Here is a 115,343-nt window from a genome sequence, read left to right as displayed (position 1 = left end):
AACGTATCAGCAAGGGGCGACGGATAGTCAATGTAATTTAGCTTTGAAATTTGCTGAAGGGACGCTGGGCAATATTTTTATTAATGTTGGTTTAAAGATACCTAGTGAAATGACCATTTGTGGTACAAAAGGGCAAATCGTTATTCCTAATTTCTGGAAAACAGATTGTGCTTATTATACAGATGCTCAAGGCAACACTGTCAAATGGTCTGAACAATTCACTAGTGAATTTACCTATGAAATCAATCATGTGAATCAATGTTTACAAGATAAAAAGTTAACTAGCCCCGTAATGACGAAGGAATTAACGATAGCAACCGTTAAAATTGTTGAAAGTTTTTATCAAGAATGGTTTGATAACAAATAATTACCATCACTTGCTATCCAAACTATTCTGTGTTAAAGTGTGTTTTATGCGACGAGTTGACTCAATCAGATAGCTTCGGCTATTCCGTTTTGACGGCTAGTGATTGTCAAACACAACGACACCAGATAGTACGGCTATCAGTTACCGGATTTGTAACGTGTCGGACAGAATACTTTTGTGGAGAAGGTCTCTGTCTATTTATGCAAATAAATAGTGTGGTATCCCTTAACAGTTACTACTGTTAAGGGATTTTTTTGTATGAAAAGAGAAGTGTTGCACTTTTATAAGTGCAACTTTTTTGTGTTGTGGAACAGATAAAATAACGCTATAGTTTTAAGTGTAAAGGGAAAAGAAAAGAGGTGACAAGGCATGACCGTGTTGTTGTCCAAAAGAGCGATAAATATTTTATTGATGCTTTTGGATTTGGAAGGGAGTATTACCACGCAAGAATTAGCTGAGAACTTTACTGTCAGCGTTCGAACAATTAAGTATGATTTAGAAGATATTCGTGCTTGGTTTGAACAGCACGATGAGACACTTTATTCAAAACGAAATAAGGGAATCTGGCTAGATTTACCTGACTCTAAACGCTTACTGTTAAAAAATGAAATTATCGATGTCGATCGATTTGAAACCTATCCTGATCAAAAAAGACGAGTCAATGTATTGATTTTTCAGCTATTGTCAGTCAAAGGTTACTTAACGGCACAGCAGCTAGCAGATGAATTATTAGTGAGTCGAAACACAATTGTCAGTGATTTGGAACAGGTCGAACGGTTGCTGCAAGCATATGATTTAACCTTAATTCGCCAAGCACGGCAAGGGTTTACAATCAGTGGTGAAGAAAGCAATGTACGATTACTGATGGAATTTATCACTCAAAAAGAACTTACAGAATACGATATTTACCAAATTATGAACTATGTGACAAAGACAAAAGGGGCTGAAAAGATCCCTAAAATTAAATTTGGGTCAGGGACATTGTTTCAAGGTTGTTATCGTAGTGCATTGAAAAAAATGCGAAATTTAATTAATCCACTCGATCAAAATCAATTTGATTATGCCGAAATATTATCTATTACGTTGAGAGTGGCAATTGCCGCAGCACGTATGCAGATGGCACATACAATTGGGACTTACCGAGTGTTATCACAAAAAACACGCTTTGAACAACGGAACGAAGTACCACTTTTACTTTTACAAGAGGTGTTTGAACGTTATGACTTGCCTTTATTAGCGGATGAATATTTTTATATTTATAGTGATTTATTCGGAACCCATCAACGGCAAGATATGGTTCAATTAACAAAGCGAGTGATTGAAAGCGTTTCAAAAGAGCTGAATTATCCTTTTGTAAATGATCGCCAATTATTTACGAACTTGTTTGCACACCTGTCCTTACGTTTTACAAAGAAACATTTATTTATTAATGAATACAATCCGTTTTCTGAAGAAATCAAAGGAAAACACCCAGCGTTATTTTTAGCTATTCAAAGTGCCTGTAAACAATTAATTCAACGTTCTGTTTTGTTAGTCAACGATTCTTTCTGCGCATATATTGCGTTGCATTTTTTGGCAGCTCAGGAACGACAACAGCAGGAAGCTAAAGTTGTTAGGATTGTGTATGTTTGCTCGACGGGCTTAGGTGTGACCAGTTTAATTGAACAAAAAATTTTAGAGGAAGTACCAAACGTTGAACTCGCAGGATTTGCTTCTGTTTTAAATGCAACTGAAGTGATTCAAGCAGAAAAGCCCGATTTGGTATTGAGTATTTTCCCAATTGAAGAAATGACATACCCATTTATTAAAGTTAGTCCATTGTTGACGGACACAGACTTAAGTTTGATTCGGGAAGAGGTCGATAAAATTTTATTAGGGAAACGTCAAGGAAAAGGTACCGCTCGCTCCACGAAATCTGATGTAATTGAAAAAAATGAACGGATACAAAGCCAAGATTTATTAGTAAAAGCGTATATTATTTATGAAGAGTTAAAACGAATGTTTCAAACAAAGTTACTGAGCGAATATCAAGAAGCCTTTTTACTTCACGTTTTATTAATGACACATCGGATTACGTTTAATAAACAATACGAAGAGATTCCTTGTAATAGAGAAGTATCTCATGAACGGCAAGAAGAAATTCGGCAAATTGAATGTTTATTTGCTAAAAATGAGTTACCTGTCAATCATGCTGAAATTTCAGCATTACTTAATTATTTAGAACAACCAAAGGAGGAAGAGGATGGAACTAGCAATGGAAGCACAGGAGATCATTCGACAAAGTGCTGAACCAGAAAAGCTACAATCGATTATCAAACAAACCAGTGCGCGATTAGCAGAAGCACAAATTGAACCAACGGAATTACAGTGGACGATTTTGATTAACCATCTCAATGAGATGCTGAATCGTTCAAGAGAAGGAACGACATTAGCTGGTGTTGATCGGACGTTATTTACGGAACTAACACCAGAAACGTTGAAAATTGCACAAGAAACAACAGAAGCAATTGGTCAGTTATCAGAAGATGAATGGTATGTTTTAGCTGTTCATTTTGAAGTTGCTAAACAAAACAATTAATAGGAGGAAAAGTTATGATTACAGTAGTTATCGCAGATCGTTTAGGAAAAGGACAAAATGTTGCAAAAGGAGTGGAGCAAGCCGGTGGTCGCGCGGTTGTTGTTCCAGGAATGGGCGCTGATATGCGTTTAGGAGATGTGATGCAACAAGAAAAGGCTGATTTAGGCATTTCTTTCTGTGGCAGTGGTGGTGCAGGGGCGTTAACGGCTGCTACTAAATACGGGTATCCCGAAAGACATGGCATGCGATCAATCGAAGAAGGGGTAACAGCAATTAACGATGGGAAAACTGTTCTTGGATTTGGTTTTATGGATCAGGAAGAACTTGGTAAACGAGTAACTGAAGCATTTATTAAGAAACACGGAGCATAGAAAGTAGTAACTTAGAAAGGAGCGGTAATTATGGATGCCACAAAACGGTCAACACAAACCGTGATTGTTTCTGGAAAAGGTAATAAGAAGAATGAAGCTTTTGCAAGTGCATTGAATGATGTTTCAAAAAAAGTATTAAAAGAAACAACAGAGGTCCTCATCCGGATTGAACCGAAAGAAGTAACTATTCGTCAGGCAAAAGAACAAGTTTATACAGAAAAATTTCTGTTCTTCTTCTTTCCTAGAAAGAGAGTGATTTATCATGTCGAACTAGCTGTAGAAGTGGAAATCCAAGCCATTGCAGTCGAAGAAGTTGATTTTTTAACGGAAACAATTAAAGAACCGAACGCAGTAGTAGTTCCGTTTCTTTCAAAAAGAGGCGTATAAAGGGAGGAAGAAGGAATGGAATTTGTAATCATTTTGCTGAAGTCATTGCTTATTGGTGGTTTACTAGGTTTTGCAGCTGGCGCAGGCGCTGCTCGGATGTTTCATGCACCACAAACGCAAGGGTTAGGGGCATTTAGAACATTAGGAGAAATGAACGCGGCACAAGGAGATCCAGCATCACACTTTTCTTTTGGTTTAGGTTTTTTCTTTAATGCTTGGGCTTCGGCCGTCGGAGCAGGGGCCTTTACACAAGATGTGACCCACCGGATTGTGCCTAACTGGGCTGCAGCAATTTTATTGGTAAAGGATAAAGATGTCACTAAAACGATGCATAATCCCAAAAAAATGGGGATTGTCGGGGCCTTTGTAGGAATGGCGACTGTGGCTTTCTTAAATAGTACAGCTGCAGCAATTCCAGAATCGCTACAAGTAACAGCAGTTGCGGTGTTGGTACCTGCAGCAACGATTTTAATCAATACTGTGATGCCTGTTTTATTCTGGCTAGCGGCTTTAGATGCAGGAAAACGGACGGGTTTCTGGGGAACATTATTTGGCGGATTATCTCAATTAGTCATGGGCAATGCTGTCCCAGGAGTTGTATTAGGGATCTTAATCGGTAAAGGTGTCGATGATTTAGGGTGGACCCGAATGACACGCGGCATGCTTGGTGCCATTATCTTATTATTTATTTTAAGTGGCTTCTTCCGAGGGTTCGACTTAGAAATGATCGAAAGTTTCCGCTTGTCTATTCCTCAATGGTTAAATAATTTACACAATGTCTTCACCGTTAAATAGAAAAAAGGAGGTCTCATAGATGGAACAGCAAGAAAAAAATGAATGGGCACAACAAGAACAAGAAATTCAAGAAGGTTTAAAAGGCAAAAGTTTTTGGTATGCTGATTGGGGCTTTCCCATTTTAGTCGGGATTATGTCAGCGGCAATTTTTGCAGGAACACATATGTATGTAGTTTATGGTGTGGGCGCCTTTAATGAAGTTTCAATTGTTGCGATGCTAAAAGCTGGTTTAGATGGTGGTTCTTATGGCGCTGCCGCAGCATTTGGTGCAAGTTTCCTGTTTGCACGAATTTTAGAAGGTTCTTTAGTCGGGATTTTAGATTTAGGTGGCTCAATTTTAACGGGGATCGGGATTGGCGTACCTGCAATTTTCCTCAGCATGGGTATTAAAGCACCTGTAGAAAACTTTGGCTTAGCACTTTTAACAGGTGCGCTACTAGGGTTAGCAGTTGGTGACGTAATTGTGTTGATTCGGAAATTTACTATCAATCAAGGAAATTCCACTTTTGGTGCGGATGTGATGATGGGTGCTGGTAATGCCTCAGGACGTTTCTTAGGTCCATTAATTATTTTGAGTGCGGCGGGAGCTTCGATTCCTATTGGGATTGGTGCCACATTAGGCGCTTTAGGTTTTTACATTTGGAAAAAGCCAATCGCTGGGGGCGCAATTTTAGGCGCAATGATTTTTGGTGCAATATTCCCGGTTTCTTTATAATCAGAAAAAGCCTTTTGTTTTGCACTTTCTCTGTCATGAATAAGAATAAGCGTTTACATTATAACGTTACTATGTTATTATAAATGCGAAATAATTATTATTTTTATTAGTTGAACGGAGGAATTAACAAATGAATGGTTTTGTACAGTGGATGGAAGTTAAGTTAATGCCGATTGCGAATAAATTTGGTTCGCAACGCCATATGACAGCGATTAGAAAAGGATTAATTGCAACGATGCCTTTAACAATTGTGGGCTCATTCTTTACAATTTTTCAAAATATTCCAATTGAGGCATACACAAAATTGATTGAACCTTATCAAGCAATTTTAGATATTCCTTCCCGCTATACGATGGGGTTACTTGCACTTTATGCAACATTTGGGATTGCTTCATCATTGGCCAAAAGTTATAAGCTTGACTCTTTGACGTGCGGAATTTTAGCATTAATGGCCTTTTTAGTAACAGCGGCACCACCAACACGTGTCTTTGAAGATGTTGACAACGTCATTACAGCAGGGCGCTATATTAATTTAGCAAATTTAGGTTCAGCTTCTTTATTTGGTGCGATTGTAACAGCGCTGTTATCTGTTGAAATTTATCGCTTCTTTATTGAAAAAGATATTATGATTAAGATGCCAGATGGCGTACCGCCTGAAGTGTCAAATTCATTTATTGCGTTAATTCCAGGAGCAGTTATTCTTTTATTATTCTGGGTTATTCGCCACGTAATTGGTTTTGATTTGAATGGTTTCTTGAGTACGTTATTAATGCCACTTAAAGGTATCCTTGCTGGTAACAGTTTATTTGGCGGCTTACTAACAGTCTTCTTAATCTGTTTCTTCTGGGTTTTAGGGATTCATGGTCCAGCGATTATGGGCCCAGTTATTCGTCCTTTCTGGGATATGTCGATTGCAGAAAACCTTGAAGCTTTTACCAATGGCGCAAACGTTCATCAGTTACCTAATATTTTTACAGAACAGTTTTTACAATGGTTTATCTGGATTGGTGGCGCTGGAACTACGCTTTCTTTAGTTGTTTTAATGATGTTTTCTAAATCAACGTATCTGAAAAGTCTTGGCCGTTTATCGTTCTTACCAGGCTTGTTTAATATTAATGAACCAGTTATTTTCGGAACGCCTATCGTAATGAATCCTATTTTAGGTATTCCGTTTATCGTGGCACCGTTAATTACCACAACGTTATCTTATTTCTTAACAGTCGCTAATATAATTCCGATGATGGCTGCACGTTTAGCGTTTGCAATTCCAGCACCAATTGCTGCTTGGATGAGTACCAATTGGAGTTTTTCGGCCGCAGTATTAGTGATTGTTAACTTCTTAATTACAATGGCTATCTACTATCCATTTTTCAAAGTTTATGAAAAACAACAATTGGATAAAGAAGCAGAAGAATTAGCAGCTGAACAAGCAGCGAAAAATTAAAAAATGTTAGGGCGGGTGTTCTGATATGAATATCCTGCCCCTTCTAAGTCAGAGAAGAAAGTCAGGAGCGTATAAGATGATTATTTGGTTCATTTTCTTTTTTATCGTTAGTCAAATTATTATAGAAAAAGGGCAGTTGCCTACTGTTGTTTATCAATTTGGTTTGGTAAAGACGTTGGTTTTTACGGCAGTTTGTATTACTCTTTCCATGATAATTGGCGGATTTCTAAATCAACCAGTATTGCTCGTTGGCTCTACAACAATCCTGTGTAGCTCGGTGATTGCTTGGAAATTTCGAAATAAATTTGAAAATAGCGGAGTGTGAGAACGAAGATGAAAAGAGCATTAGGTGTATCAGTTTATCCAGATCATAGTGATATCAATCAAGATAAAGCGTATTTAAAAAAAGCCAGCGAATGTGGGTTTACTCGAATTTTTATGAGTATGTTAGAAGTGACCGATGGCAAAGAAGCAGTTCAGAAAAAATTTAAAGAATTAATTAGTTATGCGAAAAATTTAGGATTTGAAACAATTTTAGATGTCGTTCCAAGTATCTTTGATGAATTGGAAATTTCATATGATGATTTGACTTTTTTCAGCGAATTAGGAGCTGATGGGATTCGGTTGGATACAGGTTTTGATGGAAATAAAGAAGCCATGTTGACGTTTAATCCATTCGGCGTGGCTATTGAGTTGAATATGAGTAATGATGTCGCTTATCTTGATAACATTTTGACGTATGAAGCGAATCGATCTTTTTTATATGGTTGTCATAACTTTTATCCACAAGCGGGAACTGCATTGCCGTATGATTTCTTTGAAAAATGTAGCATCCGTTTTAAAAAGGAAGGTATTCGGACAGCTGCTTTTATTTCATCTCAGGTAGGTGAAATTGGTCCTTGGGATGTGAATGATGGGCTACCTACTTTAGAAATGCATAGACAGTTGCCAGTCACTGTTCAAGCTAAACATTTATTTGCAACAAATTTAATTGATGATGTTGTTATTGGAAATGCTTATGCTTCCAACGAAGAATTAGAAGCATTGGGTCAGTTGAATCGTTATCAAACAGAATTGACCATTGTTTTTGAAGAAGCGACTTCTGAAATTGAAAAAGAAATCGTAACAAAAAATCAACATTTTCGCCGTGGAGATATCACTCAGCAGATGATTCGTTCCACAGAAGTGCGTAAAAAATATAAAAATGAAGCTAATCCCCCACATGATAATCAAGCAATGCTACAACCTGGAGATGTTGTTGTGGGAAATGATGCATTTGGAAAATACAAAAATGAATTACAAGTCGTTTTAGAACCACATCAAGACTCACGCAAAAATCGAGTAGGGCGTATTATAGAAGAAGAACTTGTATTATTAGAATTCATTAAGCCTTGGACAAAATTTAGATTTATAGAAAAGTAGGGAAGAATATGGACTACGATTTACTTATAAAAAATGGACAGACAGTAGATGGTATGCCTGTTGAAATTGCAATTAAAGAGGAAAAAATAGCTGCTGTTGCAGCAACTATTTTAGGTTCTGCAAAAGAAACTATCCACTTAGAACCAGGTACTTATGTATCCGCAGGCTGGATAGATAATCACGTTCATTGTTTTGAAAAAATGGCTCTTTATTATGATTATCCAGATGAAATTGGGGTCAAAAAGGGTGTTACGACAGTGATTGATGCTGGGACAACAGGTGCTGAAAACATTCATGAATTTTATGACTTAGCGCAGCAAGCAAAAACAAATGTTTTTGGATTAGTCAATATTTCTAAATGGGGCATCGTTGCTCAGGACGAACTCGCAGATTTAAGTAAAGTACAAGCGAGTTTAGTCAAAAAAGCGATTCAAGAATTACCAGATTTTGTTGTAGGGATTAAAGCCCGTATGAGTAGGACCGTTATTGGCGATAACGGCATTACGCCTTTAGAATTGGCCAAACAGATTCAGCAAGAAAACCAAGAAATTCCCTTAATGGTTCACATTGGATCAGCACCGCCTCATTTAGATGAAATTTTAACCTTGATGGAAAAAGGGGATGTCCTAACCCATTGTTTTAATGGGAAAGAAAATGGTATCTTAGACCAAGCAACGGATAAAATAAAAGACTTCGCTTGGCAAGCGTACAACAAAGGGGTCGTATTTGATATCGGGCATGGTACGGATAGTTTCAATTTTCACGTAGCTGAAACAGCGTTGCGCGAGGGAATGAAAGCTGCATCAATTAGCACAGATATCTACATCCGTAACCGAGAAAATGGTCCTGTTTATGATTTAGCCACAACGATGGAAAAACTCCGTGTGGTCGGCTATGATTGGCCAGAAATTATTGAAAAGGTAACCAAGGCTCCTGCTGAGAATTTCCATTTAACGCAAAAAGGCACGTTGGAAATAGGTAAAGATGCTGATTTAACGATTTTCACGATTCAAGCAGAAGAAAAAACATTGACTGATTCTAATGGATTGACACGAGTAGCCAAAGAGCAAATTCGCCCAATCAAAACAATTATTGGAGGACAAATCTATGACAATTAGTTACGAAAAATTCCACTTAAAAGAAGTCATTAATGCTTCTGGCAAGATGACCATTCTAGGTGTCTCCAAAGTTTCGGAGGCAGTCCTAGAAGCTCAACGATTCGGCGGCGAACATTTCTTTGAAATGAGTGAACTTAGTGTGCAAACAGGGGCCTTTTTAGCCAACTTGTTGAAGGTAGAAGATGCCCAAATCGTTTCCTCGGCTTCGGCGGGGATTGCCCAATCGGTGGCTGCCTTGATTGGAAAAGGCAGCTTGTACCACGCGTATCATCCCTATTCAGAAAAGATCGAACAGCGGGAGATTGTTTTACCTAAAGGGCACAACGTGGACTACGGCACGCCTGTAGAAGTTATGGTAGCGCAAGGCGGCGGCCAAGTGGTGGAAGCTGGCTACGCCAACATGTGCAGTCCAGAACACGTGGAAATGATGATTTCTGAAAAAACAGCGGCCATTCTATACATCAAAAGCCATCATACCGTGCAAAAAAGTATGCTGACGGTGGCCGAAGCGGCCAAAGTGGCGCAACGCCACAAGGTGCCGCTAATTGTTGACGCGGCAGCAGAAGAAGATCTTTTCAAATACACCGAAGCAGGCGCTGATTTGGTGATTTACAGCGGCGCCAAAGCCATTGAAGGGCCAAGTGCCGGTTTAGTGGTCGGGAAAAAAGAATACATTGACTGGGTGCGCCTGCAAGGCAAAGGCATTGGTCGAGCAATGAAAATTGGCAAAGACAATATCCTAGGCTTTACGCAAGCAGTGGAAGAATACTTGGCGCATGGCAGTGAATCAGGGGCTTCGATGCAAGAACGCTTAAAACCGTTTGTTGAAGCCATCAACAGCTTGTCATATTTAACCGCCAAAATTGTCCAAGATGGCGCTGGACGAGACATTTATCGCGCCAGTGTCAAAGTGGACGGCAGAAAAACTGCCAAGGAAGTCATCCAAGCATTAAAAGCAGAAAGTCCAGCTATTTATACGCGAGAATATCAAGCCAACAATGGCATCATTGAATTTGACATTCGTTCTGTCAATCAAGAAGAAATGAACAAAATCGTGCAACGATTACAAGAAATTATGGATACAAAGGAGAAATAAGCCATGTCATTAAAACCTAATTATTTAGAAGAACGCATTTGTTTAAACGTTTTAGCCAATTCAGTAGAAAATGCCCAAGCCTGTTATGAAGCAGCAGAAGGGCATGTTGTGTTAGGCGTCCTTTCAAAAAACTATGAAACCGATGAAGCAGCCATTGACGATATGAAAAAATACCAAGCAGCAACCAACAACGCTTTATCTGTCGGCTTAGGAGCTGGTGATCCAAATCAAAGTCAAATGGTGGCTCGCTTATCAGAAGTTCTACAACCGCAACACGTGAACCAAGTCTTCACAGGTATCGGCGCTTCGCGGGCCTTACTGCGTCAAGACGAAACAGTGATTAATGGCTTGGTTTCACCCACAGGCAAAGTTGGCTATGTCAACATTGCGACAGGTCCGTTAAGCTCGGGTGCGCCAGCGGCGGAAGTACCTATCGAAACCGCCATCAAATTGTTGAAAGACATGGGGGGCAGTTCCATTAAATATTTCCCGATGAAAGGCTTGGCTCACAAAGAAGAATACCAAGCAGTAGCAGCAGCTTGTGCCAAGTATGACTTTTATTTAGAGCCAACAGGAGGCATTGATTTAGAAAACTTTGAAGAAATTGTTCAGATTGCGGTGGATGCCGGCGTTAAAAAAATCATTCCTCATGTCTACAGCTCAATTATCGATCAAGAAACAGGGGACACTAGAACAGAAGACGTGAAAACGTTACTAACCATGATGAAAAACACATTGAATAAGTAGGTGGCAAAGATGAAAATTGCTGCGTTTGGTGAAGTCATGCTTCGTTTCACTCCGCCAGAGTATCTAATGTTAGAACAAACAGAGCAGTTAAGAATGAACTTTGTAGGGACTGGCGTAAATCTCTTAGCAAATTTGGCTCATTTTCAACTAGAAACAGCATTGATTACGAAATTACCTGCCAATCGTCTTGGTGAAGCTGGCAAAGCAGCGCTAAGGAAGTTAGGAATTTCAGATCAATGGGTAGGAGAAAAGGGCGATCATATTGGTAGTTTTTTTGCAGAAATGGGTTATGGAATCCGACCCACACAAGTAACTTATCAAAATCGCCATCAGAGTGCTTTTGGCATCAGCGAGGCGAAGGACTACGATTTTGAGGCCTTTTTAGCGGAAGTAGATATGGTGCATATTTGTGGTATTTCGTTAAGTTTAACTGAAAAAACTCGTGATGCTGCTTTGATACTTGCTCAAAAGGCGCATGCCTGTCAAAAGAAAGTTTGTTTTGATTTTAATTATCGACCTAGTTTGAATACAGCAAATAGCGCACTCTTTATGCGTCAACAGTACGAACGCATTTTACCTTATTGTGATATTGTTTTTGGCAGTCGACGTGATTTGGTCGAGCTATTAGGTTTCATTCCGCGAGAAGATTTAGAAGGTGAGGCACAAGAAACTGAACTGATTCAGCGTTTCATGTCTCAATACAATTTGGAATGGTTTGCTGGGACAACGAGAAGTCATTCCCAAAATCAAAACTACTTAAGTGGGTATTTATATACCCAAAATGAGTACCAACAGAGTGAAAAAAGACCGCTTCTTAATCTTGATCGAATTGGCGCTGGCGATGCTTATGCGGCGGGGATTTTATATGGCTATAGCCAAAATTGGTCGTTAGAAAAGGCAGTTACCTTTGCCACAGTCAATGGGGTCCTTGCACATACGATTCAAGGAGATATTCCTTTGACAACGGTCAAACAAGTGAATCACGTTCTTGAGCATCCGAATCTTGATTTAATTCGTTAAAGAAGAAAACCAGAAGAAAAGTCGCGTGTGGCTTTTCTTCTGGTCTTTTTTTCATTATAATTAAAAGAAACAGATTGCAAAGGAGGCAGCAGGATGAGTGTTGCACATCTTTTAACAGTTTTAGAAAACGATGAATTTATTGAACGGATTCAAAAACGACCAGAAGCGTTCATTGGAACGACTGGCTTAGTCGGCTTAGAGAATTTACTTGTTCAGACAATTAACGGTTTATTAGAGTTTTTCATTGAAAAGAATCAAGGGAAAATTGCTATACAGTTATCGCGTCAACAAATCTCTTTTCAGGTATCTTCCACACGACCGCTTGTTTTTGAACAAAAGCAAGTCGATTTAGAACCACCTTTTCTGTATTTATCTGTTTTACAAGCCTTCTCAAAACAAGTAGGAATCAGTATCGATCAAGAAAAACAGCGGACTATTTTTATTTACCATCAAGGGCAATTGAAAAAACGATTATTATTACCTATTGAAGAAACCCAGGAACGAATTGAAGTCTTGTTTTGGCCAGATACGCAAATTTTTGGTACAGAATCGCTTTCTTATATGCGTGTTTTACAACAATGTCAACAGATTGCCATGTTGAATCCAGGCTTAAAGATTCTCTTAACACAAGAAGAGGAACAAAAAAATCTTTGTTATTACCCTAAAGGTTTAAGTAATTATTTATTTGAAAAAGATAACCCATTAACTAGAAAAGCCGCACCGATTATTCAAGCCAAGCAAACAGAATTGGCCCTTGTTCAATTTATTTTGAGTAAAAATCATGCACCGCAAGTGCAAAAAACATTTGTTAATGGGCATTATCCTAGTCTTGGTGGAACCCACTATGAGGGTTTTCTTGATGGCGTAGTGGCCGCCTTTAATCAATTTTTAGAGGAGCAACATTACTCATTATCTGTGACAGCAGATAGTTTTTTAGCAGAATTTGATTTTGTTTTAGCCATTACGATACCAAAGCCCCGCTACACTGATGCAACGAAAACCATTTTAAGAAATACAGAGTTATATGAAGTGGTTAAAGAAGTCGTTTTTGACGAATTACAACACTACTTTCAACGTCATCCCAAATGGTTAGAGCAAGGAAGAAGCGAGGGAAATGAATGAAAATTTTTGTCGATGGCGATGGTTCACCTGTGAAAGAGACGGTTATTGAAGTCGCTGTAGAGAAAGCTTTGGATGTGGTGATTGTTACTAGTGTAGATCATTATTCCTTAAAAGATTATCCAGAAAATGTCTCTTTTGTGTATGTTGATAAAGGAGCGGATGCTGCTGATTTTAAAATTGTGCAGTTAATAAAAAAAGGGGATCTTTTAATTACACAAGATTATGGCTTAGCTTCCTTGGTTTTGCCAAAAGGAGTGTCAGTTTTACATCAACTAGGTTATCAATATACGAAAGAAAATATTGATGGCTTGTTAGAACAACGCTATTTTAGTGGCCAAATTCGGCGAAAAGGTGGCCGAACGAAAGGACCTAAACCTTTTACAGACCAAGATAGAACAACGTTTAAACAAGCCCTTATTGAGCTGGTGGAACGGAGTCTTTAGCAAGGAAAAGGCAAGCAAAGAATTTTTCCTTCACTAAATTTGCTTCTATTATGAAACTGGGTTTTATGCTAAAATAAGTAAGGATAATTTGAAAAATAATTTTTTCTAAAAGACAGGAAAGAAACTAGGAGGACAAGCATTTGAAGATTATTTTGTTGTATGGCGGCAGAAGTGAAGAGCACGATGTGTCTGTTTTGTCTGCATATTCCGTTTTAAATGCAATCTATTATAAATATTATCAAGTACAGTTAGTCTTTATTAGTAAAGATGGTCAATGGGTAAAAGGCCCTCTCTTATCTGAACGACCACAAAATAAAGAAGTTTTACATTTAACTTGGGCACAAACACCTGAAGAAACAGGCGAATTTTCAGGAAAACGAATCAGTCCTTCGGAAATTTATGAAGAAGAAGCGATTGTTTTCCCTGTTTTACATGGGCCAAATGGTGAAGATGGAACAATTCAAGGATTCATGGAAACCATTAATATGCCTTATGTAGGCGCGGGTGTCTTAGCTAGTGCTAACGCAATGGACAAAATCATGACGAAATATCTTTTACAAACTGTTGGCATTCCACAAGTACCATTCGTGCCAGTTTTAAGAAGTGACTGGAAAGGAAATCCAAAAGAAGTCTTTGAAAAATGTGAAGGTTCTTTAATTTATCCGGTCTTTGTTAAACCTGCCAATATGGGTTCTAGTGTCGGAATTAGCAAAGCGGAAAATCGTGAAGAATTGCAAGAAGCATTGGAAGAAGCTTTCCGTTATGATGCCCGAGCAATTGTTGAACAAGGGATTGAAGCACGTGAAATTGAAGTAGCCATTTTAGGAAATGAAGATGTCCGTACGACTTTACCTGGTGAAGTGGTGAAAGATGTCGCTTTCTATGATTATGATGCAAAATACATCAATAACACGATTGAAATGCAAATCCCAGCGCATGTTCCAGAAGAAGTAGCTCATCAAGCGCAAGAATACGCTAAAAAAGCGTATATTATGTTAGATGGAAGTGGCTTAAGTCGCTGTGATTTCTTCTTAACAAGCAAAAACGAATTATTCCTGAATGAATTGAACACCATGCCTGGTTTTACTGACTTTAGTATGTATCCTTTACTGTGGGAAAATATGGGCTTGAAATACAGTGATTTAATTGAGGAACTGATTCAGTTAGCTTTGAATCGTTTTAAACAACGCCAAGAATTTTATAATAACTAAGAAGAAAAAATCACACAAGACTGGGACATGACAAGACTTTGGCATGTCCCAGTCCCTGTGTCAGAGGAGCAAAACATAATGAAATTAACCTTCTGGGAAGTAGCGCAAGCGGTTGAAGCCAGTAATGATTGGCAACAATGGCCTGATTTTCCTTTAACAGGCATTGAATTTGATAGTCGTAAAATTGTGAAAGGAAACCTTTTTGTTCCTTTACAAGGTGAAAATGATGGTCATCGTTTTATTGAGAGTGCCATGGCTAATGGCTGTCAGGCCGCTTTTTGGGGACAGGATTTAGTCGATGCACCGCAACAATTGCCTGTTTTGCATGTTACTGATCCACTGGTTGCTATGCAAAAATTAGCTACCTATTATTTAAATAAAATGCAACCGAATGTCATCGCTGTGACTGGCAGTAATGGAAAAACCACCACTAAAGATTTAATTGCTGCTGTGTTATCTGAAAAGTTTGTGACTTACAAAACGCAAGGCAATTACAATAATCAAATTGGCTTACCCTATACTATTTTACACATGCCTGATGAAACAGAAAAACTGATTTTAGAAATGGGCATGGATCACGCTCAGGAAATTTCTTTCCTTTCCAATCTGGCTCAGCCAGAAGTTGCTGCCATCACAATGATTGGCGAAGCCCATGTGGAAAATTTAGGCTCACGAGCAGGCATTGCACAAGCAAAAATGGAAATCGTAGATGGTTTAGCCAAAGACGGTAGTTTATTTGTGCCAAGCGATGAACCTTTGCTAGAACCATTGGTGGAAAAAGTCACGCAACAAGTGATTACTTTTGGTTTTAGCCAGGAAAGTCAACTTCAAGGAATCGTCACAAATGAAGCCAAAGAGCAAACCTCATTCAAAATCAGTGATACACAAATGACGTTTACGATTCCAGTGCCAGGAACCTATAATGTCACCAATGCATTAATCGCAATTGGCATTGGTCGTTATTTCCAATTAACGGATAGTGAGATTCAAAAAGGGTTGGCTACAGCGGAACTAACAAAGAATCGGACAGAATGGCTGAAAGCAGCGAATGGTGCCGAAATTTTAAGTGACGTGTACAATGCCAATCCGACAGCTATGGGTCTTGTTCTGGACAGTTTTAGCAAAATGTCCAAAGTAGGAAAACGAATTGCTGTTTTAGGAGACATGCTAGAATTAGGTCCTGATTCTGCTGCCATGCATCAAGCAATGGCGCAGCATTTAGCCCCAGATGCGATTGAAGAAGTCTTTTTATATGGTTCTGAAATGGCTTATTTAGCTGATAAATTGCAAGAAACCTATACACCAGCTAACATTCATTCTTTTAAAAAAGAAGAAAAAAATGAGTTGATTGAAGCTGTCAAAAAAGTTTTACAGCCAGAAGATATGGTGGTTTTAAAGGGAAGTAACGGGATGGGACTTCGTGAAGTCATCGATGCACTTTTGGAAAAGTAAATAAGTTTCATAAAACTTGCTGAAAATAGGATTCTATGATAGAATGACCTATTGCCGGAAGATGACGAGAAAAATTGAATCGTAGTAAATAAAATAGATCTATTTCTATGTTTAATAATAAATGTGAAGCTGAACGACCGCGTTTGGCTTTTCTAATGCCATAAGGTGAATTTTTCGGTGAAATCAGGAAAGAAGAAATAGTTGGCACACTATAATGGATTTCTTTTTAACAACTGAAAGTGAAGACACCTGAAACTAGGAAGAAATCGTTCTTTCCGAAACAAAATCTAGGAGGATATCATTTGAAATTTAAAGAACTTGGTTTAGCGCCAGAATTATTATCAGCGGTAGAACGCGCAGGCTTCGAGGAAGCAACCCCTATTCAATCAGAAACAATTCCGTTAGCGTTAGCAGGAAAAGACGTAATCGGACAAGCACAAACAGGAACAGGGAAAACCGCTGCTTTTGGCTTACCAATGCTTAACAAAATTGACGCAGACAACCGCGTTATTCAAGGATTAGTCATTGCACCAACCCGTGAGTTGGCTATCCAAACACAAGAAGAGTTATTCCGTTTAGGCCGCGATAAAAAGATTCGCGTCCAAGCCGTTTACGGTGGGGCTGATATCGGTCGCCAAATCCGTGGACTAAAAGATCGTCCACATATCGTTGTAGGTACACCAGGACGTTTACTAGACCATATTAATCGTCGTACCTTGAAATTAGAAACTGTTGAAACATTAGTTTTAGACGAAGCAGATGAAATGTTAAACATGGGCTTCTTGGAAGACATTGAAAAAATCATCTCACAAGTGCCAGAACAACGTCAAACACTTCTATTTTCAGCAACTATGCCGCCAGCAATCAAGAATATTGGCGTGAAATTCATGAAACAACCAGAACATGTGAAGATTAAAGCCAAAGAAATGACGGCTGATTTAATTGATCAATATTATGTACGTTCAAAAGACTTTGAAAAATTTGACATTATGACACGTTTACTAGACGTGCAAACCCCAGAATTGACCATTGTTTTTGGTCGGACAAAACGCCGTGTTGATGAACTTGCCCGCGGGTTAGAAGCGCGTGGTTACAAAGCAGAAGGCATCCATGGCGACCTATCACAACAAAAACGGATGAGCGTTTTACGTTCATTCAAAAATGGTAACTTAGATATCTTAGTGGCAACAGATGTAGCAGCACGTGGGTTAGATATTTCAGGTGTCACCCATGTCTATAACTACGATATTCCACAAGATCCAGAAAGTTATGTTCACCGTATTGGTCGGACAGGTCGTGCTGGTAAAGGTGGTATGTCTGTGACGTTTGTAACACCAAACGAAATGGGTTACTTACATGTCATCGAAAACCTAACGAAAAAACGGATGACACCATTACGTCCACCAACCGAAAAAGAAGCATTTAAAGGACAATTAAGTGCAGCTGTTGAAACCATCGAAAGTGATATAGAAGAAAATGGTTTAGACAAATATCTAGAATCTGCTGAAGCGTTATTAGAAAAATATTCAGCGACAGACTTAGCTGCGTTATTATTAAAAACAGTAGCGAAAGATCCAGCAGATGCGGTTCCTGTAAAAATTACCCCAGAACGACCATTGCCTTCAAATAAAAAAGGCTTTAACAAAAATGGCCGTGGTGGTGGCGGTGGTAACAACCGTAATCGCAACCGTGGTGGCAATGGTAAAGGTGGCAGCTATCGTGGCAACAAAAACCATAAAGATGGCGACCGTAATTACAAAAATAGCGACCGCAAAAATAAAGATCAACGTGGCGGCAAACGTCATAACGATAAAAAACGTGGTTTCGTCATTCGCGAAAACGCCAAATAATCAAAAGAGCGAGTGTTCCGTCTATGAACGGAACACTCGCTCTTTTTTGGTAGATAATCGTTAAATAGAAAAACTTAAAAAAAGTAAAAAAGGCATCAAAATGATATAGAAAAAGAAAAACGCCAAAATTATCCAAGTTTTCAACGGGGAAGTTAGATTGAAGAGTTTCATTTTTTGTTGTAGCAAATGAATGGTTACGATCCAAACCAGTTGCAAGAGAAAAAATAGGCTGGGATTTTTAAAGAAGATTGGAAATATGTAGAGCAACAAAGTAAAAATAAATAGGGCGCAACGAAGTAACTTTTTTTGCCGAGAAGTTAAAGTCATACATTTTTCTCCTTTTTCTTTTTATTCTCCCATAAGTAGCCAAAATTTTATATAAAATATCAGAACATCCGCTTAGTTTCCTGATTTTTTCCGATACTTCTTAGTTGTTGTCTTACTTTTATAAAAATTCAGAAAAATTTTATAAAAATGTAAATAGGAAGAAAACGTATGGTACTTCAATTTGTGTGAGGATCTTGTAAAACATTCTTTATTTTTTTAGCGAATCAGTGGAAAAATTTTGAAATTTTGTTAAAATGGAAGGTAATTCGGAGTAACTATATTAAATAGGAAGTAAGGCGGAAAATGATAAAGGGAATTGGTATTGACGCAGTAGAATTAAGTCGGATAAAACCGATTGTTGAAAAACAAGGATCATTTATTCAACGGGTTTTAACACCTAACGAATTGACCCTTTTTGAAAAGTTATCTACAAAACGTCAAATAGAATTTTTAGCTGGTCGTTTTGCTTGTAAAGAAGCGTTCTCTAAAGCATGGGGCACAGGGATTGGTAAAGTTGGTTTACAAGATATTGAGGTGCTGACTGAAAAAACAGGTGCACCATACGTAGCAAACTCGCCCCATAATGGTAAAGTGTTTGTCTCGATTACGCACACAGATACTATGGCGATTGCACAAATTGTTTTAGAAAGCGAATAATAGAAGCAACGAAGAAAGAAGGATGTACAATGGTCGTTGGATGGCATCGTCCTACACGGTTACATATCGATACGCAAGCAATTACTGAAAATGTCCAAAAGGAATGTCAACGTTTGCCAGAAGGAACCGCTTTATTTGCGGTTGTAAAAGCGAACGGCTATGGGCATGGCGCCGTAGAATCCGCTAAAGCGGCGAAAAAAGGTGGCGCGACAGGTTTTTGTGTCGCCTTATTGGATGAAGCAATTGAATTGAGAGAAGCAGGTGTTCAGGACCCCATTTTAATTTTGAGTGTGGTAGACTTAGCTTATGTGCCTTTGTTGATTCAATATGATTTGTCTGTAACGGTAGCTACACAAGAATGGTTAGAAGCTGCTCTTCAACAACTAACGCCTGAGAGTAACACGCCATTACGTGTTCACTTAAAAGTCGATACTGGCATGGGACGGATTGGCTTTTTAACCCCGGAAGAGACTAAGCAAGCAGTGCGGTTTGTTCAATCCCACAAAGAATTTTTATGGGAAGGGATTTTTACTCATTTTTCAACAGCTGATGAAATCGATACAAGCTATTTTGAAAAACAAGCAGGGCGTTTTAAGGCTGTTCTAGCAGTTTTAGAAGAGTTACCACGGTATGTCCATGTTAGCAATAGTGCGACAGCGTTATGGCATCCTGATGTGCCAGGAAACATGATTCGCTATGGAGTAGCCATGTATGGATTGAACCCTTCAGGTAATAAGCTGGCCCCAAGCTATGCGTTAAAGCCGGCCTTACGGTTGACCAGTGAACTTATCCATGTAAAACGCTTAGCGGCTGGTGAAGGGATTGGCTATGGCGAAACCTACGTAACTGAAGCTGAAGAATGGATTGGGACAGTGCCAATCGGCTATGCAGATGGCTGGTTGCGTCATCTCCAAGGATTTACAGTGCTCGTGAATGGTAAGCGTTGCGAAATCGTCGGACGAGTGTGTATGGATCAATGTATGATTCGTTTAGCAGAAGAAGTTCCTGTCGGCTCAGTCGTTACATTAGTTGGAAAAGATGGCAATGAAGAAAATACGTTACAAATGGTAGCCGAAAAATTAGAAACCATTCATTATGAAGTTGCATGTACTTTCTCACAAAGAATCCCCAGAGAATATAACTAGATAGGAGGTTCCACTATGGTCAAACGCGGAGATATTTATTTTGCAGACCTTTCCCCAGTAGTGGGCTCGGAACAAGGTGGCGTCAGACCTGTCCTTGTTGTCCAAAATAACTTAGGTAATCATTTTAGCCCAACGATTATCGTTGCGGCGATCACAGCCAAAATGGCAAAGCCAAAATTGCCAACACATATCGGGATTAATTCTGATGAAACAGGCATTGAAAAAGATTCAGTGATTCTTTTAGAGCAGATTCGAACAATCGATAAGGGTCGCTTGAAAGAAAAAGTTTGTCATTTGAGACTTGATATTATGGAAGAAGTTGATCGTGCCTTAGGCATCAGTGTTGGACTTAGTAGCGATTCAGCCCCAGCAAAAGCAAATTCAGCTACATAAAGAACGATAGCTACTATGAAATCAACAAAGACTAATTGGATTTTTTTAAAAGCGACTGATCTAGTTCGGTTCGCTAAACATAGTTTGAGTAAAAGCGAGAGAGATGGCCAAGTGGCATCTCTCTTTTTTTGTTTTATATTTTAAAAATTAAAATATAAATATAAAATATAAAATTTTATCATTGTGTTTTAAAAAAAGTTGTTGGCAAGGCTCAAACGGAATGTTACAATCAATACTATATAGAGTTTTTAAAGAGCGTAACAGGTGATTTTACAAGTTTTGATTGTCGAGCGATGACATAAAGGAGATTATATTTGTATGATGATTGTTGTACTTTTAATGAGTAGTTGCTTATTTTTATTTGTAAGCTATCAATTGTATTTGCGATTACTTGTCGAAAAACTGGATTCAGAGGACCGGACATTAAAGAGGAAAATAAATTTCTATAAGTATCAGAAAAATAGTCGTTTAATGATTTATTTATTGTTTAGTGTTTGTCTACTTAGCGTATTATTGTTAGGAATTGTTTATACATATTATCAATTAAATCAACGAAATATCCGCATTGAACAACGGATCGAGCGTTTGGCACAAGGCCAAGCTACTCAAGGTGACAAAATAAAAAAACAAGCGATTAAAAAAACAGCCTTAAATCAGTTTCCCTGGAAGCAAGCTGTTTCGGCAGAATCGGCCGCTGTCTTGACTAATTATGAATTACAATTAGCGCGTGAATGGCGTCCTTACCTCGGAGAGACGAGCATCACAATAATTAGAAGTGAAAAAACACAAACCTTGACACTCTCTGTTTTTTCAGTCGGCTTAAGTTACCATGAATTTCAAACAGGCCAAGACAATATTGTAGCACTTATTGCAGCGTTGAATTCAGTCAAAGAAATCACCATGATTGATTTTAATTTTACTTATCGAGATCAAGAGCAAACCCTTGTCAAATCCATTGATACGTATGCTCGTGAGACGTTGGAAACAAATTTGGAGCCTGTCGTGATTAGTTAAAAGGATGAGAGAAAGGACATAGATATGACAAAAAGACGTTTAATTAAAAAAATTAAAGATATTTCGGATGATACGCTTGAAAAAGAAGTCTTTTTTCAGCCAGGATTCGAACCAGAAAAAATAATTAGCGGAATCAAACCGGAACAACAGGAAAAAGAAATGGCGACCTTAAGAGAAAGGCTCGCCTACTATCAGAAAAAAGAAACAGCCTTTAAAAAACTTCAAGAAGAAAATGAGCAATTAAAGAACCAACAAGAAACGGAAAAACAAGCATTAGAAGAAAAAAATCAGGCATTACTTGAAACACTAAATCAAAAAGAACATGAAATTTTTGAATTGGAAGAGCAACTGGAAACAAACAGTGAAACCACGACAGAGGCTACTACTCTTCAAACAAATCTGCAAAATGCAGAAAAACAATTAACCACTGTACATAATCAAATGGAACGTTTAGAAAGTGAATTAACGCAGCAAGTGGCAGAATTAGAAAAAGAATCGGCTGAACAGCAACAACATATCCAGACATTACACAACCAGTTAGCAGAAGAAAAAGGAAAGTTGGAGAAAAAAGGAGATATTACAGGAATGGAAAAGCAAGTAGAAACGTTAACGACAGAATTAGAAGAAAGCACAACGACTCAACAAGCATTGCAGGAACAAATTGAAAAACTAACTGTACAATTACAAAAAGTAGAAGCCGAAAAACAAACCTTACAAGAGGCTGCCCAACAAGAAGTGATTGTGAAACAGCGCATGGAGGAGTTAAAGAATGAGCTTCAAAATAGTTTACAGCAAAAAAATGAAGCAGAAGTAAAACTAGGTCGACTACAAGGTGTCAATGACAAACATCTTGCTGAAAAGCAAGTTTACGAAGGAGAATTAGCTGCTCTAAGAAAAGAAGTAGAGGCCAAAGAAGACAATTTAGAACAAGTTCAAAAAGAATTGAAGACACTACAAGCCGTTTCAAAAAATATTGAACCGAGTAGTGAGCAGTTAACAGAACTGCTACGCGCAAAACAGCAAATTAACGATTTATTAATGAAAAATCAGCAATTACAAGAAGAGGCTTTAAAATCGCAACAAGAAATTGGCGAAGTGATGGTTTCTGCCAAAAAAGAAGCCAATCGGATTGTTAATGAAGCGAAAGTAGAAGCAAAACATCTAATCAATTCTGCAGAATTAGAAATGTTAAATATTGGTAACCGAGCGAAAAGTATTTCGAATGAAGTCGAAGCATCAAAAGTAGAAGTACTTGAGATTTATCGCGAATTAGAGGAACGTTTAACTAAACTGACACGTCTTGAACAAGATAACTATTAATAAAATGGTCAGTAAAAAGTTAATGGGAGCAAGTAAACTACATTGTCTTGGGGTCCTTTTTTTAGCTGTTACATTAAGTAGCTCCGCAGAAAGATTACAGGCTGCTGCTGTCTCAAAGGAAGAGCAGTCGCTAAGGCAACCGCTTATCAGGAAAAACATAGTAACAGAGAAGAGCGAATATCTTGTAGAAGCAAATCAAAGTATTTGGGAGCTGGCACAAGATGCGCAGAAACCATTGAATCAGTTTATGAAGGAAAACCAGTTACGTAGTAGTTATAAAAAAAAAGGAACGCAATTAGTCAAATAGAAAAAAGGAGTAAAGAAAGGAAAAGTTTATTTAAGAAGCTTTTCCTTTTAAGAAAACGATGGAAGAATGGATAAAGCCCGTTATGCGAACAATTCGCCACATTAAGCGCGCCTTCTTGAAGCAAAAGTTGCCTGCGACATATCAGCTAAAAAAGCAAAAGGCTAACACAGCAATGGAATATTTGCTTGAGCAAACAGATAACCATCAATCAATAAGAGGACCGAAAAGAAAAATGACCGCTGAAGAGATTAAAAAAAAGCGGCAAGCCTACCAAAAGAAACAACGCATCCAAGTCGTTAAATTTTTTATGCCAGCTATTCTTTTCGCCATTTTTGTGTTCTTTTTTGTGTTAAAGACATCTAGCTACCCAATTGCTGGGCAATCCATGAAGCCGACACTTAACGCTGGGGAACGAGTCTTAGTACAACGGACGAAGCAAGTAACAAGGTACGATGTGATTGCATTTAAAGCACCGCTAGCTAGCAGAGGTACGTACGTCAAGCGAATTATCGGGGGTCCTGGTGATCGAATTTGGGTAAACGAGACAAAACTTTATCTTTCGGAAGAACCTATAGCAAGCGATAATGAGGCACTGCCTGAGAATGCCAGTCGTTTTGACTTATCAGAAAAAGCGGCAGCCCAACTTCGCCTGTTTCAGAAGATTCCAGCTGGTCATTACTTTGTCTTAGGGGACAATCGTACGCATTCAAGTGATAGTCGTACGTTCGGCTTTGTCGAGATACAAGCGATTGAAGGAATCGTGGTGTTTAAAATGGCGCCGTTTAAGGAAATAGGGAAAGTAAAATAAAAAGCTTAAGTCAGCCATCTGAGAGTAGGGCACTTAAGCTTTTTTTATTAGAGATTATTTGCCCAATAACAATTGAATGATTTTTTCAATTGATTGTAGGTCGTAACGATTACTAATATCCGAAAAAATATAGTAATGGTCATACTGGGCAACGAGCTGTTCATTATTGGTATTCATTAAAAGCAAATCATAATGGTTTTCTGCGTTGTAAGGCTCAATTTTCAGCGGATATTTTCCAGCGATACTCTGTTGTATTTTTTGTGCTACCAACTCGCTATAAGCACTGCTCAGTGAGTGATAAACACCAATCGTTATTTTTTTTTCATTTAATTCAGCAATGTGATTCAAAATAAGTGTATAATTAATTTCAGTAAATTGATTTTGGTACTTAGAAGCAGTGGCTTTTGTGGCAAAGTTCGTTGTAGCGATCTCCACTAATTCGTAAACTTCACTTTCGCTAAAAGGATGACGTAAGACTTTCAAAAGTGACTGAATTGTCCAATAATCAAAGGGTAAAATAAATCCTGAAAAATAATAGAGTTGCGCATGTAATTGGAAAAGTAAATTTTCAATATAAAGTAGCCGAATAGGCAGCACGTAATGGGATAAATAACCACGTGCTTTAAGGTACGTTAAAATGACCCGGTTCATTTCGTTAAGATACGTTTTTTCAATTCGTTGTTGTTTTGCTAAACGAAAGGCGAAAGCAGCATTCGCAGAATAATTATGCATGGAACAAAAAAAGTCATAAAACATATAGGCTTCGTTGATTGTATATGGACGGTCGATTCTTTTCATATATGTATGTATAGATAAATTAATTTCTTCAAATAAAGGTCGATCGAGTTGGACATCATGTGGACTAATCGTTGGCAGGGGTTCTAAAACCATGCGACGAAAAGAAATTTTCATCCAAAGTTTAATTTGGAGAATTTCTGTATGGTCAAAGGTAATTCTGGGGATTTCTTGTAATATCTCGATTAATCCTAGGTATTGATTGGCCAGTTCTTTTTCTAAATCTGTTTTTTCTTCAAAGATAAACCAGAAAAAATTAAAAAAGAAAAAGCGAATTTGTTTTTCTTCGCCGACAAGTTTTCCTCGTTTGATACGTAAATTAAACTCATTGAGTAAGTCATTTAATTCAACAATTTTTCGATAATAGGTAGCAGAGCTAATGGCATAATTCTGTTGGAAATACCCGCCATTTATTTCATTTTTATGGAAGAGTTGCTGGACCATGTGAAACTTAATAGATTTATCTAAGAACAACATGATCATTGCTTTCATGGAAAAGGTTGGTGCTTTGTTTAGATAAAGGGTATCACCTAATGCAGTCACGGTGAGGCTTTCTTGAAGTTGCTCTTCTTTCAAAAATTGCTCTAAAAAAGAAAGGTATTCATTCAATGTTGGTAAACTAATATTGAAAAAATCTACTAATTCATTTCGTGTCGCTCGGCCTTTATTATTATATAGGAACAATAAAATATCATTCATATAATCATAAGGCTTTTCTAAAAAATCTCGTTTTAGCATCGTTACTCACCTCTCTTTTAAGAATACTGTATATATGATAAAATGGCAATAAACAACTGATAAAAAGATTGTTTTTTGAAGTGTTTTTTATTATCGTTGAGAAAAAGAAATAAAAAGAAAAAACAAAGTATTTAAATGACAACAAAATAATTAAAATGAAGGAGCGACAGAACATGAACAGCGTAGTGAACTTTAGAGATATTGGAGGATTTCCAACGCAACAAGGTACATCCGTCAAGACAGGGCATTTTTTTCGGAGTGGTGAACTCGTCAATATTGCACAAGCGGATCAACAGAAACTGGTAGAGGACTATCAAATTAAACGAATCTATGATTTTAGAAGTGCAGCGGAAACGCAAGAACGACCAGATGATTCAATTCAAGGAACCAACTATTTACATATAGATATTTTGGCCGATATTCAGGCGCAGACTGCTTCATTAGAAGGAATGCTTAAAACGGTTGGTTCACCCGATGCAGCAATGGACATGGCTTATAAGGAAATGGTTCTTTCCAATTCGGGGCGCAAAGGTTACCAAACATTTTTTGAAAACTTTTTAAGTTATCCACAAGAAGCTATTTTATTTCATTGTTTCGCAGGAAAAGATCGAACAGGAATCGGCGCAGCCTTGATATTAAGTGCTTTAGGTGTGGAACATTCTTATATTTTAGAAGATTATTTAAAGACGAATGAGCAAAGAAAAACCGCTAACGAGCAAATTATTGCGCAATATCAAGCAAATGGAACGCCTCCAGCAGAAATTCAACAATTAGAAACGCTGCTTTATGTGAAAAAAGAGTACTTAGCGACCGCTTTACAGGCGATTGAAAAAGAATTTGGTTCGGTAGAGGGCTATTTAAAAGAGGGACTCGGCTTACCTTTATCCGCCAAAAAAGACATGCTAAGTCTGTACACAAAATCATAGATCCTAAAAAAAGGACTATCCTTTCTAAAAAAGAAGTTTTATAATAGAAAAGAATCTGTTTGTAAGGAGGGATAGGGAATGAAAGAAGGACAAGAACAATTCTTAACGTTCATACTAGATCGAACAAAAGAAGATAAAAAAGAAAAAATGCAAGCGCTACTTGCAGAAATGTTTGAACGCCAACAAACAGGCAAATTAGATAAAATGTACTTGATGACAAAAGCACCAAAACTTTTGGCTTATTTAAAACCAGAAGCCATTGATGAAGTTAAACAAGTCGTTTCGGAATTTTCTAAAAATATGAAATAAACAAACTTAGCTTGAACTTACGACATTTTAAAAATGTGTCGTAACATTCAAGCTTTTGTTTGTTATTCTCTTGTATTTTATGCTAAAGTTATTCAGGCACAAAAAAAAGCAGGTGATTTTATGAAACATATAAAAAATACATGGGAACTATTTATTTTAGATTGGAAAAGAATTTTTAAAAACCCAGTAGCAACATTTTTGATTGTTGCCTTAATGATTATTCCATCATTATATGCATGGTTTAACATTAAAGCACTATGGGATCCGTATTCAAATACAGGAGAGTTACCAATAGCGGTCTATAGTGATGACCAAACAGCAACTTTTCAAGATAAATCGGTCAATATTGGTGATGAAGTCTTGAAAAACTTGAAGAAAAACAAGCAATTAGGTTGGCGTTTTGTTGATTCGAAAAAGGAATTAGACAAAGGGGTCCAATCAGGAAAATATTTTGCCGGGATTTATTTACCTAAAGATTTTTCCAAAGATTTGCTAAGTTTTACTTCTGGTGATATCAATAAACCTAAAATTGAATACTCAATTAACGAAAAAATTAATGCAATTGCACCGAAAATTACGTCAAAAGGCGCTTCTTCCATTCAGTCACAAATTTCGGAAGAATTCATTAAAACGGCAAGTAGTACGTTAATTAAAACATTCAATGATATTGGCTATGATATTGATAAAAACATGGTTAGCATTCAAAAAGTTAAGAGCATGATTTTAGATACAGATGCCAACATTGGAACCATTGATACGTACGCAAAACAAGTCACAGACTTACATGGTAAGATGCCTGAGCTAAAAGAAAAATTAGCGAAAGCCAACGATGCGATGAAATATTTACCTGAAGTTGATGCTTTAGGAGAGAAGATTGTTGAGCTAAATGGCAAAATGCCAAGCATCAAAGAACAAGCTAGTGTTATTTTGACGTTACAAGAAAAAATTCCAGAAATTCAAAACGCTGGCCGACAAATTGCTATGATTGATGAAGACTTTGCTTCTGTGGAACAAACAATGAGCGAAGGAATCCAAGAAGCAAAACAAGGATTAGAAATCATTCAACAAGTCCAAACGGCGTTACCAGATATTCGTAAACTAGGTGATCAAGCCAATGATTTAGGGAATGTCACATTAGATGGCGCCAATAAATTGCAAGAGGCGTTACCAAGCATTACGAATAGCGTTGAAGTGACTTTGAAATCTATCCAGCAAGTTGCTACAACAACAACTTCTGTAGTCGCGACTATTCGTCAAGCGTTAGATGATGGACAGTTAACGCCAGAAGAAAAACAACATATTAATGAAGTAGTACAAGATTTCACAACTAATATCCAACGGCAACAGCAAGCAATTAACGACATTATTGCGTTTATGAAACAACTCCAAGAAAATGCTGGTAATCATGACTTAGATGGTGCGATTGCTCAATTAAGCCATGTAAATGATTTATTAACAGATTTTAGCAATCGCTTGAATCAATTAAATGCTTTAGTCCAAGCGGGTGATATCTCTGGAGTACAAAATTATTTAAATGAGATTGACGAAATGGCAACTAATATTTCTAGTATTGTGGGCAGTGTTGATGTAAACGGAATTAGTAATACCGTTTCAACCATTTTAAACAAACTAACTAGTACCATCCAAAACGCTCAAGGTCAACTAAACAAAGCGCAACAAATTGACTTTGAAGGGTTATTGAGTTCAACAAGTCAAACGGTCACTAATGCGATTTCTTTATTAGAAAAATATCAAGCCGAAATGCCGGCAATTAAACAAGAAATTCATGATGCGAATACGATGTTGAATGGCAATATGGAAACCATTGTCAATGGCATTAATCGTGGTGCTGATTTGTATAAAAACGATTTACCAGTCATTCAAGACAAAGTCAGCAAAGCGGCAGCCTTTATGCAAAATGACTATCCAGGTATCCGAAAAGATTTAACGAATACCTTGAAAACAGTCAATGAGAAAATGCCAGATGTTGAAGCGGCCTTAGACAAAGCCAACGAGCTGATTATTAATGATTGGCCAAATATCAAAACAGGATTACACAAAGCAGCGAATGCAATCCGTAAAGGTGAAAAAGAAGTTGATTTAGGCGAAATTCTTAAATTACTAAAATTAGATGCCAATAAAGAAAGTGACTTCTTTACACAACCAGTTGAAGTCAAAGAACATGCTGTTTATCCGATTGCTAATAATGGTTCGGCAAGTACGCCATTCTATACAGCTTTGTGTTTATGGGTTGGCGCTGTGTTATTCTCAAGTGTTGCGACAACGGATGTTTATCTCGAAGGAAAAGATAAAAAACGCTTCTCTAAACGGGAACAATTTTCAGCACGGATGTTTACCTTCATTGTCATGGGGATTGGTCAAGCACTGATTGTAACCTTAGGTAATTATTTTGCGTTAGGCGTAGATGTTCGTAATCCAGCGTATAGCGTCTGGTTTGCGGTATTGATTGCCATTACGTTTATGATAATGGTTTATGTGCTTGTTGCTCTCTTTGGCAATGTAGGGAAAGGAATTGCGATAATAATCTTGGTACTATCCATCTCTGGTGGGGGTGGGAACTACCCAATTCAAGTCTCAGGTAAATTCTTCCAAATGATTAATCCGTTCTTGCCGTTTACGCATGCCGTGAACTTGCTAAGGGAATCAGCAGGAGGCATTTACTGGCCAAATGCTTGGTTTGCCATTTGGATTATGGTGGGGATTTCAGTCGTCTTTAGTATTGGCGGCGCAATTCTTTATCCACATCTGGAACACAGATCGAAAAAATTTGCGGCTTTAGCACAAAAGAGCCATTTATTCCATTAAAAAACAAAAAGCTGAAAACATCTCTAGCGTTTTCGGCTTTTTGTTTTTCTTTATTTTCAAGGCAACCCTAACAAAGAAGTTTTGGGGGCTCTTGCTTTTGACTTTTTGGCAATGCTAAATAATAAAATCTCCCTCAGAAAGTGAGGTTTTTTGTGTACAAATGTATAAAAAGGTTTTATAGTATTTTTTTAAGAAATAAAAAGTGGGTAGGGGTTGTAAAATGATTCAAGCATTGCTTCAACGATATGAGAAAAAAATTGAACGTCGTAAATTGGAAAAACGAACAGCATTCGGTGCTTTTGCCGGGCGGATTGGGCTTGTTTCTAATTTATTTTTATTCGTTAGTAAATTTATGATTGGCTTGCTTTCAGGTAGTGTTTCAATCATGGCAGATGCCATTAATAGCTTGTCCGATACTATTTCTTCAGTTTTAACATTAGTCGGTTTTTATATTGCTGGTAAGCCAGCGGATAAAGAACATCCCTATGGCCATGAACGTTTTGAATATATTAGTGGAATGCTTGTATCATTAGTGATTACGTTTATTGGGTTTGAGTTTCTAACGACCTCCGTTGATCGTATCCTGCATCCAGAATCAATCAAGGTGACCCCCATTTTATTTGCTGTTTTAGCTTTGTCAATTGGGATTAAAATTTGGCAAGGGCTGTTTTACAAAAAAGTATCAGCAAAAATTGATTCTCAAGCATTAGTTGCTTCTGCTAAGGACAGCTTCAATGATGTTTATACTACATTAGCTGTTTTGGTTTCTGCATTTATTGAAGGCGTCACTGGTTTGCGAATTGATGGATATATTGGTTTTTTAATTGCTGCATATATTATTTATAGTGGGCTGCAGTTAATTCGCGAATTTATTAATGAGTTGATGGGCATGCGTCCGAGCCAAACAGAAATTGATGAAATGAAGAATGTCTTATCAAAAATAGAAACAATTGTAGGATATCACGATTTACTGATTCATAATTATGGTCCCAGCCAAACGTTTGCGTCTGTTCACATTGAAATTGATGATCGCTGGGATTTAAATAAAGCCCATCAGACAATCGATGCGATTGAAGCGAAGTTTAAAGAAGAATTAGATGTTAACCTTGTTTGTCATATTGATCCAGTGAATTTGTATGACCCAACACAACAATTTGTTCATCAAACAATCAAAAAGATTATTCGTTCTTTTGATGCGTCTTTAAAAGTCCATGATATCCGCTTAGTTACCCATGGCGAAGAGCCGAAGATTTTGTTCGACTTGGTTTTGCCTACAGAATCAAAATTATCTGAATTTGAACTGGGTGTGGAAATTCAGCGGCAAGTTTATGAAAAAATTGGTCGTTATAAAGTGGAAATTACCTTCGATCATACGTACTTGTTACAATAAAAGGGAATAATTAACTAAGTTTTCAAGCGAGAGCCAAAAGGTCAAATAGACTTTTAGCTCTCGCTTTTTTGTTTAGAGAATGCAAATGCTTTTGTTATCTGGATTCTCTTGATAAGATAAAGGAAGCGAGGGACTTTAAATGAGTGTCTGATTAAAAAAAGATGGTGATTTTTTTATCTTTTTCAGTAACAAAAATCAATTGACTTTTCATTGTGAGAAGCGTAGCATATGGATTTGTTTGATAAAAAATAATGAAAAAAGTGAGCGGGTCACTCTAGAGAAAAGGAGTAGAAAAAAATGGCGGATTTAAAACGACTGTTCATTGGGAAACCATTGAAATCAGCCGAAAATGATGAACATAAATTAAGCAGATTTGCAGCGCTTGCGTTGTTATCTTCTGATGCACTTTCATCCATTGCGTATGGTACAGAACAAATAGTGGTGGTTCTGGTTACTTTGTCGGCGGCTGCGATTTGGTATTCATTGCCAATTGCTGCATTTGTTATTATTTTACTTATTTCTTTAACATTGTCGTACCGACAAATTATTCATGCGTATCCGCATGGCGGCGGCGCATACGTTGTTAGTAGTGAAAACCTCGGCAGAAATGCCGGTTTATTGGCTGGTGGTTCGTTGTTAGTCGATTATATGCTAACAGTAGCCGTTTCAGTTTCAGCGGGTGCAGAGGCGATTATATCAGCGATTCCAGCGTTATATGGTCATCAAGTAGCAATTTCTATTGGGATTGTGATATTGATTACCTTAATGAACTTGAGGGGCCTGAGAGAATCAGCTTCGTTCTTAATGTTGCCAGTGTATAGTTTTATCGCAATTATTACCTTACTGATTGTTGTTGGGCTATTTAAAATTGTGACTGGCGCACAGCCATTGAATGCGACAGCTTTACCAGGAGCCGTGGTTCCAGGAATTTCTATTGCCTTAGTTTTACGGGCGTTTTCATCTGGTTCTTCTTCCTTAACAGGGGTTGAAGCAATCAGTAATGCAGTGCCATTCTTTAAGAAACCACGAGCAAAAAATGCTGCTGGGACGTTAGCGTTAATGGCAACGATTTTAGGGTTCTTCTTCGTGGGGATTACGTTTATTAACTATTGGTATGGGATTGTGCCCAAAGAAGAAGTGACAGTTCTTTCACAAATTGGGAAAGCGGTCTTTGGTCAAAATATTTTATATTATTTATTACAGTTTGCGACAGCCTTAATTTTAGCGGTTGCCGCTAACACAGGATTCTCAGCCTTTCCAGTTTTGGCTTATAACTTAGCCAAAGATAAGTTTATGCCGCATATGTATATGGATCGTGGCGACCGTTTAGGCTATTCAAATGGTATTTTAACTTTAGCTGCTGGTTCCATTGTTTTATTATTGATTTTCCAAGGTTCCACAGAACGTTTAATCCCATTGTATTCAATTGGTGTGTTTATTCCGTTTGCTTTGTCTCAATCGGGCATGGTTGTAAAATGGCGAAAAGAAACTAAAAATTGGTTGCCAAAATCAATTGCTAATATTGTCGGCGCCTTTATCTCTTTCGCGATTATCGCCATTTTGTTTATTTATCGATTAGGGGACATCTGGCCGTTCTTTATTATTATGCCGGTGTTGATTTATGCATTTTATCGGGTCAATACTCACTATAAAAATGTGGCGGAACAGCTACGTTTAGAAGATGGGGCACAGTTGCATGAGTTTGACGGGAATACAGTTATTGTTTTAGTAGGGAACGTAACCAAGGCAAATGTCGGCGCCTTGAACTATGCGCGTTCCATTGGTGATTATGTTGTTGCTATGCATGTCTCAATGGATGAAAATGTTGAGAAGGAAAAAGAAATTCAGGAAGAGTTTAAAAAACACTTCCCGGACGTTCGTCTATCAATTGTCCATTCTTCGTATCGTTCACTGCAAAATCCTATCTTACGTTATGTTGATTTGGTTAGTAAAAATGCCACGAAGCATAACTACAGTACAACAGTTTTAGTACCACAATTTGTACCAAATAAACGTTGGCAAAATATTTTGCATAACCAAACAAGTTTACGCTTGCGGATTCGTTTAGCGTGGCGGGAAAATATTATTGTGGCTACCTATAGTTATCACTTGAAAAAATAAAAAAAAAGTCTGCCATCTTTTGATGGCAGATTTTTTTATTGACGTAATTGTTTTTGATAAATTCTAGCGCAAGACTGCTCTTCAGTGGTTACCATTGTCAAAAATTCCCAGTCATATCTTTCATAAAAAGTAGTATGGTCTGTAAGCAGATAAAGCTTTTTAAATCCAGAATTAGCAAGAAAATCACCAACTGTTGTTAAAAGAATTCCTGCTAAGCCTTGGTGACGAAATGTTGGTTCGACATACAATGCACAAAGGTTTGGCGTAAGGTCTGCACGATTGTGGAAGTCATTATCAATTACGCCCACGCCTGCAACGATGTCCTGCTGTTTATTCAAGCAGACCCACCAATGTGGTACGTGGTTTTCGCTAGTTAGCATTTCCTGCATACTTCCTTGATACGCTTCAGCGGGGATTTGCCACTTTTGGCTAAACCATTGAGCAGCTGACGGAATTAAGTGTGGTTGTTGGTTTAAATCGATAATAGTATAGTTAGACATTATTGATCTCCTAGATAAAAGAACAGATCCCATTGAAAAGAAACAATGTTGGATCTGCTCTGTATTTTTTATTAATTGGAATGTTTGCTAGCTGGGTCTAAACGCCGTTCAATAATCCCTAGAACCCAATCTGTGATAATCGCCATAAAGGCCGTTGGTAAGGCACCGACTAAAATGATAGAAGCACCATCTGTGGCATTGGTTCCACGAATAATAATATCCCCTAAACCACCAGCTCCAACGAAAGCACCAATCGCAGTAATCCCGATTGCGACGACTAACGCATTTCGAATACCTGCCATGATTACTGAAACAGATAAAGGTAACTCGACCATATAAAGAAGTTGTACTTTTGTCATACCCATTCCTTTACCAACATCTAAAATATTGCGATCCACTTGAATCATGCCAGTGTACGTATTCTTGATGATTGGTAGGAGAGAATAAAGGAAGACCGTTACAACCACCGTGTTGACGCCTAAGCCCATTCCCAACATTAAAATCGAAAGCATTGCCAAAGCTGGTACTGTTTGGATAATGTTCGCTAAACGGATAATCCAGTTGGCTAAGCTACGTTTACGTGAAATCATAATCCCAATAGGAATCCCGACAATTGCAGCAAAGATTACGCCATAAATCGAAATTAAAAAGTGACGTAAAAATTGTTGAAAGACGTAGCCGCCATTTTGTTGGAAATAGTAGATAAATTGTTGGAATAAATTCATATTATTCATCTGTTACTCCCCCTCAAAATAGTTATTTTCTTTTAAGAAACGTTCGGCTACGACAGCAGGTTCAATTAAATCATTATCTGCTTGATAGTTCAATTCTTGCATTTTTTTGGTAGAAATTTTACCATCTAAGCGATTTAAGACATCTTTAATTTCCGGCGTTTCTTTTAATAATTTGTCACTAACCACAGGAGCGGCATCATAAGGCGGGAAGAAGCGCTTGTCATCTTTTAACATGACTAAATCGTAACTACCAATCCGGCCATCTGTTGAGTAACCTAAGATAACGTCCATTTTTCCAGCGTTGACTGCATCGTACACCAAGCCAATTTGCATTGGTAAAATAGATTTAAATTGGAAGTTGTATTCCTTTTTAAAGCCTTCATAACCGTCGCCTTCACGTGTGATCCACGCAGTATCGACACCAGCAACTAATTTGTCTGCGACTTTCCCTAAATCACTGACTGTTTTTAAATTGTATTTCTCAGCCGTTTCTTTTGTAACTAAGAATACATAAGTATTTTCAAATCCATATGAAGGGAACCAAGTTTGTTGATAACGTTTTTCAAATTCTGATTGAACTAGGTTAAACGCTTTTTTAGGGTCTTTTTCCGCTGGTAAACCAAGCGTAGTAGTCACGTCAGTACCAGTATAACGAGCTGCAGAAATTGAGGCATCTCCGTTTAACATTGCTTGGTGATTTATGGTAGTAGTGGCTAAGTTGTTAATCACATTTGTTTTTTTATCTGTGTAATGCTCAACCATATCCGCTACAATGCTCCCTAAAATCTGCGCTTCTGAAGTAATCCCACCTGTAATGGCAACAGTGTTATCATCAGAAGTTGAAGCGAGACCAGGTAAAGAACAACCTGCCAATAAAAGTAAACTGCTTAAGAAGAGTAAGCTTAACTTGAGTTTCTTTTTCATCATTATTCGCCCTCCCTTAAAGCTTTTGGCGTTAAACGATTTTCTAATAATCCAAGAAGAACATCTGCTAAAAGCGCTAAAATAGTTACCGGAATAGTCCCGCCAAAGATTAATTCTGGCTGATAGTTATTTAATCCACTGAAAATCATATCACCAAGACCACCTGCACCAATATAAGAAGCCAGTGTAGCCCAAGCAATGACATAGACAGCAGCTAAACGAATGCCGGCCATAATTGTTGGCATGGCAATGGGTAATTCAACACTAAAAATAGACTGTAAATTGGTCATGCCCATGCCTTTAGCAACATCTCGGTAATTTTCATCGACATTTTTCATTCCGATATACGTGTTTCTTAAAATAGGTAGAAGGGAATAGATGAATAGCGCGATAATAGCGGGTGTTTTGCCGACACCAAAAATTGGAATCATCAAAGCTAATAAAGCCAACGAAGGAACCGTTTGTAAGGCACTTGTTAAACCAATGACAATATTGGCTACTTTGGGCAAACGTGTTAACCAAACGCCAACGGGTACAGCGATAGCGACCCCTAATAAAAGTGCAAAGAATGAAATATAAATATGTTCAATACTTTTTGAAATCATTTCTGATCCATATTCTTGAAAGAAGCTACTCATTGCTTACGCCTCCTCTTTATCAGTTTCGGACTCGCTTTGTTTTGCTTCTACAGCTTCACTAATCGTTGTTTCATCGCCCCAGATAACATCATAAACAATGTCAACAAGGGAAGCACGTGTTAAGATGCCCACCACTCGTTTTTGTTCATCAACGACTGGCACATATTTTAAGCCGCGTTTTAAGATTCTTTGTAAAGCATCACGTAAAAGAGCGGTTTTTTGAACAAAGAAGACATCTTTATTCAAGATATCACCAACACTAGAAGCTTTGCCACGTTGCTGATCTAATGTTTCAACATCGATAAAGCCTTTAAGCACATGGGAATTATCAACAACTAATAAGGTATCAACCCGTTTTTCACGCATCAATTTAATCGCTTCTTGTAAAGATTTTTCCGGCGTGATAGTAATAGCGGAATTTAACATGACTTCATCAACAGTGGTGAAATCAGGTTTGGCTTGTAATAAGCGATCTTCTCCGATGAGTTCTTCTACAAATTCATTGGCTGGATGACGTAAAATATTATCTGGTGTGTCAAATTGAATTACTTTGCCTTCGCTCATAATGGCAATTTTATTTGCTAATTTCAACGCTTCATCCATATCATGAGTAACAAAGACAATAGTTTTTCCTAAACGTTCTTGCAAATCTTTCACTAAATCTTGTAATGAATCACGGGTGATAGGATCTAAAGCACCAAAAGGTTCATCCATTAGAATAATATCTTGATTGGCAGCTAAAGCCCGCACAACGCCGATTCTTTGTTGTTGTCCCCCAGAAAGTTCATTGGGATAGCGGTCTAACATTTCTCGTGGTAACTCAACCAAATCAATCATTTTTTCGGCTATCTTATTGCGTTCTTCCACAGGTACTTTTAATAATTTAGGCACTAAAACGATATTTTCACGAATGGTCATGTGAGGCATCAAGCCGATATTTTGAATGACATAGCCAATTTGGCGACGTAGCTCTACAGGATTGATTTTTTGAATATCTTGGCCATCAATTAAAATTTTTCCTTTTGAAGGGTCGGTCATGCGGTTAAGCATCCGCATTGATGTTGTTTTTCCACTACCACTTGTTCCGATGAAGCAGATAAATTCACCTTTATCGAAAGACAAATTAATGTCATCAACGGCGACTTTTCCGCCTTTATAAAATTTTGATACATGCTGAAATTCTATCAACTTACTCACCTCAACTAAATATTTTGAAAATGTATCTTATTACTAGTATGCTATAAAAATGCGATTTCGACAAATGTAATCTATTTTTAATGGGAAAAAGAAGGCGGTAAAATTTTTTTAATTCGTTCTAAAAAAAAGAAAAGATAACTATTGTTTAGTAAAAGTTATCTGAACGAAACAAGATGTTAAAAAGAGTATTCTGAGAAGGAAGAAAAGCCGCTATAACAAAGAAAAGTGTCCTTTGTAGCAAGTTGACGGGAGCTGAGTTTTTCATTAGAATGGAAAGAGAACAAGGGAATAAAATAAAAAAAGGCGCTTCATGATTTAGCGGCAACTAAATCACGAAGCCTTGAATAGTCACCTGTGCAAGTGGACCATCAAGTTGCCCGTTCAATCAATGGAAACCATTGATCACTTTTATTTTACTGAATTTTTGAAAAAATTACCAGTTTTTTTAAGAAGTAAGAAGTGGAAGAACGAAGGATGCTTTTTATGGAATGTGCAATGACGTTCAGAAAAATCTGAAGGTCATTTTTTATTCTCTTGTTCAAACATTCAAACATAGGGGAAGAGAGACGGACGTAATTTTGTCACCGATTATTACGTCCGTCTTCCGTTGTTTTCTAAAGCGTTGGTTACATGTCTTTGTAGAGGTTGGCTTCGATTGCAGTCCGTTTTGGTTCTAAAAAAGGCGGTAAAGCCAACGTTTCCCCTAAATGTTCCAGAGGCTCATCCAATGTAAAACCAGGAGTCAAAGTAGCAAATTCAACCCGATTTCCGCCTGGTTCACGAATGTATAAACTTTTAAAATATCCACGACTTACATACATTTCAATTTCCCAGCCTTGTGCTAAAGCGCGCGTGTGTAGTTCTTGTAATGCTTCATCATCAGCCACAGAAAAAGCAATATGATCCATACTGCCACGCCCCATTCGGCTTGTTTTATCCGACGTTGTTTGATGAACAGAAAAGCTTTCCGTCTCACTTAAAATAATCGTATTGCCAACTGCTTGCCAACCAAGAAATGTTTCAAAAAAGGCCAAGGTTTTTTCAGAATCTGGCACATGAAATTCAGTAGAGGCCAAACCGATAATTTGAACCGCTGCTGGAATGTCGTTAGAAACAACGAGTGTTTCTTTTAATGGATTTTCAGGAACTTCTGTCAGGATAATATGCGTATCATCTGGATCACTGAAATGTAGGCTCTTTTCTTTTTTGTTAAATGGAATTTTGTTTTCTGTTAAACGTTGTTCCCAAAAGGAAAGGCTGTTTTGAGGGATTTTTAAGCCAATCGTGGCTAAATAATTTTTTTCTTCATAGCGGTTGCCTAATAAGGGCACGATAAAAAAAGTTACTAAGCTTCCCGGTGTGCCTTGATAATCGCCATAAAAATAATGAGGCATGCGATTGTTGTCTTGATTTACGGTATTTTTGACAAAGCGTAAGCCTAACAATTTTGTATAGAATGATTGGTTTTCTTGACCATGACGCGCTAATAGTGAAACATGATGAAATTGAGCATGCATTTTGAGTTCCTCCTCTAAATAACTATGTATACTTACTTAAAGTAAGTATAGTGCTTCTGACATTTTTTGACAACTATTTAGTTTGATTCAGAAGGCTGACATAGCCAGAAACAAGAAAAAGTGTTAGAATAACCAAGATAAAAACTAGTAGAAAGAGTGACGGAAATGCTAAGTACAGAAGATTTTGATTTTGATTTACCAGAAGAATTAATTGCTCAAACCCCACTAAAAGATCGCGCTAGTTCACGATTATTAGTTGTAAATAAAGAAACAGGGGACATGGAGGATAAACATTTCCATGATATTCTTGATGAATTACAGCCTGGGGATGCATTAGTCATGAATAATACACGGGTACTGCCGGCCCGTTTATATGGAGAAAAACCTGAAACAGGCGGTCATTTGGAAGTTTTACTTTTAACAAATACAGAAGGCGATACATGGGAAACCTTGATTAAACCCGCGAAACGTGCAAAAGTCGGCACGGAAATTCAATTTGGCGATGGTCGCCTAAAAGCGGTGGTTAAAGAAGAGTTGGAACATGGTGGTCGAATCATTGAATTTAAATATGATGGTATTTTCTTAGAAATTTTAGAATCGTTAGGAGAAATGCCATTGCCGCCATATATCAAAGAACGTCTAGATGACCCAGATCGTTATCAAACGGTTTATGCTGAAGAAAATGGTTCAGCTGCAGCACCAACAGCGGGTTTGCATTTTACAAAAGAACTATTAGAAGAGATCAAAGCAAAAGGTGTTCATCTCGTTTATTTAACTTTACATGTCGGTTTAGGAACATTCCGTCCCGTGAGCGTTGATAATATAGAAGAACATCATATGCATAGCGAATTCTATCGTTTAACTGAAGAAGCGGCTAAGCAATTAAATGAAGTGCGCCAAGCAGGCGGTCGGATTGTTGCCGTTGGAACAACTTCTATTCGTACGTTGGAAACAATTGGCACAAAATTTAATGGTGAAATCCAGGCTGACAGTGGCTGGACCGATATTTTTATCACACCAGGGTATCAATTTAAAGTCGTAGAGGCTTTTTCAACGAACTTCCATTTACCAAAATCTACGTTAGTGATGCTTGTGAGTGCCTTTGCAGGAAAAGACTTAACATTGGCTGCTTACCAACATGCTATTGAGGAAAAATATCGTTTCTTTAGTTTTGGCGATGCAATGTTTATTAAATAAGCGACACTTTGTGAGCAGAATACTTGGGATTGAAACAAAAATATATTATGATAAACACGTGATTTTTGGAATCACAGTAAAGGTGTGCTTTATTTTTTCTTCCCCTGTAAATAATAAAGTTAGAAACCAAAACGCTACTAGAGCAAAAATGCTTAGTAGACAATCTTAGAATAAAAAGAACGACGCAACCACGGTTGCGCCGTTCTTTTTTTATGTAAGAAAAGATTAATTATTGAAACAACAATACGAAGAAGTACTTTCTTCGTATTGCCGGTACTAAGTTGTACCTCGGCAACTCCAAGTACAATCAGAAAAATTGTCTTGTTAAGTACAGCTTATACTGTTTAGGCTTCTTGTTCTACATCGTCATTCAGTGTTTCTTTGAAGGTGAACACATCATCAATGGTTACGCCAAAGACGTTCGCGATGTCATGCGCAAGAAGTAATGAAGGATTGTACTTGTTTCGTTCCAGTTGAATAATTGTTTGTCGAGAGACACCGACTCGATTGGCCAAATCTTGCTGGGTCATACGAGCCATAGCACGATAAACATGAATTGAACTTTCAAACGAAGATTTTTTCTTTTTTCGCATAGCATTCCCTCCTTTAAAAGAAGATAAAATAGAATGTGCACCTTGAATATAACACATATGATTATTTGATACAAATATATTTTATTGCCTAAAAGAAAAAACCGAGCTTAAATTTAAGCTCGGCCTTGTTAACGGGAAGACATCAATTGGTTGAATAAGTGTTTACATTTCGCGATACATGTAAAGCAAAAGGTGAACGTGATGTGGTGAAACTAAAACCTTGTTTTCATACAGTTTCGACGCTTGGATGGTGGATAACTTGCGTTAGGTGATAACAGATAGGGTAAATGCTTTATAGAAACTCCATCCTTCTATAACCTTTCCCTATTTTCCGATACGAGTTATCACTAACAATTACTCTACACGTATTGTTTACAGGTGAATCTTGCAATTCTAACAACTTTGAGTTTACCGATTTTTATCTACTGAGAAAATCTTCAACCAATTGATTTGCATGTCCTCCTTACACTTAAAGAATAGCACTTTTTGGAAGCGTTTGCAAGTTATAGCACTTATTAATAAGATTAAATATAATATTTTTCTGGTTATTTTATAACATGTAAAATAAATAATCATGCGAACCAAATAACATTGTATTTTTTTGTTGTTTTTGTGTTGAATATATAGAAATAAACTATTTTTTATCAGACAAAATGAAAAAAATGTCCATTGCTTTTTGGCTGAATTCGTTTCCTTTTTCATAAAATTCCCATAATCAAATAGAAACATTGCTGTAGCAACAACGAAAATACCAGTTTTTTCTGGACATATGAGAGAACGCTAAGCCAAAGATGAAAAAAGTTGCGTGTTCAAAAAAAATCATGTTATATTTAATAGAGACACTATTATATAGGAAGAAAAAATTAGAGGGGGAATAGGATGGAAGCTTACAAGCAAACTGTCGATACTGTCACAAAAGAAGTTTCAGTCAATACTGAAACTGGTTTAACACAACAAGAGGCCCAACAACGGCTGAAAGAAAATGGCCGCAATCAATTTGAAGAGGCTAAGAAGGATTCTGTGTTAAAGAAATTTATTCACAGTTTATCTGATTTTACAACGATTATTTTATTAGTTGCTGCGGCAATTTCGTTTTATACAGCAATCGTAACAGAACATGGCGAATATTTTGAAGGAATCTTAATTATTGCAATTGTGATTATCAATGCTGTTTTAGCCATTGTTCAAGAAGGAAATGCTGAAAAATCTCTGGCGGCTTTACAAGACATGAACAAGCAAAGTAGTGCAGTCTTACGAGATGGCAAGGTAATCGAAGTCGATGCTGAAGAACTAGTAGTAGGAGATGTTCTAGTTCTTGAAGCTGGTTCAATGATTACAGCCGATGCACGACTTATTCAAGCTTCTCAAATGCGCGTAGAAGAGTCAGCACTAACAGGTGAAAGTGAACCTGTTGAAAAAGATCCTACATACGTGGGGCATGACGATGATGGCTTAGGAGATCAAATAAATATGATTTTCAAAGGCTGTACCGTTGTGAATGGCCGCGGACGAGCAGTAGTAACTGCAACAGGAATGAATACGGAAATGGGTAAAATTGCTGGGTTACTGAATAACAGCGATCAGCAAAAAACACCATTACAAAAACGCTTGAATCAATTAGGCAAACGTATTAGTTTGTTAGCCTTAGGGGCTGCAGCAATTGTTTTCATTATTGGTGAACTGCAAGGAGAACCGCTTCTTGAAATGTTTATGACAGCCGTTTCCTTAGCGGTGGCAGCTGTACCAGAAACACTAACCGTGATTGTAACGTTAACCTTAGCATATGGTGTTCAAAAAATGGCTAAGAAACATGCGATTATTCGTCGATTGCCAGCAGTAGAAACGCTAGGAACTGCGAATGTTATCTGTTCTGATAAGACAGGAACACTGACACAAAATAAAATGCGTGTCCGCCGAGTATGGCATCGTGGTGATGAAGTAACGGATACGGAAGATGCCATGACCGATGAAGCCATGGAAGTATTGAAAATGGCTGCCTTATGTACAGATGTTATTGTGGAAAAAGAAGGCGATGAACTAACTGTTACAGGGAATCCGACAGAAGCGGCAATTGTTCGTGCTGTCGAAGAAAATTATCATACGAAAGAAGAACTTGAAGAAAAATATCCTCGTATTGGTGAAATTCCCTTTGATTCAGAACGAAAAATGATGACTACGGTCCATCAATGGGGGAAAAAGTACATCTCAATTACTAAAGGAGCCTTTGATGTGTTACTACCACGTTTTGGTTTCGGAGATGTCGATCAAGCGGCTATTGTTAATGATCGTTTCGGAAAACGAGCGTTACGAGTTATTGCTGTCGGTTATGCCGTATATGATGAACCACCCAAGGAAATTACATCAGAGGCTTTAGAAAAAAATCTTCGCTTGTTAGGCTTAATTGGCATGATTGATCCACCACGTCCAGAAAGTAAGGGCGCCATTGCTCGTGCGAAAAAAGCTGGAATTAAAACAGTCATGATTACTGGTGATCACGTGGTAACAGCCAGTGCAATTGCTAAAGAATTAGGAATTTTAAAAGATAAAAGTGAAGCCTTATCTGGTTCAGAACTGAAAAAAATGAGTGATGAAGAATTAGATAAACGGGTTAAAGATTTATCCGTTTATGCACGTGTAACCCCTGAAGATAAAATTCGAATTGTTCAATCATGGCAACGTTCTGGCGCTGTTGTAGCAATGACCGGAGATGGCGTGAATGATGCGCCAGCCTTGAAAGCTAGTGATGTCGGTTGCGCAATGGGGATTACTGGAACAGATGTGGCCCAAGGTGCTTCAGATATGATTTTGACGGACGATAACTTTGCAACTATTGTTGATGCAGTGGCGCAAGGACGTGCCGTGTACCGAAATATTCGTAAAGCCATTAACTTCTTATTAAGCTGTAATATTTCTGAGATTTTTATTGTTTTAATTGCCATGTTACTTGGTTGGGGTGCGCCATTTACTGCAGTTCAACTGTTGTTTGTTAACGTGGTCGCGGATGGGTTACCTGGTTTTGCATTAGGAAAAGAACCAGCGGAAAAAGGAATTATGGATGAGGCACCAATCCCTAAAAACGAAGGGATTTTTGCACGAGGCTTATGGCAAAAGATTGGGATTAATGCAGCAGTGTTCACAGTCATTACTTTGTTTGGTTTTTACCTAGGTGCCTTTGTACCAGGTGTTTCAGCCTATGTTTCAAACAGCTATGAAGTTGGACAAACAGTGGCATTTTTAATCTTAGCTTATTCCTCTATCTTACATGTCTTTAATGTTCGTAGTGCGAACTCTGTTTTCCGTGTAAAATTATCAAGCAACAAGTCGCTCTTTGAAATGGTCGTTTTAGCATTACTAATTACCACAACCATTGCTTTATTACCATTCACACAAGAACTATTTGGATTAGTGCATATTAGTTTAAATCATTGGATGTTAGCAATTTTCCTATCCTTTGTGCCAATTTTCGTCAATGAAATGATTAAGTTCCATTTCTCTGAAGTCGAAGAGGAAGAAGAAGTGATTTAAATTTAACAGGAATAAAAGGAGCTACTTTTGTTCAGGGAATTATCTTAATAGTTAGCAAGTGGGGCAGCAGTCGTTTCGACTGCTGCCCCACTTATTTTTGATTTTCCTTTTTTCAAAATAGGTGGGTTTCTTATCTAAGATGAACATTCTCTAATAAAAAGACTTGCTAAACGATTTAAAACGTATTATAGTGAGTAGCATCGTTAGTCAAAAAGCGCTTTTTGACTAATGAAAAAGATATATAAAACGTTATATAATAAAGAGTTTTAAAAGTTTTTATGGAGCTGTTGGTTAAACTAAACGAAGTCATTTCTTTTGTAGGAGGAAAGTATTGTGTTACACAAAGCAGAGGGGTTTGATCGTCGGAAATTTACGATGGCAGGGATCTTAGTTGCCATGGGCGTTGTCTATGGAGATATTGGAACGAGCCCTTTATATGTAATGAAAGCCATTGTAGGAGATAATGGTGGCTTGGCACGGGTCTCTGAATCGTTTATTTTAGGTTCGGTCTCATTAATTTTTTGGACATTGACTATCTTAACCACGATTAAATATGTAGTTATTGCTTTAAATGCTGATAACCATGGAGAAGGTGGGATTTTCTCTCTTTATACATTGGTTCGTAAAAAAAGTAAGTATTTGATTATTCCCGCAATGATTGGCGGTGCCGCTTTACTGGCTGATGGCGTTTTGACCCCAGCTGTGACAGTGACGACAGCGATCGAAGGCTTACGGGGGATTCCAGCATTTTTTGAACGTTTTGGCAATGACCAAACGATTATAGTGGTTATTACGTTGACGATTATTTTAATTCTTTTTTCTGTTCAACGATTTGGAACAGAATTGGTCGGGAAAGCTTTTGGGCCGATTATGTTCTTGTGGTTTACTTTTTTAGGCATCATTGGTTTAATGAATTTTAGCCAAGATTGGACGGTTATTCGTGCATTAAATCCATATTATGCTTTGCAATTACTAGTCAGTCCAGAAAATAAATTAGGTCTATTTATTTTAGGGAATATTTTCTTGGCTACAACTGGTGCTGAAGCTTTATATTCTGATTTAGGGCATGTAGGAAAAATGAATATCCGCATTAGCTGGCCGTATATTAAGATTTGTTTGATTCTTAATTATTTAGGGCAAGCTGCGTGGTTGTTAACGGTCAAAGAAAACCCTGAAATGCAGGCATTAGCTGAAATTAACCCATTTTTCCAAATGATTCCACGAGGTATTCTCATATTTGGCGTTGTTTTTGCAACAATCGCCGCAGTGATTGCTTCGCAAGCGTTAATATCAGGTTCGTATACTTTAGTTTCTGAAGCGATTAAATTGAAGTTATTACCAAGACTTAAAATTATTTATCCTGGGAGCAATATCGGTCAAATGTATATTCCAGCGGTAAATTTAATTTTGTGGTTAGCTTGTTCAGCAATCGTGCTGGCTTTTAGAACATCGACACACATGGAAGCTGCGTATGGTCTATCGATTACGATTACGATGTTAATGACAACCATTTTATTGTTGTTTTATCTTTTGGATAAAATTCCAGCTTGGTCTGCGTATCTAATTTCCTTGTTCTTTGCTGCCATTGAAGTTGTCTTTTTCTTTTCAAGTGCTGCGAAGTTTTTCCATGGTGGATATGTTGCTGTGGGAATGGCAGTCTTCTTGTTATGCATCATGATTATTTGGGAACGCGGTAACGAGATTAAGGAAGCTACGGCGGAACAAGTGTCGTTGGAAAAATATGTACCACAACTTAAAGCTTTGAAAGAAGATACATCTGTACCAATGTATCAAACCAACGTGGTCTTTTTAACCTCCGATCGAGTGGACGGCGAAATTAATCGTAATATTATTTATTCGATTTTGGACAAACAGCCAAAACGAGCGAATGTTTATTGGTTTGTTAATGTTCAGGTAACAGATGAACCCTTTACTCAAGAGTATTCTGTTGATATGTTAGGGACTGATTTTATTGTGCAAGTTCAGCTATATTTAGGCTTCCATATTTCTCAAGAAGTGAATGTATATTTAAGACAAATTGTTCATGACTTGATGAAAACAGGCCGCTTGCCAAAACAGCCGCAACGTTATTCATTAACGCCAGGGAGAGAAGTTGGCGATTTCCAATTTGTATTAATTCAAGAAGAATTATCTAACGTTTCTGAACTGAAAAAATGGGATCGACAAATTATGCAGGCAAAATTAGCTATCAAAAACTTAACTACCTCTCCTGAAAGTTGGTTTGGCTTGGAATACAGTGAAGTCAAATATGAATCCGTTCCTTTAATCATTGGTCCACAACGGAAAACGCACTTAGTCGAACGAAAGAATCGTTCATAAATAGAAGAAATTTAACTAAAAGATTGAGCCTAAGTCCTTGAGATACATGGCTCAATCTTTTTTGTAGAATCAGAGTAAATACTGTAATTCCACAAAGAATTCATTTAAAAGCGTTTGGTCTTTAAAGGAATTCATCCGCTTAAAGATGGCCAGTAAGACTTCTTTTTGTGGCTTAGTTAATTGATCTACTTTTAACAAAGGAAGAAAAGCGATAATCAGAGAATAATCCAATTCTGGATTTTGAGAATGTGTAAATAATTCATGGAGTTCTGACAAAATAAACGGATGATAATAAGATTGGTCAGACTGTTCTTCTGCAGTTGTTGGTTCATAAATAGAAATACTCTCTTGGGAATGAGAGGGGGCTTCTACTGTTAAAGGAAAAGCATAAAAGGACTGCTGTAACTTTTGCGCTTGAATCATAATTTTTAAGGAATCGTGATAGGATAGCTGTTCTTCAGATAAACGTCCCATCAACTGAGTAAAAAAAGGTGGTTTTAGCAGTTGTTTATTTTGAAAATTTTCTTTTAATAGCTGGCGCACAAATCGATCAAAATCACCATAAAGTAGCCAATCTACTGTTGTATCGCAGGCTTTAGCGATTTTTTTTAAGTATCGTTTATTGGGTAAATTCAAACCTAGTTCCCAGTTACTAATTGTACTTCCACTAGATAAACCAATTTTATTGGCTAAATAACGTAAAGTGTACTTCTTCTTTTTTCGAGCTTCACGCATGCGCGCCCCGACTTGCTTTGTAGTAATTTTCATTGAAACACTCCTTTTGTAATAAATATGAGGATAAGGTGTTCTTAAAATATACATACGCAAAATTCGGCTCTTTTTTTTTCTAAACTAAAAAAAGTAATTATTTCTAACAATTTTCATCTTGTGCTATGCTTAAGATGAAAATACTTAAGAAGAGAAGGGATCATATGTCAGCAAAACATAATCATGAACAACACCAGGAAAAACAGCCAACAATGTCCCACGATAAAATGAATCACATGAATCATGACATGGCGCATGAACAAATGGCTATGTCACACCAACATGAAGGAATGAAGGGAATGAATCATTCAATGCATATGGGGAATTTTAAACAAAAATTCTGGCTGTCATTGATTTTAGCTATTCCGATTATTGTTCTTTCACCAATGATGGGTTTTCAATTACCTTTTCAATTTACTTTTCCAGGTTCTGATTGGTTGGTCTTAATTTTAGCAACTGTGCTATTTTTTTATGGTGGACAACCATTTTTAAGTGGCGCTAGAATGGAATTACAGCAAAAGAGTCCAGCAATGATGACGTTAATTGCGATGGGGATTTCGGTATCATATTTTTACAGCTTATATGCGTTTTACATGAATCATTTTACGAATCAGGCCCACGTGATGGACTTTTTCTGGGAATTAGCCACTCTGATTGTTATTATGCTTTTAGGCCATTGGATTGAAATGAATGCTATTTCTAATGCTGGTGATGCCTTGAAAAAAATGGCTGAACTGTTGCCTGACACAGTCAAGCGAATGACTGAACATGGGGAAGAAGAAATTCCTTTGCAAGATGTCCAAGAAGGCGATCGCTTGATTGTCCGTTCGGGAGATAAAATTCCGACAGATGGTAAAATTTTGAAAGGAAGCACAACAGTCGACGAATCGATGGTTACAGGGGAATCAAAAACAGTAGAAAAAAACATTGGTGACTCCGTGATTGGTGGAGCTGTCAATGGCAACGGAATGATTGAAATTTCGGTAACTGGCACGGGTGAAAATAGTTACCTCTCAAAAGTTATGGAGATGGTTAAACAAGCGCAATCGGAAAAATCAAAACTAGAATCCATTTCAGACCGTGTAGCCAAGTGGTTATTCTATATTGCCTTATTCGTAGGTGTGTTAGCATTTATCGGTTGGTTACTCGTAACGAAAGATTTGTCTCTAGCATTTGAACGAATGGTTACAGTTTTTATTATTGCCTGTCCCCATGCGTTAGGCTTAGCAATTCCTTTAGTGATTGCTAGAAGTACCTCCATTGCTGCTAAAAATGGCTTACTTTTAAAAAATCGGAATGCATTAGAACAAGCCAATAAGGTTGAATATGTGTTGCTGGATAAAACTGGAACTTTAACAGAAGGACAATTTACAGTTACTGGCTTAGAATTAATGAGTAAGCAGTTTACTAGAGAAGAAGCACTTAAATATATTGGGGCATTGGAAAAAAATGCAAATCATCCGTTGGCAATTGGGATCATGAACTATTTAAATAAACAAGCCGTTCAACCTTATGAAGCCCATAATCTGCAAGCTTTATCAGGCGTAGGACTGGTTGCTACTGTTCAAAACCAAGAAGTCAAAATAGTCAATGAAAAAGAAGTTGCACGGTTACAGTTAACCTTCGATGAAACAATTAAAACAAACTATCAAGAGCAAGGAAATACCTTGAGCTATTTAATCATCGCTGGTCAATTAGTCGCACTGCTTGCTTTAGGAGATAAAGTCAAACCAGAAGCTAAAACATTTATTGCAGAGTTACAAGCGCAAGGAATTACGCCAGTCATGTTAACAGGGGATAATCAAACAGCCGCCAGTGCAGTTGCTAATTATTTAGGAATGAAGGAATACTACGCAGAGCTCTTACCAGAAGATAAAGAAAAAATTGTGCAACAATATCTTACTGAGGGACATCAGGTCATGATGGTAGGAGACGGTATTAACGATGCACCAAGTTTAGCCCGTGCTTCAATCGGCATTGCGATAGGCGCTGGTACAGATGTAGCGATTGATTCGGCAGATGTTGTACTGACGGATAGTGATCCTAAAGATATTTTAAGGTTCTTAGATTTAGCCAAACAAACACGACGTAAAATGATCCAAAATCTTTGGTGGGGAGCTGGGTACAATATTGTCGCCATTCCTTTAGCGGCTGGGGTTCTTGCACCAATTGGGATTGTTTTAAATCCAGCTGTAGGTGCTGTCTTGATGTCATTAAGTACAATTATTGTAGCAGCAAATGCTATGACACTGCATATTTCAAAAAAATAATTCGATATAATTGTAGAGAGCGGAAAGTAATCAATACTTTTTGTTCTCTATTTTTTTCTTCTTAAAAAAATTTTTGCCTTATTTGACGTATTCTTATAACAAGGGAGTGAAAGGGGACGATATATGGATTTCAAGGAATTATTGTCTTTTGAACATAAAAATATGTTGGAATTGTTGGATTTACTGCAACAAGAGCAGACATTTTCTGTTTTGATGGCTGCAGAAAAACTAAAGGTGAGCGACAAAACCATCCATTGTTACATTCAACGTTTTGAAAAAAAGCAGGAAACGTTTAAGATAGAAGGGCTTTGTAAGATTTATACAACGACCAAAGGAATTGTAAAATATCGTGAATTATGCGTTTGTGGCTTGGCTCGGTTTAGACAAAAATTTTGTTATTTTATTCCCGAATTTTATATTTTACGTTGTCTAATTGAAGAGCGAATCAATTATGCACAATTGACCCAGGTATTGGGATTACAGGAATCAACTCTTCGGAAGAAACTTTCTAATATTCGACGTTGGCTAGTTAATTTTGATATTATTGTACGTCAAAAACATTACGATTTAACTGGCAATGAATGGCAAATTCGACAGTTAATCCTTTGTTTTTATTTGTTTTTTCAAGAAAGCTGTCTAGAAGAAAACAGAGAAATGACTCGGAAAATCATTACCTTTTTTGAGTTGGATTTAAATGTAGCACAACAGAATCATCTTAGTTGGCTAATTTATATTTGGGAGAAACGATATAGAGGCGGGCATGAAATTTCAGTGCCAAATGCTAATTTATTTCAACAAACAAGTGCTTTTTTTTATTTATTTCGTGTGGAAGTGTTGAGCACTTCTTTTATGTCTCTTAAAGAACAAAAAGCGTTATTTGTGATTCTTGAAGCACATTTTGGTGGTTGTTTTGGCAAGAGAGCGCGAAAGTATTTTATTCATGAGCAAATGAAAATAGAAAGTTTATGCTTAAAAACAGCTATTTTTATTATGAAAGAAATTAGGAGAAATTTTACACAACATCATTTTAATTATCAAGAAATTCATTTATGTCGATTTTTAAGTACGCATATGAATAGTTTATTAGACGGACAAGCATGGTTGCCAGCTCATAAACAGGAACAAACACTCGCTGTACGTTATCATCAAACTTGGCACAGATTACAGAAACTAATTAGGCTTTTAAAACGCCTATACCCAGCCTTTACTTCAGTAAAAGAACGGGAATTGACGAGTTGCTATTTTTATCACATCCTAGATTTATTTAACCCGATTTTATATGAAAAAAAATATATTATTTGCCTATTGACGGACTTTCCTCCAGAAAAGGAACAAGCGTTGGGGCAATCTATAAAAAGCTATTTCAGTGAAAAAAAGAATATTACAATTATTCATGGAAAACCAGCGTATCAACTTCACCAAGCACACCTCTTAATTGTCAATCATTTGTTTCAGATGAACGTAGCGCTTTCTTCTGAGACAGTTGTTTATTTGCCAGAGGAATTATCTCCTGCTTTTTTTGAAAAAGTCGAAGCGAATCTATCGTAAGAAGTCCAATTTTGTCTAAATAGTGTTAAAATGAAGAAGTAAGAGGAATGGATGAGGAGGATATTAAAATGAAACAACTGCAATTTGGTACAAGTGACGAAACAGTTTCTTCGGTTATCTTAGGATGTATGCGCTTAAATGGTGCTGAAAATCCTCAACAGGTAATTGAAACTGCTTATGATCATGGCATTACATTTTTTGATCACGCCGACATTTATGGTGGCGGCGACTGCGAAACCATTTTTGGTAAGGCCTTAAAAGAAAGTACCATTCGTCGTGAAGATATTTTTATACAAACGAAATGTGGGATTCGTCAGGGCTTTTTTGACTTTTCAAAAGCACATATTTTAGAAGCGGTCGAAGGGAGTTTACAGCGTTTAGGTGTAGATTCAGTCGATGCATTATTGTTGCATCGTCCAGATACTTTAGTGGAACCAGAAGAAGTAGCTGAAGCTTTTCATTTATTAGAAAAACAAGGGAAAGTTCGCTATTTTGGTGTAAGTAACCAAACGCCAGGACAAATTGAACTTTTAAAAACAGCTGTTAAACAACCGTTATTAGCCAATCAATTACAATTTGGCATCAAGCATACTGGCATGGTGGATCAAGGCTTACAAACAAATATGGAAATATCAGGAAGCATTGATTATGATCATGGTATTTTAGATTATTCACGGTTGAAACAAATGACTATTCAAGCATGGTCACCGTACCAATATGGTTATTTTGAAGGTGTCTTTATTGGAAATGAAAAATTCCCTGAGTTAAATCAAAAATTAAGCGAATTGGCTGAAAAATATCAAACAACGCCAACTGGTTTAGCCAGCAGCTGGATTCTGCGCCACCCTGCTAATATGCAAGTCATCGCAGGAAGTATGAATCTTGGTAGAATTGAAGAAATTGCTAAAGCAGCAGACAGTGTGATTAGTCGCGAAGATTGGTACGATATTTATCGTGCAGCGGGAAATGTTTTGCCGTAAAAAGATTCTCATACTTGTGAAGATTCAGCGTGTATTGCTGATTGATTTTGGTATTTGATATAGTTGTCACTAAGGAACTATGTCAAATACCTTTTTCTTTCATTCTGCAATCGCCGTCTACTGCAAATTCTGTAGTTTTTTGTTAAAATAGAAAGGAAACTAGTTTGCTAAAGATGAGGGGAAAAAAATGACCAAAAAAAAATTATTACTCGTTGATGGAAACAGTGTAGCCTTTCGTGCATTTTTTGCGCTACATAACTCATTAGAACGATTCAAAAATAAGAACGGCTTGCATACAAATGCTATTTATGCGTTTAACAATATGTTTGAAAATGTAATGCAAAAAGAAATGCCTACTCATGTTTTAGTCGCTTTTGATGCAGGGAAAACCACATTCAGAACAGAATTTTATTCAGAATATAAAGCCGGACGTTCAAAAACACCGGGGGAATTTAAAGAACAAATGCCGTATATTCGTGAACTTTTAGAAGGTTTAGGCGTAAAATATTATGAACTACCTAACTATGAAGCAGATGATATTATTGGTACATTAGCCAACAAAGTTGATAAAGATGAATTTGATGTTGTCGTGTTATCAGGGGACCGAGATTTGACACAATTAGCGACGGACACTGTCAAAGTAGATATCACTGTTAAAGGAGTTAGCGATATTGAATCATATACGCCTGAGCATATTGCTGAAAAATATGATGGGTTAACGCCTAAGCAAATTATTGATATGAAAGGGTTGGCTGGCGACACGTCGGATAACATTCCAGGTGTAACGAAAATCGGTGAGAAAACCGCGATTAAGCTGTTAAAACAATATGGCTCAGTTGAAGGGGTTTATGAGAATATCGATGAAATGAAAAAAAGCAAAATGAAAGAAAACTTGATTAATGATAAAGAGCAAGCCTTTCTTTCTAAACGTTTAGCGACAATTGAAGTCAATGCACCAGTCGAAGTCAATGTGGAAGACTTGGCATATGAAGGGAAAAACTTAGAAAAATTGGTTCCTTTTTATAAAGAAATGGACTTTAAACAATTTTTAGCTAAGTTGGACATTACAGAAGAACCTGTTGAAATGGAAGATATTTTATTTGAAGTAGTCGAAGATCAGTTAACCAATGAAATGTTTACAGACGATATGGCTCTTTATGTTGAGATGATGGAAGATAACTATCATACGTCACCGATTGTCGGCCTTGCTTGGGGCAACAACAAGAAGATTTATACCACGAATAATTTAGCTGTTTTTGAAAGTCAGCCATTTATTGACTGGTTGATGGATGAGACACGTAAAAAAAATGTCTACGATGCAAAACGGACGTACGTTGCACTAAATCGCTATGTAGGAAAAATGACAGGGATTGCCTTTGATGTTTTATTGGCTGCTTATTTACTTGATACCAATGACAATAACGCTGATATTGAAGGTGTAGCACAACATTACGGATATGATGCGATTCAATCTGATGAAGCCATTTATGGAAAAGGGGCCAAAAAAGGCTTGCCAGAGGACGAAGAAGTTTTCTTTGGTCATTTAGCACGTAAGATTAAAGCAATTCAATTTTTAACAAGCAAATTAGATAGCGAATTAACAGAAAAAAATCAAGCTGATTTATTCTATAAAATGGAATTACCACTTTCTCGTATTTTAGGCGATATGGAAATAACTGGTATCCGTGTTGATGCCACACGCTTAAAAGAAATGCAAGTAGAATTTTCAGAACGCTTGAAAGAAATCGAAGAAAAAATCTATGCAGAAGCTGGCGAAGAATTTAATTTGAATTCACCTAAACAATTAGGCGTTATTTTATTTGAAAAAATGGGCTTACCTGTGATCAAAAAGACGAAAACTGGCTATTCAACAGCGGTAGATGTTTTAGAACAACTAAAAGAACAAGCACCAATTGTGGCAGATATTTTAACTTATCGTCAAATTGCCAAAATTCAATCGACCTATGTTGAAGGACTCTTAAAAGTAATTCAGCCAGATAATAAAATTCATACTCGGTATGTACAAACACTGACCCAAACAGGACGATTAAGCTCAGTAGATCCCAATTTACAAAACATTCCTATCCGTTTAGAAGAAGGCCGAAAAATTAGAGAAGCGTTCGTACCAAGAGAGGATAATTGGTTGATTTTCTCTTCTGATTACTCTCAAATTGAGTTACGTGTGCTCGCACATATTTCTAATGATGAGCATTTAAAAGAAGCGTTTGTGGAAGGACAAGATATCCATGCCAGCACTGCAATGCGAGTTTTCGGTGTTGAAAAAGCAGAAGATGTCACACCTAACATGCGTCGTCAAGCTAAAGCGGTGAATTTTGGAATTGTCTATGGTATCAGTGATTATGGCTTGTCCCAAAACTTAGGCATTACTAGAAAGCAAGCGCAACAATATATTGACACCTATTTTGAAAAATATCCAGGCGTGAAACAGTACATGGAAGAGATTGTCCGCGATGCCAAAGACAAAGGCTATGTGGAAACATTGTATCATCGCCGTCGTTATTTAAGTGATATTAATTCAAGAAACTTTAATCTACGTTCGTTCGCTGAACGTACAGCGATTAATACACCGATTCAGGGAAGTGCCGCAGATATTTTAAAAATTGCGATGATTGAAATGGCGCGTCGTTTAAAAGAAGAAAAATTACAAGCAACAATGTTATTACAAGTGCACGATGAATTAGTTTTTGAAGTACCAGAATCAGAATTAGAACAATTAAATCAACTCGTCAAAGAAGTGATGGAGCACGCAGTTTCCTTACATGTGCCACTTATCACCGATAGCAGTTGGGGAAAAACGTGGTATGAAGCAAAATAATAGCTTACCCATTAAGAACGATGAATAAAATAAGGATAAGTAGGATCTGGACGTTGATATCTAAGCGTTCAGACCTCTTTATATAAAGGAGCAAAAATAATGCCAGAATTACCAGAAGTAGAAACAGTGCGAAAAGGACTTGAAAAACTTGTTGTAGGAAAAACCATTCAAGAAGTCATTGTTTTTTGGCCAAGAATTATTGAATCACCAGAAGTTGATGTATTTCAAGGTCAATTAGCTGGTCAAACGATTGAAGGGATTGAGCGAAGAGGAAAATTTCTGATTTTTAAATTGTCTGATAATGATATGATTTCTCACTTACGGATGGAAGGAAAATATGAGTTTCATCAGGCTGATGATGAAATTGCCAAACATACCCATGTAATGTTTACTTTTACAGATGGCACGCAATTACGTTATTTAGATGTACGGAAATTTGGGCGTATGACATTGGTTCCTAAGAATCAAGGTCATCAATATAAAGGAATTTTAGCTTTGGGGCCAGAGCCAACACCAGACGTTTTCCAATTAGCTACTTTTCAACAAGGCTTGAAAAAGCATCATAAAGCAATTAAGCCATTGCTGTTAGATCAAAAGCTAGTGACGGGCTTGGGGAATATTTATGTAGATGAAGCACTTTGGCAAGCGCAAATCCATCCAGAGCAACCAGCAGATTCCTTAAAACCTGCGGAAGTTGCTACGTTGTATCAAGCAATCATTGACGTCTTGGCACGCGCTGTTGAAGCAGGTGGAACCACCATCCGCACCTATCTAAACGCGTTAGGAGAAGCAGGGACTTTTCAAGTAGCGTTGAATGTCTATGGGCAAACAGGCTTACCTTGCAATCGTTGTGGTACGCCAATTGTTAAAACAAAAGTGGCACAACGTGGTACGCATTATTGTCCACAATGCCAACAATTGAAAGGTCGTCGATTGAAATGACAAAAGTTTTAGGCATTACAGGAGGGATTGCGACAGGTAAAAGTACGGTTGTTGCTCTTTTTAAAAAAGCAGGTTATCCAATTGTTGACGGCGACATTATCGCCCGCGAAATTGTTGCAAAAGGGCAACCAGCCTTAGCCGCAATCGTTGAAACTTTCGGACCAGAAATAGTATTAACAACTGGTGAATTGGATCGGAAAAAATTAGGACAATTAATTTTCGCTAGTCCTCAAAAAAGAGAGCTGTTAAATGAAACGCTGAAACCTTTTTTAAGAAAAGAAATTTTACGTCAAATTGAAGAAGCTAAAAAGAAAGCCTCCCTGGTTATTGTTGATATTCCTCTGCTTTATGAAGCTCATTATGAGGCGATTATGGATCAAGTTGCTGTGGTATATGTACCAGAAAAGATTCAAAAAGAGCGTCTGATGGCCCGAAACCAATTAACAGAAGAAGAAGCGCAACAACGAATTGCTAGCCAATGGCCGATTGAAATGAAAAAAGAACGAGCAGATATCGTGTTTGATAACCAAGGAACTAGAGAAGAAACGGAACAACAAGTGAAGAAGTGGCTAGAGGAACAAACTGGAAAGAAGTGAATATTTTTTAAATGGCGTAAAATGTTTTGAAAATTTCAGAAAAAACAGTGAAAGTCTTTGTTTTTATTAAAGAATGGCAAAGATTCAACTAAGAACCAGTTCTAAAGACCTAGTAATAGCGCAATTTCATGTTATAATATAGGCAACAAAAATTATACAGAATAGAAGAGGTGAACATTATGCGTTGTCCAAGATGTCATCATAATAATTCCCGTGTTATTGATAGCCGTCAAGCAGATGATGGACGTGCAATTCGCCGTCGTCGTGAATGTGAAAATTGCAGTTATCGGTTCACTACATTTGAAAGAATTGAAGCGGCGCCATTACTTGTAATCAAGAAAAATGGGGATCGTGAAGAATTTAATCGTGATAAAATTTTGCGTGGGCTCATTCGCTCTGCGGAAAAAAGACCCGTTGCTATGGAACAAATGGTTCAAATTGTCGATAATGTTGAAAATCGAGTGCGTAGTTTAGGGGAAAATGAAGTCTCTACAACGCTTATCGGTGAATATGTGATGGAAGATTTAGTCAATCTAGATGAAATTGCCTACATCCGCTTTGCGAGTGTTTATCGACAATTCAAAGATATGAGCGTGTTTTTGAAAGAGTTACAGGACATTGTCGACAAAGCAAAATCTTCTTCTCCTGACTCAGAAAATTAAAAAGGAGGTCTTTCTTTGAAAGGAAATCGGCAAAGAATCCAACCAAAAAATATTTTTCAAGCGGTTATTGATTCACCGCTTTCTGATCAAGAGAAAGAGGTTTTAACCTTTTTATATCAACCAATTGTCGGCGCCAATGCGTTTAGTTTATATTGGCTTTTGTTATCTGAAACAACAGACTCAGAGGAGAATGGCTCGCTGTTTCATGCAGATTTAATTAGTTTGCTGGACTTGAGTTGTCAACAATTAGAAGAAGCTTGCTACAAATTAGAAGGCATTGGGTTGCTAGAAACGTATAAAAAAACAGATCGGGAATTAGGAGATTGTTATTTATATTATTTAAAAGCACCTGAAACAGCCGCTCGTTTTTTTAAAGATGAAGTGTTAGCTTTAGTGTTATTTAACCGGGTTGGACAACGGAAATTTGATCAATTAGTGCAAAAGTTCCAACCGCATCCTACTAAAACAGAGGGCTATCAAAATGTTTCCGCTAGCTTTCAAGAGGTTTATGCCTTTAAAGAAGAACAAATTGTTTCCGAAGCGAACCGATTGACAACGATTCAAGAAACTTTTTCTCAAAAAGAAAAATCGAAGAAAATTTCTGTATCAACGGATTCTTTTGATTGGCACTATTTTGTGGAAGGTTTGCACCGTTTAGGTTTACAACTGCCTGAAGATGAGGCTAGTTTTCAAGAAGAAGTCTATGTTTTTCATCAATTATATGGCATCAATGAGTTAGATATGGTAGACTTTGCTTCGAAATCATTTGACTATTATACAAGTCGAATTTTGCCTAAGGAATTAGTGCGAACGATTCATCAAGCGTTTGATCCTGATAAAAAACCACAACCAACAAACGTAGTGACAAACAAGCAAGCACAATTGACGGTGGAAGAGCAACAAACGTATCGATATAACACATTAAAAATGAATGGTTTTTCTGAACTGGATATTCAAATGATTATGGATAGTGAAAAGAATCCGCCTATTCAATATTTAGAAGCTTTAAAAAATAGTCGAGGCGGCTATACGACACCACAAGAACGTTCATTAGTGAAATATTTGGTTGCCAAATCAGGCTTACCGACTAGTGTGATTAATATTTTGATTAACTATGTTTACAACATTCAACAACAACCGACTTTAAAAGCGGAGTATGTGAATCGAATTGCGAATGAATGGGGACAAAGTGGCATTCATTCACCAGAAAAAGCAATTGAACATGTCAGAGAATTGGCAAAACAAAGCCAAACCAAACAAAAACAGCGACAACAAAATTATTCAGGGAAACGCCAAACTGTTCGACAAGAGCGATTGCCAGAATGGGCAGATCAGCCAAACGATGAAACAAAACTTTCCCCAGAAGAACAAGCCGAGTTAGATCGACAAATTCAAGAATTTTTAAACCAAGGAGGTGACCAATGATGGAAGACGTAGGAAAAGAAATGTCAAAAATTATCCAGAAGCGTGACATCAATGAACGATATGAAGAGCTGGTTAACGAAGTATTGAAAGATCAAGATGTTCAAGCCTTTATACAAGCAAACCGAGAGCGTTTAAGCGATGAAGATATTCGTAAAAGTTATGCTAAGCTGTATGAATTTGTTCAAGAAAAAAAGAAATTTCAATTAAACGATCCAGCAATGATTGCTCCAGGCTATGAGCCAAGATTAATGTTGAATTTTCATTACATTGATGTAACGTATGTCCCAACGGCTGATTTAATCGCCCGTCAGAAGGAAGAAGAAATTCGTAATCGAGTAAGGGCAATGGACATGCCAAAAGATGTCCGAGAAGCAAATTTACGAGATTTCGATCCATCTTCTCAAGGTCGAGCCAAAGCGTTAGCAGAAGCAATGCAATTTTTAAGAGAATATCCTGCGACACCAAAAGAATTTCATAAAGGGATCTATTTACAAGGTCCCTTCGGTGTAGGAAAATCTTTCTTATTAGGTGCGATGGCTAATGCTTTAGCAGAACGTGGATTTACTACGACAATTGTTCATTTTCCAACATTTACAGTAGAAATGAAGCAAGCCATTGGTCGCGATCAAGTTGGTGAAAAGCTCGATGCAGTAAAAAAATCCCCTATATTAATGATTGATGACATTGGTGCGGAATCCATGACTAGTTGGATTCGTGACGACGTTTTAAGCGTAATCTTGCAATACCGAATGCAAGAACAATTAGTTACTTTTTTCTCTTCCAATCTAGATTTAAAAGCTTTAGAAGAGCATTTAACCGTGACGCAACGAGGAGAACAAGAGCCGCTAAAAGCCAGACGAATTATGGAACGTGTGCGTTATCTGTCAAAAGAGATTACGATGACAGGAAATGATCGACGAAACGGTTAAAGCAATCCTTTTATTTTTATGGATTGCTTTTTTTCTTGCGTTTGAAGAGGTAGCGTAAGTTTCGCAAAAACAAGTACTTTTGTGTACACTGACAATAAAGAAGTGAGGAAAAGAGGCGTAACAATGAAGAGAAAACTTTGGATTTTTATTGGGGTATTCGTGGTGCTTCTGGGAGGATATTTTCTTTTGTTTAGAGAAAAATCCTATAAAGTAGAGGTGGAAAAAGTGAATCCAAAAATTCAACGCTTAATGTCGACAGACAAACAACATTTTTTAACAAAACATGAATTTCACACAAAAGAAACCGCTGAACGCAAAGATTTGTTGAAGTTTTTTATTGAAACCCGGCTCAAAACAGACGGCGGTTTTTTAACCAATTATTTACCAGATGCTGAACGCAAAGATGTCGCCACAGGACATGAGTTGCTAAGTGAGTCTTCGGGTCTATATTTGCGTAATTTAGCTTTTGATACGCAGGGACGTTTTGATAATTTTTACAAGCAGACGAAAGACACCTTTTACGACGGTGTCCAATTTAGTTACCGAATTGACGAGCAAGGCAATAAGTACAATGTCAATGCCTCGATTGATGATTTACGGATCATTCGTTCATTAATTGAAGCAGGGGGGCATTTTAAAACAGATCAGTACAATCAAGAAATTAAAAAATTAGGCAAGAGTTTTATGAAAACCTCTATGAAAGATAATATTCTAATTGATTTTTACGATAGTAAATCAAAACAACAGTCTTCAGAAACTTCTTTGTTTTATATTGACTTAATTACGCTGGGTTATCTATACAAAGAATTTGGGATTTCAGCAGACTACTTGCAGTATCATTACCAATTAATAGATGATGGCTATATTTCTGATGATTTACCTCTTTATCAAACGAAGTTTAATCATCAAACAAATAAATACGAAAACAACGGAACACTTAATATTATTGAATCTTTATTAACGATTGTCCATTTAAGTGAAGTGGGTATGGCGAAGCAGACTAGTATTGATTTTGTGCGAAAACAAGTTCAGCAAGGAACGCTTTTTAACTCGTATGATTTAAATGGATCGCCCGTGGATAAAAATCAATCTGCAGCTAGTTATGCGATAGCGGCTTTAATTGGTGTTGCCGAAAATGACAAAGAGTTGTATCGTGCGGCAATTACAGTACTTAATAATTTTCAAATTATGGATTCAAGCAGTCCGATTTATGGAGGATTTGGTGATAAAGTTACGAAACAAGTCTATTCCTATAATAACTTAATGGCTCTTTTGGCCTATGATTTCTAGATGAGGTGAAAGCATGGAAAAGATCAAAAAATACATGAACTCGGCTTTTGAATGGTTGAGTCGTTATATTTCTCCAAGTCTTTTGGCCGTTTTAGGGATTGGGTTAGTGACAAGCATTTTGTTATTTGTTTATCCGATTAATGGCTTGGGAGATAATGGCGAGTATTTTCGTGTGTTAAATTCAAATAGTCTTTATCGTGTCAATGGTGATAGCTACGACAATGTGGCCTATTTTGTTAAGGACTTTTCGATTATGCGTTATTTTAATGAAACAACGACGCACTTTGTTTCCACTCAACAATTTTTCATCACCATTGCCATTTGGCTTAATAAACTTTTTTATAGTCAAACACTTTTCGATATTCGTTTCTTAGGTTTCGTTTATCTTAGTTGTTTTTTAGTGTCAATTTATATTCTGGTACGAGGCTTAACCGAAGGCGTATCTTTGAAAAAAAGTTATCTTATCTCCTTGTTGGTTATTTTCATCTTGGGGGATACCTCCTATACGATTTATTTTAATTCCTTTTATACAGAAGCGACGAGTTTTTTACTTTCTGTGAGTGTCTTAGCATTTTCAGTCTATTTTTATCGGGTGACGAAACCACGAACTTGGCTCAGAAGAATAGTTTTAGTTATCTTGGCACAAGCAGTAGTACTTTTAATAGGAACAACACGCCAAGAATATTTGCTGATTATTGGCGTAATTATTGCTGGATTAGGATTTTTTGTCTACTTGTCACAACGTTACCAACGATTGTCAATGACGGCCTTTTTAATTGCGTTGATTGGTTTTACAACGTTAGCAGCTTTTATCGTTCCTAACGATATCTATGAACGTGATGTCTACCACAGTATGACGCGCGGTGTAATGAAGGATAGTAAGGTTCCAGATAAACGGATGTCAGAGGGCGGAATCAACCCGCAATATGGGTTGCAAAAGGGACGTTCCTACTTTGAAGAATACAGTCCTGTATCACCAACTTCTGAACAAATGAAAAAAGATTTTTTTGATAAAACGAGTTTTGGATGGGTGTTATTGAATTATTTAAATTATCCATCTGAATTATGGCAAGGACTGAATTCAGCGGTCCCAAATGTTTACTTAGTAAAGCCTAATAATGTGGGGAATTTTGAGAAAACGACGGGGCGTGCACCGCTGGAACAATCTAAATTTTTTATGGTGTATAACCGTATTAAAGCCAGTTTTTTCCCTAAAAACTTTGCTTTCTATCTATTATTAGGCGTGATTCTGTTTGGTTTATATGGCGTTGGTTTATACAGAGGACTCAAGAGAAACGAACCCAGATTAGTTTTTCGCTTCTTTTTAATGACAGGGATCTATCTTAATTTATTAGTTGTTTTCATTTCAACAATTATTATTGATGGGGATAGTGACTTAGTACGTCATTTGTTTTTAGTCTCAGTATTTTTAGATTTTCTCTTGTTACAAATTGTTTCTGATGTTATTGGTAAACGAATGTGGCAAGATACAACACCACAAGTCATTGGGGAGGTAGAGGGAATTGAAAAATAAACAATATCTTATTGGCTGGGTGTGTTTCTTACTCTTTTTCGTTTTTTTTGGCTTTGCCAAACCGGCGCTGGCTGCACCAAGTAAACATGTCTTACTTGTCTATGACAGCTTGAATATTGCTGGGAAAAAAGAAAATGATGTGGATGCTTTACAACGAGTGTTGACGAGTTTTGGAGTAGAAGTTCAGAGCGTGGCGGTGTCAGACTATGTGCCTGGAGAATTGCTAAATGATGGCTATGACAGTTTGATTTCTATGGTGAATTGGCCTGAACAAGCCGGCGTTATTGCCTCTGATTTTCTAGCAGATCGAGTTCATTTTAAAGGCAAACAATTACACATTGGTCGAAACATGCGTGACGATGAAAAACAATATTTTAGCGGTACATGGAAAGAATTAAGTCATCGTCAATATCGGTTAGAAGATGAAAAAAACCGCTTTTCTCAAGTATTGCCTTTTCAAGATCAATCAGTTGTGCTGGAAAATACGCAAGGTCAGAAAGTTGGCCGATTAAAAACACAAGAATTAGCACCAGAAGAATATCCATTTGGTGTAATTGAGAATGGGCATGCTTTTCTACCAATGTTTGAACGCAAAGGCGCTGTTTTTTTAGAAAGCTTGGACGTGATTAGTCAATGGCTGGAAAGTGAAAAAATGTCACGGCCGTTTTTGACGATTTCTGATTTTAACCCGTTAAGAGATATGTCTGTGGCAACCTATTTGCAAGAAGAATTAGTTAAAACCACGTATCCTTATATTTTATCCAGTACGAGCGTTTCACAAAACAATACGATTTTACCTTATAAACTATTTACGAATGCGTTACGTGCGTTTGCTTCGACGGGGGTTATTTTCTTAGAAACACCGGTCGTTAACAATGTTGATTTAAATGACCAACGTGCCTTGAAACAATTGATGGAGCAGCAGATTAGTTTATTGGTCGACAGACATGTCTATCCAGTAGGCATTTCTGCTCCAGGATACTGGAATCAAGACCTTCAATACCAAGAGGATGGTCTAGCAATTAGTGATACAGTGATTCTAAGAGAAAATCCGCCGATTGAACGCGTTTTTTATCGGAACCAAACGGGAGAATCAATCACTTATAAGAATGCTTTGTTTGATTTACCGTATGATTATTTATCGGGGATTGAATGGACGGATAAAGATAATCCGAATGACTATCGATTTCCAATGCCGACCACCATTAGTTTTTCATTCCCAAATTCTAAAAAAGAAGTGGATCATCTAATTCAAGAAGTCAAGGAAGCACCAATAGTGTTTAGTGTTTCAGAAGCGGATCAACATTTCACTGTTCAAACACAAACGCAGAAAATCGAATTTCGGAATAATCGGTTCTTCTTAAACAATCAAATTGTCAATGGTTTGGCTGATACAGGGGCCTCAACAGTTGAAAAACAACGATTTACAGGCTTATTTTCATTCTTTTTCAGTATTACAAACAATATTTTGATTGGCGTTGTCACGCTGACTTTAATCATCCTGATTATTTTGTTTATGATTGGACGAAAGAATTATCGGTCGAAATATATTAATAAGGAGGAAGACAAATGACCATTGCTGACATTGTAATGTTAACAGCAACTATCATTATTTGGAGTCTACTAATTGTAAATATTCTCTTAGTTATTTTTGGCTATGTTTATTATTTAAAAACAGATCCTGTCGCACCACCACCTGTAGAGGACGAAGACGCGCCGTTTGTTTCAATTATGGTGCCGGCCCATAATGAAGGAATTGTCATTGTGCGAACAGTTGAAGCGTTATTGAATTTTAATTATCCGCAAGATCGCTATGAAATTATTGTGATTAATGACAACTCAAGTGATAATAGTGCCGAGCTTTTAGCTAACGTCCAAAAAAAGGCGGTTAATCGAAATTTGCAGATTATTAATACAGACAATATAACAGGTGGTAAAGGTAAGTCTAATGCCTTAAACATTGGTTTCAAGCAAGCCAAGGGGGACGTGATTGCCATTTATGATGCGGACAATACACCTGAACCGAATGCACTCCGTTATTTAGTTGGAGAGTTAATCGCTAGTGAGGAATACGGCGCGGTTATTGGTAAATTTAGAACGAGAAATCGCAATGCAAGCTTGTTGACACGCTTTATTAATATCGAGACACTGGCCTTTCAATGGATGGCACAAGCCGGTCGTTTTCAATTATTTAAGTTATGCACGATTCCTGGCACAAATTTCATTGTTCGTCGTAGTATTATTGAAGCCATTGGCGGCTGGGATGACAAAGCGTTAGCCGAAGATACAGAAATCAGTTTCCGCATCTATATGATGGGCTATAAAATTAAGTTTCAACCAAAAGCAGTGACGTGGGAGCAAGAGCCACAAACTTTGTCAGTTTGGTTCCGACAACGGACGCGATGGGTCAAAGGCAATATTTATGTCATTGTTAAAAATGCTAAATTATTGTTTAATCCTAAAGCGAGTCGGATCCGTTTTGATATTTTATATTTCTTGTCCATTTATTTTCTCTTAATGACATCGCTCGTTTTGTCAGACATCATGTTAGTTTTATCAATGTCTGGTTACTTAACAACGACCCTGCAAGGATTTAGCAATTCCTTGTGGTTGTTAGCGATTTTGTTATTTATTTTCAGTACTTTTGTCAGTATTACGACCGAAAAAGGCGAAATGACTTTAGAGAATATCTTAATTATTGCCTTGATGTATATTACATACAGTCAGATGTGGCTAGTAGTCGCCGCTTATGGCATGGTGATGTATATTAAAGAAAATGTTTTTCATAAACAAACACAAACAAAATGGTACAAAACAGAACGATTTAAATAAGGAGGAAACGTGCAATGAAACAAAAAACAGTCACTTTAATAGGGTTGTTCTTTCTGGCAATTCTGATTGGTGTCGCAAGTCCGACCGTATACGCCGAAAACAAAGAACAAGACAACCATACCTTTACACAACCTTTTCAAAATAAAACAATCTCTTTAACAGGTACTTCTGTCCGTAGCACCATGTATTTTACAAAAATTGATTATTGGGACGTAAAAAAAGCATCATTCAATATGACCTACCAAATCACACAATTAAAAAATAATCAGACCTCAGATTTAACTGTGGCAGTTAATGGTGTGAAGTTTTATTCTTGGCGTCCTGAAAATACGACTGGTATTCAACAAAAGACGATTGAAATCCCTTTGGAACTGATTAAAGAGACAAATACATTGACTGTTGAGGGCCAAATTATTAATCAGGCAGGAAACGACATGTATAATTTAATTGAAACTCCAGCAAATTGGTTAACGATGTATGAAGGATCTAACGTAAACTTCCAATACGATTTACAATTACCAGAGAATACAATTCATTCTTTTTATAATCATTTTGTGGGAGCAGACACGATTGCAAATAAACACAGTGTTATTTTGACACCAGAAAATGCATCGGAAAAAGAATTAGCTGCAGCGACCCATGCGTTAGCTGGTGCTGCTCGTTTGATTACTACCTCAGAAGAATTGTTGCCAATGGCTTCTTTGAACAAAGAACAGTCAGCACCCTATCAGTTGATTATTGCCAGCTATGATAAATTACCAGATCAGTATAAAAGTCAAATTGATAGCAAATGTGTGGAGGACCAGGCTGTCTTAAAATTTTTCAATCAATCAGATAAGCATGTTTTAGTAGCTACTTCTAAAGATGAGGACTTACTTGTTCGTGCAGGACGTTATTTAGCAAACTATGAATTAATGACCCAAACAGATAAAGAAGAGACAACAGTTGATGAGAATACCGATACGTTTAGTTCAACTTTAGAATTTGATGGAAATTATCCATTAACCTCAACGGGGGACAAGCTAGAAGGGGCCTATCACCAAGAACAAACGTACTTTGTCAATTTACCAGTGGATCGAAACAATGCCAATGGAAGTCGCGTGCATTTACATTTTAAATACGCTGAAAACTTAGATTTTGATTCTTCTTTAGTGACGGTTTACGCCAATGATAAACCAATTGGCAGCAAGAAATTAAGCGCTGCTCGTGCAAACGGTGATGAATTAAATCTCGAATTTCCAAAGAACTTAGAAATTGCTGATAGTTTTGTTTTAAAAGTTGCTTTTGATTTGAATGTTAAATCACCAGAAGTTTTACGAAATGGTCAGACTCCATGGGCCTTTATTGAAAATAATTCGAATGCGTTTATTCAAACAGAAGAACTGAATGACATATTATTTAACAACTATCCGAACATTTTTATCAGAAGCCGTTCTTTTGCTGATTTAGCGATTTTATTACCAGAAAAAATGGACGACAACTATTTTAAAGTGTTGACCAATTTATTTAACTTAATTGGTAATTATGCCGAAAGTAATGTCGGTGAGATTACGTATTATAAAAAAGCGCCTAAAAATGCGGCATTAGAAAATCATAACTTGATTATTTTTGGTACGCCTAAGGATAATCCGATGATTCGTAAGTTAAACGATCAGTTATATTTCCATTATGATAAGGACTTCACACGTTTTGTTTCAAACGAGAAACTGAGCATTGAAAAAGATTATGGTAAACAAATCGGTACGGCGCAGTTAATGTTTTCTCCATATAATGCGAAAGCCGCGGCGTTAATCTTAACGGGAGCTAAATCACAAGGTGTCTTTTTAGCCTCTACACAAGTGAATACAGAGAAGAATACTTCTATGTACAAAGGAGATGCCATTGTGGTCGATCCGAACTATCGTCGCTATGATTATCGTTTCAAAAAACGTGTAAGCAACGTTAGCAACGAATCATTAGGTAAACGAATTGTCAATAATCATAAATTAATGATTTATCTATTTGTCTTCTTAATTGGTATGACCATTATTGGATTAAGTGCGTTCTTCATCGTGAAGAAGAATTTGAAAGGTGGGGAATAGAGTGAATCAAAAACGAGTGACCTTACTTTTGGATTTAACTTTGTTGGTAGGAATTGTTTTGGTTGTCGGCACAACCATCTTTATGGCCTTAGGAACGAATGATTTCTTTGTGGACTTAAGTTGTCTATTAATTTCAGTTATCTTAATTATTGTTACCTATTTTGTAGGAATTACAGCGGGGTTAACATTTTCGCTTATATTTATTTTTCTACAATTGACTTATGTTGTATATCAGTATGTCTATCATGATTTGTTTAGCTATGGCTCATTATTTTGGCTAATCATGCCGCCGCTCTACTGTTTAACAATCTATGCAGTGACTTATCAAATTCGTACGATTGAAGAAGAAAATATTCGCTTACGTAAAGAAACTTCACGGTTAAATGCGTTAGATGCAGTAACTAATTTAAGAACAGCAAAAATGTATGAAGAAGGATTCAATTTATTTTCTGACATTTCTACACGTTATGAAGCGCCGTTATATTTAGTCGTGATCCGAGTGGCCTATTGGGAAAGTATTCGTAACTTATTAAGTCCTGAACAAAAGAATGAATTGCTACAAATCGTGACAGCGGCGATTAAAGAGACAACGGACGATCGCTTCTTACCATACTTTATCGACGGCACACCGCCAACTTGGGCGTTATTAATTTTCCGCGATGGGGATGACGGATACACTACTAGAAAAGAATTCAAACAACAAGCTCAAGAGAAATTTGCCCATTCTGAAACCTTAAGGAATATTACTTTGACATTACAAGTTTCCTATACCAAATATGATCCTGCCGAATTTAACAACGCTTCAGAATTTTTAGGGGATGGAATTAATTCTCTTCAATATGATGTTTAAAAAGGAGGCAAACAAATGACTGAAAAAATTGCTGTTTTTACAGGGAATTTAGCAGAGGCTGGTGTATTAAATGAGACGCAGCCATTGTCAATGCGATTACATTTAGAAAATATCCAAGCAGAAAGTAATCCAGAATCTATTGTGCCCTTATTTTCTCATGGGGTAATTTTAAACATACTTGTTGAACAGTTAGAGGAAAGTATCCCACTGTCTCACTTGAAAAAAGGGACCAAAGTCCGTTTCACAGTCGTGGGCTTGCCACCGATGACTATGTCGATTCCACCGCATGTTGGTGGGCAAGCGATTGAATTGATAGAAGAAATCTAAAAAGCTTCTGCATTAGCTATGATTATTAGCTAATGCAGAAGCTTTTTTATTCAAAGGTCATTCTTTCAATTCGATCGAACGCTTCCTTTAATAAATCTAAATTTTGTGTTGCGGCTAAACGAATGTACTCATCGCCCGTTGTTTCACCAAATGCTTTTCCAGGAATCACTAATACCTGTGTCTCTTTTAAAAGATTTTCCACAAAAGGAACGGAAGTTAGTCCAGTTTTTTGAATATTAATGAAGGCGTAAATACTTCCTTTGACTGGATGAAGCGAAAGGAAAGGGATCTTTGCTACTCGTTGGGCCACATACTCTAAACGTGTTTGGAACACTTCAACGATTGGGTCTACAAATTCGTCAAAATGTTGTAACGCATAGATTCCTGCTTGCTGTGACAACGTAGGCGCAGAATACGTAACGCCTTCATTAATTAATTTGGCTACTTCGTTAATATAGTCTGGGGCAATCATATAACCAATACGCCAACCAGTCATTGCAAAGGCTTTTGAAAAGCTACCAAAAGTGATAGTATTTTCTGGAGCAAACGTAGCCATGGGAGTAAACGTTTCTTGGAAACAAAAGGCTTCATAAACTTCATCTGAAAGAATGTATAAGTTGTGTTCAATCGCTACCTGTGCGATTTCTCTGAAAGTTTCTTCAGAGAAAACAGCGCCTGTTGGGTTATTCGGTGAATTAAGAATAATCGCTTTGGTTTTAGGCGTGATTTTTTCTTTCAAAAGAGCTACATCAATTTGGAAACCATCTTCTTCATAGGTTGGTAAAAAGACCGGAACGCCATCTGCTAAAAGGACTTGGTCTTTATAAGGAGAGAAATAAGGTTCATGAATAATCACTTCATCTCCAGGATTTAGAATCACTTGTAAGGCAAGGTACATTCCGTGCAGAGCGCCAACTGTGGCCCGGACTTGATTCGGTTGAAAAGATAATTGATAATGTGACTGATAAAACTGAATGACCGCCTCAATGAATGCCTTGCTACCATCAGAAGCGGTATATTTTGTATGCCCATTTTTGGCATCGTTAGCTGCTTGTTCGATAATCCGCTCATCGGTAATTAAGTCAGGGTCACCAATCGATAAATCGATTAAATTTGGGGTCTTTTTCGCCAATGTTGCAATATCCATGAGTAAATTTTCAGTAGGTTGTTGGTAACGTGTTGCGATATTCTTGCGATCCATACCAGGTGCTCCTTTTTATAAAACTTTTCTTAGAAAATCTTGTGTTCTTGGGTTTTGTGGCGCATCAAAAATTTCTTCAGGTGTGCCTTCTTCTTGAATGATTCCTGCATCCATAAAAATGACACGGTCCGCAACTTCTTTTGCGAAGCCCATTTCGTGGGTAACCACCACCATTGTCATCCCTTCAATAGCTAAATTTTTCATAACGGATAGCACTTCGCCCACCATTTCAGGGTCTAAGGCAGAAGTTGGTTCATCGAACAGCATCACGTCAGGGCGCATGGCTAAAGCACGAGCAATCGCTACCCGTTGTTGTTGCCCACCAGAAAGTTGAGCGGGATAATTTTCTTTTTTATCTGATAAACCAACTTGTTCCAGTAAAGAAAGAGCATGTTCTGTGGCTTCAGCAGCGGCTTCTTTTTTTACTTTAACAGGACTAATCGTTAAGTTTTCCAAGACATTTTTATGCGGGAAAAGATTGAAATTTTGGAATACCATTCCCATTTTTTGACGAAGTTGATCAATGTTGGTATTTTTATCTAATAAATTTTTTCCTTCAAATTCAACGCTGCCACCAGTTGGTGTTTCTAATAAGTTCAGGCAACGTAAAAAAGTACTTTTACCACTGCCAGAAGGGCCAATAATTACGACAACTTCACCAGCTTCAATTTCTAAGTCAATTCCTTTAAGTACTTCATTTTTTCCAAATGTTTTCTGTAAGTTTTTAATGTTAATCACTAGTACTCATTCTCCTTTCAGCAACACCTAATAGACGCGAGATAGTAAAGGTTAGGACGAAATAAATCAACGATACAATTAAGTAAGGTAGGAAGGGTTTAAAACTTGCTCCTTGAACGTTGCCAGCTTGGAAAATTAGTTCTGAAACACCAATGACTGAAACAACGGAAGATTCTTTAATTACTGTAACAAATTCATTGCCTAACGCTGGTAAAATATTTTTAATAGCTTGTGGGAAAATGATGTATCGCATTGCTTGGTTTTGATTCATTCCCAAAGAACGAGCAGCTTCCAATTGTCCTTTATTAACTGCCTGAATACCAGCACGAATAATTTCTGCTACATATGCACCACTGTTTAAAGAAAGGGCAATACAACCAGCTGCTACTTTTGATAAGTCTAAACCAAGAACGCCTGTCCCGAAATAGACAATAAAAATTTGAACAAGCAAAGGAGTGCCACGAACATATTCAATATAAGCAATGGCAATGCCACGTAAAATTTTGGAATTGGCTAACTTCATTAAGGCAAGTAAGGCCCCTAAAATGGCACCAAACAAAACACCAATGAAAGCTAGGAAAATGGTATAGCCTGCACCGTTAAGGTAGAACTTTCCATACTTTTGTAAAAAGCTTTGATCTTTTTGGAACATTAATTGATTGGCTTCTTTTTTATAACCGTCCATTAATTTTTGATCATTAATTTGTTTAATAGAGGCATTTACTTTCTCCGTCAAAACGGGCGCATCTTTAGGAAAAGCAACGGCAGTATCTTTTGAGCCTTTTTCAAAGGTAACATCAGCAAAAGCTAAATCCTCATTTTGAGAAACATAGGCTTCGCCAACCGGTTCTTCCATAACGACTGCATCTAATTTATTATTTTTTAGATTCATAATTAAATCTGGAATTTTTTGAAGAGAAGTAGGGACAGCACCGGTTAATTCGGTTTTAATTAATTCTTCTTGTGTCGTTTGCTTTTGGGCACCTGCACGAACGCCTTCGAAATCTTTAGTGGAATGAAATTTATCTTTGTCTTCTTTCCGAACAATGACTCTTTGTTGAACGTTCATATATGGTTGAGAAAAAGCTACTTCTTTTAATCGTTCAGGCGTTGGCGACATGCCAGAGATGACCATGTCAATCTTGCCAGTTTTTAAGGCCCCTAACAGAGCATCGAAGCCTAGTTCTTCGATTTTTAATTTAACGCCTAAATCGTCGGCAATTTTTTGAGCAATAGAAATATCAAAACCGACAATTTTATCTTCACCATCTACTTTTGCATGAAATTCATAAGGGGCATAGTCTGCGGATAAGCCGACAACTAGTTCTCCCTTTTGGATGATTTTGTCATAGACTGGATCGGTTTCGGCTGCAAAAGTTTCTTTAATAGGTAATAATGAGAGCAACAAGAATAAAATTGGTAAAATCGTCTGTAGCCATTTTTTACATTTGGTCATTTGCGTAAACTCCTTTTTGTATTATTTTTATAAATATTCAAAAAAAGCGAATAAATGTATAAAAATTTATTGTGTTATGATGTGGTTTATCATATCATAGAATATGTAAAAGGAAAAGTAGTAGAGTTGAAAAAATACAACTTTTTCAAAAAAATTTTCAAAAGTCAAAAATGAAGGGGATTTTCAAGATGGAACAATCATTAATTGTGAGAGGGACACCACAAGAGTATCTTTGCGAAATTGGTTCGTGGGAATTATTAGAAGGACAACTATTATGCAGAAATATTCATCGTGTATTCATTTTACACGGGACTGAGTCATGGCAAGCGGCAAAACCGTATTTTCCGACGTTTCAAAAAGTAACAGCTGTTTTTGAAAACTATGGAGGTGTTTGTACAGATCAACGTGTGCAAGAGTTAGAAGCGCAAGTGCTGGACAATCATTTAGAGGCCATCGTCGCTGTTGGTGGAGGAAAAGTGGCCGATTTGGGCAAAGCCTTAGCACACAAAATGGCGTTACCGGTAATTATTTTACCCACTTTAGCAGCTACTTGTGCACCGTGCACGCCATTGAGCGTAATGTATCGAGAAGATGGAGCAATGGAGCGGTATGACGTTTTTCCGCAAGCAAACGCTTTGGTGTTGGTAGAACCAAGAGTGTTATTGCATTCGCCTCGGTCCTTAATGGTGGCAGGTATTGGGGATACATTAGCTAAATGGTACGAAGCAGATGCGATTATTTCGCAGTTAGATGTCCAAGTGTTACCTATTCAAGTTTCTCATTTTGCCGCGGAAAAATGTCGCGATATTTTGTTAAATGAAAGTATCAATGCTTTAAAAGCGATGGAAGAGCAGCAATTAAATCAATCGTTTATTGATGTCATCGAAACGAATTTAATTATTGGTGGAATGGTGGGTGGCTTTGGCGATGATTATGGTCGGACAGCGGGTGCCCATTCCATTCATGATGCACTAACTTTGCTGCCAGCTAGCCATCGACAATTGCATGGAAACAAAGTGGCGTATGGTGTGTTTGTTCAATTAGCCATTGAAGAGAAATGGCAAGAAATCGCTGAATTGATTCCTTTCTATCACCAACTAGGTTTGCCTATTTCTTTAAAAGAAATGGAGATGGACTTAACTGAAGCCGAGTATCAAGAAGTAGCAGAACGTGCTTGTATAGAAGGCGAAACGATTCATTATATGAAACAAAAAATTACCCCTGAAATTGTGAAAACAGCGATGCAAGATTTAGAAAAATATACAGCGACAAAATAAGTGCCAAACAGCAACTAGCTCATTTGAATTATTTGAACTAGTTGCTGTTTTTTAAGGATCCTTTTTTGAAAAAAGAAACCTTGAGAAATCCTTGCAAATTCAATAAAAAAAAAGTATGATGATGGGAGGACAAATTATAGTAGAAAGTAGGGAAATGAATGACGGAACCAGCCATTCGTTATCGTTTAATCAAAAAAGATAAACACACAGGTGCGCGTTTAGGTGAATTAATTACTCCTCACGGCACATTTCCAACACCAATGTTTATGCCGGTAGGTACACTTGCGACAGTTAAAACAATGTCACCAGAAGAATTAAAAGAAATGGGTGCCGGTGTTATTTTAAGTAATACTTACCATTTATGGTTACGCCCAGGTGAAGATTTAGTCGAAGAAGCAGGTGGTTTACACAAATTTATGAACTGGGATCAACCTATTTTAACTGATTCAGGTGGCTTCCAAGTCTTTTCATTAAGTGATATGCGGAAAATCGAAGAAGAAGGTGTGCATTTTAGAAATCATTTAAATGGTTCAAAAATGTTCCTTTCTCCAGAAAAAGCGATCAATATTCAAAATAAATTAGGATCAGATATTATGATGAGCTTTGATGAATGTCCACCATTTGATGAAAGCTATGAGTATGTCAAACGCTCGATTGAACGGACTTCTCGTTGGGCTGAGCGTGGCTTAAAAGCCCATGCGAATCCTGATAGACAGGGATTATTCGGTATTGTTCAAGGTGCGGGATTTGAAGATTTACGTCGTCAAAGTGCTAAAGATTTAGTGAGTATGGATTTTCCTGGCTATTCGATTGGTGGCTTATCTGTTGGTGAGTCTAAGGAAGAAATGAACCGAGTCTTAGACTTTACGACACCGTTAATTCCTGAAAATAAACCACGTTACTTAATGGGTGTGGGTGCCCCTGATTCATTAATTGATGGAGTGATTCGTGGGATTGACATGTTTGATTGTGTGCTACCAACACGTATTGCGCGCAATGGTACTTGTATGACTTCACAAGGTCGCTTGGTTGTTAAAAATGCCCAATATGCAAGAGATTTTCGTCCGCTTGATGAAAAATGTGATTGTTATGTTTGTCGTAATTATACGCGGGCCTATATTCGTCATTTGATTAAATGTGATGAAACATTTGGAATCCGTTTAACATCGTATCATAATTTATACTTCTTGTTAGACTTAATGAAAAATGTCCGTCAAGCAATTATGGACGACAATTTATTAGAATTCCGACAAGCGTTTTTTGAAGAATATGGCTTTAATAAAGCGAATGCAAAAAGTTTCTAAAAATTAGAGGAAAAAACTAGTTCTTCAAGCATTTTTTTGATACAGTTAGTAGTGTGAATAATGCAGAGTGAGGTGAAACAAATGGGTGGCGGATTTACAATGATTTTTACATTAGTCCTTTTAGGAGGAATGATGTTTTTCATGACACGTTCTCAAAAGAAACAACAGCAAGAACGTCAAAAACAACTAAACGCAATGAAAACTGGCGATAGTGTTGTCACAATTGGTGGTTTACATGGTGTTTTAAGTGAAATCAACGAAAAAACAGTTTTAATCGATTGCGAAGGTATTGTCTTAGAATTTGACCGTGCAGCAATTCGAACTGTAACACCTGGAACTGCCGTTACAAATGATTCAGCAGTAACTAGTGTACCAGTCACAGAAGTTGAAGAGACAGTCACAGAAGAAGTAACTGAAGTTCCTGAAACATCAGATCCTTCAAAAGAAAAGAAAGACTAAACGAATCAACTAATTCATTTAATGGTTAGAGAGAGCGGAACAGGCTTTTCAAAGGCGAAACTGTGACCAGTAGTCACACGAGAAAGCCAATAAGAAGAGATAATTCCTATTCCGCTCGTGTCGTTTATCTTAAAATGTAGGACTAGGAAGGTAGGTCATTTGGACTTACGTCCTAAGTCCTTTTTAACTATTAAGTTTACAAAAAAGGTTCCTTTTTATAGTGTTGGAAGATAGTTAAAAAGTGAGCAATCTTTCGCTTGGTTGGAAGGAGAAGAGCCCATGACAAAGGAAAAATTAAGTTGGTTACAACAAAAAATGCTCAATAAAAGTATTAAAAAGAAGTGCCAAAATTTTCGTGAACTAGGTTATTCTTCCATCAACGAAGAAGATTTATTGACTTATTTACTCACCTATCGTTGGAAAAAACAAACCCATTTATCTGTCAAAGACTGTCGCAAAGACATTCAGAAGGTTAAGCCGAATGAATTTTTTGACTATCAACAATTATTGGCACAGACATCAAAAAATCCTTTAAGGGACTGGCATGATATTGAAGACTTATTCTAGAAAAAAGAATAGGTCTTTTTTTTGAGATAAAAAAAATTATAAATAGTTGTGAAAAAAATCACAAAAACTATTTACAAGATTCGTTTTATGTTGTATGATGTGAATGTGAAATAGTTAACAAAGTTTTTTTAAAATGAAACTCTTAGGAGGATGAACATGGTTAAAACAGTAAAAAAAGAAAAGACAGAAACAGTTGATGTTTCATCAATGATTGATGAATTAGCAACAAAAGCGAATGTCGCTTTAAAAGCAATGGAAGATTTTACACAAGAACAAGTAGATCACATTGTCCATCAAATGGCGATGGCGGCGTTAGACCAACATATGCCTTTAGCAAAAATGGCTGTCGAAGAAACTGGCCGTGGAATCTATGAAGATAAAGCAATCAAAAATATGTATGCATCTGAATACATTTGGAATAATATTAAACATGATAAAACAGTGGGTGTAATTAACAAAGACGAACAAACCGGTTTAATGGAAATTGCTGAGCCAGTTGGCGTGGTATGTGGGGTCACACCAACAACAAACCCAACGTCAACAACTATTTTTAAATCACTAATTGCCTTAAAAACAAGAAATCCAATTGTTTTTGCTTTCCATCCTAGCGCACAAAAATGTTCGGCAGAAGCGGCACGTATTGTACGGGATGCGGCGATTGCAGCAGGTGCACCAGAAAATTGTATTCAATGGATTGAACAACCATCGATTGATGCAACATCTGCTTTGATGAATCATCCAGGGATTGCCATTGTTTTAGCAACTGGTGGCGCAGGCATGGTAAAATCTGCGTACTCAACAGGTAAACCAGCACTAGGCGTTGGTCCTGGGAACGTACCAGCTTATATTGAAAAAACGGCTAAAGTAAAACGTGCGGTTAATGATTTAATTGTTTCAAAATCATTTGATAATGGAATGATTTGTGCTTCTGAGCAAGCGGTCATTGTGGATAAAGAAATTTATGCTTCTGTCAAAGCTGAGTTTGAAGCACACAATGTTTACTTCGTGAAACCGAATGAATTACAAAAACTAGAAGATGCAGTGATGAATGAAGGCAAATACGCAGTAAATCCAGCGATTGTCGGTAACTCTGCAGAAAAAATTGCTGAATTAGCAGGAATTAGCGTACCAAAAGGCACAAAAATTTTAGTCGCTGAATTAGAAGGTGCAGGTCCAGAATATCCATTATCAAGAGAAAAATTATCGCCAGTTTTAGCAATGATGAAATCAAACAATGCAGAGCATGCTTTTGAACTATGTGAAGCGATGTTAAACTTAGGTGGTTTAGGACATACAGCAGTAATTCATACAGAAGATGAAGAGTTACAAGTTGCTTTTGGTTTACGTATGAAAGCTTGTCGTATTTTAGTGAATACTCCATCAGCAGAAGGCGGTATCGGTAACATTTATAACGAAATGATTCCATCTTTAACACTTGGTTGTGGTTCATACGGGAAAAACTCTGTTTCTAAAAACGTATCAGCCATTAACTTAATTAATATTAAAACGGTAGCGAAACGGAGAAATAATATGCAATGGTTTAAATTACCTCCAAAAATTTTCTTTGAAAAAAATTCTTTACAATATCTACAAAAAATGGAAAATGTTGAACGTGTCATGTTAGTTTGTGACCCAGGTATGGTTCAATTTGGCTATGCAGATATCGTACGTAAAGAGCTACAAAAACGTAAAAATGATGTGAAAATCGAAGTATTTTCTGATGTTGAACCAAACCCATCAACAAATACTGTTTATGCAGGTACCAAAATGATGGTTGATTTCCAACCAGATACAGTGATTGCCTTGGGTGGCGGTTCTGCAATGGATGCGGCGAAAGGCATGTGGATGTTCTATGAACACCCAGATACAGAGTTCTTTGGTGCAAAACAAAAATTCTTAGATATCCGCAAACGGACATATAAAATTGCCAAACCAGAAAAAACACAATTTGTTTGTATCCCAACTACTTCAGGAACTGGTTCAGAAGTTACACCATTTGCCGTTATTACTGATAGTGAAACACACGTGAAATATCCGTTAGCAGACTATGCGTTAACACCAGATGTAGCGATTGTTGATCCACAGTTCGTAATGTCTGTGCCAGCTTCAGTCACTGCAGATACAGGTATGGATGTTTTAACACATGCTATTGAATCTTATGTTTCCGTGATGGCTTCAGATTACACACGTGGTTTAAGTTTACAAGCAATCAAGTTAGTTTTCGATCATTTAGAAAATTCAGTGAAACGTCCAGATATGGAATCTCGCGAAAAAATGCATAATGCATCAACCATGGCAGGGATGGCATTTGCCAATGCATTCTTAGGTATTTGTCACTCTATTGCTCATAAAATTGGTGGGGAATATGGCATTCCACATGGTCGTACAAATGCGATTTTATTACCACATATTATTCGTTACAATGCGAAAGATCCATCAAAACACGCAATGTTCCCTAAATATGATTACTTCCGCGCCGATACTGATTATGCAGACATTGCAAAATTCTTAGGCTTAAAAGGAAATACTACCGCAGAATTAGTAGAAGCTTTAGCAACAGCAGTAGCAGACTTAGGTAAATCAGTCGGAATTGACATGAACTTGAAAGCCCAAGGTGTCTCACAAGAAACATTAGACACAACGGTTGATCGTATGGCAGAACTTGCATATGAAGACCAATGTACAACTGCAAATCCGAAAGAACCATTAATTAGTGAACTAAAACAAATTATCTTAGATGCTTATGTAGGATAAAAGAACTCAAATAAAGAGACCAGAACATTAATGTTCTGGTCTCTTTAACGTTTTGCGAAAACAGTGCTGTCGATACCACGGTTATGACACCAATTAACCAAAACTGGATCGAGGATAAGTGCGGTACTCGTCAATTCTTCTGTCGTCTTTTTTCCTAAAAGAGTATAAAGCATTTTCACTTCTTCTTGCCATTGCTGTACAAGGGCTAGGGTATTTTCTAAACCATTTTTACTCATAAGGGAAGCTAAGATAGTCCCAGCAACTCCCATGCTTTTGGCACCTAAAGCGAGTCCTTTGACAATATCAAGAGAGTTACGCACACCGCCAGAGCCGAGAATAGTTAGTTTCTTTTGCCAATTTTGTGATTCCAGAAGAGAGATGACCGTTGATTGCCCCCAATCATCTAAGAAAGAAAGTTCTCGTTTCTTCCGCCGGGCATTTTCAATTTGTGTAAAACTCGTTCCGCCTTGGCCGCTCACATCCGCTGCTTGAACGCCGATAGAGGTAAGTTTTTCTAAGGTTTCTTGGCTCATGCCAAAGCCAACCTCTTTGACAATGACAGGCACTTCTACGGCCTGTACGATAGCTTCAATCTTGGTTAGCCAATTAGTGAAATCACGATCTCCTTCAGGCATGACCAATTCTTGGGGCACATTTACATGGATTTGTAAGGCATTCGCTTGAAATAAATCAAGCGCTCGCTTTGCTTCTTCCACACCCAAGCCTGCACCAATATTGGCAAAAATGAGTCCATCTGGGTTTTCTTTTCGCATAATTTGATACGTATCCGCTAAACTAGCATCTTTTAACGCTGCCGAAACAGATCCTGTCGCAACTAAGAGGCCAGTTTCTTTGGCAATAATGCCTAATTGCTGATTAATTTCTTTTGCACGCTGACTACCACCTGTCATTGCATTGACATAAAAAGGTTGGGGAAGCTGAAAAGAAAGAAACGAAGTGGAAATATCCACTTCGTTAACAGCGGATTCAGCAAACGATTGGTGAACAAAACGCACACGATCAAAGTCATTACTTTTTTCTTTGTGGAACGCTTTAGCTAATGATAGATGTTCATCTTTTCGATTCATGCTTCTCCTTACACTCCTTTTGACCATAGGTATAGACGTGAAGTGGCAGTGGAGTAATTCCGTCTTTTTCCCAAGCAGTCATTAATGGTAAAATCCCAGATTTTTGGCGGAAAATTACAATCCCACAATCGCCCCCGCCAGCGCCAGAAGATTTCGCAGCTCCTGTATAAGATTCAGCCAAATCACAAAGATTTTTCAAGGCTTCTGTTTCGATTACCACACCAGTCAGTGAAGATAATTCGGCGAGCAATTGGCGATTTTTAGTAATTTGTTTTTGAATAACAGAAATTTTTCCTGTGTTAAAGCCATTAATCATTGTTTCGACACAAAGCCGACTTTTCATTAAGAACTGCTCATAAGCCGCTTGTTTTTCTTCTTTTGATTGATGGACTCGATCAACTAAGTCTGAAGTGGACGCAGGGCTACCTGTCCAACCAATTAGTAAACGTAGTTGTTTCGGTACTTTTAACGGAAAAATCATTAATTCAGGCCAGTCCATTGCTAACAAATCAGTTAATGTTTCAGTGGCTACTTTTTGATTGACCCAATCATGATCGAAGGTTGAAAAGGCAATCCAGCCCCCGTAACAGCTTGCGGCGATATCTCCGCAAGAACCATTTCCTTGAACGGCTAAGTGAGCTAATGCTGATAATTTGAAAATTTCCTCATTTTCCAAACCTAAATCATAAAAAATATTCAAGGCTTTGACAGTTCCAACGGTTACCGCACCGCTTGAACCAAGACCATATTTTCGTCCATTTGAACTATCTAATTCACTCGTCACTTTTAAATGATAAAATGACAATTCTTTGTTTTGCTCTTGCGCATATTTTTCAGTTAGATGAATCGCCGCTAAAACATAATGAAAAGGATTTTCGCGAATATCTAATACAAGCTCACCATTTCGGCGTGTCCAACGAATAGGTAAAGAGCTGTATTGTGCAGATTGAATACTGCCTTCATCTGTTGTTTCTTCGACAGTTACAGTTACGAATTGATCCACAGCAACGATAATGGCAGGGTGGCCAGGTTCAACAACGGCATATTCTCCTGCAATAAATAACTTTCCTGGCGTAGTAACTTCAATCATGCTTATTTATCCATTCCTTTCGTTTCAAACAATTCAATTCCGGGACCAGCAAAAGCTGGGACTAACTGCTCTTTTGAAAAATGTTCACTTAAAAATGTTTTTAATGCTTCTAAGTTTTTCTTTTCGACTAAAACCTTGACATTCGGACCTGCATCCATTGTAAAGTAACAAGGAATTCCTTTGGCCCGTGCTTGGCGAACTAAAGCCATCGCTTGTAAACTGCCTGGGGACCAGTAAGTAAATGGAGGGACAGCGCCTAAGGTTGTTCCATGCATCCTTAACCCATTGGCTTCAATGATTTCTCCTAAACGAGGGAAGTCTTTTGTTTTAATTGCTTCATGAACTTGTGATAAATCTTTTTCCACATTGTCCAACCAACCTTGATAAAAGCTAGAAGTTTCTACTGTTCGTTTCATTCCATCACGGCTGGAAACATCTTTTTCGCCATCATTAATTAAGATAAAGAGCATGGCCAATTCGTTTTCCCAATTATTAGCTGGAATATTTTCAGCAAACGACGTTTCATCAGAGTGGCCTTTGTTCCATTGAGCAAAACCACCAAAAATGCTGCGACAAGCAGAACCTGAACCACGTCGCGCTAAACGTGATAAGTCTTTTGCTGAAAGATTTAATCCTAAGGCTACGTTACAGGCCCCTGCTAAAGCAGCTAGACCACTCGCTGAAGAAGCCAAACCAGCTGCAGTAGGCACAAAATTTTGACTTTCCACTTTTGCAAACCAAGTACAATCGGCTTGTTGACGAACAAGGTTCAAAAATTCTTTGACTTTTTTTGTTTGTTTTTCGTTTTGCAAGGTACCATCTAAAATAAATACATCTTCTGAATAATGGGCATCAAATGTCACAGTTGTTTCTGTGTAAAAGGCATCTAATGTTAATGATAAACTACTATTCATTGGTAAAATGTATTCTTCATTGGCTTTTCCCCAATATTTAATCAGAGCAATATTTGTATGCGCTCGTGCTTTTCCTGAAAGCATTACTTTTTCACCTCTAATGATTGAATCCATGTAGCAACAGCTCCATTTTCTTCTAAAGTCTGTGCAATGGTTTGTGCGGTCTTTTTATTATCTGTTAAGGCAATCATACAGCCACCGCGACCGCCGCCGGTTAATTTTGCTCCTAGAGCGCCATGTTCTAGAGAGAGAGCCACTAGTCGATCCAGCATATCGTTGCTGACGGTTAATTGCTGGAGTTGCTCTTGCGCTAACGTCATTAGCTGACCTAATTTTTGTTTATCATCTTGTAAAATTGCCTGCTTCGCTTCTTTAGTAAAAGAACCTAATTGTTTCATTGTTTCAGCGATTGCTGTGGGATTATTTTGAGCTAGCTGCGCAATGTCTTTCACTGCTTCACGTGTTTGACCTTTAATTCCCGTATCAGCTACTACTAAGTAGGCATTAGATAAATTCATCGAGAAATGTGTGGGCGGAAATCCTCTAGTAAAAAATAAGGGATCAGCGCCGCTTGTTGCTGCGGCATCGATACCACTAGGATTGCCATGAGCAATTTTCTCACTTAAGGAAACAAGCTCAAACAATTCTTGATATGTATAAGCGTAATCAAAATAATCAAAAAGGCTTCGAACGATGGCCACAGCGGTTGCTGCGCTTGAGCCCATTCCTCGTTCAGCGGGAATCGTACTTGTTAAGGTCAAAGTGCCTTTAAATGTATCTTCCTTTAAAAAATGTAAGGTTTGCTGAACAACTTCCTTGATATTTGCTAGCTCTTGGGGCACGTCTTCAAGCAATCCTGTAAAATATGCACAATCAATCTGCATAGTTTTTGCTGGGGTAAAGACGGCTGTGATTTCTGTCGCTTGAAAAGGAAAGGCGATTGCTGGTTCGCCGTAAACAACGGCGTGTTCCCCCATTAAAATAATTTTTCCCGTCGCTTGACCGAGGCCTTGTTTTTTTATATTCATTCACTGACATTCCTTTTGAGTAGAATCGAGTATAGGACAAAAGACGTTCTTGGATTAGAAGAACGTTTGTCATAATCTCTTCATGATTTATAGGAAATGATTCCAAAAGTTTCTCTTGTTCCAAAAAAAGAGATTGCTTAACCTAAGATAGTTTACCTAAAAATAAGGCACAAGTAAAATGGTTCCGTTGGTTTTTCCAAAAAATTAATAACAATTTAATAAGAAAGAACCGACAGAACCAGTTATTCGGCTATTTTTTTAAAATTTTTTTAGGTAATCACCAAACCAAGGGCACTTGCCAAATAAATGGCTTGTTCAGGGGTGACTTTAAGACCTGATAAATAGTTTGGTGAGAAAGTCAAGCGTTCAAAGGTGTTTTGGGAAAAATCCAATCCTTTTAAAGAAGTATTTAACCAATTACTTTCGGTTAAATCGCAAGCTTCTAGAAGGAGTTTCTTCCAGGTGACCTCGAAAAATTCACTTTCGACTAAACGTGTCTGATTAAAGTGAACAAGATTAAAATTTGCAAAACGAAAAGAAGCATAATCGGCTTTGCAATCTTCAAATAGACAATCTTTTAAATAGCTATCTGCAAAATTCGTTCCTGTCAAATTGCAACGAAGGAAAGTCACTCGATGAAAACTGCCAGACAGCCATTCGACGTTAGAAAAATCGCAAGCTTCAAAACGCACATTACTACAATCAAAAGAAGCAAACTGGCCATTTGCTAATGAAAGATGATCGAAAACAGCATCCCGAAATACTAAGTTACGAATTTCTTGATTCGGTAAATCAATCTGCTGATACAAATGATTTTCTAAGATTGCCTCATCTTCTAATTGACAGTTCGTTAATAGAGGAAGTTGTTCTGGTAGATTTGGTGGCAAGGGATAAGTTATTTTCATAAAACGCCTCTTTCTTCTTGTTGATTTTCAAAGGTTTCATCAATTGAGTAGGCCCGATTATAGAAACGTAGCGCAGTTGTGAAAACATAAGCGCCGGCAAAACCAAGTAAACTACCTAACACAATCCCGACTAATCGATAGTTTAAAAGATTACTAATGACTTGCTGTCGTGCAAGATTTGATAATAATAAGGACATCGGGGTAATAAAAAAGCTGGCAATCGCATAGTTTCTGTTAATGAATCCTTCAAAAGCTGCATATAGAATACTAATGATACCGATTGTTTGTAAAGGTGTAAAGGGAATCATTAATAAAATTGCAGAAAGCAACAAACCAAGACTCGTACCTAGAATCCGTTGCACATTTCGCTGCATCACAGAATGTAAATTTTCCCCTTGTAAAATGGCTGCGCAAGTAAATGTCATCCAATAGGCGTTGACTAAATGAAGCGATTGACTTAAATAAGCCGCTAAAAATAAAATGGCCGCATAATGCAAAGCATCTAATAAAGAAGCGGGATCGATATAAAGTCGTTCTTGAAGAGACATCCGTTTTTGAAAAACGTAGGGGCGCTTGTCGATGAAATGAAGCACAATGCCCATGATAATGCCGGTCACTACTCCTAAAAGAACAAAACTGGCCATGATGGGAATCTTATGTAAAGGAAAATTGTTGCTTGTTCCCATTGCGGTTGACATGATAACTAACAAAGCACCAGGCTTCTCAATGCCATACAATCTAAAAAGTAAGCGTGCAAGAAAAGCGACGATGGCAATTGTAATGGGAATCAACCAAGGTACATGGTGACTTAGCATTCCTAAGCTGTTGCCCAGAACAATAAAAAAGCCAACAATATTCAGTCTGCGCAATAATTGGGGCAAAGGAAGCGGCTGATAATAAATAAACGTATAAATGCCCATCGAGCCAAAGGTCCCAATGAGTAAATTATTGGAAAAATAACCAATTAATAATGGAATTGCCATACAAATTGCGACACCAACTAACCGAAATAATTCGTCATTTGCTTTATCAATAGCAAACAAATCCTTTAAAAACGTAGAATTTTTCATATTTTGTCACTCCTTTACTTCCTAATTTACCATAATGTTTAGAAAACTGACAAAAGAATTGCAATAAAAGACAGGAAGAAAAAGAGTGGTTTCTGATAGGAAGAGAAGAAAAATTAAAAAAAGTTAACATTTTGACTTGCAATTTTAATATGAAAAATGTAAGATATATTCCATAGCAATAAATAATTATTAAATTCTGATTTTTCAGAAAATACAGATTGTATTATTTTAGGAGGCAACACTATGAAATTGAAAAAGTCATTAACATTCGGTGTGATTACATTATTTAGCGTAACAACTTTAGCGGCTTGTGGAGGCGGCGGAACGTCAGATAGCTCAAGCGCGTCTGGTGGCGGTAAGGCAAGTGGCGAACAAGTTTTACGTGTCACAGAACAACAAGAAATGCCAACAGCTGATTTATCACTAGCAACAGACAGAATTAGTTTTATTGCATTAAATAATGTATATGAAGGAATTTATCGTTTAGACAAAGATAACAAAGTCCAACCTGCAGGTGCAGCGGAAAAAGCAGAAGTTTCTGAAGATGGACTAACATACAAAATTAAATTAAATAAAGATGCAAAATGGTCAGACGGTAAACCAGTGACTGCGAATGACTATGTTTACGGATGGCAACGAACAGTTGATCCAGCGACAGCTTCTGAATATGCTTATCTGTATGCCTCTGTAAAAAATGGTGATGCCATTGCTAAAGGGGAAAAAGATAAATCAGAATTAGGAATTAAAGCAGTCAGTGATACAGAATTAGAAATCACCTTAGAAAAAGCAACACCATACTTTGATTACTTATTAGCTTTCCCATCATTCTTCCCACAACGTCAAGATATTGTGGAAAAATATGGTAAAAATTATGCATCAAACAGCGAAAGTGCTGTCTACAATGGTCCATTCGTCTTAGACGGCTTTGATGGTCCTGGTACAGATATTGAATGGGCGTTCAAGAAAAATGATCAATATTGGGATAAAGACACAGTACAACTAGACTCTGTTAACGTAAACGTTGTAAAAGAATCACCAACCGCGTTGAACTTGTTCCAAGATGGTCAAACAGATGATATCGTTCTTTCTGGTGAATTAGCCCAACAAATGGCCAATGACCCAGCTTTTGTTAGTCAAAAAGAAGCATCAACACAATATATGGAACTAAATCAACGTGATGAAAAATCACCATTTAGAAATGCAAACTTACGTAAAGCAATTTCTTACTCAATCGACCGTAAAGCGTTAGTTGAATCAATCTTAGGGGATGGTTCTATCGAGCCGAACGGTTTAGTACCAGCAGATATGGCAAAAGACCCAAGTGGCGGCAAAGACTTTGCTAAAGAAGCAGGTAGTCAAATTGAATATGATACGAAAAAAGCTAAAGAATACTGGGAAAAAGCGAAAAAAGAATTGGGGATTTCAACCTTAACAATGGATATTCTTTCTTCAGATGCAGATTCTTCTAAGAAAACAGTTGAATTTGTTCAAGGGTCAATTCAAGATGCTTTAGATGGTGTGAAGGTAACGGTTAGTCCGGTTCCATTCTCCGTTCGTTTAGATCGTTCAAACAAAGGCGACTTTGATGCAGTAATCGGTGGTTGGAGTGCTGACTATGCTGATCCAAGTAGTTTCTTAGACTTATTTGCTTCAGATAACTCATATAACCGTGGACGTTATAACAATCCAGAGTTTGACAAGTTCGTGAAAGCTGCAAGTAGTGCAGATGCGACAGATCCTGAAAAACGTTGGGATGATATGTTAAATGCAGAGAAAACGATTATGGGAGACATGGGTGTGGTACCATTATTCCAAAAATCAGAAGCGCATTTACGTGCTGAAAAAGTCAAAGATGTCGCAGTTCATCCTGCTGGCGCAACGTATGACTACAAATGGGCATACATTTCAGAATAACCTGACAAAAGATCGATAGCAAACAAAAAAGGACCTTTGCCATGGAATAAAAGGCAACGGTCCTCTTGCTATCTTGTCTTAGACCAAGTAAAATAGTAGAAAGCCTAAAGACAGAATCAGTAAGATGCCCCCAGTTTTTAGCCAGAAAGAGCGATGTGCATCGCCAATGACTGAAAGCGGGATAAACTCTTTCGGTTCATTTTTCTTTTTAAAACGAAACGCGTTTTTCATTGAGCGCTGAAAGTTATCGAAAAAGCCAGAGGACATAATCCATAAAGCAATGCCGATAATTAAAAAGAAAAGCGAAACGATAAAGAAGGTATCTGATAATGAGGAGGTAGTGATAGGTTCTTTACTTATTAATAAGTAAAGAAAAATGCCGATACTGGAAATAACGGCTGTAATAATTGGCCATTTAAAAGTTTTCATGTGTTCACCCTATCTATTATTGTGGTCTATCTAGTCATTACTTTAACGAAAATAACTGAGGAAGTCAAAAAAATCTCGGAGGTGTCATTATTGAATAGTTTTGGAAAATATTTTCTTAAACGGATCTTTTTCATGATTATCACTTTGTGGTTAATCGCAACGATTACGTTTTTCTTAATGCAATTATTACCAGGTACGCCTTATACCAACCAAGAAAAACTTAGTCCAGAAACAATCGCTATGTTGAATAAACAATCTGGCTTAGATAAACCAGTGATTGTTCAATACGGAATTTACTTAAAGAACCTGGTAACAGGAGACTTTGGTATTTCATTCCAATTTAAAAACCAACCTGTTGCTAAGTTATTAGCTGGTCGAATTGGGCCGTCCCTTCAACTGGGAGGACAAGCGATTATCTTTGGTACGTTAGTCGGTATTTTATTGGGGATTATCGCAGCGATGCGTCAAAATACTTGGGTAGATACGTTGGCAACATTGTTAGCCATTTTAGGTCGTTCTATTCCAAACTTTGTTTTCGCGGTATTATTACAATACATTTTTGCAATGAAATTAAGAATCTTACCAATTGCTATGTGGAATGGTTTTGCCTACACAATTTTACCAACTATTGCCTTGGCAATGAGTCCAATGGCCGATTCGGCTAGGTTTATTCGAACCGAGATGGTAGAGGTCTTGCATAGTGATTATGTCGAATTAGCCAAAGCAAAAGGCTTGAGTCGCTGGCAAGTTGCATTCCGCCACGGGTTAAGAAACAGTTTAATTCCATTGATTACCTTATTAGGACCTTTAGCCGTTGGTTTAATGACAGGCTCTTTAGTAGTAGAAAATATTTTTGCCATCCCTGGAATTGGGGAACAGTTTGTAAAATCAATTATGACAAACGACTATCCAACAATTATGGCAGTAACTATTTTGTATTCAACAATGTTAGTTGTTGTAATTCTGATTGTTGACTTACTTTATGGTTTAATTGATCCAAGAATTCGCGTATCAGGAGGTGCAAAAGGCTAATGGAAACAGTCAATAAAAATAATCTACCACAAGCGATTAAAGATATTCCGGCAGATGAGTTTCAGCCTCTAAACACTTCAACTCTAAAAGAAAGAGAGCGTATTGCCACACCGTCTTTAAGTTTCTTACAAGACTCATGGCGTCGTTTGAAAAAGAATAAAGCTGCAGTTATCTCAATGAGTTTCTTAGCAGTTATTATCTTTATCTCTATTATTACCATTTGGGTTTCACCACATAACCCAACGAAACAAAATGTTTCTTACATTAACTTACCACCACGAATTCCTGGCTTGGAAAGCGTGAATGGTTTAAATGGTAAAACAACAGTTGCTGGTCAATTAGTTGATAAATATGCACAAGCAAACGTTCCAGATAACGTAAACTTTTATCTAGGAACAGATGGTTTAGGTCGTGATGTCCTAAGTCGTTTATTTATGGGAACACGTATTTCCTTATTAATTGCGTTTATCGCGGCAATTCTAGATATTACGATTGGGGTAACGTATGGACTGATTTCTGGGTTAGTCGGCGGTCGTGTCGATACAGTAATGCAACGTATTTTAGAAGTTCTTTCTGGTATTCCTAACTTAGTTGTTATGATCTTGATGCTAACAGTCTTTGATCCAGGGATTGTTTCGATTGTTTTAGCCATGGTTATTACAAACTGGATATCAATGGCCAGGATTGTGCGAGCCCAGACCATGAAACTAAAAGACCAAGAGTTTGTCATGGCAGCAGAAACATTGGGCGAATCTCGTTGGAAAATTGCTATTAAACATATTTTACCGAATATCTCAAGTGTCATTATTGTCCAAATGATGTTCAGTATCCCATCGGCAATTTTCTTTGAAGCGTTCCTAAGTTTTATTGGGTTAGGCTTACGTCCACCAACCGCATCTTTAGGAACCTTGTTAAACGAAGGATACAAAACTTTCCGTTTCCTTCCATATTTAATGTGGATTCCAGCGGCAACACTTTCAGTTATCATGATTTGTTTCAACTTGTTAGCTGATGGTTTACGTGACGCATTTGATCCTAAGATGAAAGAGTAAGAGTGGTGAATGACTATGGAAAAAGTATTAGAAGTTAAAGACTTAAGAATCTCCTTTGATACATTTGCAGGTAAAGTCAACGCCATTCGTGGTGTGAGTTTTGATCTTTATAAAGGTGAAACGTTAGCCATCGTAGGTGAATCAGGGAGTGGTAAATCTGTTACAACCCGCAGTATTATGCGTTTGTTGAGCAGTAATGCCAATATTGATAACGGGGAAATTTTGTTTAAAGGGCAAGATATTGTTCATAAAACAGAAAAACAAATGCAAGCCATTCGTGGTAAAGAAATCGCAATGATTTTCCAAGATCCGATGACTTCATTAGACCCAACGATGCCAATTGGCAAACAAGTGGCGGAATCATTAATCAAACATAATAAAGTCTCAAAAAAAGAAGGCTTAGCGCAAGCATTAGAATTACTAAAATTAGTCGGCATTCCTAATGCTGAAAAACGTTTGAAAAACTATCCGCACCAATTTTCTGGTGGGCAACGTCAACGGATTGTCATTGCAATTGCTTTAATTTGTTATCCCGAAGTTCTAATTGCAGATGAACCAACTACAGCGTTGGATGTAACCATCCAAGCACAAATTTTAGAGTTATTAAAAGACTTACAAGAAAAAATTAGCACTTCGATTATTTTCATTACCCATGATTTAGGGGTAGTAGCGAACGTGGCTGACCGTGTCGCTGTCATGTACGGTGGACGTCTGGTTGAAGTGGGAACAGCAGAAGAAATTTTCTATAATCCACAACATCCATATACTTGGGGACTTTTAGGGTCAATGCCAACGATGGAAGGAACAGAAGACAAACTTTATGCGATTCCAGGTTCACCTCCAGATTTATTAGATCCACCAACTGGAGATGCCTTCTATCCACGGAATGAGTTTGCTTTAAAAATTGATACAGAAAAAGAACCACCTTATTTTGAAGTATCACCAACCCACAAAGCAGCAACATGGTTATTAGCACCACAAGCACCAAAAGTTACGCCTCCAGCAGAGATTGTTCGTCGTTGGGCAATTTATGCAGAGCGTCAAAAAAATCCAGGAGGTAGTAATTAATGGCAGAAGAGAAAAAAGTCTTATTAGAAGTCACTGGTTTGAAACAGTATTTCAATGTTGGTCGTAAAGACGAAGTAAAAGCCATTGATGACATTAGTTTTCATATTTATGAAGGCGAAACCTTTGGATTAGTTGGCGAATCAGGAAGTGGAAAATCAACAACTGGTCGCAGTGTCATTCGTTTATATGATCCAACTGCTGGTGAAATTCTTTTCGATGGAAAAGACATTAGCAAAATTAAATCAAAAGCGGACATGCAAGCATTCCGCCGCGATGTTCAAATGATCTTCCAAGATCCATATGCTTCATTGAATCCAAGAATGAAAGTCAATGATATTATTGCTGAAGGAATCGATGTCAATGGATTAGCTAAAACACCAAAAGAGCGGGAAGAAAAAGTCAATGAACTTTTAAAAACGGTGGGCTTAAATCCAAGTCACAGTACGCGTTATCCTCATGAGTTTTCTGGTGGGCAACGTCAACGGATCGGGATTGCTCGTGCTTTAGCGGTTAATCCACGTTTCATTATCTGTGATGAGCCAATTTCGGCTTTGGATGTGTCGATTCAAGCTCAAGTAGTAAACTTATTACAAGATTTACAAAAAGAACAAGGCTTAACTTACTTGTTTATCGCACATGACTTATCGATGGTAAAACATATCAGTGACCGAATTGGCGTAATGCACAGTGGGAAATTATTGGAAATGGGCACAAGTGATGATGTCTATAATTTCGGCGTTCATCCTTATACAGAAAGTTTACTTTCTGCGATTCCATTACCAGATCCAGACTATGAACGCACACGTAAACGGATCGTTTACCAGCCTGCAGCGGCAGATGGAAAAGATCGTGAGCTCCGTGAAATTCTCAATGGACACTATGTTTATTGTGCTGAAGACGAAGTTGCAATGTACCGTGAAAAAATTGAAGAGAAGAAAAGAAAAGCTGGTTTATAACCAGCTTCTTTTCTAACTATCTTGGTAGGGTGGTTATGAGATGAAGGCTCTGAAAGCTTATAAATACAGACTTTATCCAACCTCAAAACAAGAAGAGTTTATTCAAAAAACATTTTCTTGTGTTCGCTTGGTGTATAATTTAATGTTACAAGACCGGATTGATATCTACAAAGAGATGCGAAAAAATCCTCAACAAACGTTTAAAATGCCAACGCCAGCTAAATATAAGAAACAATACCCTGTCCTCAGAGAAGTTGATAGTTTAGCCTTGGCAAATGCACAAGTTTATTTGGATCGAGCCTTTAAAAATTTTTATCGGGAAAAAGGGATGGGCTTTCCAAAAAAGAAAAAGAAAGAAACGGTGCATTCCTACACTACGAACAATCAACATGGCACGGTCAAAATTTTGGATAATCGTTATTTGAAGGTACCTAAATTGAAATCTTTAATTAAAATGAAGGTACACCGCCAACCGCTGGGGGAGATAAAATCTGTAACTATTTCTATGAGTGCGAGTCACAATTATTATGTTTCCATTTTATGTGAAGCGCCGATTGAAACGAAAACAAAGCAACAAAAAATGGTGGGAATTTGTAGCAGTAGGGAAAAATTTGCGCTGCTTTCGAATGGTGAAAGCTTCGAAAAAAGCTATTGTTCAAAGCATTTAAAGCAAAAACTACGTCAAGAAGAACGAAAATTAAACAAGCGTAAAATGATTGCTTTAGAAAAAGGTGTCGATCTTTCGCAAGCAAAAAATTATCAAAAACAAAAAATAAAAGTCGCAAAAATTCGCGAAAAAATAGCCAACCAACGAACGGATATTTTAAACAAAATTACAACGGAATTGGTTTCAAGTTACGATGTTATTTGTATTGAAAAAGCCCATCACAGTAATGAACGGCCGCCAAAACATGATCGTTCTGAACTGGCTTGGTCTTTATTTTTAGCTAAACTGTTGTATAAAGCACAATGGTATGGCAAAGAACTCATTTGTATTGAGTCAGAGGAGATAGAAACAGAGTTGTCTTTTTCTGAAAGTACAGAAAATTCAGAGTATCTTAGAAGCCAAAAAATCTTAGAACGTGGCTTGTCTAAACGAGAAACCTTATAAATAGAAGAACTGTAGGGACTACAGGGATCGCCTAGGGGATAGAAAATGTACACCATGTGTTGAACCATTTGTTTCTAGGAAGTCACATTGGGACAGTCCACTAATTATTAATGATCAAAATACGAGTTCAAACGAATCTAGTGCTAGATTCGTTTTTTTTTGAGGAAATATATTGACAACTAGGATAAACTAAGGTAAACTAGTGAAGTTGAGAAATGAAAGCAGAAGCACCCGCTTCTCGCCTTAGTTGAGTATATCGCTGGGCTAGATAAAGTATTCCTTATTTTTTTAAGTAAGGCAGACTGTTGGCGGGTTCTGGATAGGAACCTGTTTTTTTATTGCATTTAGCAAACAAAGCAGACTTCCGTTAGGATTTTCTCTTAAAAATTTTGGAGGTGAATGACCATAGCAAAGGATATGATGGTTAACGACGGCATTCGTGCACGCGAGTTACGTTTGATCGGACAAGATGGTGAACAATTAGGTGTAAAAACCAAAGCAGAAGCATTACAAATCGCTGAATCTGCAAACTTGGATTTAGTACTTGTAGCGCCAGGAGCGAAACCACCAGTTGCGCGAATTATGGATTATGGAAAATTCCGTTTCGAACAACAAAAGAAAGAGCGTGAAGCTCGCAAGAAACAAAAAGTGATCAACGTCAAAGAAGTTCGTTTAAGTCCAACAATTGACGTAAATGACTTCAATACAAAACTTCGTAATGCGCGTAAGTTCTTAGAAAAAGGAGACAAAGTGAAAGCTTCTATCCGTTTCAAAGGCCGTGCCATTACCCATAAAGAGATTGGTCAGAAAGTTCTTGATCGCTTAGCTGAAGAAACTGCGGACATCGCCACAGTGGAACAAAAAGCGAAAATGGACGGACGCAGCATGTTTCTAACGCTGGCACCGAAAAACGACAAGTAAACGAAGAGACCGAGCATTCGGACTTTTGGTAATTTCTACAAGAAGGATATTCGACAGTTGTGACTGTTAGAGTCTTTCACTTGAAGCAAAGATTTTGAGGAGGAAAATTAGTCATGCCAAAACAAAAAACACACCGCGGATTAGCAAAACGTGTAAAACGTACTGGTGGAGGCGGCTTAAAACGTGGCCGTGCCTTTACATCTCACCGTTTCCACGGTAAAACTAAAAAACAACGCCGTCAATTGCGTAAAGCAAGCATGGTTGCAAAAGGCGATTACAAACGTATCCGCCAACAATTAGCAAGAATGAAATAAAACAACTCGGTGACTTTTAGATTACCGTCAAGAGAAACAAGATATTAGGAGGAATTCAACATGGCACGTGTTAAAGGTGGAACAGTAACCCGTAAACGTCGTAAAAAAGTCCTTAAGTTAGCGAAAGGCTACTACGGATCAAAACATACTTTATTTAAATCAGCAAAAGAACAAGTAATGAACTCTTATTACTATGCATTCAGAGACCGTCGTCAAAAGAAACGTGACTTCCGTAAATTATGGATTGCACGTATCAACGCGGCAGCTCGCATGAATGGCTTAAGCTATTCTAAATTAATGCACGGTTTGAAATTGGCAGAGATTGATATCAACCGCAAAATGTTAGCTGACTTAGCCGTTAACGATGCAGCAGCATTTACAGCGTTAGCTGAACAAGCAAAAGACGCTTTAAGCAAATAAGCTTAAATAATCTTTCACACCCTACTCCTTGAGTAGGGTGTTTTTTTAATAACTCCGTTGGTAACTTTCATCTATAAATGAAAAAACTTGTGAGAGCGGAATTTCTTCAGAAAGACTTAACCAATGCTCTTTATTCATATGATAGGCAGGAAAATAGCCAGGTTGGTTCTTTAATAAGGCAATCAATTCAGGCGCAAGTTTAACGGTTAAAATAGTGAGCTGCTTATTCTCGGTAGCGCCGAGCAGTTGTGCATCCAGTGGCATAATTAAAGCAAACCATTTTGCATTTCTAGGATGACGAAAGACGAGATAGTCTGGGTGTTTTTTAAAAGGAAAATCGGGCGTTATATGATAACGTTCTTGGATATAGGCGCTAATAGTTTCTTGAAAAGTCATAGGTTTCTTCCTTTCGTTAAGGCTAGGCATATCTATTTACATCATAGCAAAAATTACATAAAATTACTTCGTTCAAAGGAATGGGAGGAGGGAGCAGATGACATTAATTTCAACAATTTTAGTAACCTTGGTGGCTGTAGAATTTTTCTACATTATGTATTTAGAAACGATTGTACCAACATCTGAGACAACAAGCCGTGTTTTTAAAATGGATAAGCAAGAGTTACAAAGAAAATCAGTCACTACATTGTTTAAAAATCAAGGAATCTATAATGGACTAATCGGTGCAGGACTTATTTATAGTGTCTATTTTGCGCAAGCAACGATGGAGATGACAAAATTTTTATTGATTTATATTATTTTAGTGGCGGCGTACGGTAGCTTAACTAGTGATAAAAAAATCATTTTAACACAAGGCGGTTTAGCTATCGTGGCTTTGATTAGTTTACTTGTTTAGCCATCAGAGTTAATAGAGAGAGACAGTCAAATCGACAGAAAAAACACGGTTGATTTGACTATTTTTTATGGAATTGAGAGAGACAAAATGTGGTATACTTTGTTTATTAGATAGGGAGGAATTAAAAATGCTGAACCAAAAAGAAGTAAAAAAAACCGATTATCCTCAATTAATTTCTCTATGGCGTTCTTCAGTAGAAGCTACCCATTTGTTTTTGAGTCAGGCAGATATTGATAAAATCGAAGTAGTTTTACCTGATTATTTTCAACAAGTTCAATTAAGTATGTGGTTAAATGAAGAACAGAAATGTGTGGGCTTTAGTGGAACAAATCAACAAACGTTGGAAATGTTATTTATTGACCCAGTCTATTTTCGTAAAGGCTATGGTGGAGAAATTATCAAAAAGTTAATAGAGCAAGAATCAATTGTCTTTGTTGATGCCAATAAACAAAATGAAGGGGCTGTGAAGTTCTATCAATCTCAAGGGTTTCAAGTAATTGGTGAATCAAAGGAAGATCCTCAAGGAAATCCGTTTCCTATTTTACATATGAAACGGATATAGAAAAGAGGGAAGAAATCATGCGGGTAATCGTTACTGAATACCAACCAGCCTGGGTGGAACAGTTTGAAGAAGAAGCCCAAGCGTTGAAACAGATTCTAAAGGAAAATTGTCTTAAAGTTGAACATATCGGTAGCACATCTGTGCCTAATTTAGCAGCCAAACCAATTATTGATTTTTTGGTCATTGTTGAAGAAATTGAAAAAGTAGACCTGCTACAAGGGGAATTTGAAAGAATCGGTTATGAATATATGGGGGAATTTGGGCTATCAGGACGTCGTTATTTACGAAAAGGCCCGATAAAAAGAACACATCATGTGCATATTTATCAGTTTGACAATACGCAAGAAATTTTGCGCCATCTTGCTTTTCGAAATTATTTACGAGAAAATCCGGCAATTGCTACAACCTATGGTACATTAAAAAAGCAATTGGCCCAAGCACACCCCGATAGCATTGATAAATATATGGATGGCAAAGATGCGTTCATTAAGAAAATAGAAAAAGAAGCGTTGAAGAAATATTGGGAAAAATAAAAAAAGTTGCTAAAGCTAGCAACTTTTTTTTGGTTCTTTTTTGAAAAAATGATAAAGAAGACCACTTAAAAGAACACCTAGAATAATTCCAATCGCTAAATTATGCGTATAGACGATCACACCCACTGTCACGAGTAAAATAACAATTTCAGTAATTTCAAAAGTTCGGAAAAGCTGCAAACTTTCCCAATCAAAGGTGTCGACTGCCACTGTCATCATGATCCCAATCAATGCAGCTGTAGGAATGGCTACCATCACGGATTTAAAAACAAAAATGAATAGAAGGAGGGTAATACCTGAAATCAAAGTAGAAAGCCGTTTTCGTCCTCCAGATTTAACATTAATGACCGCTTGCCCGATCATCGCACAGCCAGCTTGGCCACCAAAAAAGCCGGTAATTATATTAGCGAGTCCTTGCGCCTTAACTTCTCGTTGGCTATCACTTTGGCTCGCTGTCATTTTGTCCACAATGGGGATCGTCAATAAAGATTCAATTAACCCGACCATTGCTAAGGCAACAGAGCTAGGTAAAATAATCCACAACGTTTCTAAGTTGACGGGTACATTAGGCCAACGGATCGCTGGATGAAACTGACTCATTTCACCAAGATCACCTACCGTTTGCAAATGACCTTTTAAAAAATAGGACAGGATAGTCATGAATAAAATAACAATTAAAGCAGGAGGCACAATTGTAATAAACTTAGGTAATAGATAAATAAGTAAGATACTACAGATAATCATGCCGTAGGACCACAGTGTTTGATGAGGCAATTGTTGTACTTGCGCCATGAAAATTAAAATGGCTAACGCATTGACGAATCCGTACATCACTGTCTTGGGAATAAAGCGCATTAATTTATGGATACCTAAATAACCTAAAATAAATTGTAGAAAGCCTGTTAAAATAGTCGCAGCAAGCATGTATGACAAACCATGTGCTTGAATTAAGCCTGCAAGGACTAAGGCCATTGAGCCAGCAGACGCCGAAACCATTGCCGGACGGCCGCCCGTAAAAGTAATCACAAGTAAAGTAACAGCTGAAGCAAACACTGCAGAAAGCGGGTGAACACCAGCAATAATCGCAAACCCGATTACTTCTGGTAAAATGGCGACAGAAGAAACGAGACCGGCAAAGAGATCATTTCGTTCATTGCCTAACCATTCGCTTTTTTTAATACTAAATAACATCGAAAAACTCCTTTAAGTTAATAAAACCTTATTCATAATAGCATGAATAAGCTGAAATAAAAAAGTTTGACGTGTTAACGTCAAACTTTTTTATTAGAACTGTAACAGTGCCAACAACAAAATGGCTAGGACGAATTGAACAGTTCCTACTGATAAACCATAGATTAAGAAACGTTTGCCTTCTTGGAAAAACTTTTTAAAATCGAGTCGTAACCCGATTGCTGCCAAGGCAGTAATTTCAAACCAAGAACTAAAGAAATGAGCAGTCTCACTGATTACGACGGGGAAATGAATCAAACTATTAAAGACACAGGCAATGAAAAAGCCAACTACATACCAAGGTAGGGCGCTGCTTTTTTTGGTGACTTTTACCAACTCAGCTTCTGATTCTGCCGTCTTACTTTGCTTGAAACGTCCAAATAAATAGACAACTGCTACGAGTAGGACAATCCGCATAATTTTAAAGAGCATCGCAAGTTGAACTGCGTTCTCATTGACCATATTGGCACTGGCGACAACCTGACCAACTGATTGTAAAGTCCCTCCGATTAGTGCGCTACGAGCCAACAAATTGGTACCATAGAGAATCCCACTTAAAATGGGTAAGGTCAACATTAAAACGGTTCCTAATAAGTTTACTAAAGTAATGATTTGGCCTTTTTCTTCCTCATCTGCTTGAATTGCTGGAGCAATCGAAGCAATAGCAGAAGACCCACAAACGGCATTACCACCAGCCATCAATAAAGACATATTATCAGAAAAAGCCAGTTTTTTACCGATCAAATAGGCAAAAATAATGGTCAGCGACATTTGAATGAGAATAAATGCGACACCTTGTAAGCCAATTTGGGCAATCGTTTGAAAGGTCACGGTGGTTCCCAATAAAACAACAGAAAATTCTAGTAATTTACTTTCGGCTACTTTGGTTCCGCGATTTAAATTGGCACCGCGAACAAAGATATTTCCCAAAAAGATTCCTAGTAAAATAGCTATCGTTGCGGCGCCTAAGCTAGGTAACCAGATGGCAAGAAACTTGCTAAGGCAGGCGACAAGGAAAGCTGTTAGCAAGCCGGGAAGAATTTGGAATAAAGATTGGATATAATCATTTTCTGAATTTTTCATTGAAAAAATCTCTCTTTCTTGTTCATTACTTCCAGTATAACGAAATTTTTTACATTTGAGAAATAAATAGTTAAAATAATATTTATAATAAAAAGTTATCGAAAGGATACCTATGTTTAAATTATTAAAGACTTTTCAAATTGTGTATGAGCAAATGAACTTTTCCAAAGCAGCTACCTGCCTATATATCTCACAACCAGCCGTTTCTAATCAAATCAAACAATTAGAAGAAGAATTAGGCTGTTCATTGTTTTTAAGAAATGGTCGACAAGATGTAGTCCCTACTAGGCAAGCAGAAGTCTTGTATAATCGTTTGCTAAATTTAGCTGATGATTGGCAAGAAACATTAACAGCTCTTCATCAGGCGAGATTACCTAAAGAAACTTGCCGAATTGCTGCGTCTAATACTTTTGCAGTTTATTATTTGCCGCAACTGATGCAGCATTTACAGACACAGTATGCAACGATCAATTTTGTTTTAGAAATGAACAATTCAGAAGAAGTAGTGGAAAAAGTTGAAAAACATCAAGTTGATTTTGGCTTTATCGAAAAACCATTAATTACGAAAGGCGCCTCTCGTGAAGAAATTATTCAGGATCAATTGGTTTTAGCTGGGGACCCTGCCAATCAGAATTGGTTGGTACGTGAAAAGGATTCTGGGGTCTTTCATTATACCCAACAGTATTTAGAAGAAAGTAATCAAAGCCCAACACTCATGACGGTTAAAAATAATGAAATGATTGTTAAAATGTTGGAATTGGGCATGGGGCAATCGTTGCTTTCAAGAAAGGCGATTACTGAAAAAATTCCTTTCCAAACGTTAGGTGAAAAGTATTGGCGTTCCTTTTATTTTTTGACACGGGGACATTTAAAATCCTCCTTGCTTCAAGAAGTAAAACAAGCAATTTATCGATTCTATCAGACGGAAATGAATAAATACTAAAACGTTCTCTTTGTTTATTTATCAATCTTTGACTACACTAAAGAAAACGAAGGAGGGAACCACAATGCCTAAATTTTCACCATGTTTATGGTTTAACACACAAGCGGAAGAAGCTACTAACTTCTATACAACAATCTTTGAAAAAGGTGCGATTCTAAGTAAAACGAACTACGTTAATGAGGAGCATCAACCTCAAGGAACATCATTAATGACCATTGAATTTACCTTGGCGAACCAAACAATCATTGGTTTAAATGGCGGACCAGAATTTTCCTTTACGCCAGCTAGTTCATTTTTTGTTGAATGTACAACATTACCACAAACAGAAACGTTGTGGAAAAATTTAACAGCAGATGGACAGATATTGATGCCTTTTGGGGAATATCCTTTTAGTCCTTTATATGGTTGGGTAGTGGACAAATTTGGTGTCTCTTGGCAAGTGTCTTTTTCAGGAAAAGAACAAACAATTGTACCAACCTTTATGTTTGCTAATGAAAAATATGGCGAAGCAGCCAAAGCTCTATCAGAATGGTTGGCGATTTTCGGTCCAGGCGAAATAATTGAAAAAGTTGAATATGAAGATGGGAACATTGCGCAAGCACTTTTCACATTACAGGAGCAACCGTTTCGAGTAATGGATGCACGAGATAAACATGATTTTGATTTTACCATGGCCTTCTCCATTTATATTGATTGTGAAAATCAGGAGGAAATAGATCGGCTATGGCAACAAGTGACTGCTAAAGGGAAAGAATGGCCGTGTGGCTGGATGGAAGATCAATTTGGAGTCAGTTGGCAAACAGGCAATCCTGAACTGAAACGTTATTTATCTGACTCAAATCCAGCTAGAGCAAATGAAGTGACCAAAAAATTGTACCAAATGAAAAAAATAGATTTAAACCAGTTAAAAGAAGTGTATGACAAATATAATCATTAGAAAAACTGAGGTTGTCTGATCCACTACACTTCGTTACGTTGGTATCAATTCCAATACATGGAACATACTAGAGTTGAAGGACTTGTCTTTTAAGGATCAAGACCTTCAACTCTTAAAAAAGGCTCGATTCTTGCGAGTTTCAAAGAAGCCACTTCTATTCTGTTGTTTATCTTAAGGGTTAGGACTCTGCCGATTTTTTTATAAGATTATGCTATAATTAAGAGTAGCAATTATTGAAGGAAAAATGAAAAGTCCAAAATAGGAAGTGGTAAAATGATTGAGTTAATTGTGTTGTTAACAGTTTTTACTTATGGAACAAACTTTGTTTTATATCTTATTTTGAAAAATAAAAAGTCCATGCCAATTGTCGAAAAAGCTTCTATTATATTAGGAATTAATATGTCTGTGTTATTATTAGATGGTATTTTTGCTTTCGTTGGTAAATTCATCATGTTATCAGAATGGGAATTATTAGCGCCTATTTTTGAAATAGTGTAAAAATCATCATAAAGTCCTATATCCAAAAAGAATGAAGTTTGTTAGGATAAGAAAGATGAAAATTTAGAAATAAAAGAGGTGGGATTGCATGGCTAAAATCATGATTGTCGAAGATGAAACAACCATTCGAGAATTAATTAGCGAGGAATTACAAAAATGGCAATTTGAAACGATTGGAACAACCGATTTTAATGATGTATTGGATGATTTTCAAGAGGAGAATCCTCAATTAGTCTTGATGGATATTAATTTACCTGTTTACGATGGGTACTATTGGTGTCAAAAAATTCGTGAAGTTTCTAAAGTACCAATTATTTTTATTTCGAGTCGTAGTACCAATATGGATATGATTATGGCGATGAACATGGGCGCGGATGATTTTGTCACAAAACCGTTCCAGATAGATGTTTTAATTGCTAAAATCAATGCTTTGTTGCGCCGCTCTTATAACTATTCCGATACGGATAGTGAAGTGCTTTCACATAATGGCATTACTTTAAATGTGGACAATGGACGAATGGAAATCAGAGGTGAAATGATCGATTTAAGTAAAAATGAATACCGATTACTGTATCTTTTAATGAAAAAGCACGGAAAAATTTTAACACGTGAAAAACTATTGCGCGCTTTATGGGACGATGAACGTTTTGTGGATGACAATACGCTGACGGTAAATATCAATCGTTTACGAAAAAAAATTGAGCAAGCAGGGATTGCTGGCTATATTGAAACCAAAGTGGGCGTCGGTTATATGGTGCCCTAGATAGGAGTAGACAATGACCATTCTAAAGTATTTAAAAGATCGCTGGTTATTACTAATTGGTTGGTTATTTTTTCTGTTCTTAACTTGTTTTATTTTATGGTTGGCTCCTAATGTCCGCTTAGATTGGACAGTGGTTGGCTATATCTTTTTACTGCAAAGTGTTTTTTTATCGCTATTTTTAACAATTGATTATTATTTAAAACGTAAGTGGTGGCTTTCGTTGGCAACGGAAAAAGAGCCGCCTTCTTTACAAGAATATTTGAATACAGCAGAAAAAGAAGAAGAACTACTTGTCCAAACGTATATTAACGGTTTATTGCAAGAGCACCAACAAACCATGCAGCAAGCAATTAACAACCAACAGGACCAAAAAGATTACATTGACTCTTGGGTTCATGAAATCAAAGTCCCCCTAGCGGCTATCACGTTACTGGTACAATCTGTCGAAGATGATATTCCAGAGAAAAAATATTATCTATTGGAAAATGAGTTAGGTAAAATTGATGAATATGTCGAGCAAGTCCTATATTATGCTAGACTGGACAGCTTTTCTCGAGATTATTTACTCCAAGAATATTCTTTAAAAGAAATTGTGCAATCTGTTGTTCGTACGCAAGCAAATTATTTTATCCAAAAAAGATTGCAATTCTCAATTGAAGGGGAAGATGAAGCGGTTTTAACCGACCGAAAATGGGTCATTTTTATTTTCCGCCAATTATTAAGTAATGCAGTCAAGTATACGCCAGAAGGCGGCACGATTACGGTCCTAATTTCCAAAAATAAACAAGGTATTTATTTATCTTTAAAAGATTCTGGGATTGGCATTCCGATGCAAGATCAACGACGCATTTTCGATAAAGGATTTACTGGTGAAAACGGGCGGAAAAGTGAACAGCATTCGACTGGTCTTGGCCTGTATTTGGCCCATAGCTTAGCGAAAAAGTTAGGTCATGATTTAACAGTCGAATCGACAGAAGGGCAAGGTACGACGATGACATTGTTTTTCCCTTCCCTCAGTTATTATAATGAAGTGAAATAAAAAGTAGGTCTATCAGCAAATTAAAGAGGTGATAGGCCTTTTTTTATTTATTAAAACTTTCTTGCTAACTTCTCTTACTCTTCTTAGTTGTTTAGAAAACGTTTTTATTGTTAGAATGAAATGAAATAAATTTGTTAGGAGAATATTATGAGTTTACTTATCGCTTTAGTGCCCATGATTGCGTGGGGCAGTATTGGTTTAGTCAGCGGTAAAATTGGTGGAAGCGCCAATCAACAAACGTTAGGTATGACAATCGGCGCATTACTATTTTCAATTGTTGTCTTTTTTGTCATCCAGCCTACGTTGACGACAGCCACATTAATTGTTGGATTTATATCTGGTTTATTCTGGAGTTTGGGACAGAATCAACAATTTCATAGCATGAAATATATGGGCGTTTCAGTTGGCTTACCAATTTCAACTGGGATGCAGTTAGTTGTTAATACCGTTGCAGGGGCTGTTTTTTTCCATGAATGGACAAAAACAAAAGACTTTGTTGTGGGCTTTATCGCTTTAGCCTTTTTAGTTTTTGGGGTGTATTTAACAGCTCGACAAGATGATGATAGTCAACCGAAAACCTCAAACAGTATGTTAGATTTTAATAAAGGGATTCGGGCGTTGATTTTCTCAACAGTTGGGTATGGTGTCTATACCATCATTATTAATGCCACTGGTTTAGATCCGTGGGGAATTATTTTGCCACAAAGTATTGGTATGTTAGTGGGGGCTAGTTTCTTTGCCTTCAAAAAAGTCAAAGTTGATCGTTTTGTTTGGATGAATATGACGACGGGTCTGCTTTGGGGCTTAGGAAATATTTGTATGTTATTAACCATGCGTGAAATTGGCTTAGCTATTAGCTTCTCTTTATCACAAATGGGGATTATTATTTCGACTCTTGGGGGCATCTTCCTTTTAGGCGAAAGAAAATCAAAAAAAGAAATGTTTTATGTTATTTTTGGTTGCATTTTTGTTATTCTAGGTGGTATTCTTTTAGGGTATATGAAAGCGTAAATAGTTTATTTACGCTTATTTTTTTTACGGGGGTAAACACATGTCTATTTTCAGAAAAAAAGAAATCACTGTGCCTGTCAATGATAGTGGTGGAATGAAAAAAAATCTTAAGACGATGGACTTAATTTTTCTAGGAATTGGGGCTGTAGTAGGAACAGGGATTTTTGTTGTGACAGGTGTCGCAGCGGAACGCTATGCAGGTCCAGGGCTCGTCTTATCATTTCTGGTAGCAGCAGCCGCGATTATTTTATCTGGTTTATGCTATGCAGAATTTGCATCACGTATTCCGGTCATTGGTGGGCCGTATGCCTACATGTATGTGGTCTTTGGAGAAATTGTGGCTTGGATGACTGGTTGGATGATTATTTGTGAGTTTTTCTTGGCGGTTTCATCCGTTGCTTCAGGTTGGTCAGGCTATGTTCATGGCTTTTTGGATAGCTTAGGTTTTTCTTTACCGCAAGCGTTAAGTGGCGCTTATAATCCAACAAATGGTACATATATTGATTTGATTGCCATGTTGGTCGTTGTAGCCGTAACTTTTTGGGTATCTTTAGAAGCGAAAACAGCGTTACGTTTAAATAACTTAATGGTTTTCGTGAAGTTTGGGATTATTTTATTATTTGTTCTCGTGGGAATCTTTTATGTGAAACCAACGAACTGGCAACCATTTATTCCTTATGGTTTTTCAGGCGTTTTCAGTGGTGCTGCTTTAGTTTTCTTTGCCTTTCTAGGGTTTGATGCGGTCAGCATGGCCGCGGAGGAAGTGAAGAATCCGAAAAAAGATATTCCAAAAGGGATTATTGGTTCCATTATTATTTCAACATTGTTATATATTGTTGTTACGTTAGTTTTAACTGGGATTGTTCCATTTACGGATTTAGGGGTCAAGGATCCGGTGGCTTTTGCGATGCGCTTCATTAATCATGGCGCAATCGCGACAATCATTTCAGTTGGTGCTATTTTAACCTTATTAACAGTGACGATTGCGATGATGTACAGTTTAGCCCGTGTGATTTATGCGATTAGTAAAGATGGATTATTGCCGCAGTTTATGAGCAAAATCGATGAGAAGCGGCACACACCTAAGAATGCAACCTATGTAGCTGGATTTTTAGCAATGGTTTTTGCTGGGATTGTTCCAATGGAGATGTTGGCTGAACTTACAAATATCGTGACACTCTTTTATCTGATGTTTCTCGCTTTAGGAATTATCAAATTACGGACAATGAAAGGAGAACCGCAAGCAGGTGAATTTAAAGTACCACTTGTGCCGGTTCTACCATTAATTTCAATCGTGGTTTGCGCGGCTTTGATGTTCCAATTGTCTTTAGCTACTTGGCAAGTATTTGGCATAGCCGTAGTGATTGGTTTGGCTATTTATTTCTTTTATGGACGACACCATAGTATCGTTCGTTTCGAGACAAAAGAATAAAAATGAACGAAAAAAGAGAGGAATACTTGTCAAATAGACAGGTGTTTCTCTCTTTTCTTTCTGGCATTTTCTTCATTTTCAAGAGAAAACCGACAAGAAATATAGTTTAATAATGTCTAATTATGGTATACTGTTTAGGAGTAAATCCTGAGGGTTTAGGAAAATGACTAAAGGAGGTTTTTTCTGTATGTCACAGAAAGAAACATTTTATATTACCACCCCAATTTATTACCCAAGTGGGAAGTTACATATTGGGAATTCATATACAACAATCGCCTGCGATGCAATGGCCCGTTACAAGCGTTTAATGGGTTTTGATGTATTTTATTTAACAGGTGTGGATGAACATGGCCAAAAAATTGAAAAAAAAGCTGCTGAGTTGAATGTGACACCAAAAGAGTACGTTGATAAAATGGCTGCAGATGTTCAAAAATTATGGAAAACATTAGATATCAGCTATGATAAATTTATTCGGACAACGGATGATTATCACATGGCAGCCGTGCAACAAATTTTTGACCGTTTAGTAGAACAAGGAGATATCTACCTTGGAGAATATGAAGGTTGGTATTCAGTTTCTGATGAAGAATTTTTCACTGAAACACAATTAGCTGAAGTATATCGTGACGATGAAGGCAATGTCATTGGTGGGAAAGCACCAAGTGGTCACGAAGTCGAATTAGTTAAAGAAGAATCCTATTTCTTCCGCATGAGTAAATATGCGGATCGCTTGGTACAATATTACGAAGAACATCCAGAATTTATTCAACCAGAATCTCGTAAAAATGAGATGCTAAATAACTTTATCAAACCAGGATTGGAAGATTTAGCCGTTTCAAGAACGACTTTCTCTTGGGGAATTCCATTAAAAAATGATCCAAAACATGTGGTTTACGTATGGATTGATGCGTTATCAAACTATATTACAGCACTAGGTTATGGTTCAGAAGATGATTCATTATTCCAAAAATATTGGCCTGCGAACGTGCAAATGGTTGGGAAAGAAATCGTGCGTTTCCATACGATTTATTGGCCAATTATGTTAATGGCCTTGGATTTACCATTACCGAAAAAAGTCTTTGGACATGGTTGGTTATTGATGAAAGACGGAAAAATGTCTAAATCTAAAGGAAATGTTGTTTACCCTGAAATGTTAGTAGAACGCTACGGTCTAGATGCGTTACGTTACTATTTATTACGAGCAATTCCATTTGGTAGTGATGGCGTCTTTACACCAGAAGATTTCGTTTCTCGCTTAAATTATGATTTAGCTAATGACTTAGGAAACTTGTTGAATCGAACAATTGCGATGATTAATAAATATTGTGATGGCAAAGTACCAGCCTATGCTTCAAAAGTTACCCCATTTGATAGTGAACTATCGACAACTGCGGCGAATGTTATTGGAAAATATCATGAAGCAATGGAAAAAATGGAATTTAACACGGCCATTGCAGAAATCTGGACGCTAGTTTCTCGTGCCAATAAATATATTGATGAAACAGCGCCTTGGGTATTAGCTAAAGAAGAAGAGAAACGCAACGAATTAGAAAGTGTCATGATCCATTTAGCGGAAAGCTTACGAATTGTGGCAATCTTATTGCAACCAGTCATGACAGAAACACCAGGGAAAATTTTCGAACAATTAGGCTTAGATCCAGAAACAATGAACATGGAAAATATTCATTTTGGTGAGTTCCCAACAGACGTAACAGTAACAAGTAAAGGAACACCTATTTTCCCACGTTTAGAAATTGAAACAGAAGTAACGTATATTCAAAAGAAAATGTCCCAAAGCGAAAGTGCTACAGAAGAGGATATTAAATGGAATCCAGAAGAAACAACGTTGGTTTCAACGAAAGAAAAACAAATTAAGTACGATGATTTCGATAAAGTGGAATTAAAAGTTGCCGAAGTTATTGACTGTAAAAAAGTCAAAGGAGCAGATAAATTATTGCAATTCCGTTTAGATGCTGGAGATGAAAACCATCGTCAAATTCTTTCAGGTATTGCTGAATTTTATCCAGATCCAGCTGCGCTAATTGGCAAAAAAGTAGTCATTGTGGCTAACTTAAAACCAAGAAAAATGCGTGGTCAAATTAGCCAAGGAATGATTCTTTCAGCTGAATCACCAGAAGGGAAACTTCAAATTGTTGAAGCACCAAAAGAAATGCCAAATGGTGCAGGAATTGCATAAAAGCATAAGTAGTAAAGATAAAAGGTGAATTGTAACCTTTTATCTTTACTACTTTTTTTGTATACTAGAAGAAAAGTGATTTGATGTGGGGGAAGTTTGATGGCTTATCATAAATTTAAATTTTATGAGCAACGAAAAAATGATCCTAAATGGCGTCCGTATTATTTAGAAGCTATGAGAGTAAGGGAACAAGCATGGCTAACAGTTCAACGTAGAAAAAGAAGGGCAAGAATTAGAACCTTTTTAGTGGTTGCGATACTGGTTATTTTAGTTTTTCTGTTATTGGCTCATTGGACATATTCACAAACAAATGAACTCTCTTTCTCCAGTTTTATCGACGTCCTAAAATCGAAAATCAACGAATTTTTAAATTAAAAGAATCGAAGAAAAGCCTAGAAAAAATCATTTGCGATTTTTCCTAGGCTTTTCTATTTTAGAGTTTCACTTTTTTAGGTATTCGTTTTTTACCAAAACGGCCTTTCGTTAGGCGACTTGGTAAAATGATCAGTAAGAGTGAAAAAGGGACACTGATAATTTGCCACGTGAGTAAACGGCCTAAGCTATTATTTTTATAGAGCCACTCTAATATAAAATGCAGCCCTAAAATACTTAACAAAGCCAAGCCTGTCAGGAAATAAGGCGTTGATACCCAGTTGGTCGTTTTCAAGAGACTAAAACCTAAAGGAACTAGATAAAAGTAAGCACTTGTTAAAGTAATACGCCAACTTTTCATAACGGTGCCTAAATTAATTATAAAAAAAAGTAAAGATAGGACTAAAGCGAAAGGTGGAAACAAAGCCACTAACGCCGAATAGATGGTTCCCCAGACGAGCATTAAGGGACCTTTAACAATAGCGGCAATAAGTGTAAACAAGCCAATTAGGAGTAACTGCTGTGTCAGTGAGCCAAAGGTTAGCAAGCCAAATAAAATAAGCAGTAGCCAGTGCCAAATGGTTTGGTTTTGTTGTTTTCGCTCAATAGTTACATTTTTTTGGATAGAAGTTTTTAAAAAATTTTCTAAATCAGGTGATTGTTTCACCTTCTCACGCTCCTCTCAACTTAAGAGACAACAAACGAGTAGGACTGCTAATTAAAAAGCAGTACCTACTCGTCTATTATAAGTGGTTTTTCTAAAAATAAAATCCGCCTTAAGTCTCAGTTACCGGGCTGCCAAGTAAGGTGTAAACCATTCAGAAAGTGTGCCGGTATAAGGTAAAACGACCCGTTTCATTCCACGAGAAATAGCAGTATACAGGATTTTTTTATCTCGTTTATTGTCGGAATAACGATTAACATTTGGGTTATGAAGAATTACATTATCAAATTCTAGACCTTTTGCCATATCAATTGATAAAACTTGCAGTGACGGATGTTCTTCCAATGAAAGAGAAGCACTAAGTTCTTTTGTTAATTGTTCTTTTTCTGCAAATGTTTTAGTAATAATGGCGGTGCTTTCTTTCGGATCAAAAGTTGCAATGGAAGTGACGATTGCTTTAAGATAGTCAGACGCAGAGTCACAAGGAATAAATGTCGGCTTTTCTCCATCATGCCGGATGGGCACAATGGTTAATTGCTCTGGTTGAGTGCCTAATGTTTGGAAGAGTCGTGTAATTTCTTTACTTGAACGATAGCTGTTTAATAATTGATAGGTTCCAACAGAACGGCTGGTTTCGTTAACCAATAAATCATGGGCTTCAGAAAATTCAATGGCTGTATTAAAAATGGCTTGATTTTCATCACCAGCTAAAGTAAAACTAGCTTTAGGGAAAAGTGTCAGCAGTAATAATAATTGGGCTTCTGTATAATCTTGGACTTCATCGACTAGGATAAAAGCCATTTGCTGGTTGGCGAGGTTTTCAATAAATGCATGTTTCACCAAAATAAGGGCCACAATTTCATCGGCTGTGAAAACAGCTGTCTCTTTTTGATACGATTTTTCAGTGAATAAAGAATAAAACGTTTCAAAAAAGGCCCATTGATCTAGCCAAGCATCATTTTTAATAGCGGCAGTGATAGAGCGATATTTTTTCTTCAAACGTTTTAAAGCAAAATCAGCCAGATGTTTTTCATTATCTTCGGTAATCACTGTGCCAAAATAACGAACTTGTTCAGCTTCTGTTAAATCTTGGAATTGATCCAACATTTTTTTAGAATGGGCTTGTTTTAATAAGTACCGTGTCCAAAGACTGGTTAATTTTTCTTTTGTGGCTGAAATTCGTTGGCGAATACTCAAGTCAGCTGGTGTTTCTTGATAAAGTTTAAAAATTGTTTCTGAAGTAAATAAGGTCTGCTTTTTAAAAGTTAAAGGACGGAAAAAATGTGGCTGCACAACCGCTTTTTCAGGATTGCTTAAAAGAAACGTTGCAAATTCTTTTGAACGAATAACGTGCTCTTGCTCCGTTGCCTCAGAGCGAGTAATGCGTTCGAAATAGTCCGTTTCTTCTTCCATTGGCCATGCTTCTTTGGTAGTGAAGCGTAAAAATTGTAAAAGAGTCAAATTCAAGGGATTTCGTTCGCCTAAATTCGGTAAAACTTGAGAAATATAATCAATAAATGTTGAATTTGGTGAAAGTAATAAAATATTATCCGCTGTAATTTCTGCTCGATGTTGATAAAGTAAATAAGCAATCCGTTGCATAATCGCAGACGTTTTCCCACTACCAGCAATCCCGTTGACTAGTAGGAGTGGCTGCGTTTCGTCACGAATTATTTGATTTTGTTCTTGTTGAATGGTTGTCGTAATGTCCTTCATATAAGGAGAAGCATCTTCTTCTAAAGAATGCAATAACACATCATCTTGAATCGCAATGGTTGTGTCAAAATAGTTGATTAATTGATCTTTTTCAATAATTAACTGTCTTTTCAAATCAAGTTGTACAGGAATGGTTTGTTGATGTGCCATGTAGGCTGTTTTCCCTAAAACATTGTCATAAAATAACGAAGCAATCGGTGTGCGCCAATCGTGAATGCGCGTTTCTTCTTCTAAAGAAGTAAAATCGTTTACGCCAATATAAAAGTTTTCTGGCTCTTCAGGGCTGTCTTCAAAAGTCACGCCAATTTTGCCAAAATAAGGAACTTGTAATAGGCGTTTCACTTTGTCTAAATTTTTAGCCGTTGCTTCATTTTTTAAGTTCCACTGATCAATTTCACGGTTCTTCATTTCCAACATGGCAAACGTCTCTAGATTATCGGCATAACTATCAAAATTCAGCTTAGAATCGCGACCAAATTCCTCTAGCATATGTTTGCCATCTTTCATTGTGTTCGCCAATTGCTCTTCGTAAACTTTTTTAGCCGCTTGCAGCTCATGATAAACCGTTGTTAAATGCTGTTGTTCATAAATTTTTTCATCGGTCATGGAGATTCCTCCTTTTAATAACATGACTGAATAGTATACGTTACTTTTAGCATAAATGCAAGCGCTGTTTATGAGGAAATGACGAATCTTGTCGCCTAGTCATTCAGATTTTTCAAGAAATATGATAAAGTAGAGAGGAGATAAAGGAGGCAATCATAATGATTTTTGATACACATACACATTTGAATGCAGAACAATTTAATGATGATATTCCAGAAACGATTGCACATGCCCAAGAATTGGGTGTTACAGAGATGGCCGTGGTCGGTTTTGATGAACCAACGATTGAAAAATCTCTTTTACTTAGTCAGGAATATGCCAATATTTATAGTATCATTGGTTGGCATCCAACAGAAGCGGGTAGCTATACGCCAGAGGTTGAACGACGATTACAAGAACAATTAACGTTGCCAAAAATTGTCGCATTAGGTGAAATCGGTCTTGATTATTACTGGATGGAGGATCCTAAAGAGGTGCAAGAAAAAGTCTTTCGCCGTCAAATTGCGATTGCTCGGGAAATGAATTTACCGTTTAGTGTGCATACGAGAGAGGCATTAGAAGATACCTATCGAATTTTAAAAGATGAAAAAATTTCAGATATTGGTGGAATCATGCATAGTTTCAGTGGTGATGCCGAGTGGATGAAGAAATTTTTAGATTTAGGTTTGCATATTTCTTTTAGTGGCGTCGTAACGTTTAAAAAGGCGTTGGATGTTCAAGAAGCGGCGATGGCGGTACCACTTGAACGAATGTTGGTGGAAACAGATGCACCCTATTTAGCCCCTGTTCCTTATCGTGGTAAACGGAATGAACCAGGCTATACACGATACGTAGTGGAAAAAATTGCTGAATTACGACAACTAACCTTTGAAGAAGTGGCAGAACAAACGAGAGTCAACGCTCATCGCTTGTTTCGGATAGATAAATGAAAGAAAAAATGAAAGTTGCAGAAATCATTGTCGTTGAAGGAAAAGACGACACACGCCGCATTCAAGAGGTAGTTGCAGCGGATACGATTGAAACGATTGGCTCTGCTATCAATGATGAAATTTTGACACAAATTGAACACGCACAAGAAACGAGAGGCGTGATTATTTTTACAGATCCAGATTATTCGGGCGAAAAAATTCGTAAAACAATAATGGAAGTCGTTCCTGATGCAAAGCATGCTTTTTTATCAAGAAAAGTCGCAGTGCCTAAAAAAAATGGAGGTAGCCTAGGGGTTGAACATGCTAGTGATGAAGCAATTATTGAAGCCTTAAAAAAAGTCGTAACACCTGTTCAAGCTGATGAAGACTATCAAGAAATTCCTAGACAAACACTAGTTGAATATGGTTTAATAGCGGGAGCAAATGCCAAAAAATACCGTGAATTATTAGGAGATGACCTAAGAATTGGCTATACAAATAGCAAACAGTTAGTCAAACGGTTAAGCATGTTTCGGATTACAGAAGCAGAATTGAAAGAAAGCATGACACGTATTTTAAAAGAACTTGCAAACGAAGAATAACTACATGGAGGAACAAGCGTGACGGACTATAAAGAAATTGCCACACCATCCAGAACCAAAGAAATACTAAAAAAACATGGATTTTCATTTAAAAAGAGTTTAGGTCAAAATTTTTTGACAGAGCCTAATATTTTAAGAAAAATTGTAGAAACAGCGGGAATCAATCAGCAGACAAATGTTGTCGAAGTCGGGCCTGGAATTGGTGCATTAACAGAGCAATTAGCGATGAACGCGGCACAAGTTGTGGCTTTTGAGATTGATGATCGCTTGATTCCTGTCTTAGCGGATACCTTAAGTCGCTATGATAATGTAACAGTGGTACATCAGGATGTTTTAAAAGCTGATTTGGTCGAGACAACCAACCAAGTTTTTCAAGAGAAGTATCCGATTAAAGTGGTAGCGAACCTACCTTACTATATTACTACGCCAATTATGATGCATTTTTTAGAATCTTCTTTAGATGTAGCCGAAATGGTTGTGATGATGCAAAAAGAGGTCGCTGATCGAATTGCTGCTAAACCAGGAACGAAAGCTTATGGCTCATTATCAATTGCTGTCCAATATTTTATGGAAGCAAGTGTCGCCTTTATTGTGCCAAAAACGGTTTTTGTGCCGCAGCCCAATGTTGACTCGGCGATTATTAAATTGACGCGCCGTGCTACACCAGCGGTGACAGTGACCAATGAAAAAGAATTTTTCAAACTAACCAAAGCCAGTTTCCAATTAAGACGTAAAACATTGTGGAATAACTTAACGCATTTTTATGGGAAAGATGAACAAACGGTGGCTTGGCTAAAAGAAAGCCTGGCTGAAGCAGAAATCGATCCTTCTAGACGTGGTGAAACATTGTCTTTAGAAGAATTCGCTCGTTTAAGTAATGCTTTAGAAAAAAATAAACCAGTATAAAAAAGAACTTTCTGTTATTTATGAGAAATAACAGAAAGTTCTTTTATGTGTCTTGACACATTGCGGCTGTTCAGCTACACTTGAGAAAAACAAAAGGTGTCATGACACCTTTAGGAGGCAGTTTTAATGAAAACAAACTCAGTAAAACGTTTAACAATTTCAGCACTTTTAATTGCAATGGGGATTATCATTCCAATGGTTATGCCAAGAATTACCATTGGTCCAGCCAGTTTTACGTTAGCAAGTCACGTCCCAGTTTTTATTGCCATGTTTATTTCTCCAGTGGTGGCAATTGCAGTTAGTCTAGGAACAGGTTTTGGTTTTTTCTTATCCGCAACACCGATTATTGCTTTGCGGGCCTTATCTCATTTGATTTTTGCAGTCATTGGCGCAGTGATTTTACAAAAGCATCCAGAAATTTTAATCAATAAAGAGGGGAAATTCACTTTATTAAATGGGAAATTACAGTTGTTTAACGTGGGAATTGGAGTGATTCATTCCGCTGCCGAGCTAGTGGTTGTTTCTGTATTTTACACAATGGGCAACTTGCCAGGAACCTATTATACAGCCGGCTTCATGTATTCTATTTTTCTTTTGATGGGCGTTGGTGGATTAATTCATAGTTTGGTGGATTTCAGTATTGCCTACTTTTTAGCAAGTACCTTAAGTAAACATGTAGATATTCCAACTTTTACAGAAGCGAAACAACCCAAAGTGATAAAGAAGAAGGTTAAATTAGCATAAAGAGAAACAATCGAGGCATCCGTCATTGTGACGGATGCCTCGAGATTTTTTATTTAATGACTTCTTCTGTTTGAGGGTCGAAGAAATGTCCTTTGTTAATATCAAAAGCTAAGTCAATCATTTCACCAGGATGGTGGAAGTCACGAGCATCTACTTTTGAGATAAACTCTGTATCACCAATTTTTGTATAAAGCATGGATTCAGCCCCTAATAATTCAGAAACAACGACTTCAGATTTAATCACTGCATCTTTCATTGCCGTTAAAGCCACTTGTTCGCTATGAATATCTTCTGGACGAATACCGAAAATTAATTCTTTGCCTTCATAACCATGTTCAACAAGCTCTTTGTTTCTTCCTTCAGGAATTGCTAGTTTTAAGCCATGTTGGTTAGAAATAACCCCATTGTTTAAGGTAACTTTGAAGAAATTCATGGCAGGTGAGCCGATGAACCCAGCTACGAACATATTTTTAGGTGTATTGTAAACTTCTTTTGGTGAACCAATTTGTTGAATAAAGCCATCTTTCATAATTACGATTCGGTCAGCCATGGTCATCGCTTCGGTTTGGTCATGTGTCACATAAATTGTCGTAGTTTCTAAACGTTGGTGTAGTTTAGCGATTTCAGCACGCATGGCTACACGTAATTTTGCATCCAAGTTTGATAAAGGTTCATCCATTAAAAAGACTTTGGCATCACGGACAATTGCCCGGCCAAGTGCAACACGTTGGCGTTGTCCACCAGAAAGCGCCGCAGGTTTACGTTGTAAGTACTCTGTTAAGCCCAGAATATCCGCAGCATTTTCCACCCGTTTTTTAATTTCAGCTTTATCATATTTTCTTAGTTTTAAACCAAAGGCCATGTTATCAAAAACAGTCATATGCGGGTAAAGCGCATAGTTTTGGAAAACCATGGCAATATCACGATCTTTCGGTGCAACGTCATTCATGACTTTGTCCCCAATTGATAATTCACCTTCAGTAATATCTTCTAAGCCAGCAATCATGCGCAATGTTGTTGATTTACCGCAACCAGAAGGTCCGACAAAGACGATAAATTCACGGTCTGTAATTTCTAAGTTAAAATCTGTAACAGAATAATGTTCTGCATTGTCATATTTTTTATACACATTTCTAAGCGCCATTTCCACCATTTGATACGTCACTCTTTTCTTTTTGATTTGTTACTCATAGTTTAAATGAAAACGCTATCTTTCGGCAAGGGAGAGTTGCACAAGAAAAAGAAGACTTTTTCGTCAAGGTGACAAAGGACAAACACTCTCAGCGGATTTATCGCTAAACTTTTGTTATAATATAACAAAGACAGGAGTTGGATAACATGAAAATCGCTTTAATCGCTCATGATCGTAAAAAAACATTAATGATCAAACTAGCAACCGCTTATAAACATATTTTAGAAAAACATGAATTGTATGCGACAGGGACGACAGGCATGAAAGTGATGGAAGCAACTGGCCTACCCGTGCATTGTTTTAAATCGGGGCCATTAGGTGGGGATCAACAGATTGGCGCAATGATATCAGAAGACAACATTGATTTAGTTATTTTTTTAAGAGATCCTCTTTCCGCGCAACCACATGAACCAGATGTGACAGCTTTGATTCGTCTAAGTGATGTCTATGAAATTCCTTTAGCAACCAATATCGGCAGTGCTGAAATTCTTTTGAGAGGTGTCGAGGCGGGGTTTGCGGACTTCCGTGAGGTCATCCATGAAGGGGATCGTCGACCGTTAGCTTTTTAGAGAACCTTAATGGTTATTTTGACTATTTTGTGGTATATTTTATGAGGACTTTTGTCCAAATAAAATAACAGAGTAGGAGACAAAGCGTTAAGTGCTAAAAGGATGGGATGTTGCCTTTTGGACGAAGAACATAAACAGTGTGTTGCTAGAAAGCAAAGGTTCTTACTTTGCTTATCATCAGAACAACACGTTCAGCTTTTTAATGTTCGCGGTTTTGTTTTCGCATTCGCTGCATGGTTCGTCATGTAGCAGCTCTTAGAGGAGATGCTAAAAATGACAAAGAAAAAATTTGGCACAAAATCCATTGCGTTAATGGGCGTACTCATTGCGGTGGTCGTTGTCTTTTCACGCTTTTTTGCGTATGAAACAACGTTTTTAAAAATCAGTTTCACGTTTATTCCAGAATCATTGATTGGAATGATTTTCGGACCTTTTTGGGCTGGAATCGGCACGGCGGTGGCTGATGTGGTAGGAATGCTGCTTTTTCCAAAAGCAGGCTATTTTCCTGGGTTTACTTTAAATGCCTTTTTGGCTGGTGCTATTTATGGTTATTTCTATTATAAGAAAGAAATGACATGGCAACGAGTGATTTTGGCGACATTGTTGGTCACCGTTTTAATTAATATCATTTTAACTCCTTTGTGGTTAAGTTTAATGTATGGAGTC

General features: G+C 37.3%; 108 protein-coding genes, 1 riboswitch and 1 other annotated feature (2 of these 110 cut by a window edge). Of the genes, 82 read left to right on the top strand and 26 right to left on the bottom strand.

Features of this window, described 5'->3' with window-relative positions; translation table 11 throughout:
• The 19 genes from IGL80_RS10880 to cshA form a co-directional block, all read left to right on the top strand.
• Positions 1 to 367, top strand: partial view of a Gfo/Idh/MocA family protein gene (locus tag IGL80_RS10880; RefSeq protein ID WP_002358777.1) — the 3' portion only. Its footprint begins 599 nt before the window's first position; the window shows 367 of its 966 coding nt (coding positions 600–966); the start codon falls outside the window, past its left edge; the stop codon is at positions 365 to 367.
• A gap of 369 nt (positions 368 to 736) precedes the next feature.
• Positions 737 to 2,656 (top strand): BglG family transcription antiterminator, encoded by a 1,920-nt coding sequence (locus IGL80_RS10875; RefSeq protein WP_010708294.1) that lies wholly within the window; start codon positions 737 to 739, stop codon positions 2,654 to 2,656.
• On the top strand, positions 2,622 to 2,945 hold the full coding sequence (locus IGL80_RS10870) for a PRD domain-containing protein (protein WP_002386165.1): 324 nt from the start codon (positions 2,622 to 2,624) through the stop codon (positions 2,943 to 2,945). The genes IGL80_RS10875 and IGL80_RS10870 overlap by 35 nt, the downstream gene beginning before the upstream one ends.
• Positions 2,946 to 2,959: 14 nt before the next feature.
• Positions 2,960 to 3,316 (top strand): glycine-rich SFCGS family protein, encoded by a 357-nt coding sequence (locus tag IGL80_RS10865; protein ID WP_002355707.1) that lies wholly within the window; start codon positions 2,960 to 2,962, stop codon positions 3,314 to 3,316.
• 30 nt (positions 3,317 to 3,346) lie between these two features.
• Positions 3,347 to 3,703: a DUF4312 family protein gene (locus IGL80_RS10860; RefSeq protein ID WP_002355708.1), complete on the top strand. Its 357-nt coding sequence runs from the start codon at positions 3,347 to 3,349 to the stop codon at positions 3,701 to 3,703.
• A gap of 15 nt (positions 3,704 to 3,718) precedes the next feature.
• Positions 3,719 to 4,498 carry a DUF4311 domain-containing protein gene (locus tag IGL80_RS10855; RefSeq protein ID WP_002355709.1) on the top strand — a complete coding sequence of 260 codons (780 nt, stop codon included), beginning with the start codon at positions 3,719 to 3,721 and terminating at the stop codon, positions 4,496 to 4,498.
• 19 nt (positions 4,499 to 4,517) lie between these two features.
• Entirely contained in the window at positions 4,518 to 5,213 is a 696-nt protein-coding gene (locus IGL80_RS10850) for a DUF4310 family protein (protein ID WP_002358779.1), read from the top strand.
• Positions 5,214 to 5,343: 130 nt separating this feature from the next.
• Positions 5,344 to 6,657: a PTS sugar transporter subunit IIC gene (locus IGL80_RS10845; protein ID WP_002358780.1), complete on the top strand. Its 1,314-nt coding sequence runs from the start codon at positions 5,344 to 5,346 to the stop codon at positions 6,655 to 6,657.
• 25 nt (positions 6,658 to 6,682) lie between these two features.
• Positions 6,683 to 6,982, top strand: coding sequence for a hypothetical protein (locus tag IGL80_RS10840; RefSeq protein WP_002363233.1), 300 nt, complete (start codon positions 6,683 to 6,685; stop codon positions 6,980 to 6,982).
• An 8-nt stretch (positions 6,983 to 6,990) separates the two neighbouring features.
• Positions 6,991 to 8,079: a DUF871 domain-containing protein gene (locus IGL80_RS10835; RefSeq protein WP_002358782.1), complete on the top strand. Its 1,089-nt coding sequence runs from the start codon at positions 6,991 to 6,993 to the stop codon at positions 8,077 to 8,079.
• Between the two features lie 8 nt (positions 8,080 to 8,087).
• Positions 8,088 to 9,197: an amidohydrolase/deacetylase family metallohydrolase gene (locus IGL80_RS10830; RefSeq protein WP_002358783.1), complete on the top strand. Its 1,110-nt coding sequence runs from the start codon at positions 8,088 to 8,090 to the stop codon at positions 9,195 to 9,197.
• On the top strand, positions 9,187 to 10,293 hold the full coding sequence (locus IGL80_RS10825; RefSeq protein ID WP_010708295.1) for a DgaE family pyridoxal phosphate-dependent ammonia lyase: 1,107 nt from the start codon (positions 9,187 to 9,189) through the stop codon (positions 10,291 to 10,293). Before IGL80_RS10830 ends, IGL80_RS10825 begins: the two co-directional genes overlap by 11 nt.
• Positions 10,294 to 10,296: 3 nt before the next feature.
• A complete protein-coding gene (gene dagF, locus IGL80_RS10820) occupies positions 10,297 to 11,040 on the top strand; it encodes a 2-dehydro-3-deoxy-phosphogluconate aldolase (RefSeq protein ID WP_156194068.1) in 744 nt (247 codons plus the stop codon).
• A 9-nt stretch (positions 11,041 to 11,049) separates the two neighbouring features.
• Positions 11,050 to 12,060, top strand: coding sequence for a sugar kinase (locus IGL80_RS10815; RefSeq protein WP_002358787.1), 1,011 nt, complete (start codon positions 11,050 to 11,052; stop codon positions 12,058 to 12,060).
• Between the two features lie 93 nt (positions 12,061 to 12,153).
• Positions 12,154 to 13,182, top strand: a complete 1,029-nt coding sequence (locus tag IGL80_RS10810; protein WP_002355719.1) for a hypothetical protein — start codon at positions 12,154 to 12,156, stop codon at positions 13,180 to 13,182.
• A complete protein-coding gene (locus IGL80_RS10805; protein ID WP_002358788.1) occupies positions 13,179 to 13,625 on the top strand; it encodes a YaiI/YqxD family protein in 447 nt (148 codons plus the stop codon). Before IGL80_RS10810 ends, IGL80_RS10805 begins: the two co-directional genes overlap by 4 nt.
• Positions 13,626 to 13,765: 140 nt before the next feature.
• Positions 13,766 to 14,836: a D-alanine--D-alanine ligase gene (locus IGL80_RS10800; RefSeq protein WP_002355721.1), complete on the top strand. Its 1,071-nt coding sequence runs from the start codon at positions 13,766 to 13,768 to the stop codon at positions 14,834 to 14,836.
• A gap of 78 nt (positions 14,837 to 14,914) precedes the next feature.
• Complete coding sequence (locus tag IGL80_RS10795) at positions 14,915 to 16,288, top strand: UDP-N-acetylmuramoyl-tripeptide--D-alanyl-D-alanine ligase (protein ID WP_002358789.1); 1,374 nt, start codon at positions 14,915 to 14,917, stop codon at positions 16,286 to 16,288.
• 302 nt (positions 16,289 to 16,590) lie between these two features.
• Positions 16,591 to 18,138, top strand: a complete 1,548-nt coding sequence (gene cshA / locus IGL80_RS10790) for a degradosome RNA helicase CshA (RefSeq protein WP_002358790.1) — start codon at positions 16,591 to 16,593, stop codon at positions 18,136 to 18,138.
• Between the two features lie 60 nt (positions 18,139 to 18,198).
• On the opposite strand, the gene IGL80_RS10785 is transcribed toward cshA, so the two are convergent.
• On the bottom strand, positions 18,199 to 18,465 hold the full coding sequence (locus IGL80_RS10785; protein WP_002358791.1) for a hypothetical protein: 267 nt from the start codon (positions 18,463 to 18,465) through the stop codon (positions 18,199 to 18,201).
• Positions 18,466 to 18,768: 303 nt separating this feature from the next.
• Here IGL80_RS10785 and acpS point away from each other — a divergent pair, with 303 nt between their 5' ends.
• From acpS to lepB, 7 genes are all read left to right on the top strand, one after another.
• Positions 18,769 to 19,122: a holo-ACP synthase gene (gene acpS, locus IGL80_RS10780; protein ID WP_002355727.1), complete on the top strand. Its 354-nt coding sequence runs from the start codon at positions 18,769 to 18,771 to the stop codon at positions 19,120 to 19,122.
• Between the two features lie 29 nt (positions 19,123 to 19,151).
• On the top strand, positions 19,152 to 20,267 hold the full coding sequence (alr, locus tag IGL80_RS10775) for an alanine racemase (RefSeq protein ID WP_002355728.1): 1,116 nt from the start codon (positions 19,152 to 19,154) through the stop codon (positions 20,265 to 20,267).
• Positions 20,268 to 20,282: 15 nt separating this feature from the next.
• Positions 20,283 to 20,660: a type II toxin-antitoxin system PemK/MazF family toxin gene (locus IGL80_RS10770; RefSeq protein ID WP_002355729.1), complete on the top strand. Its 378-nt coding sequence runs from the start codon at positions 20,283 to 20,285 to the stop codon at positions 20,658 to 20,660.
• A gap of 318 nt (positions 20,661 to 20,978) precedes the next feature.
• Entirely contained in the window at positions 20,979 to 21,674 is a 696-nt protein-coding gene (locus IGL80_RS10765) for a hypothetical protein (RefSeq protein ID WP_002396530.1), read from the top strand.
• Positions 21,675 to 21,698: 24 nt separating this feature from the next.
• Positions 21,699 to 22,994: a hypothetical protein gene (locus tag IGL80_RS10760; protein WP_002358793.1), complete on the top strand. Its 1,296-nt coding sequence runs from the start codon at positions 21,699 to 21,701 to the stop codon at positions 22,992 to 22,994.
• Entirely contained in the window at positions 22,975 to 23,301 is a 327-nt protein-coding gene (locus IGL80_RS10755; RefSeq protein ID WP_002358795.1) for a hypothetical protein, read from the top strand. The genes IGL80_RS10760 and IGL80_RS10755 overlap by 20 nt, the downstream gene beginning before the upstream one ends.
• Before the next feature lie 58 nt (positions 23,302 to 23,359).
• A complete protein-coding gene (gene lepB, locus IGL80_RS10750) occupies positions 23,360 to 24,109 on the top strand; it encodes a signal peptidase I (RefSeq protein ID WP_002425717.1) in 750 nt (249 codons plus the stop codon).
• A gap of 54 nt (positions 24,110 to 24,163) precedes the next feature.
• Here the strand turns inward: lepB and IGL80_RS10745 are convergent, their stop codons facing one another.
• Positions 24,164 to 25,642, bottom strand: a complete 1,479-nt coding sequence (locus tag IGL80_RS10745) for a helix-turn-helix domain-containing protein (protein WP_002358798.1) — start codon at positions 25,640 to 25,642, stop codon at positions 24,164 to 24,166.
• 173 nt (positions 25,643 to 25,815) lie between these two features.
• Here IGL80_RS10745 and IGL80_RS10740 point away from each other — a divergent pair, with 173 nt between their 5' ends.
• The 5 genes from IGL80_RS10740 (at position 25,816) to IGL80_RS10720 (ending at position 33,214) form a co-directional block, all read left to right on the top strand.
• On the top strand, positions 25,816 to 26,568 hold the full coding sequence (locus tag IGL80_RS10740) for a tyrosine-protein phosphatase (protein ID WP_010708297.1): 753 nt from the start codon (positions 25,816 to 25,818) through the stop codon (positions 26,566 to 26,568).
• A gap of 78 nt (positions 26,569 to 26,646) precedes the next feature.
• On the top strand, positions 26,647 to 26,877 hold the full coding sequence (locus IGL80_RS10735; RefSeq protein ID WP_002355737.1) for a hypothetical protein: 231 nt from the start codon (positions 26,647 to 26,649) through the stop codon (positions 26,875 to 26,877).
• 120 nt (positions 26,878 to 26,997) lie between these two features.
• The gene (locus IGL80_RS10730) at positions 26,998 to 29,703 is read left to right on the top strand and encodes a YhgE/Pip domain-containing protein (RefSeq protein ID WP_002355738.1); all 2,706 of its coding nucleotides are present in this window, start codon (positions 26,998 to 27,000) and stop codon (positions 29,701 to 29,703) included.
• 220 nt (positions 29,704 to 29,923) lie between these two features.
• Positions 29,924 to 31,093, top strand: a complete 1,170-nt coding sequence (locus tag IGL80_RS10725) for a cation diffusion facilitator family transporter (protein ID WP_002394312.1) — start codon at positions 29,924 to 29,926, stop codon at positions 31,091 to 31,093.
• Between the two features lie 297 nt (positions 31,094 to 31,390).
• Positions 31,391 to 33,214 (top strand): APC family permease, encoded by a 1,824-nt coding sequence (locus IGL80_RS10720; protein ID WP_002379167.1) that lies wholly within the window; start codon positions 31,391 to 31,393, stop codon positions 33,212 to 33,214.
• A gap of 35 nt (positions 33,215 to 33,249) precedes the next feature.
• Here IGL80_RS10720 and IGL80_RS10715 read toward each other — a convergent pair whose 3' ends face one another.
• The 6 genes from IGL80_RS10715 to IGL80_RS10690 all read right to left on the bottom strand — a co-directional run bounded on the left by IGL80_RS10715 (position 33,250) and on the right by IGL80_RS10690 (position 38,724).
• Positions 33,250 to 33,714 (bottom strand): GNAT family N-acetyltransferase, encoded by a 465-nt coding sequence (locus IGL80_RS10715; protein ID WP_002355741.1) that lies wholly within the window; start codon positions 33,712 to 33,714, stop codon positions 33,250 to 33,252.
• Positions 33,715 to 33,785: 71 nt separating this feature from the next.
• On the bottom strand, positions 33,786 to 34,448 hold the full coding sequence (locus tag IGL80_RS10710) for an ABC transporter permease (protein ID WP_002363261.1): 663 nt from the start codon (positions 34,446 to 34,448) through the stop codon (positions 33,786 to 33,788).
• 3 nt (positions 34,449 to 34,451) lie between these two features.
• Positions 34,452 to 35,372 carry an osmoprotectant ABC transporter substrate-binding protein gene (locus IGL80_RS10705; protein WP_002355743.1) on the bottom strand — a complete coding sequence of 307 codons (921 nt, stop codon included), beginning with the start codon at positions 35,370 to 35,372 and terminating at the stop codon, positions 34,452 to 34,454.
• A gap of 2 nt (positions 35,373 to 35,374) precedes the next feature.
• Positions 35,375 to 36,010 (bottom strand): ABC transporter permease, encoded by a 636-nt coding sequence (locus tag IGL80_RS10700; protein WP_002355744.1) that lies wholly within the window; start codon positions 36,008 to 36,010, stop codon positions 35,375 to 35,377.
• A 3-nt stretch (positions 36,011 to 36,013) separates the two neighbouring features.
• Positions 36,014 to 37,207: a betaine/proline/choline family ABC transporter ATP-binding protein gene (locus tag IGL80_RS10695; RefSeq protein WP_002355745.1), complete on the bottom strand. Its 1,194-nt coding sequence runs from the start codon at positions 37,205 to 37,207 to the stop codon at positions 36,014 to 36,016.
• 626 nt (positions 37,208 to 37,833) lie between these two features.
• The gene (locus IGL80_RS10690; RefSeq protein WP_002355746.1) at positions 37,834 to 38,724 is read right to left on the bottom strand and encodes a ring-cleaving dioxygenase; all 891 of its coding nucleotides are present in this window, start codon (positions 38,722 to 38,724) and stop codon (positions 37,834 to 37,836) included.
• Between the two features lie 165 nt (positions 38,725 to 38,889).
• On the opposite strand from IGL80_RS10690, the gene queA reads away from it, so the two are divergent.
• A complete protein-coding gene (gene queA, locus IGL80_RS10685; protein ID WP_002355747.1) occupies positions 38,890 to 39,921 on the top strand; it encodes a tRNA preQ1(34) S-adenosylmethionine ribosyltransferase-isomerase QueA in 1,032 nt (343 codons plus the stop codon).
• Between the two features lie 344 nt (positions 39,922 to 40,265).
• Here the strand turns inward: queA and IGL80_RS10680 are convergent, their stop codons facing one another.
• Entirely contained in the window at positions 40,266 to 40,571 is a 306-nt protein-coding gene (locus tag IGL80_RS10680) for a helix-turn-helix transcriptional regulator (protein ID WP_002355748.1), read from the bottom strand.
• Positions 40,572 to 41,393: 822 nt separating this feature from the next.
• Between IGL80_RS10680 and IGL80_RS10675 the strand changes: the two genes are divergently transcribed.
• A complete protein-coding gene (locus tag IGL80_RS10675) occupies positions 41,394 to 44,039 on the top strand; it encodes a calcium-translocating P-type ATPase, PMCA-type (RefSeq protein WP_002358801.1) in 2,646 nt (881 codons plus the stop codon).
• Between the two features lie 333 nt (positions 44,040 to 44,372).
• Positions 44,373 to 46,379 carry a KUP/HAK/KT family potassium transporter gene (locus IGL80_RS10670; RefSeq protein WP_002425715.1) on the top strand — a complete coding sequence of 669 codons (2,007 nt, stop codon included), beginning with the start codon at positions 44,373 to 44,375 and terminating at the stop codon, positions 46,377 to 46,379.
• Positions 46,380 to 46,448: 69 nt separating this feature from the next.
• Here the strand turns inward: IGL80_RS10670 and IGL80_RS10665 are convergent, their stop codons facing one another.
• On the bottom strand, positions 46,449 to 47,147 hold the full coding sequence (locus tag IGL80_RS10665) for a helix-turn-helix domain-containing protein (RefSeq protein ID WP_002425714.1): 699 nt from the start codon (positions 47,145 to 47,147) through the stop codon (positions 46,449 to 46,451).
• Between the two features lie 125 nt (positions 47,148 to 47,272).
• Between IGL80_RS10665 and IGL80_RS10660 the strand changes: the two genes are divergently transcribed.
• The 16 genes from IGL80_RS10660 (at position 47,273) to IGL80_RS10585 (ending at position 68,249) form a co-directional block, all read left to right on the top strand.
• A complete protein-coding gene (locus tag IGL80_RS10660) occupies positions 47,273 to 49,417 on the top strand; it encodes a heavy metal translocating P-type ATPase (protein WP_002358804.1) in 2,145 nt (714 codons plus the stop codon).
• 123 nt (positions 49,418 to 49,540) lie between these two features.
• The gene (locus IGL80_RS10655; protein WP_002358806.1) at positions 49,541 to 50,965 is read left to right on the top strand and encodes a helix-turn-helix domain-containing protein; all 1,425 of its coding nucleotides are present in this window, start codon (positions 49,541 to 49,543) and stop codon (positions 50,963 to 50,965) included.
• A 68-nt stretch (positions 50,966 to 51,033) separates the two neighbouring features.
• On the top strand, positions 51,034 to 51,945 hold the full coding sequence (locus tag IGL80_RS10650) for an aldo/keto reductase (protein ID WP_002358807.1): 912 nt from the start codon (positions 51,034 to 51,036) through the stop codon (positions 51,943 to 51,945).
• Between the two features lie 187 nt (positions 51,946 to 52,132).
• Positions 52,133 to 54,781 carry a DNA polymerase I gene (gene polA, locus IGL80_RS10645; protein ID WP_002355755.1) on the top strand — a complete coding sequence of 883 codons (2,649 nt, stop codon included), beginning with the start codon at positions 52,133 to 52,135 and terminating at the stop codon, positions 54,779 to 54,781.
• Between the two features lie 99 nt (positions 54,782 to 54,880).
• A complete protein-coding gene (gene mutM / locus IGL80_RS10640) occupies positions 54,881 to 55,723 on the top strand; it encodes a DNA-formamidopyrimidine glycosylase (RefSeq protein WP_002355756.1) in 843 nt (280 codons plus the stop codon).
• Positions 55,720 to 56,319, top strand: coding sequence for a dephospho-CoA kinase (coaE, locus tag IGL80_RS10635; RefSeq protein ID WP_002358808.1), 600 nt, complete (start codon positions 55,720 to 55,722; stop codon positions 56,317 to 56,319). Before mutM ends, coaE begins: the two co-directional genes overlap by 4 nt.
• A 179-nt stretch (positions 56,320 to 56,498) precedes the next feature.
• Positions 56,499 to 56,981: a transcriptional regulator NrdR gene (gene nrdR / locus IGL80_RS10630; protein ID WP_002381296.1), complete on the top strand. Its 483-nt coding sequence runs from the start codon at positions 56,499 to 56,501 to the stop codon at positions 56,979 to 56,981.
• A gap of 15 nt (positions 56,982 to 56,996) precedes the next feature.
• Positions 56,997 to 58,406 (top strand): replication initiation and membrane attachment family protein, encoded by a 1,410-nt coding sequence (locus IGL80_RS10625; protein WP_002358810.1) that lies wholly within the window; start codon positions 56,997 to 56,999, stop codon positions 58,404 to 58,406.
• The gene (dnaI, locus tag IGL80_RS10620; RefSeq protein WP_002358812.1) at positions 58,406 to 59,335 is read left to right on the top strand and encodes a primosomal protein DnaI; all 930 of its coding nucleotides are present in this window, start codon (positions 58,406 to 58,408) and stop codon (positions 59,333 to 59,335) included. The genes IGL80_RS10625 and dnaI overlap by 1 nt, the downstream gene beginning before the upstream one ends.
• Positions 59,336 to 59,416: 81 nt before the next feature.
• Positions 59,417 to 60,625 carry a hypothetical protein gene (locus IGL80_RS10615; RefSeq protein ID WP_002393472.1) on the top strand — a complete coding sequence of 403 codons (1,209 nt, stop codon included), beginning with the start codon at positions 59,417 to 59,419 and terminating at the stop codon, positions 60,623 to 60,625.
• Between the two features lie 13 nt (positions 60,626 to 60,638).
• Positions 60,639 to 62,159 (top strand): membrane protein, encoded by a 1,521-nt coding sequence (locus IGL80_RS10610; protein ID WP_002385037.1) that lies wholly within the window; start codon positions 60,639 to 60,641, stop codon positions 62,157 to 62,159.
• Positions 62,149 to 63,732 (top strand): hypothetical protein, encoded by a 1,584-nt coding sequence (locus tag IGL80_RS10605; protein ID WP_085366494.1) that lies wholly within the window; start codon positions 62,149 to 62,151, stop codon positions 63,730 to 63,732. Before IGL80_RS10610 ends, IGL80_RS10605 begins: the two co-directional genes overlap by 11 nt.
• The gene (locus IGL80_RS10600) at positions 63,729 to 64,991 is read left to right on the top strand and encodes a glycosyltransferase (RefSeq protein WP_002355764.1); all 1,263 of its coding nucleotides are present in this window, start codon (positions 63,729 to 63,731) and stop codon (positions 64,989 to 64,991) included. The genes IGL80_RS10605 and IGL80_RS10600 overlap by 4 nt, the downstream gene beginning before the upstream one ends.
• A gap of 14 nt (positions 64,992 to 65,005) precedes the next feature.
• Positions 65,006 to 67,072, top strand: a complete 2,067-nt coding sequence (locus IGL80_RS10595) for a cellulose biosynthesis cyclic di-GMP-binding regulatory protein BcsB (RefSeq protein WP_085366492.1) — start codon at positions 65,006 to 65,008, stop codon at positions 67,070 to 67,072.
• The gene (locus IGL80_RS10590) at positions 67,062 to 67,922 is read left to right on the top strand and encodes a hypothetical protein (RefSeq protein WP_002425712.1); all 861 of its coding nucleotides are present in this window, start codon (positions 67,062 to 67,064) and stop codon (positions 67,920 to 67,922) included. Before IGL80_RS10595 ends, IGL80_RS10590 begins: the two co-directional genes overlap by 11 nt.
• A 15-nt stretch (positions 67,923 to 67,937) precedes the next feature.
• Positions 67,938 to 68,249, top strand: coding sequence for a hypothetical protein (locus IGL80_RS10585; RefSeq protein ID WP_002358818.1), 312 nt, complete (start codon positions 67,938 to 67,940; stop codon positions 68,247 to 68,249).
• Between the two features lie 46 nt (positions 68,250 to 68,295).
• Here IGL80_RS10585 and IGL80_RS10580 read toward each other — a convergent pair whose 3' ends face one another.
• From IGL80_RS10580 to IGL80_RS10570, 3 genes are read right to left on the bottom strand one after another with little or no spacing between them, the layout of a single operon-like run.
• Entirely contained in the window at positions 68,296 to 69,450 is a 1,155-nt protein-coding gene (locus IGL80_RS10580; RefSeq protein ID WP_002358819.1) for a pyridoxal phosphate-dependent aminotransferase, read from the bottom strand.
• 15 nt (positions 69,451 to 69,465) lie between these two features.
• Positions 69,466 to 70,188 carry an amino acid ABC transporter ATP-binding protein gene (locus tag IGL80_RS10575; protein ID WP_002355769.1) on the bottom strand — a complete coding sequence of 241 codons (723 nt, stop codon included), beginning with the start codon at positions 70,186 to 70,188 and terminating at the stop codon, positions 69,466 to 69,468.
• On the bottom strand, positions 70,181 to 71,644 hold the full coding sequence (locus IGL80_RS10570) for an ABC transporter permease subunit (protein WP_002358820.1): 1,464 nt from the start codon (positions 71,642 to 71,644) through the stop codon (positions 70,181 to 70,183). The genes IGL80_RS10575 and IGL80_RS10570 overlap by 8 nt, the downstream gene beginning before the upstream one ends.
• A 170-nt stretch (positions 71,645 to 71,814) precedes the next feature.
• On the opposite strand from IGL80_RS10570, the gene IGL80_RS10565 reads away from it, so the two are divergent.
• The 5 genes from IGL80_RS10565 (at position 71,815) to adhE (ending at position 78,005) form a co-directional block, all read left to right on the top strand.
• A complete protein-coding gene (locus tag IGL80_RS10565; RefSeq protein ID WP_002358821.1) occupies positions 71,815 to 72,921 on the top strand; it encodes an iron-containing alcohol dehydrogenase family protein in 1,107 nt (368 codons plus the stop codon).
• 158 nt (positions 72,922 to 73,079) lie between these two features.
• On the top strand, positions 73,080 to 74,225 hold the full coding sequence (tgt, locus tag IGL80_RS10560) for a tRNA guanosine(34) transglycosylase Tgt (protein ID WP_002355772.1): 1,146 nt from the start codon (positions 73,080 to 73,082) through the stop codon (positions 74,223 to 74,225).
• Between the two features lie 60 nt (positions 74,226 to 74,285).
• Positions 74,286 to 74,684, top strand: a complete 399-nt coding sequence (yajC, locus tag IGL80_RS10555) for a preprotein translocase subunit YajC (RefSeq protein WP_002383336.1) — start codon at positions 74,286 to 74,288, stop codon at positions 74,682 to 74,684.
• 261 nt (positions 74,685 to 74,945) lie between these two features.
• On the top strand, positions 74,946 to 75,251 hold the full coding sequence (locus IGL80_RS10550; protein ID WP_002355774.1) for a post-transcriptional regulator: 306 nt from the start codon (positions 74,946 to 74,948) through the stop codon (positions 75,249 to 75,251).
• 156 nt (positions 75,252 to 75,407) lie between these two features.
• The gene (gene adhE / locus IGL80_RS10545) at positions 75,408 to 78,005 is read left to right on the top strand and encodes a bifunctional acetaldehyde-CoA/alcohol dehydrogenase (protein WP_002388933.1); all 2,598 of its coding nucleotides are present in this window, start codon (positions 75,408 to 75,410) and stop codon (positions 78,003 to 78,005) included.
• Positions 78,006 to 78,049: 44 nt separating this feature from the next.
• Here the strand turns inward: adhE and fni are convergent, their stop codons facing one another.
• The 6 genes from fni to IGL80_RS10515 form a co-directional block, all read right to left on the bottom strand.
• Positions 78,050 to 79,093 carry a type 2 isopentenyl-diphosphate Delta-isomerase gene (gene fni, locus IGL80_RS10540; RefSeq protein ID WP_002381302.1) on the bottom strand — a complete coding sequence of 348 codons (1,044 nt, stop codon included), beginning with the start codon at positions 79,091 to 79,093 and terminating at the stop codon, positions 78,050 to 78,052.
• Complete coding sequence (locus IGL80_RS10535) at positions 79,077 to 80,183, bottom strand: phosphomevalonate kinase (protein WP_002355777.1); 1,107 nt, start codon at positions 80,181 to 80,183, stop codon at positions 79,077 to 79,079. The genes fni and IGL80_RS10535 overlap by 17 nt, the downstream gene beginning before the upstream one ends.
• Before the next feature lie 2 nt (positions 80,184 to 80,185).
• Positions 80,186 to 81,181, bottom strand: a complete 996-nt coding sequence (gene mvaD / locus IGL80_RS10530) for a diphosphomevalonate decarboxylase (protein ID WP_002358822.1) — start codon at positions 81,179 to 81,181, stop codon at positions 80,186 to 80,188.
• The gene (gene mvk / locus IGL80_RS10525; RefSeq protein ID WP_002355780.1) at positions 81,181 to 82,125 is read right to left on the bottom strand and encodes a mevalonate kinase; all 945 of its coding nucleotides are present in this window, start codon (positions 82,123 to 82,125) and stop codon (positions 81,181 to 81,183) included. The genes mvaD and mvk overlap by 1 nt, the downstream gene beginning before the upstream one ends.
• Before the next feature lie 269 nt (positions 82,126 to 82,394).
• Positions 82,395 to 83,030 carry a pentapeptide repeat-containing protein gene (locus tag IGL80_RS10520; RefSeq protein ID WP_002358824.1) on the bottom strand — a complete coding sequence of 212 codons (636 nt, stop codon included), beginning with the start codon at positions 83,028 to 83,030 and terminating at the stop codon, positions 82,395 to 82,397.
• Complete coding sequence (locus IGL80_RS10515; RefSeq protein ID WP_002355782.1) at positions 83,027 to 84,100, bottom strand: FUSC family protein; 1,074 nt, start codon at positions 84,098 to 84,100, stop codon at positions 83,027 to 83,029. The genes IGL80_RS10520 and IGL80_RS10515 overlap by 4 nt, the downstream gene beginning before the upstream one ends.
• Positions 84,101 to 84,343: 243 nt before the next feature.
• Here IGL80_RS10515 and opp1A point away from each other — a divergent pair, with 243 nt between their 5' ends.
• The gene (gene opp1A / locus IGL80_RS10510) at positions 84,344 to 86,014 is read left to right on the top strand and encodes an oligopeptide ABC transporter substrate-binding protein Opp1A (protein WP_002396455.1); all 1,671 of its coding nucleotides are present in this window, start codon (positions 84,344 to 84,346) and stop codon (positions 86,012 to 86,014) included.
• 78 nt (positions 86,015 to 86,092) lie between these two features.
• Here the strand turns inward: opp1A and IGL80_RS10505 are convergent, their stop codons facing one another.
• Positions 86,093 to 86,443 carry a DUF3899 domain-containing protein gene (locus IGL80_RS10505; protein ID WP_002355784.1) on the bottom strand — a complete coding sequence of 117 codons (351 nt, stop codon included), beginning with the start codon at positions 86,441 to 86,443 and terminating at the stop codon, positions 86,093 to 86,095.
• 90 nt (positions 86,444 to 86,533) lie between these two features.
• Between IGL80_RS10505 and opp1B the strand changes: the two genes are divergently transcribed.
• The 8 genes from opp1B to rplT all read left to right on the top strand — a co-directional run bounded on the left by opp1B (position 86,534) and on the right by rplT (position 93,317).
• Positions 86,534 to 87,475: an oligopeptide ABC transporter permease Opp1B gene (opp1B, locus tag IGL80_RS10500; RefSeq protein WP_002381304.1), complete on the top strand. Its 942-nt coding sequence runs from the start codon at positions 86,534 to 86,536 to the stop codon at positions 87,473 to 87,475.
• Entirely contained in the window at positions 87,475 to 88,527 is a 1,053-nt protein-coding gene (opp1C, locus tag IGL80_RS10495; protein ID WP_002355787.1) for an oligopeptide ABC transporter permease Opp1C, read from the top strand. The genes opp1B and opp1C overlap by 1 nt, the downstream gene beginning before the upstream one ends.
• A 9-nt stretch (positions 88,528 to 88,536) precedes the next feature.
• Positions 88,537 to 89,595, top strand: coding sequence for an oligopeptide ABC transporter ATP-binding protein Opp1D (gene opp1D, locus IGL80_RS10490; protein WP_002355794.1), 1,059 nt, complete (start codon positions 88,537 to 88,539; stop codon positions 89,593 to 89,595).
• Positions 89,595 to 90,551, top strand: coding sequence for an oligopeptide ABC transporter ATP-binding protein Opp1F (opp1F, locus tag IGL80_RS10485; protein WP_002355795.1), 957 nt, complete (start codon positions 89,595 to 89,597; stop codon positions 90,549 to 90,551). Before opp1D ends, opp1F begins: the two co-directional genes overlap by 1 nt.
• Before the next feature lie 40 nt (positions 90,552 to 90,591).
• A complete protein-coding gene (locus IGL80_RS10480; protein WP_002355796.1) occupies positions 90,592 to 91,662 on the top strand; it encodes an RNA-guided endonuclease TnpB family protein in 1,071 nt (356 codons plus the stop codon).
• Positions 91,663 to 91,875: 213 nt separating this feature from the next.
• Positions 91,876 to 92,007: a sequence feature (ribosomal protein L20 leader region), on the top strand.
• A gap of 54 nt (positions 92,008 to 92,061) precedes the next feature.
• The gene (gene infC, locus IGL80_RS10475; RefSeq protein ID WP_002355797.1) at positions 92,062 to 92,583 is read left to right on the top strand and encodes a translation initiation factor IF-3; all 522 of its coding nucleotides are present in this window, start codon (positions 92,062 to 92,064) and stop codon (positions 92,581 to 92,583) included.
• A 113-nt stretch (positions 92,584 to 92,696) separates the two neighbouring features.
• Positions 92,697 to 92,897, top strand: a complete 201-nt coding sequence (gene rpmI, locus IGL80_RS10470) for a 50S ribosomal protein L35 (protein ID WP_002355798.1) — start codon at positions 92,697 to 92,699, stop codon at positions 92,895 to 92,897.
• A gap of 60 nt (positions 92,898 to 92,957) precedes the next feature.
• The gene (gene rplT / locus IGL80_RS10465; RefSeq protein WP_002355799.1) at positions 92,958 to 93,317 is read left to right on the top strand and encodes a 50S ribosomal protein L20; all 360 of its coding nucleotides are present in this window, start codon (positions 92,958 to 92,960) and stop codon (positions 93,315 to 93,317) included.
• Between the two features lie 45 nt (positions 93,318 to 93,362).
• Here rplT and IGL80_RS10460 read toward each other — a convergent pair whose 3' ends face one another.
• The gene (locus IGL80_RS10460; protein ID WP_002425711.1) at positions 93,363 to 93,743 is read right to left on the bottom strand and encodes an MmcQ/YjbR family DNA-binding protein; all 381 of its coding nucleotides are present in this window, start codon (positions 93,741 to 93,743) and stop codon (positions 93,363 to 93,365) included.
• Between the two features lie 67 nt (positions 93,744 to 93,810).
• Between IGL80_RS10460 and IGL80_RS10455 the strand changes: the two genes are divergently transcribed.
• The 3 genes from IGL80_RS10455 (at position 93,811) to IGL80_RS10445 (ending at position 95,265) form a co-directional block, all read left to right on the top strand.
• Positions 93,811 to 94,170, top strand: coding sequence for a DUF1304 domain-containing protein (locus IGL80_RS10455; protein WP_002358829.1), 360 nt, complete (start codon positions 93,811 to 93,813; stop codon positions 94,168 to 94,170).
• Between the two features lie 67 nt (positions 94,171 to 94,237).
• Positions 94,238 to 94,732: a GNAT family N-acetyltransferase gene (locus tag IGL80_RS10450; RefSeq protein WP_002368164.1), complete on the top strand. Its 495-nt coding sequence runs from the start codon at positions 94,238 to 94,240 to the stop codon at positions 94,730 to 94,732.
• Positions 94,733 to 94,749: 17 nt separating this feature from the next.
• A complete protein-coding gene (locus tag IGL80_RS10445) occupies positions 94,750 to 95,265 on the top strand; it encodes a GrpB family protein (protein WP_002361365.1) in 516 nt (171 codons plus the stop codon).
• A gap of 15 nt (positions 95,266 to 95,280) precedes the next feature.
• Here IGL80_RS10445 and IGL80_RS10440 read toward each other — a convergent pair whose 3' ends face one another.
• Complete coding sequence (locus IGL80_RS10440) at positions 95,281 to 96,456, bottom strand: SulP family inorganic anion transporter (protein ID WP_002358831.1); 1,176 nt, start codon at positions 96,454 to 96,456, stop codon at positions 95,281 to 95,283.
• 93 nt (positions 96,457 to 96,549) lie between these two features.
• Entirely contained in the window at positions 96,550 to 97,578 is a 1,029-nt protein-coding gene (locus IGL80_RS10435) for a YeiH family protein (RefSeq protein ID WP_002358838.1), read from the bottom strand.
• A 112-nt stretch (positions 97,579 to 97,690) separates the two neighbouring features.
• Between IGL80_RS10435 and IGL80_RS10430 the strand changes: the two genes are divergently transcribed.
• From IGL80_RS10430 to IGL80_RS10390, 9 genes are all read left to right on the top strand, one after another.
• Entirely contained in the window at positions 97,691 to 98,521 is an 831-nt protein-coding gene (locus IGL80_RS10430) for a LysR family transcriptional regulator (RefSeq protein ID WP_002358839.1), read from the top strand.
• A gap of 64 nt (positions 98,522 to 98,585) precedes the next feature.
• The gene (locus IGL80_RS10425; RefSeq protein ID WP_002358840.1) at positions 98,586 to 99,458 is read left to right on the top strand and encodes a VOC family protein; all 873 of its coding nucleotides are present in this window, start codon (positions 98,586 to 98,588) and stop codon (positions 99,456 to 99,458) included.
• A gap of 273 nt (positions 99,459 to 99,731) precedes the next feature.
• Entirely contained in the window at positions 99,732 to 99,956 is a 225-nt protein-coding gene (locus tag IGL80_RS10420) for a hypothetical protein (RefSeq protein WP_002368169.1), read from the top strand.
• Between the two features lie 88 nt (positions 99,957 to 100,044).
• Complete coding sequence (gene sapR / locus IGL80_RS10415) at positions 100,045 to 100,719, top strand: two-component system response regulator SapR (RefSeq protein WP_002358841.1); 675 nt, start codon at positions 100,045 to 100,047, stop codon at positions 100,717 to 100,719.
• 13 nt (positions 100,720 to 100,732) lie between these two features.
• A complete protein-coding gene (gene sapS, locus IGL80_RS10410) occupies positions 100,733 to 101,758 on the top strand; it encodes a two-component system sensor histidine kinase SapS (protein ID WP_002358842.1) in 1,026 nt (341 codons plus the stop codon).
• A gap of 147 nt (positions 101,759 to 101,905) precedes the next feature.
• The gene (locus tag IGL80_RS10405; RefSeq protein ID WP_002355811.1) at positions 101,906 to 102,769 is read left to right on the top strand and encodes a GRP family sugar transporter; all 864 of its coding nucleotides are present in this window, start codon (positions 101,906 to 101,908) and stop codon (positions 102,767 to 102,769) included.
• 40 nt (positions 102,770 to 102,809) lie between these two features.
• Entirely contained in the window at positions 102,810 to 104,201 is a 1,392-nt protein-coding gene (locus tag IGL80_RS10400) for an amino acid permease (protein ID WP_002355812.1), read from the top strand.
• Positions 104,202 to 104,388: 187 nt separating this feature from the next.
• The gene (gene metG, locus IGL80_RS10395) at positions 104,389 to 106,398 is read left to right on the top strand and encodes a methionine--tRNA ligase (RefSeq protein WP_002355813.1); all 2,010 of its coding nucleotides are present in this window, start codon (positions 104,389 to 104,391) and stop codon (positions 106,396 to 106,398) included.
• A gap of 99 nt (positions 106,399 to 106,497) precedes the next feature.
• Entirely contained in the window at positions 106,498 to 106,773 is a 276-nt protein-coding gene (locus IGL80_RS10390) for a hypothetical protein (RefSeq protein ID WP_002358843.1), read from the top strand.
• Between the two features lie 58 nt (positions 106,774 to 106,831).
• Here IGL80_RS10390 and IGL80_RS10385 read toward each other — a convergent pair whose 3' ends face one another.
• Together IGL80_RS10385 and IGL80_RS10380 are read right to left on the bottom strand one after the other, a co-directional pair.
• Positions 106,832 to 107,437 carry a hypothetical protein gene (locus IGL80_RS10385; RefSeq protein WP_002391492.1) on the bottom strand — a complete coding sequence of 202 codons (606 nt, stop codon included), beginning with the start codon at positions 107,435 to 107,437 and terminating at the stop codon, positions 106,832 to 106,834.
• Positions 107,438 to 107,557: 120 nt separating this feature from the next.
• Entirely contained in the window at positions 107,558 to 109,780 is a 2,223-nt protein-coding gene (locus IGL80_RS10380; RefSeq protein ID WP_002358845.1) for a HelD family protein, read from the bottom strand.
• Between the two features lie 134 nt (positions 109,781 to 109,914).
• Between IGL80_RS10380 and IGL80_RS10375 the strand changes: the two genes are divergently transcribed.
• The 4 genes from IGL80_RS10375 (at position 109,915) to IGL80_RS10360 (ending at position 112,916) form a co-directional block, all read left to right on the top strand.
• Positions 109,915 to 110,685, top strand: a complete 771-nt coding sequence (locus IGL80_RS10375; RefSeq protein ID WP_002358846.1) for a TatD family hydrolase — start codon at positions 109,915 to 109,917, stop codon at positions 110,683 to 110,685.
• The gene (gene rnmV / locus IGL80_RS10370) at positions 110,682 to 111,266 is read left to right on the top strand and encodes a ribonuclease M5 (RefSeq protein ID WP_002358848.1); all 585 of its coding nucleotides are present in this window, start codon (positions 110,682 to 110,684) and stop codon (positions 111,264 to 111,266) included. The genes IGL80_RS10375 and rnmV overlap by 4 nt, the downstream gene beginning before the upstream one ends.
• An 18-nt stretch (positions 111,267 to 111,284) precedes the next feature.
• Positions 111,285 to 112,172 (top strand): 16S rRNA (adenine(1518)-N(6)/adenine(1519)-N(6))-dimethyltransferase RsmA, encoded by an 888-nt coding sequence (gene rsmA / locus IGL80_RS10365; protein ID WP_002358849.1) that lies wholly within the window; start codon positions 111,285 to 111,287, stop codon positions 112,170 to 112,172.
• A gap of 126 nt (positions 112,173 to 112,298) precedes the next feature.
• Complete coding sequence (locus tag IGL80_RS10360; RefSeq protein ID WP_002355821.1) at positions 112,299 to 112,916, top strand: hypothetical protein; 618 nt, start codon at positions 112,299 to 112,301, stop codon at positions 112,914 to 112,916.
• A gap of 49 nt (positions 112,917 to 112,965) precedes the next feature.
• On the opposite strand, the gene IGL80_RS10355 is transcribed toward IGL80_RS10360, so the two are convergent.
• The gene (locus IGL80_RS10355; protein WP_002355822.1) at positions 112,966 to 114,069 is read right to left on the bottom strand and encodes an ABC transporter ATP-binding protein; all 1,104 of its coding nucleotides are present in this window, start codon (positions 114,067 to 114,069) and stop codon (positions 112,966 to 112,968) included.
• 185 nt (positions 114,070 to 114,254) lie between these two features.
• Between IGL80_RS10355 and mgsA the strand changes: the two genes are divergently transcribed.
• Together mgsA and IGL80_RS10345 are read left to right on the top strand one after the other, a co-directional pair.
• Positions 114,255 to 114,677, top strand: a complete 423-nt coding sequence (gene mgsA, locus IGL80_RS10350) for a methylglyoxal synthase (RefSeq protein ID WP_002355823.1) — start codon at positions 114,255 to 114,257, stop codon at positions 114,675 to 114,677.
• Between the two features lie 66 nt (positions 114,678 to 114,743).
• Positions 114,744 to 114,911, top strand: a riboswitch (THF riboswitch).
• A gap of 30 nt (positions 114,912 to 114,941) precedes the next feature.
• A protein-coding gene (locus IGL80_RS10345; protein WP_002385065.1) for a folate family ECF transporter S component crosses the window boundary here: on the top strand, positions 114,942 to 115,343 show its 5' portion. It continues 147 nt past the right edge of the window; only the first 402 of its 549 coding nucleotides appear in the window; it begins with the start codon at positions 114,942 to 114,944; its stop codon lies off the right edge, out of view.

This window comes from Enterococcus sp. DIV2467a, assembly GCF_050532945.1.
Lineage (GTDB): Bacteria > Bacillota > Bacilli > Lactobacillales > Enterococcaceae > Enterococcus > Enterococcus faecalis.
This window is presented reverse-complemented; position numbering and strand designations above follow the sequence as displayed.

What these genes read in the sequence shown, in the direction of transcription:
- IGL80_RS10855 (WP_002355709.1), top strand. Translation starts at nt 3,719, where the DNA reads ATGGAATTTGTAATCATTTTGCTGAAGTCATTGCTTATTGGTGGTTTA.
- IGL80_RS10380 (WP_002358845.1), bottom strand. Translation starts at nt 109,780, where the DNA reads ATGTTATTAAAAGGAGGAATCTCCATGACCGATGAAAAAATTTATGAA.
- IGL80_RS10860 (WP_002355708.1), top strand. Translation starts at nt 3,347, where the DNA reads ATGGATGCCACAAAACGGTCAACACAAACCGTGATTGTTTCTGGAAAA.
- IGL80_RS10760 (WP_002358793.1), top strand. Translation starts at nt 21,699, where the DNA reads ATGACAAAAAGACGTTTAATTAAAAAAATTAAAGATATTTCGGATGAT.
- tgt (WP_002355772.1), top strand. Translation starts at nt 73,080, where the DNA reads ATGACGGAACCAGCCATTCGTTATCGTTTAATCAAAAAAGATAAACAC.
- IGL80_RS10850 (WP_002358779.1), top strand. Translation starts at nt 4,518, where the DNA reads ATGGAACAGCAAGAAAAAAATGAATGGGCACAACAAGAACAAGAAATT.
- IGL80_RS10745 (WP_002358798.1), bottom strand. Translation starts at nt 25,642, where the DNA reads ATGCTAAAACGAGATTTTTTAGAAAAGCCTTATGATTATATGAATGAT.
- IGL80_RS10600 (WP_002355764.1), top strand. Translation starts at nt 63,729, where the DNA reads ATGACCATTGCTGACATTGTAATGTTAACAGCAACTATCATTATTTGG.
- infC (WP_002355797.1), top strand. Translation starts at nt 92,062, where the DNA reads ATGACCATAGCAAAGGATATGATGGTTAACGACGGCATTCGTGCACGC.
- IGL80_RS10680 (WP_002355748.1), bottom strand. Translation starts at nt 40,571, where the DNA reads ATGTGTTATATTCAAGGTGCACATTCTATTTTATCTTCTTTTAAAGGA.
- IGL80_RS10700 (WP_002355744.1), bottom strand. Translation starts at nt 36,010, where the DNA reads ATGAGTAGCTTCTTTCAAGAATATGGATCAGAAATGATTTCAAAAAGT.
- IGL80_RS10430 (WP_002358839.1), top strand. Translation starts at nt 97,691, where the DNA reads ATGTTTAAATTATTAAAGACTTTTCAAATTGTGTATGAGCAAATGAAC.
- IGL80_RS10830 (WP_002358783.1), top strand. Translation starts at nt 8,088, where the DNA reads ATGGACTACGATTTACTTATAAAAAATGGACAGACAGTAGATGGTATG.
- IGL80_RS10710 (WP_002363261.1), bottom strand. Translation starts at nt 34,448, where the DNA reads ATGAATAATATGAATTTATTCCAACAATTTATCTACTATTTCCAACAA.
- IGL80_RS10585 (WP_002358818.1), top strand. Translation starts at nt 67,938, where the DNA reads ATGACTGAAAAAATTGCTGTTTTTACAGGGAATTTAGCAGAGGCTGGT.
- IGL80_RS10785 (WP_002358791.1), bottom strand. Translation starts at nt 18,465, where the DNA reads ATGACTTTAACTTCTCGGCAAAAAAAGTTACTTCGTTGCGCCCTATTT.
- IGL80_RS10835 (WP_002358782.1), top strand. Translation starts at nt 6,991, where the DNA reads ATGAAAAGAGCATTAGGTGTATCAGTTTATCCAGATCATAGTGATATC.
- IGL80_RS10735 (WP_002355737.1), top strand. Translation starts at nt 26,647, where the DNA reads ATGAAAGAAGGACAAGAACAATTCTTAACGTTCATACTAGATCGAACA.
- IGL80_RS10815 (WP_002358787.1), top strand. Translation starts at nt 11,050, where the DNA reads ATGAAAATTGCTGCGTTTGGTGAAGTCATGCTTCGTTTCACTCCGCCA.
- opp1C (WP_002355787.1), top strand. Translation starts at nt 87,475, where the DNA reads ATGGAAACAGTCAATAAAAATAATCTACCACAAGCGATTAAAGATATT.
- mgsA (WP_002355823.1), top strand. Translation starts at nt 114,255, where the DNA reads ATGAAAATCGCTTTAATCGCTCATGATCGTAAAAAAACATTAATGATC.
- rnmV (WP_002358848.1), top strand. Translation starts at nt 110,682, where the DNA reads ATGAAAGAAAAAATGAAAGTTGCAGAAATCATTGTCGTTGAAGGAAAA.
- IGL80_RS10420 (WP_002368169.1), top strand. Translation starts at nt 99,732, where the DNA reads ATGATTGAGTTAATTGTGTTGTTAACAGTTTTTACTTATGGAACAAAC.
- dnaI (WP_002358812.1), top strand. Translation starts at nt 58,406, where the DNA reads ATGGAAGACGTAGGAAAAGAAATGTCAAAAATTATCCAGAAGCGTGAC.
- IGL80_RS10805 (WP_002358788.1), top strand. Translation starts at nt 13,179, where the DNA reads ATGAAAATTTTTGTCGATGGCGATGGTTCACCTGTGAAAGAGACGGTT.
- IGL80_RS10565 (WP_002358821.1), top strand. Translation starts at nt 71,815, where the DNA reads ATGAAGGGGATTTTCAAGATGGAACAATCATTAATTGTGAGAGGGACA.
- IGL80_RS10535 (WP_002355777.1), bottom strand. Translation starts at nt 80,183, where the DNA reads ATGATTGAAGTTACTACGCCAGGAAAGTTATTTATTGCAGGAGAATAT.
- IGL80_RS10840 (WP_002363233.1), top strand. Translation starts at nt 6,683, where the DNA reads ATGAATATCCTGCCCCTTCTAAGTCAGAGAAGAAAGTCAGGAGCGTAT.
- IGL80_RS10435 (WP_002358838.1), bottom strand. Translation starts at nt 97,578, where the DNA reads ATGAAAAATTCAGAAAATGATTATATCCAATCTTTATTCCAAATTCTT.
- IGL80_RS10660 (WP_002358804.1), top strand. Translation starts at nt 47,273, where the DNA reads ATGCTTAAGATGAAAATACTTAAGAAGAGAAGGGATCATATGTCAGCA.
- IGL80_RS10570 (WP_002358820.1), bottom strand. Translation starts at nt 71,644, where the DNA reads ATGACCAAATGTAAAAAATGGCTACAGACGATTTTACCAATTTTATTC.
- IGL80_RS10580 (WP_002358819.1), bottom strand. Translation starts at nt 69,450, where the DNA reads ATGGATCGCAAGAATATCGCAACACGTTACCAACAACCTACTGAAAAT.
- metG (WP_002355813.1), top strand. Translation starts at nt 104,389, where the DNA reads ATGTCACAGAAAGAAACATTTTATATTACCACCCCAATTTATTACCCA.
- IGL80_RS10455 (WP_002358829.1), top strand. Translation starts at nt 93,811, where the DNA reads ATGACATTAATTTCAACAATTTTAGTAACCTTGGTGGCTGTAGAATTT.
- IGL80_RS10400 (WP_002355812.1), top strand. Translation starts at nt 102,810, where the DNA reads ATGTCTATTTTCAGAAAAAAAGAAATCACTGTGCCTGTCAATGATAGT.
- IGL80_RS10450 (WP_002368164.1), top strand. Translation starts at nt 94,238, where the DNA reads ATGGAATTGAGAGAGACAAAATGTGGTATACTTTGTTTATTAGATAGG.
- rpmI (WP_002355798.1), top strand. Translation starts at nt 92,697, where the DNA reads ATGCCAAAACAAAAAACACACCGCGGATTAGCAAAACGTGTAAAACGT.
- IGL80_RS10505 (WP_002355784.1), bottom strand. Translation starts at nt 86,443, where the DNA reads ATGAAAACTTTTAAATGGCCAATTATTACAGCCGTTATTTCCAGTATC.
- IGL80_RS10865 (WP_002355707.1), top strand. Translation starts at nt 2,960, where the DNA reads ATGATTACAGTAGTTATCGCAGATCGTTTAGGAAAAGGACAAAATGTT.
- sapS (WP_002358842.1), top strand. Translation starts at nt 100,733, where the DNA reads ATGACCATTCTAAAGTATTTAAAAGATCGCTGGTTATTACTAATTGGT.
- mvaD (WP_002358822.1), bottom strand. Translation starts at nt 81,181, where the DNA reads ATGCTTTCAGGAAAAGCACGAGCGCATACAAATATTGCTCTGATTAAA.
- IGL80_RS10715 (WP_002355741.1), bottom strand. Translation starts at nt 33,714, where the DNA reads ATGTCTAACTATACTATTATCGATTTAAACCAACAACCACACTTAATT.
- IGL80_RS10810 (WP_002355719.1), top strand. Translation starts at nt 12,154, where the DNA reads ATGAGTGTTGCACATCTTTTAACAGTTTTAGAAAACGATGAATTTATT.
- IGL80_RS10515 (WP_002355782.1), bottom strand. Translation starts at nt 84,100, where the DNA reads ATGAAAAATTCTACGTTTTTAAAGGATTTGTTTGCTATTGATAAAGCA.
- sapR (WP_002358841.1), top strand. Translation starts at nt 100,045, where the DNA reads ATGGCTAAAATCATGATTGTCGAAGATGAAACAACCATTCGAGAATTA.
- IGL80_RS10765 (WP_002396530.1), top strand. Translation starts at nt 20,979, where the DNA reads ATGATGATTGTTGTACTTTTAATGAGTAGTTGCTTATTTTTATTTGTA.
- IGL80_RS10845 (WP_002358780.1), top strand. Translation starts at nt 5,344, where the DNA reads ATGAATGGTTTTGTACAGTGGATGGAAGTTAAGTTAATGCCGATTGCG.
- IGL80_RS10460 (WP_002425711.1), bottom strand. Translation starts at nt 93,743, where the DNA reads ATGCCTAGCCTTAACGAAAGGAAGAAACCTATGACTTTTCAAGAAACT.
- IGL80_RS10425 (WP_002358840.1), top strand. Translation starts at nt 98,586, where the DNA reads ATGCCTAAATTTTCACCATGTTTATGGTTTAACACACAAGCGGAAGAA.
- IGL80_RS10520 (WP_002358824.1), bottom strand. Translation starts at nt 83,030, where the DNA reads ATGAAAATAACTTATCCCTTGCCACCAAATCTACCAGAACAACTTCCT.
- IGL80_RS10655 (WP_002358806.1), top strand. Translation starts at nt 49,541, where the DNA reads ATGGATTTCAAGGAATTATTGTCTTTTGAACATAAAAATATGTTGGAA.
- IGL80_RS10725 (WP_002394312.1), top strand. Translation starts at nt 29,924, where the DNA reads ATGATTCAAGCATTGCTTCAACGATATGAGAAAAAAATTGAACGTCGT.
- IGL80_RS10595 (WP_085366492.1), top strand. Translation starts at nt 65,006, where the DNA reads ATGAAACAAAAAACAGTCACTTTAATAGGGTTGTTCTTTCTGGCAATT.
- yajC (WP_002383336.1), top strand. Translation starts at nt 74,286, where the DNA reads ATGCAGAGTGAGGTGAAACAAATGGGTGGCGGATTTACAATGATTTTT.
- opp1F (WP_002355795.1), top strand. Translation starts at nt 89,595, where the DNA reads ATGGCAGAAGAGAAAAAAGTCTTATTAGAAGTCACTGGTTTGAAACAG.
- IGL80_RS10405 (WP_002355811.1), top strand. Translation starts at nt 101,906, where the DNA reads ATGAGTTTACTTATCGCTTTAGTGCCCATGATTGCGTGGGGCAGTATT.
- mutM (WP_002355756.1), top strand. Translation starts at nt 54,881, where the DNA reads ATGCCAGAATTACCAGAAGTAGAAACAGTGCGAAAAGGACTTGAAAAA.
- fni (WP_002381302.1), bottom strand. Translation starts at nt 79,093, where the DNA reads ATGAATCGAAAAGATGAACATCTATCATTAGCTAAAGCGTTCCACAAA.
- IGL80_RS10390 (WP_002358843.1), top strand. Translation starts at nt 106,498, where the DNA reads ATGGCTTATCATAAATTTAAATTTTATGAGCAACGAAAAAATGATCCT.
- IGL80_RS10730 (WP_002355738.1), top strand. Translation starts at nt 26,998, where the DNA reads ATGAAACATATAAAAAATACATGGGAACTATTTATTTTAGATTGGAAA.
- IGL80_RS10665 (WP_002425714.1), bottom strand. Translation starts at nt 47,147, where the DNA reads ATGAAAATTACTACAAAGCAAGTCGGGGCGCGCATGCGTGAAGCTCGA.
- opp1D (WP_002355794.1), top strand. Translation starts at nt 88,537, where the DNA reads ATGACTATGGAAAAAGTATTAGAAGTTAAAGACTTAAGAATCTCCTTT.
- opp1A (WP_002396455.1), top strand. Translation starts at nt 84,344, where the DNA reads ATGAAATTGAAAAAGTCATTAACATTCGGTGTGATTACATTATTTAGC.
- rplT (WP_002355799.1), top strand. Translation starts at nt 92,958, where the DNA reads ATGGCACGTGTTAAAGGTGGAACAGTAACCCGTAAACGTCGTAAAAAA.
- IGL80_RS10375 (WP_002358846.1), top strand. Translation starts at nt 109,915, where the DNA reads ATGATTTTTGATACACATACACATTTGAATGCAGAACAATTTAATGAT.
- nrdR (WP_002381296.1), top strand. Translation starts at nt 56,499, where the DNA reads ATGCGTTGTCCAAGATGTCATCATAATAATTCCCGTGTTATTGATAGC.
- IGL80_RS10360 (WP_002355821.1), top strand. Translation starts at nt 112,299, where the DNA reads ATGAAAACAAACTCAGTAAAACGTTTAACAATTTCAGCACTTTTAATT.
- IGL80_RS10650 (WP_002358807.1), top strand. Translation starts at nt 51,034, where the DNA reads ATGAAACAACTGCAATTTGGTACAAGTGACGAAACAGTTTCTTCGGTT.
- IGL80_RS10440 (WP_002358831.1), bottom strand. Translation starts at nt 96,456, where the DNA reads ATGTTATTTAGTATTAAAAAAAGCGAATGGTTAGGCAATGAACGAAAT.
- alr (WP_002355728.1), top strand. Translation starts at nt 19,152, where the DNA reads ATGGTCGTTGGATGGCATCGTCCTACACGGTTACATATCGATACGCAA.
- IGL80_RS10705 (WP_002355743.1), bottom strand. Translation starts at nt 35,372, where the DNA reads ATGAAAAAGAAACTCAAGTTAAGCTTACTCTTCTTAAGCAGTTTACTT.
- polA (WP_002355755.1), top strand. Translation starts at nt 52,133, where the DNA reads ATGACCAAAAAAAAATTATTACTCGTTGATGGAAACAGTGTAGCCTTT.
- IGL80_RS10875 (WP_010708294.1), top strand. Translation starts at nt 737, where the DNA reads ATGACCGTGTTGTTGTCCAAAAGAGCGATAAATATTTTATTGATGCTT.
- IGL80_RS10355 (WP_002355822.1), bottom strand. Translation starts at nt 114,069, where the DNA reads ATGGTGGAAATGGCGCTTAGAAATGTGTATAAAAAATATGACAATGCA.
- IGL80_RS10480 (WP_002355796.1), top strand. Translation starts at nt 90,592, where the DNA reads ATGAAGGCTCTGAAAGCTTATAAATACAGACTTTATCCAACCTCAAAA.
- IGL80_RS10770 (WP_002355729.1), top strand. Translation starts at nt 20,283, where the DNA reads ATGGTCAAACGCGGAGATATTTATTTTGCAGACCTTTCCCCAGTAGTG.
- dagF (WP_156194068.1), top strand. Translation starts at nt 10,297, where the DNA reads ATGTCATTAAAACCTAATTATTTAGAAGAACGCATTTGTTTAAACGTT.
- coaE (WP_002358808.1), top strand. Translation starts at nt 55,720, where the DNA reads ATGACAAAAGTTTTAGGCATTACAGGAGGGATTGCGACAGGTAAAAGT.
- IGL80_RS10870 (WP_002386165.1), top strand. Translation starts at nt 2,622, where the DNA reads ATGGAAGCACAGGAGATCATTCGACAAAGTGCTGAACCAGAAAAGCTA.
- IGL80_RS10610 (WP_002385037.1), top strand. Translation starts at nt 60,639, where the DNA reads ATGGAAAAGATCAAAAAATACATGAACTCGGCTTTTGAATGGTTGAGT.
- IGL80_RS10720 (WP_002379167.1), top strand. Translation starts at nt 31,391, where the DNA reads ATGGCGGATTTAAAACGACTGTTCATTGGGAAACCATTGAAATCAGCC.
- IGL80_RS10795 (WP_002358789.1), top strand. Translation starts at nt 14,915, where the DNA reads ATGAAATTAACCTTCTGGGAAGTAGCGCAAGCGGTTGAAGCCAGTAAT.
- adhE (WP_002388933.1), top strand. Translation starts at nt 75,408, where the DNA reads ATGGTTAAAACAGTAAAAAAAGAAAAGACAGAAACAGTTGATGTTTCA.
- mvk (WP_002355780.1), bottom strand. Translation starts at nt 82,125, where the DNA reads ATGAATATAAAAAAACAAGGCCTCGGTCAAGCGACGGGAAAAATTATT.
- acpS (WP_002355727.1), top strand. Translation starts at nt 18,769, where the DNA reads ATGATAAAGGGAATTGGTATTGACGCAGTAGAATTAAGTCGGATAAAA.
- lepB (WP_002425717.1), top strand. Translation starts at nt 23,360, where the DNA reads ATGGAAGAATGGATAAAGCCCGTTATGCGAACAATTCGCCACATTAAG.
- IGL80_RS10690 (WP_002355746.1), bottom strand. Translation starts at nt 38,724, where the DNA reads ATGCATGCTCAATTTCATCATGTTTCACTATTAGCGCGTCATGGTCAA.
- IGL80_RS10445 (WP_002361365.1), top strand. Translation starts at nt 94,750, where the DNA reads ATGCGGGTAATCGTTACTGAATACCAACCAGCCTGGGTGGAACAGTTT.
- IGL80_RS10825 (WP_010708295.1), top strand. Translation starts at nt 9,187, where the DNA reads ATGACAATTAGTTACGAAAAATTCCACTTAAAAGAAGTCATTAATGCT.
- queA (WP_002355747.1), top strand. Translation starts at nt 38,890, where the DNA reads ATGCTAAGTACAGAAGATTTTGATTTTGATTTACCAGAAGAATTAATT.
- IGL80_RS10740 (WP_010708297.1), top strand. Translation starts at nt 25,816, where the DNA reads ATGAACAGCGTAGTGAACTTTAGAGATATTGGAGGATTTCCAACGCAA.
- IGL80_RS10675 (WP_002358801.1), top strand. Translation starts at nt 41,394, where the DNA reads ATGGAAGCTTACAAGCAAACTGTCGATACTGTCACAAAAGAAGTTTCA.